Origin of the sequence: Psychrobacter sp. van23A (genome assembly GCF_030845275.1) — a bacterium.
In the GTDB taxonomy this organism is placed as follows: Bacteria; Pseudomonadota; Gammaproteobacteria; order Pseudomonadales; family Moraxellaceae; genus Psychrobacter; species Psychrobacter faecalis.
This window is the reverse complement of sequence record NZ_CP132595.1, coordinates 1,038,087-1,153,429: the sequence shown is the minus strand read 5'-3', so window position 1 is coordinate 1,153,429 and position 115,343 is coordinate 1,038,087. Positions and strand designations below refer to the sequence as shown.

Annotated in this window: 90 protein-coding genes and 1 pseudogene (2 of these 91 cut by a window edge); 33 read left to right on the top strand and 58 right to left on the bottom strand. The window is 43.0% G+C overall.

Going from position 1 to position 115,343, the window contains the following annotated elements; translation table 11 throughout:
* The 3 genes from RAH45_RS05025 to RAH45_RS05015 all read right to left on the bottom strand — a co-directional run.
* Positions 1-854, bottom strand: the 5' portion of a protein-coding gene (locus RAH45_RS05025; protein ID WP_306495673.1) for a helix-turn-helix transcriptional regulator. 148 nt of this gene lie to the left of the window's left edge; only the first 854 of its 1,002 coding nucleotides appear in the window; the start codon lies at positions 852-854; the stop codon falls past the left edge of the window.
* A 139-nt stretch (positions 855-993) separates the two neighbouring features.
* Complete coding sequence (locus RAH45_RS05020) at positions 994-1,245, bottom strand: hypothetical protein (RefSeq protein WP_306495672.1); 252 nt, start codon at positions 1,243-1,245, stop codon at positions 994-996.
* Positions 1,242-1,583 (bottom strand): hypothetical protein, encoded by a 342-nt coding sequence (locus tag RAH45_RS05015; protein ID WP_289048765.1) that lies wholly within the window; start codon positions 1,581-1,583, stop codon positions 1,242-1,244. Before RAH45_RS05015 ends, RAH45_RS05020 begins: the two co-directional genes overlap by 4 nt.
* A 333-nt stretch (positions 1,584-1,916) precedes the next feature.
* Here RAH45_RS05015 and RAH45_RS05010 point away from each other — a divergent pair, with 333 nt between their 5' ends.
* The 3 genes from RAH45_RS05010 (at position 1,917) to RAH45_RS05000 (ending at position 4,927) form a co-directional block, all read left to right on the top strand.
* A complete protein-coding gene (locus RAH45_RS05010) occupies positions 1,917-3,080 on the top strand; it encodes an iron-containing alcohol dehydrogenase (protein WP_289048764.1) in 1,164 nt (387 codons plus the stop codon).
* A 71-nt stretch (positions 3,081-3,151) separates the two neighbouring features.
* Positions 3,152-4,051: an SMP-30/gluconolactonase/LRE family protein gene (locus tag RAH45_RS05005; RefSeq protein WP_306495670.1), complete on the top strand. Its 900-nt coding sequence runs from the start codon at positions 3,152-3,154 to the stop codon at positions 4,049-4,051.
* A gap of 156 nt (positions 4,052-4,207) precedes the next feature.
* Positions 4,208-4,927, top strand: a complete 720-nt coding sequence (locus RAH45_RS05000; RefSeq protein ID WP_238049401.1) for a 3'-5' exonuclease — start codon at positions 4,208-4,210, stop codon at positions 4,925-4,927.
* An 87-nt stretch (positions 4,928-5,014) separates the two neighbouring features.
* On the opposite strand, the gene RAH45_RS04995 is transcribed toward RAH45_RS05000, so the two are convergent.
* The 6 genes from RAH45_RS04995 to RAH45_RS04970 form a co-directional block, all read right to left on the bottom strand.
* A complete protein-coding gene (locus RAH45_RS04995; RefSeq protein ID WP_306495668.1) occupies positions 5,015-5,761 on the bottom strand; it encodes a hypothetical protein in 747 nt (248 codons plus the stop codon).
* Between the two features lie 167 nt (positions 5,762-5,928).
* Positions 5,929-7,050 (bottom strand): 5-methylcytosine-specific restriction endonuclease system specificity protein McrC, encoded by a 1,122-nt coding sequence (gene mcrC / locus RAH45_RS04990; RefSeq protein ID WP_306495667.1) that lies wholly within the window; start codon positions 7,048-7,050, stop codon positions 5,929-5,931.
* Between the two features lie 4 nt (positions 7,051-7,054).
* Complete coding sequence (locus RAH45_RS04985) at positions 7,055-9,490, bottom strand: AAA family ATPase (protein WP_306495666.1); 2,436 nt, start codon at positions 9,488-9,490, stop codon at positions 7,055-7,057.
* A 212-nt stretch (positions 9,491-9,702) separates the two neighbouring features.
* Positions 9,703-11,325: a leucine-rich repeat domain-containing protein gene (locus RAH45_RS04980; RefSeq protein WP_201620372.1), complete on the bottom strand. Its 1,623-nt coding sequence runs from the start codon at positions 11,323-11,325 to the stop codon at positions 9,703-9,705.
* Positions 11,326-11,573: 248 nt separating this feature from the next.
* Positions 11,574-12,077: a hypothetical protein gene (locus tag RAH45_RS04975; protein WP_306495664.1), complete on the bottom strand. Its 504-nt coding sequence runs from the start codon at positions 12,075-12,077 to the stop codon at positions 11,574-11,576.
* 85 nt (positions 12,078-12,162) lie between these two features.
* Entirely contained in the window at positions 12,163-15,681 is a 3,519-nt protein-coding gene (locus RAH45_RS04970; protein ID WP_306495663.1) for a TM0106 family RecB-like putative nuclease, read from the bottom strand.
* An 896-nt stretch (positions 15,682-16,577) separates the two neighbouring features.
* Here RAH45_RS04970 and RAH45_RS04965 point away from each other — a divergent pair.
* From RAH45_RS04965 to RAH45_RS04955, 3 genes and pseudogenes are all read left to right on the top strand, one after another.
* Positions 16,578-17,790 (top strand): annotated as a pseudogene (locus tag RAH45_RS04965) (IS3 family transposase).
* A 106-nt stretch (positions 17,791-17,896) separates the two neighbouring features.
* Positions 17,897-20,842 carry a leucine-rich repeat domain-containing protein gene (locus RAH45_RS04960; RefSeq protein WP_306495662.1) on the top strand — a complete coding sequence of 982 codons (2,946 nt, stop codon included), beginning with the start codon at positions 17,897-17,899 and terminating at the stop codon, positions 20,840-20,842.
* 308 nt (positions 20,843-21,150) lie between these two features.
* Positions 21,151-21,303: a hypothetical protein gene (locus RAH45_RS04955; protein WP_290188810.1), complete on the top strand. Its 153-nt coding sequence runs from the start codon at positions 21,151-21,153 to the stop codon at positions 21,301-21,303.
* Between the two features lie 129 nt (positions 21,304-21,432).
* Here the strand turns inward: RAH45_RS04955 and RAH45_RS04950 are convergent, their stop codons facing one another.
* Both RAH45_RS04950 and RAH45_RS04945 read right to left on the bottom strand, forming a co-directional pair.
* On the bottom strand, positions 21,433-22,647 hold the full coding sequence (locus tag RAH45_RS04950) for an IS256 family transposase (RefSeq protein WP_306495661.1): 1,215 nt from the start codon (positions 22,645-22,647) through the stop codon (positions 21,433-21,435).
* 251 nt (positions 22,648-22,898) lie between these two features.
* Positions 22,899-22,985: a hypothetical protein gene (locus tag RAH45_RS04945; RefSeq protein ID WP_306495907.1), complete on the bottom strand. Its 87-nt coding sequence runs from the start codon at positions 22,983-22,985 to the stop codon at positions 22,899-22,901.
* 402 nt (positions 22,986-23,387) lie between these two features.
* Between RAH45_RS04945 and RAH45_RS04940 the strand changes: the two genes are divergently transcribed.
* The 6 genes from RAH45_RS04940 to RAH45_RS04915 all read left to right on the top strand — a co-directional run bounded on the left by RAH45_RS04940 (position 23,388) and on the right by RAH45_RS04915 (position 32,653).
* Positions 23,388-24,557 carry a siderophore-interacting protein gene (locus tag RAH45_RS04940; RefSeq protein ID WP_306495660.1) on the top strand — a complete coding sequence of 390 codons (1,170 nt, stop codon included), beginning with the start codon at positions 23,388-23,390 and terminating at the stop codon, positions 24,555-24,557.
* 89 nt (positions 24,558-24,646) lie between these two features.
* Positions 24,647-25,411 (top strand): ABC transporter ATP-binding protein, encoded by a 765-nt coding sequence (locus RAH45_RS04935; RefSeq protein WP_068404790.1) that lies wholly within the window; start codon positions 24,647-24,649, stop codon positions 25,409-25,411.
* Positions 25,408-26,382 carry an ABC transporter substrate-binding protein gene (locus tag RAH45_RS04930; RefSeq protein WP_306495659.1) on the top strand — a complete coding sequence of 325 codons (975 nt, stop codon included), beginning with the start codon at positions 25,408-25,410 and terminating at the stop codon, positions 26,380-26,382. The genes RAH45_RS04935 and RAH45_RS04930 overlap by 4 nt, the downstream gene beginning before the upstream one ends.
* Positions 26,379-28,352 (top strand): Fe(3+)-hydroxamate ABC transporter permease FhuB, encoded by a 1,974-nt coding sequence (gene fhuB / locus RAH45_RS04925; protein WP_306495658.1) that lies wholly within the window; start codon positions 26,379-26,381, stop codon positions 28,350-28,352. Before RAH45_RS04930 ends, fhuB begins: the two co-directional genes overlap by 4 nt.
* Positions 28,353-28,498: 146 nt before the next feature.
* Positions 28,499-30,787, top strand: coding sequence for a TonB-dependent receptor (locus RAH45_RS04920; protein WP_306495657.1), 2,289 nt, complete (start codon positions 28,499-28,501; stop codon positions 30,785-30,787).
* A gap of 153 nt (positions 30,788-30,940) precedes the next feature.
* The gene (locus tag RAH45_RS04915) at positions 30,941-32,653 is read left to right on the top strand and encodes a multidrug ABC transporter permease/ATP-binding protein (protein ID WP_306495656.1); all 1,713 of its coding nucleotides are present in this window, start codon (positions 30,941-30,943) and stop codon (positions 32,651-32,653) included.
* Between the two features lie 124 nt (positions 32,654-32,777).
* Here RAH45_RS04915 and RAH45_RS04910 read toward each other — a convergent pair whose 3' ends face one another.
* The 6 genes from RAH45_RS04910 to rluF form a co-directional block, all read right to left on the bottom strand.
* Positions 32,778-33,071, bottom strand: a complete 294-nt coding sequence (locus tag RAH45_RS04910; protein ID WP_191692258.1) for a DUF3325 family protein — start codon at positions 33,069-33,071, stop codon at positions 32,778-32,780.
* A 1-nt stretch (position 33,072) separates the two neighbouring features.
* Positions 33,073-34,779, bottom strand: coding sequence for a PepSY-associated TM helix domain-containing protein (locus RAH45_RS04905; RefSeq protein WP_306495655.1), 1,707 nt, complete (start codon positions 34,777-34,779; stop codon positions 33,073-33,075).
* A gap of 26 nt (positions 34,780-34,805) precedes the next feature.
* A complete protein-coding gene (locus RAH45_RS04900) occupies positions 34,806-35,096 on the bottom strand; it encodes a hypothetical protein (protein WP_306495653.1) in 291 nt (96 codons plus the stop codon).
* A 60-nt stretch (positions 35,097-35,156) separates the two neighbouring features.
* Positions 35,157-37,442 (bottom strand): TonB-dependent siderophore receptor, encoded by a 2,286-nt coding sequence (locus RAH45_RS04895; RefSeq protein WP_306495652.1) that lies wholly within the window; start codon positions 37,440-37,442, stop codon positions 35,157-35,159.
* A gap of 752 nt (positions 37,443-38,194) precedes the next feature.
* Positions 38,195-38,473 (bottom strand): peptidylprolyl isomerase PpiC, encoded by a 279-nt coding sequence (gene ppiC, locus RAH45_RS04890; protein WP_193031961.1) that lies wholly within the window; start codon positions 38,471-38,473, stop codon positions 38,195-38,197.
* 110 nt (positions 38,474-38,583) lie between these two features.
* Positions 38,584-39,576 (bottom strand): 23S rRNA pseudouridine(2604) synthase RluF, encoded by a 993-nt coding sequence (gene rluF / locus RAH45_RS04885; RefSeq protein WP_306495649.1) that lies wholly within the window; start codon positions 39,574-39,576, stop codon positions 38,584-38,586.
* A 416-nt stretch (positions 39,577-39,992) separates the two neighbouring features.
* Here rluF and RAH45_RS04880 point away from each other — a divergent pair, with 416 nt between their 5' ends.
* Entirely contained in the window at positions 39,993-40,988 is a 996-nt protein-coding gene (locus RAH45_RS04880) for a diaminopimelate dehydrogenase (RefSeq protein WP_306495648.1), read from the top strand.
* A gap of 125 nt (positions 40,989-41,113) precedes the next feature.
* Here RAH45_RS04880 and RAH45_RS04875 read toward each other — a convergent pair whose 3' ends face one another.
* From RAH45_RS04875 to RAH45_RS04830, 10 genes are all read right to left on the bottom strand, one after another.
* On the bottom strand, positions 41,114-41,827 hold the full coding sequence (locus tag RAH45_RS04875) for a DarT1-associated NADAR antitoxin family protein (RefSeq protein ID WP_201589655.1): 714 nt from the start codon (positions 41,825-41,827) through the stop codon (positions 41,114-41,116).
* A gap of 247 nt (positions 41,828-42,074) precedes the next feature.
* Positions 42,075-43,394: a short-chain fatty acid transporter gene (locus tag RAH45_RS04870; RefSeq protein WP_306495647.1), complete on the bottom strand. Its 1,320-nt coding sequence runs from the start codon at positions 43,392-43,394 to the stop codon at positions 42,075-42,077.
* Positions 43,395-43,628: 234 nt separating this feature from the next.
* On the bottom strand, positions 43,629-44,882 hold the full coding sequence (locus RAH45_RS04865; protein ID WP_306495646.1) for an NAD(P)/FAD-dependent oxidoreductase: 1,254 nt from the start codon (positions 44,880-44,882) through the stop codon (positions 43,629-43,631).
* 76 nt (positions 44,883-44,958) lie between these two features.
* The gene (locus RAH45_RS04860; protein ID WP_306495645.1) at positions 44,959-45,987 is read right to left on the bottom strand and encodes an ornithine cyclodeaminase family protein; all 1,029 of its coding nucleotides are present in this window, start codon (positions 45,985-45,987) and stop codon (positions 44,959-44,961) included.
* 237 nt (positions 45,988-46,224) lie between these two features.
* Positions 46,225-47,511 carry an L-pipecolate oxidase gene (locus RAH45_RS04855; RefSeq protein ID WP_306495644.1) on the bottom strand — a complete coding sequence of 429 codons (1,287 nt, stop codon included), beginning with the start codon at positions 47,509-47,511 and terminating at the stop codon, positions 46,225-46,227.
* A gap of 14 nt (positions 47,512-47,525) precedes the next feature.
* Complete coding sequence (gene nhaC, locus RAH45_RS04850; RefSeq protein ID WP_198328016.1) at positions 47,526-48,986, bottom strand: Na+/H+ antiporter NhaC; 1,461 nt, start codon at positions 48,984-48,986, stop codon at positions 47,526-47,528.
* 151 nt (positions 48,987-49,137) lie between these two features.
* Entirely contained in the window at positions 49,138-50,628 is a 1,491-nt protein-coding gene (locus tag RAH45_RS04845) for an L-piperidine-6-carboxylate dehydrogenase (RefSeq protein WP_306495643.1), read from the bottom strand.
* A gap of 141 nt (positions 50,629-50,769) precedes the next feature.
* Positions 50,770-52,221, bottom strand: coding sequence for a 2-oxoadipate dioxygenase/decarboxylase HglS (locus tag RAH45_RS04840; RefSeq protein ID WP_306495905.1), 1,452 nt, complete (start codon positions 52,219-52,221; stop codon positions 50,770-50,772).
* Positions 52,222-52,372: 151 nt separating this feature from the next.
* Entirely contained in the window at positions 52,373-53,644 is a 1,272-nt protein-coding gene (locus RAH45_RS04835) for a 2-aminoadipate transaminase (protein ID WP_306495642.1), read from the bottom strand.
* 313 nt (positions 53,645-53,957) lie between these two features.
* Positions 53,958-54,914, bottom strand: coding sequence for a LysR substrate-binding domain-containing protein (locus RAH45_RS04830; RefSeq protein WP_306495641.1), 957 nt, complete (start codon positions 54,912-54,914; stop codon positions 53,958-53,960).
* Positions 54,915-55,146: 232 nt separating this feature from the next.
* On the opposite strand from RAH45_RS04830, the gene RAH45_RS04825 reads away from it, so the two are divergent.
* Positions 55,147-55,560 carry a hypothetical protein gene (locus RAH45_RS04825; RefSeq protein ID WP_193031942.1) on the top strand — a complete coding sequence of 138 codons (414 nt, stop codon included), beginning with the start codon at positions 55,147-55,149 and terminating at the stop codon, positions 55,558-55,560.
* A 141-nt stretch (positions 55,561-55,701) separates the two neighbouring features.
* On the opposite strand, the gene RAH45_RS04820 is transcribed toward RAH45_RS04825, so the two are convergent.
* Positions 55,702-56,142 (bottom strand): MgtC/SapB family protein, encoded by a 441-nt coding sequence (locus RAH45_RS04820; RefSeq protein ID WP_102076692.1) that lies wholly within the window; start codon positions 56,140-56,142, stop codon positions 55,702-55,704.
* A gap of 291 nt (positions 56,143-56,433) precedes the next feature.
* Here RAH45_RS04820 and RAH45_RS04815 point away from each other — a divergent pair, with 291 nt between their 5' ends.
* Positions 56,434-56,910 (top strand): CinA family protein, encoded by a 477-nt coding sequence (locus RAH45_RS04815; protein WP_289049903.1) that lies wholly within the window; start codon positions 56,434-56,436, stop codon positions 56,908-56,910.
* Here the strand turns inward: RAH45_RS04815 and RAH45_RS04810 are convergent.
* From RAH45_RS04810 to RAH45_RS04760, 11 genes are all read right to left on the bottom strand, one after another.
* Positions 56,907-57,587 (bottom strand): DUF421 domain-containing protein, encoded by a 681-nt coding sequence (locus RAH45_RS04810; protein WP_306495640.1) that lies wholly within the window; start codon positions 57,585-57,587, stop codon positions 56,907-56,909. The genes RAH45_RS04815 and RAH45_RS04810 overlap by 4 nt on opposite strands.
* Positions 57,588-57,836: 249 nt before the next feature.
* Complete coding sequence (tehB, locus tag RAH45_RS04805) at positions 57,837-58,403, bottom strand: tellurite resistance methyltransferase TehB (protein WP_191692090.1); 567 nt, start codon at positions 58,401-58,403, stop codon at positions 57,837-57,839.
* Positions 58,404-58,443: 40 nt separating this feature from the next.
* A complete protein-coding gene (locus RAH45_RS04800) occupies positions 58,444-59,118 on the bottom strand; it encodes a glutathione S-transferase (RefSeq protein WP_306495639.1) in 675 nt (224 codons plus the stop codon).
* A gap of 400 nt (positions 59,119-59,518) precedes the next feature.
* Entirely contained in the window at positions 59,519-60,154 is a 636-nt protein-coding gene (locus tag RAH45_RS04795; protein WP_102076697.1) for a hypothetical protein, read from the bottom strand.
* 281 nt (positions 60,155-60,435) lie between these two features.
* Positions 60,436-61,020, bottom strand: a complete 585-nt coding sequence (locus tag RAH45_RS04790; protein ID WP_306495638.1) for an alpha/beta hydrolase — start codon at positions 61,018-61,020, stop codon at positions 60,436-60,438.
* Positions 61,021-61,077: 57 nt separating this feature from the next.
* The gene (locus RAH45_RS04785) at positions 61,078-62,007 is read right to left on the bottom strand and encodes a hypothetical protein (RefSeq protein ID WP_306495637.1); all 930 of its coding nucleotides are present in this window, start codon (positions 62,005-62,007) and stop codon (positions 61,078-61,080) included.
* A gap of 724 nt (positions 62,008-62,731) precedes the next feature.
* Positions 62,732-64,777, bottom strand: coding sequence for a choline BCCT transporter BetT (betT, locus tag RAH45_RS04780; RefSeq protein WP_306495636.1), 2,046 nt, complete (start codon positions 64,775-64,777; stop codon positions 62,732-62,734).
* A gap of 330 nt (positions 64,778-65,107) precedes the next feature.
* Positions 65,108-66,808: a choline dehydrogenase gene (gene betA, locus RAH45_RS04775; RefSeq protein WP_306495635.1), complete on the bottom strand. Its 1,701-nt coding sequence runs from the start codon at positions 66,806-66,808 to the stop codon at positions 65,108-65,110.
* Between the two features lie 118 nt (positions 66,809-66,926).
* The gene (gene betB / locus RAH45_RS04770; protein WP_306495634.1) at positions 66,927-68,441 is read right to left on the bottom strand and encodes a betaine-aldehyde dehydrogenase; all 1,515 of its coding nucleotides are present in this window, start codon (positions 68,439-68,441) and stop codon (positions 66,927-66,929) included.
* A 111-nt stretch (positions 68,442-68,552) separates the two neighbouring features.
* Entirely contained in the window at positions 68,553-69,128 is a 576-nt protein-coding gene (locus tag RAH45_RS04765) for a TetR/AcrR family transcriptional regulator (RefSeq protein WP_306495633.1), read from the bottom strand.
* 333 nt (positions 69,129-69,461) lie between these two features.
* Positions 69,462-70,190: a cupin domain-containing protein gene (locus tag RAH45_RS04760; RefSeq protein ID WP_306495632.1), complete on the bottom strand. Its 729-nt coding sequence runs from the start codon at positions 70,188-70,190 to the stop codon at positions 69,462-69,464.
* 202 nt (positions 70,191-70,392) lie between these two features.
* Here RAH45_RS04760 and RAH45_RS04755 point away from each other — a divergent pair, with 202 nt between their 5' ends.
* A complete protein-coding gene (locus RAH45_RS04755; RefSeq protein ID WP_306495631.1) occupies positions 70,393-71,274 on the top strand; it encodes an IS982 family transposase in 882 nt (293 codons plus the stop codon).
* Between the two features lie 271 nt (positions 71,275-71,545).
* Positions 71,546-72,745 (top strand): sugar transporter, encoded by a 1,200-nt coding sequence (locus RAH45_RS04750; RefSeq protein ID WP_306495630.1) that lies wholly within the window; start codon positions 71,546-71,548, stop codon positions 72,743-72,745.
* Between the two features lie 117 nt (positions 72,746-72,862).
* Here the strand turns inward: RAH45_RS04750 and arfB are convergent, their stop codons facing one another.
* Complete coding sequence (gene arfB, locus RAH45_RS04745) at positions 72,863-73,276, bottom strand: alternative ribosome rescue aminoacyl-tRNA hydrolase ArfB (RefSeq protein WP_198328032.1); 414 nt, start codon at positions 73,274-73,276, stop codon at positions 72,863-72,865.
* A gap of 330 nt (positions 73,277-73,606) precedes the next feature.
* Here arfB and uvrA point away from each other — a divergent pair, with 330 nt between their 5' ends.
* Positions 73,607-76,174 carry an excinuclease ABC subunit UvrA gene (gene uvrA / locus RAH45_RS04740; protein WP_306495629.1) on the top strand — a complete coding sequence of 856 codons (2,568 nt, stop codon included), beginning with the start codon at positions 73,607-73,609 and terminating at the stop codon, positions 76,172-76,174.
* A gap of 124 nt (positions 76,175-76,298) precedes the next feature.
* Here uvrA and RAH45_RS04735 read toward each other — a convergent pair whose 3' ends face one another.
* The 4 genes from RAH45_RS04735 to RAH45_RS04720 all read right to left on the bottom strand — a co-directional run bounded on the left by RAH45_RS04735 (position 76,299) and on the right by RAH45_RS04720 (position 80,938).
* Positions 76,299-77,063: an SDR family oxidoreductase gene (locus RAH45_RS04735; protein WP_265088591.1), complete on the bottom strand. Its 765-nt coding sequence runs from the start codon at positions 77,061-77,063 to the stop codon at positions 76,299-76,301.
* Positions 77,064-77,105: 42 nt separating this feature from the next.
* Positions 77,106-77,888 carry an SDR family NAD(P)-dependent oxidoreductase gene (locus RAH45_RS04730; RefSeq protein WP_306495628.1) on the bottom strand — a complete coding sequence of 261 codons (783 nt, stop codon included), beginning with the start codon at positions 77,886-77,888 and terminating at the stop codon, positions 77,106-77,108.
* 3 nt (positions 77,889-77,891) lie between these two features.
* Positions 77,892-78,911, bottom strand: a complete 1,020-nt coding sequence (locus RAH45_RS04725) for an NADP-dependent oxidoreductase (protein ID WP_306495627.1) — start codon at positions 78,909-78,911, stop codon at positions 77,892-77,894.
* A 221-nt stretch (positions 78,912-79,132) separates the two neighbouring features.
* Complete coding sequence (locus tag RAH45_RS04720; protein ID WP_306495626.1) at positions 79,133-80,938, bottom strand: acyl-CoA dehydrogenase family protein; 1,806 nt, start codon at positions 80,936-80,938, stop codon at positions 79,133-79,135.
* Positions 80,939-81,139: 201 nt separating this feature from the next.
* Here RAH45_RS04720 and RAH45_RS04715 point away from each other — a divergent pair, with 201 nt between their 5' ends.
* A complete protein-coding gene (locus tag RAH45_RS04715; RefSeq protein ID WP_306495625.1) occupies positions 81,140-82,162 on the top strand; it encodes a GlxA family transcriptional regulator in 1,023 nt (340 codons plus the stop codon).
* A 207-nt stretch (positions 82,163-82,369) separates the two neighbouring features.
* On the opposite strand, the gene RAH45_RS04710 is transcribed toward RAH45_RS04715, so the two are convergent.
* Complete coding sequence (locus tag RAH45_RS04710; protein WP_306495624.1) at positions 82,370-83,608, bottom strand: LD-carboxypeptidase; 1,239 nt, start codon at positions 83,606-83,608, stop codon at positions 82,370-82,372.
* Positions 83,609-83,868: 260 nt separating this feature from the next.
* On the opposite strand from RAH45_RS04710, the gene RAH45_RS04705 reads away from it, so the two are divergent.
* The gene (locus RAH45_RS04705) at positions 83,869-84,321 is read left to right on the top strand and encodes a YkvA family protein (protein WP_306495623.1); all 453 of its coding nucleotides are present in this window, start codon (positions 83,869-83,871) and stop codon (positions 84,319-84,321) included.
* Positions 84,322-84,438: 117 nt separating this feature from the next.
* On the opposite strand, the gene RAH45_RS04700 is transcribed toward RAH45_RS04705, so the two are convergent.
* Together RAH45_RS04700 and RAH45_RS04695 are read right to left on the bottom strand one after the other, a co-directional pair.
* Positions 84,439-84,744 (bottom strand): hypothetical protein, encoded by a 306-nt coding sequence (locus RAH45_RS04700; protein ID WP_306495622.1) that lies wholly within the window; start codon positions 84,742-84,744, stop codon positions 84,439-84,441.
* Positions 84,745-84,800: 56 nt separating this feature from the next.
* Positions 84,801-85,358, bottom strand: a complete 558-nt coding sequence (locus RAH45_RS04695; RefSeq protein WP_306495621.1) for a hypothetical protein — start codon at positions 85,356-85,358, stop codon at positions 84,801-84,803.
* Between the two features lie 286 nt (positions 85,359-85,644).
* Here RAH45_RS04695 and dnaQ point away from each other — a divergent pair, with 286 nt between their 5' ends.
* From dnaQ to RAH45_RS04655, 8 genes are all read left to right on the top strand, one after another.
* Positions 85,645-87,249 (top strand): DNA polymerase III subunit epsilon, encoded by a 1,605-nt coding sequence (gene dnaQ, locus RAH45_RS04690; protein WP_306495620.1) that lies wholly within the window; start codon positions 85,645-85,647, stop codon positions 87,247-87,249.
* A gap of 180 nt (positions 87,250-87,429) precedes the next feature.
* Positions 87,430-89,112: a hypothetical protein gene (locus tag RAH45_RS04685; protein ID WP_306495619.1), complete on the top strand. Its 1,683-nt coding sequence runs from the start codon at positions 87,430-87,432 to the stop codon at positions 89,110-89,112.
* A gap of 116 nt (positions 89,113-89,228) precedes the next feature.
* Positions 89,229-90,272 (top strand): NAD(+) diphosphatase, encoded by a 1,044-nt coding sequence (nudC, locus tag RAH45_RS04680; protein WP_306495618.1) that lies wholly within the window; start codon positions 89,229-89,231, stop codon positions 90,270-90,272.
* Positions 90,273-90,393: 121 nt separating this feature from the next.
* A complete protein-coding gene (locus tag RAH45_RS04675; protein WP_306495617.1) occupies positions 90,394-91,245 on the top strand; it encodes an RnfABCDGE type electron transport complex subunit B in 852 nt (283 codons plus the stop codon).
* A 65-nt stretch (positions 91,246-91,310) separates the two neighbouring features.
* Positions 91,311-92,006, top strand: coding sequence for an endonuclease III (nth, locus tag RAH45_RS04670; protein ID WP_306495616.1), 696 nt, complete (start codon positions 91,311-91,313; stop codon positions 92,004-92,006).
* Between the two features lie 509 nt (positions 92,007-92,515).
* Positions 92,516-93,682 carry a methionine adenosyltransferase gene (metK, locus tag RAH45_RS04665; RefSeq protein ID WP_306495615.1) on the top strand — a complete coding sequence of 389 codons (1,167 nt, stop codon included), beginning with the start codon at positions 92,516-92,518 and terminating at the stop codon, positions 93,680-93,682.
* 216 nt (positions 93,683-93,898) lie between these two features.
* Positions 93,899-94,195 carry a DUF3144 domain-containing protein gene (locus tag RAH45_RS04660; RefSeq protein ID WP_102077162.1) on the top strand — a complete coding sequence of 99 codons (297 nt, stop codon included), beginning with the start codon at positions 93,899-93,901 and terminating at the stop codon, positions 94,193-94,195.
* A 218-nt stretch (positions 94,196-94,413) separates the two neighbouring features.
* Positions 94,414-94,743, top strand: coding sequence for a hypothetical protein (locus tag RAH45_RS04655; protein ID WP_306495614.1), 330 nt, complete (start codon positions 94,414-94,416; stop codon positions 94,741-94,743).
* Between the two features lie 356 nt (positions 94,744-95,099).
* Here the strand turns inward: RAH45_RS04655 and RAH45_RS04650 are convergent, their stop codons facing one another.
* The 7 genes from RAH45_RS04650 to RAH45_RS04620 form a co-directional block, all read right to left on the bottom strand.
* Positions 95,100-96,749 carry a BCCT family transporter gene (locus RAH45_RS04650; RefSeq protein ID WP_306495613.1) on the bottom strand — a complete coding sequence of 550 codons (1,650 nt, stop codon included), beginning with the start codon at positions 96,747-96,749 and terminating at the stop codon, positions 95,100-95,102.
* Positions 96,750-96,881: 132 nt separating this feature from the next.
* Positions 96,882-98,132, bottom strand: a complete 1,251-nt coding sequence (locus tag RAH45_RS04645; RefSeq protein WP_306495612.1) for a PQQ-dependent sugar dehydrogenase — start codon at positions 98,130-98,132, stop codon at positions 96,882-96,884.
* 205 nt (positions 98,133-98,337) lie between these two features.
* A complete protein-coding gene (gene clpB, locus RAH45_RS04640; protein WP_306495611.1) occupies positions 98,338-100,935 on the bottom strand; it encodes an ATP-dependent chaperone ClpB in 2,598 nt (865 codons plus the stop codon).
* 390 nt (positions 100,936-101,325) lie between these two features.
* Complete coding sequence (locus RAH45_RS04635; RefSeq protein ID WP_306495610.1) at positions 101,326-101,817, bottom strand: L,D-transpeptidase family protein; 492 nt, start codon at positions 101,815-101,817, stop codon at positions 101,326-101,328.
* A 203-nt stretch (positions 101,818-102,020) separates the two neighbouring features.
* On the bottom strand, positions 102,021-102,812 hold the full coding sequence (locus RAH45_RS04630; RefSeq protein ID WP_306495609.1) for an SDR family NAD(P)-dependent oxidoreductase: 792 nt from the start codon (positions 102,810-102,812) through the stop codon (positions 102,021-102,023).
* Between the two features lie 223 nt (positions 102,813-103,035).
* Positions 103,036-104,760, bottom strand: a complete 1,725-nt coding sequence (locus RAH45_RS04625) for an AMP-binding protein (RefSeq protein WP_306495608.1) — start codon at positions 104,758-104,760, stop codon at positions 103,036-103,038.
* Between the two features lie 209 nt (positions 104,761-104,969).
* Positions 104,970-106,103 carry a DNA topoisomerase IB gene (locus RAH45_RS04620; RefSeq protein WP_306495607.1) on the bottom strand — a complete coding sequence of 378 codons (1,134 nt, stop codon included), beginning with the start codon at positions 106,101-106,103 and terminating at the stop codon, positions 104,970-104,972.
* 250 nt (positions 106,104-106,353) lie between these two features.
* Between RAH45_RS04620 and RAH45_RS04615 the strand changes: the two genes are divergently transcribed.
* The gene (locus tag RAH45_RS04615) at positions 106,354-106,749 is read left to right on the top strand and encodes a GNAT family N-acetyltransferase (RefSeq protein ID WP_306495606.1); all 396 of its coding nucleotides are present in this window, start codon (positions 106,354-106,356) and stop codon (positions 106,747-106,749) included.
* 123 nt (positions 106,750-106,872) lie between these two features.
* Here the strand turns inward: RAH45_RS04615 and RAH45_RS04610 are convergent, their stop codons facing one another.
* From RAH45_RS04610 to RAH45_RS04600, 3 genes are all read right to left on the bottom strand, one after another.
* A complete protein-coding gene (locus RAH45_RS04610; RefSeq protein ID WP_191691384.1) occupies positions 106,873-107,157 on the bottom strand; it encodes a pyrimidine/purine nucleoside phosphorylase in 285 nt (94 codons plus the stop codon).
* Positions 107,158-107,369: 212 nt separating this feature from the next.
* Positions 107,370-108,465, bottom strand: a protein-coding gene (gene prfB, locus RAH45_RS04605; protein ID WP_306495605.1) for a peptide chain release factor 2 whose coding sequence is annotated in 2 segments (ribosomal slippage) — positions 107,370-108,392 and positions 108,394-108,465 — 1,095 coding nt in all. Because the reading frame shifts where the segments join, the coding sequence is not laid out codon by codon here.
* A 116-nt stretch (positions 108,466-108,581) separates the two neighbouring features.
* Positions 108,582-109,283, bottom strand: a complete 702-nt coding sequence (locus RAH45_RS04600) for an HAD family hydrolase (RefSeq protein WP_198328058.1) — start codon at positions 109,281-109,283, stop codon at positions 108,582-108,584.
* A 195-nt stretch (positions 109,284-109,478) separates the two neighbouring features.
* On the opposite strand from RAH45_RS04600, the gene RAH45_RS04595 reads away from it, so the two are divergent.
* Entirely contained in the window at positions 109,479-109,925 is a 447-nt protein-coding gene (locus tag RAH45_RS04595) for a hypothetical protein (protein ID WP_198328059.1), read from the top strand.
* Between the two features lie 19 nt (positions 109,926-109,944).
* Here RAH45_RS04595 and RAH45_RS04590 read toward each other — a convergent pair whose 3' ends face one another.
* Positions 109,945-110,481: a gamma carbonic anhydrase family protein gene (locus RAH45_RS04590; protein WP_306495904.1), complete on the bottom strand. Its 537-nt coding sequence runs from the start codon at positions 110,479-110,481 to the stop codon at positions 109,945-109,947.
* Positions 110,482-110,723: 242 nt separating this feature from the next.
* Here RAH45_RS04590 and RAH45_RS04585 point away from each other — a divergent pair, with 242 nt between their 5' ends.
* From RAH45_RS04585 to carB, 3 genes are all read left to right on the top strand, one after another.
* On the top strand, positions 110,724-111,272 hold the full coding sequence (locus tag RAH45_RS04585) for a phosphatase PAP2 family protein (RefSeq protein WP_193030211.1): 549 nt from the start codon (positions 110,724-110,726) through the stop codon (positions 111,270-111,272).
* A 329-nt stretch (positions 111,273-111,601) separates the two neighbouring features.
* Positions 111,602-112,834, top strand: coding sequence for a glutamine-hydrolyzing carbamoyl-phosphate synthase small subunit (carA, locus tag RAH45_RS04580; RefSeq protein ID WP_191691396.1), 1,233 nt, complete (start codon positions 111,602-111,604; stop codon positions 112,832-112,834).
* A 162-nt stretch (positions 112,835-112,996) separates the two neighbouring features.
* Positions 112,997-115,343 carry the 5' portion of a carbamoyl-phosphate synthase large subunit gene (carB, locus tag RAH45_RS04575; RefSeq protein ID WP_306495604.1) on the top strand. It continues 908 nt past the right edge of the window, so the window shows 2,347 of its 3,255 coding nt (coding positions 1-2,347); its start codon is at positions 112,997-112,999; its stop codon lies off the right edge, out of view.

Here is a 115,343-nt window from a genome sequence, read left to right as displayed (position 1 = left end):
TTCCAAGTACTATCGATAACCGTAATCTGCTGACTTTGCGATAATGGACGCTCGAATAAGTGCTGACAGGCATATTTCTGTACCCTTAAAACCAGTTTGATCTGAACATTATCAGTAGGTTCTAACTTACCCAATTTATTCAAACACTCTAATGAAAAAGCATTTCTCCCTACCCAATCAGGTACCACCTTATCTATAACTACTGCTTCAGTAATACGATTAACCGCAAAATTACGATGCGCTTTTAGCAGTACCTCATCATCGATATGATCATCAGTAAGATTAAAACCTGTGAGGTAGATCATATTGTCAATAAAGATAAGCCCTTTAGGATAGATGACTCTTTCAGTAGAACTGCCATGCCATTTATTTTGATAGCTTATTTTAAGTTGCAGTCTATTTAACAGAGCTTGGTGAATGCTTGCCATCACATCATTTTTAAGCGTCGGTGCCTGTACTATGCTCGGTAAGGTAATGAGATAATCTTGCCATTGACCTAGCTTACTTTGATTGAAACCATCTTTATTCTGCCGGCCTAACTGGGTGAGCTTATCTGCAATACTTTGCTTAAAAGAGGTTGGTAAATAGTTTGCGGTATATTTATCTAGCATCTCCCAAAAGAACACCGTTTGCTCATTGATAATATCGATGCTAAAGCTCGGCTCAATATAAAACCGTGCTGTCTGTCCACTAATATTTTCACCCCACGCTGGTACTCGAACCAAGGCATCACTATAAAAAACATCGTTAAAAGTTTGGTTTAAGGCAATCAGATCATTCTCTAAGTTTTTACGTTCATTAGCGAAATCATCTGAATCGTCACCATAACCAACCATAAGCTCTGTTAATGACATAGCATCAGCTTCACTCCGAGGCAAACATTGATATAAAGCAAATAGGCGTTCTGATTTTTTATAATTAGCGATTGGATATGTAGGCATATAGGTTGCTCAGTTAAGTAGTAAATTATGAAGCGAGCTTTAAAAAATATGTTCAATCAAAACGAACCAAGATTGCTGTAGCATTATCATAAGCATTGCCATCTGAATCATAGACCTGATTTTCAAGAGCGATTAGCCATTTCTGTAAATCTGTTTCCGCACTGACAGGTTGCCAATCATGACTTGGCACTAAATCATGAACACCATCCGTACAAACCAAGAGACAGTCGCCGCTATTAACATCAATCTTTCGAGAGATGCTCTCTGGTGCTTCACTGCTTGTATAGCTGTCATCAGTGGTCAAGGCAAAGCATTCAGTAATGCTATATAAGCTCCCCGCCATCCCTTCTCGGTTATAGTCTGAAAACTATGACTGCACAACCGACTAATCGCTTTTACCACCGCCTTTGAGCAATTTTGTGAGTGGCTGGAACTTGCCACACCGTCAGATGCTGCTAAACAAAATGGTGATGCAAACGATGTCACTGCCATCATCCCTAAGTCTTCTTGATACCAGTTGTCCAAAAAGAAAAAAGCATCTTGCTGTAAGTTATTACTGGCATTACCTTGAAAGGTAATTGCACAGGCTTGGGCAATAGAGGAAGTATCGTTTAAAGGACAATTATTAAGAGAAGCAGTCATGATGGCAAGTCTATATTTTTATCATAAAAGCTATTATAACGAGCAACCTAGAAGAAAATATTCTAGGTTAGAATATAAAGTTATTTAATTTGAAATGTAAGAATAATATTTAAAAATCTTTCAATTAAAAAATGGCTTGATTAAAAGCAATATTCTTACAGAGGAGGTAATTTAATGAATATAGACTAGAGTGTGATTGGTTTACTAATAACACCTAATAAAGATAAAGTCTTAGGCAATTCAGAATTGTCTTATAGATATGTAAAAACTTCCCTGTTATATTAGGCTCATGAGTGCTTGAAGTACTCGCTCGTCTATACAAGGAAGCATAGAATGACAGGGATTGAGTTTTATACCAATGGTCATATCATCAGTGAAGCTGACAGCATGCGTCAAAAGCTCGGTACATTAGCTAAGCAGTATCGTGCAACGTCCGCTATTATTGTTACAGATTCTGGAATCGCTCAGCTGGGCTATGTCGATATTGCTCAGCAATCATTACAAGAAGCTGGTGTTAATGTTGTCGTATTCGATAGTGTTGTAGCTGATCCACCTGTTGCAATCGTCAATGACGCTATTAAAATTGCCAGAGACAACAGCTGTGACTTGGTTATCGGCTTAGGCGGTGGCAGCTCTATCGATACTGCAAAAATCGTCGCATTACATCCAAACGAATTTGAATCGGTAAACGACATTTTAGATAAAGATGTTAGTGGCTTTAACAAACTACCTTTGTTTGCGATACCGACCACCGCTGGTACTGGTGCAGAAGCCACCTTTGTCTCAGTCATCACAGCAAAAGATGGTAGCAAAAAAGCCATATACACTCCCAAAATCCTGCCTGATGTCGCCATTCTAGATGCGACACTTACTCTTAAGCTACCTCGACATATCACTGCTGCAACCGCTTTAGATGCCATGGTTCACTGTGTTGAAGCGTACACGAGTCGTACTAAAAAGAATCTTATTTCAGATGCGTTGGCTGTTAAAGGCTTACAGATGCTCTGGAATAACTTTGAGAAAGTATTAAACCAAGGCGACGATATCAACGCTCGCTCTAACATGCTACTAGGCTCAACTTTGGCTGGTATAGCCTTCGTGAATTCTTCGGTAGCTGCAGTACACGGACTTTCCTACCCGCTTAGTATCAACTTTCATATCCCGCATGGACATGCCAATGCGCTTGTTATGTGCGGTGTCTTCACCTTTAACTTATCAGCAGCAGCCCCTCTTTATGCAGAGCTAGCTCATGCTGTTATGCCCTCTCAGACCTTGGGTATGACAGACTTAGAGGCAGCAAGCTTGTTTATCAAACAGTTAAAAATATTTTTAGAGACGAGTGGCCTTAAATATCGCTTAAACGAATTAGATATCACAGACCAAGACATCCCTGCCTTAGCAGACATCGTTATAAATACTTATGCTAGGCTAATCGCGACTAACCCTAAAGATATGACGTTAAATGAGGTAACAGCAATATATGAGGAGATACTCTAAAAAAGAAACTCGCATTATTTAAAACAGTGTTATTTATCAAGGAAGATATCCACTACTGAAGGGAAATAGTTATGTCAGAATACAAATTAGACGTGGTCGTCGATGGCTTTCATTACTTAGAAGGACCTCGCTGGTATAAAGACGCCTTATGGTTTGTCGATTTTTATACCAAAGGCGTTTACCGTGTGAATGATCAAGGCGTCGCAGAAAAAATTGTCCATATTGAGCAACAACCCTCTGGTTTGGGCTGGCTACCTGACGGTCGTATGCTAGTGGTTTCAATGAAAGATCGCAAAGTCTTACGCCTAGAAGACGATGGCGAGTTAGTCGTTCATGCTGATATCTGGGAGCACTGTGATGGACATGCTAATGACATGGTCGTTGCACCTAATGGTGATGCTTATGTCGGTAACTTTGGCTTTGATTTGATGGGTGGTGCCGACCATAAACATGCGGCTCTTATATTGGTGAAGCCTGATGGCCACTCACAGATTGTGGCAGAAGGCTTAGCTTTTCCAAACGGTATGGTCGTTTCTGCTGACCAAAAGACATTAATCGTCAATGAGCTATTTGGTAATAAAATTTCAAAATTCGATATCAAAGAAGATGGGACTTTAGGAGAGAAGCGTGACTTTGCGAACTTCGGAGAACTAGGAGATGAGCCAAATTTAGGGGTGCGCATAGAAAACGCGAGTATCTTACCTGATGGTCTTGCCTTAGATAGCGAGGGCGCTGTTTGGATTGCAGATACTTTGAACCAGCGTGCTGTTCGTATTCAAGAAGGCGGGGAAATTTTAGAAGTCGTTGATACCGCACCTGATGGTATTTTTGCAGTGGCACTTGGCGGACAAGATGGCAAAACCTTGTTCATGTGTGCAGCACCTGATTGGGATGAAGCATCACGTACCGCTGAGACCAGAGGTCGTATGCTATCTACTCAGGTTAAAGTTGGTCATGCTGGTACGCCATAGCTAACTTTTTAGCAGGCAAATAAAGTTAATACGTAAAAGGATTAACCATAGAAAAGTCAGGCATTTAAAATAGCCTGACTTTTCATTAATAGATCATTAGAGTTTGACTGATATAATGTCGCCATTTATAACGAATTCAAAAAAGTAAGGCTAGTTATGACCACATACATACTTGACACTGAAACAACCGGACTTGTTGATCCGCACATGACCGAGGCCGCCTACTCTATTGTTGATATCATTAATGGCAAGGTGACTGTATTACAGGCACCAAGAGCGAAGCGTTTTAACCCACTTAAAGAAATCAGCTTGGGCTCTATGGCGATATCACATATCTGTGATGAGGATGTTGCAGATGAACCACCTCATACAGACTTCAAATTACCTAGCAGTGTTGAGTATTTGATTGGTCACAATATTGATTTTGATATGGCCGTTCTTAAAAATGCGGGCGTAACTCATACGCCTAAATTAATATGTACCAATGCGATGGCTAACTTCCTGCTTCCTACGCTTGAAAGCCATAAGCTAGTATCCCTCCTCTACCACTTTCACCGTGATATAGCCCGTGCTCAAGCAAGAGATGCTCATGCTGCCATTGCTGATATTTACTTCACTGAGCTGGTGCTTGGTAGTCTGATTGACTTGGCGAATAGCCAAGGCCATGAGATAAGTGATGTGGAGAGCTTATATGAATTTAGCGAAATAGCGCGTGTACCCACGCACTTAAGTTTTGGTAAGCACAAGGGTGAGGCTATTGCAGATTTAGCGACTCACTCGGATGGTGCTGGATATTTGAAGTGGCTATTGAAACAAGATACCGTTGATCCTTATTTGGCCGAGGCTTGTAAGAATGCATTAGAGCAGTCTGCTTAAATACGTGTAGCTTTAAACTAGCGCTTTTATTATTCGCCCATTTCACCAGCTTATAACGTCAGTATAATAAAAGCGCAAACCATAGTATTATTTTACCTGTTTTATCCCTTCGTGCAATTGACGCCGACGCTCTTGTGATGCGTTATAGCGATGAGCTTTCGCCCGCTCAATCTCTTCATGAGTTTGGATTAGTTCAGACGGCATAATAAGTACTTCATCCATATCTATTTTATCGACATGCATAGCATTACCTGTGAGAATTGAACGTAATACTTTATCAGCATCACTCTCCTGAAGACTGTCAATCACAGCAGCGCATCTATCAACGTCTGCTAACTGTAGCTTGATGAACATCTGAGCGTCGTAATAAGACTTAGAATATCCCTTACTGACAGCCAGGCACCATAACGCCACTAATACCTCAGGGCCGGCAACAGGTACATCAGCCACACCAAATATCTCTCTAGGTATGGGCTGATTAAATGTAAGACCTTTAGTGATGATTTGGAATGAAAGTGCGAGAGGATATTTTTTAGTCTCATCACTATCATCTTTGACAGCAATCAGTAACTGTTGGTAGGCATTCCATATAAAATCAATCTCATGTTCTTTAAGAATGCTTTCAAGTTTATAGCAGTCACTTTCAGAGATCATGAAATTAATATTGGTGGTCGCACGAGGAGGTGCATACTCTGAGTATGCTACTGTGCCAATAATCACATACTTAATGTTTTCTTCTGACAGAACATAGGTGAGCTGTTTAAATAAATTTTGGAATTTATTCATTCGGCCATCTGATTCAAACAACCTTAAAATTTCCATTGACTCACTCATGTCTACCCGCAAATTTTCATATCAGTTATCGTCAATTTATACTCACCTTCAATCAACCTAGCCTTAAATTTACTTGATCCAAAAGGCAACAACTCAAAATACTGTAAATTTTTAAGATTATTAAAATTTTTCAGCTATGGCGAGATCAAAATTATAATCTAATTCTGCTAAATATCGATAACTTGCAATAGCTGTTCTCGAATTTCAATCGCAGTCGCTGCTAGATCGACAGTAGCGAACTGGATTTTATGATTTTGCATGACGATATACTCATCAATGTTTTTACCTACGGAAGGATGAAGTAGTAATCCTGAAGCATTTTCATTGAGTGGATCCCCACTACCCTCTTGCGATCTTAAGTAGGCATACATCTGATATAGATAACCACTGCGTAAGGTTTCATCTCTAAACCAACCGTTGATTACGACAGCATTGAACTTAGTATCAATGACTAAGCGATGTCCTAATTCCATATCATCTATTAAGATATCTGTTTTCATGTTAGGAAGTATCTTATCAATACCTAAGCTCTTATCCTCAATTTGCCATCTCAAAGTCTTGCCAGCACTTATACGATAACTCTGCTTTGACAAGACCGTGTCATAAAATCCAGCAACACCTTTTTCAAAAAGCTTACGAAGCCAAGGTAAGTTATTTCTCTCTGGCGAGTGTAATTGCTTCATACCTTCAAACTCAGTCGGTAGCGCAAGATTAAAGGCTAAATGAGCGGCGGTAATCATAGGTTGATCTTCAGCATCATGCCTTCCAAAGCGATCTACTGAAACTTCACTACGACTTGGACGTCTTTGACTGACTCCCATGCGCCTTAAACGCACATCTAGTGATCGACACCTATGAGCTAAATCCTTATTTTTTACAATCTTAGAGATACTCTCTAAGGCAGCACGGACATATCTATTACGCGCGGTATCAAGGGTTAACTCATCAAAATGACAAGCTACTTTACCACGATCAAGCAATCTATTTCTCTCAGTGCTAAGCAGGTCTATTCTACCCCGGACACGATTGAGCACAGCATCACGAGATTGATAACTGTAACTTAAGTTTCGCTGAATACGATGCTCAACTCGTCGACAGAGCATTTCTGCAATTAGGTCTGGAATATCATCAGGATTATTCTCAACTGAGATCTTAGCCGCTTTAAACTCTCTATACATATCCGAGGCGTAGAGCATAAGCAGCCAAAGATTGCGTACGGGTATTTCACCTATAGACTTGATCTCATCATAATCATAAGGTTCAGACAAATGATCGACTTCAGTAGACATAGACTTACAGACCTTCAATCAGGCGTTTCTGTGCTTTTTGAGATTTCTCAAGATCATCGAACCAGTACTCATCAAGTAAAGGACCGATCTCCGTCTGTACCACCTCACTAAACCATTCTTTAGCATTCGTTATAGTCATCCCAACGGCTGGCGTGACATAGCTATGGCCTATTTGAAACTGAGCACCAAGACTAGTATCTGTAGAAATTTCCTCATTTAGAGCTCTAATGCGACTGTCAATTCCATTTAGAATATTTGAATCAATGCCATTTTTGGATTGGACCCAATCATGCCATGGCTTACCTAATGTTGGCTCAAGATCAATAAAAGCAAAACGACGACGTAGTGCAAGATCAACCAAAGCCAGCGAGCGGTCAGCTATATTCATTGTGCCTATGACATATAAATTACTGGGAATATAAACACGTTCACCATCGAACTTTCTATAAGACAGCTCTAACGCTTCATCTGGGGTTCTTTTATCGGTTTCAAGTAGTGTGAGCATCTCACCGAACACTTGAGCAGGATTACCTCGGTTAATCTCTTCGATGACAATAACGTACTTTGATTCAGGGTCATCAATAGCGGCTTTGATCATTTCCATAAAAGGACCGTCTACCAATGTCAGCTTGCCCTCACCTGATGGACGCCAACCTCTAATAAAATCTTCATAAGACAAATTAGGATGAAACTGCACGGCTCGTATTTTACTATCGTCACGCTGACCCATTAAAGCAAAGGCTAATCTTTTAGCCAACCAAGTTTTACCAGTACCGGGAGGCCCTTGTAGTATTAGATTTTTCTTAGCTCGAAAACGTTTGAGTATCATCTCAATCTTAGCTTTAGGCAAAAAACACCCATCAGATGTAATATCATCAATAGAATAAGTTTCTAACATCGCTTGAGCATCCGTCTTAAAAGGTAATTGTGTATCAAAACTACTAACCATATCTTCGTTAAGCCAGCGATACCTACCTTTACTAATCAGCTCTAACTTTCCATCACTCGCTAGCTCTCTTAGTAAGAATTTAACCGTTCCTTTAACATCGCTTCTCTTTGGGAATCTTTCTGCAAGAGCGCTAGTAAATCTTTCCAAAAACTCATTATCTGTAAATTCAAAAGAATCCTTATCATGGCAAAGCTGTTGCAGTTGTGAAAAAACAATCTCTTTCCAAGTTCTATTAGATAAATCTTTCAAGTCACTTGGTTTATATTGGTATGCTGCGAGCGAGAGTTCAGGAAAGGAGTGCACTGGATAAGTTTCTTCTAAAAATCTGGTTTCAAGACTCTCTAACAACTCTAAATAATCATTAGCATCACAACGTGCTTTTGGACCGTTTTTATTAATTTCTATATTGAGCTTTTTATTGATGTATTCTTGAGACTGTCCATCAAGGGTTAAGAAGCTCCACGGTCTAATCCAATATAGACCCATAGTCAAATTCCAGCCTATGCCGTAACAGTTAGTAGCGCTGTCATATGCGGCAACGAATCGAGATTTAGCTTCTTCACTCTCACCTTCGTCTTCTAAATCGGCAAATGCGATAGCGCGTTCAAAGACTTCCCATATAATATCTATATCATCAGCTTGTCGCTTGTGGTGATAACCAAAAAACCAAGTTCTTTGATTGTTAACTATAGGAATGCCATCAAAAGATTCAGGGACAGGCTCTGTTATATCAAGTAGTTCGGCCAATGCTTTAGCGATAATTTTACGATTATCGTCAGTAATTCCACGATTGAAAATAGCCATGACTGTAAATGGACATATATCTTTTAATAATCCTCCTTCGACCCCCTCTTCGTATTGGTCGTTAAGAATAGACATGACATCACTTGTTTCAGATATTTTATGAATACCAGTAACAAGCTCATCTCGACGATATCGAAAAGCAAGAAGCTTAGAGGCCATTTCTTCATAGAAAGTTGTCCACTCAAAAGCGGAATGCTCTGAAGGTGAATCGCCAAATCTTTCAAGCCAATAAGGATTGTTACGGAACATATCTATGTCTTGAGCTTTACCGTCAAATGCAAAATCAATCAAATTAACTCTTAACTCAGTCTCAGGAATGACTCTCCAAACCGTATTTCGACTAGTGAAAAAATACCATTCCTTAGGAGTAAAGCTGTTGTCCCAATCTACTTTTAAATGGTTACCATCACCTACATTCTCTATAACGGTGCCGATAGCCTTAATTAACATTACAGAAACCGTGTGTCCTCGATTATCAAAAGGTAGTTCGTTTTTTCTAGTGTACGTTGATTTGATAGCAATTCTATCGCCAGCCTCAATAAACTTTACTGAATCAATCTGGTTAGCCTCAGGATTAATCTCCCAAGTACCTGTTTCAACAAATCGAGAGGTTTGGTCTACTCCATCATAGGCAGCACCAACAAACCAATAAGAATTTACATCTATTGCTTCAAAATTTTCAGTCATTATAAAACCCTGCTAGTGTTGTATTTTCTGATTATAGTATTCGATAACTACTTAGGCTATAGAGCGTAAAACCTGAATTGATGAGTAATAACTTTTGGCTAATCCTTAAAAATAATACTATTTAAAAATGCGCTTAGCAAAATTGAGGATTTCACTAAGCACACTATAAATATTTTGATAGGACTTCGTTCTAAAAAATATTAAATACCCTACTATCCAATGACTTCCCAAGAGTATTCAGGTCTTGTTCCAGAAGTATTGCTATTTCCATTTTCAAGCTCAATGTCATTGTATTCAATTTTTTTGATAATACGTCCACTTTCATCTTCATGGTAATAGATAGTAAGGTTATTTGGATCGAAATTTTCAACGTCCTGAAGTTGAGTCTTAAAAGTACAACCTAGTTGGAACAATCTGCCAATCATCACAACTGTTTTTAGATCTAAACTATCAAAAATATCTTCCTGATTAGAGATGCAAATCAACTTAATACCCTGCGATTCAAGCGATTCAGTATCACAGTTTGAACTCCAAAGTATATCCTCAGAACTGTTCACTAACTCAATTTGATTACCTTCTGTGAAGTAAGCGCCGTTAACATGCCATATATCATCTACTTCATATAATCCACCCCCGCCAAAGTTATGCTCCTCTGGAATCTGACATGTGTCATTACCCCAATCAACATCGCTGCTATAGTCTTCAAGATCGATATCATTATCTTTGAAATATTGATACGTTGCAGCCTCTACAGTACCGGCAAACGTCTCTACCCCATAACCATTGACCTGAAGAAATGTTGAAGTATTATTATCATTAGAAATACTTGGAGTTGAAGAGTATGATTCGTCAACTTCATCAGAGTAAACACCTAGATTTTGCAGAAAATCTAATATAGGCTTAGTCATATTTTTAAGAGGGTTATCAGATATCTCTATTGATTCTAAATTCTCCATACCTATAATACTTTCAGGAAGAGACTTTAACTTATTACTATATAGTTCTAAGATTTTTAAATTTTTAAGGTCTCCAATACTTTCAGGAAGACTATTTAGTTTATTACTACTAATAGATAATTCTTTCAAGTTAGACAGTTGACTGATACTGTCTGGTAGTTTTTTTAAACTATTACCTCCTAAATTAAGGTCTTCTAAATTGTTAAGACTTCCAATACTTTCAGAGATTTCCGTTAGTTTATCGTTATCGCAAACCTTTAATTTTTTTAATTTTAACAGTTGGCCAATACTATCTGGTAACTTTTTAATGCTAGTGTTTTCTATACTTAACGTTTCTAAGTTTTTAAGGGATCCAATACTATCTGGTAATTCCTTTACCTTATTTCCTTCTAAAACAAACTCCTCTAAACTTTTAAGTTTTCCAATATCTTCAGTAATTTCAGTAAGCTTGATGTTATCGTCAAGGATTAGTTTTTTTAAGTTAGACAGTAGACCAATGCAATCTGGTAATTTTTTAAAATTACTTCCATCTAAACTTAAATGTTCTAAATTTTTAAGATTTCCCATACTTTCAGGAAATTCATTTAGTTTTTCAACATAACTAATATATAAAAATTTCAAGTTCAATAAATGACCGATACTATTTGGTAATTTTTTTACATTAGTTCCTACTAAGATAAACCTCTCTAAATTCTCAAGGTTTCCAATACTTTCAGGTATATTTTTTACATCATCATTGTGGCTAATATTTATCTCTTTTAATTCTAATAATTTTTTTGACTCTCTAGGTATAATACTTTCATCAATATAGGCTTTGTCTGCCCAACTCCAGATTTCTTTCATCCATTTTTCATTATCTAAATTAGTTACGTTTTTCATTATAAATCCCTTTATTAAATAAAATTAGTTTTTGTTTATCAGCTATGATCGGCTCATAGAAATTTAAGTAGTCATTATCCAAAAATTCAACAACTTTGAATTGACAGATTCTTTTCTTTAGCTAATGAACCTGTACTAATAGAGCCACCCTATGATTGTATATTTTTAAATCTTGAATGGCTATCTTTATACATCGAACTGGCCGTACATTTTTTCATTGCAGTGATAACATTTAAAAAGTGGTGAATTTAACTAAAAATGCCTATATAAAATACATATAGAACTACAAGTACTACCGTAGCAATCAATAGCCATCTTAAAATTGTGAAAGCAATCTGAACAGCAGAGATGCAAACTGCAAAAGGTAGTAATATCAATGTTAGTAGTTTTCCAAATATACTCTTTTGACTCCATCCCTTCCTGTATACGTAATTCGTTAAACTTTCGATATATCCATCAATAAATCCATAATCTGATGTATTACCATTTCCTCTATTACTATATCTGCTAGATTCCCTATCATTCGTTGCATCAGACTCAATAGTCCCTTGAGAGGCAGTAGAAATTGGAGTGCCTAAGATATTACCCCGATCATCGTAAGTATAAATAAGGGTACCGTTTTGAATGCTTACTGTAGAAGCAGTAAACCCTACTAACCTACCTCCTCTAGTAAAAATTGAGACTGGCAAATCTTGCCCTGTTTCATCATATAGGTAAACACTACTACCTCTCTGCACAGCATTAGCTATCATAAGCATGACTCCTGTATTTTTATCGTAAAATTTAAAATTCAAGTTAATCGTATTTCTTGAATTGCTCTCCATCTTAGCTTATGAATTAGACGATCCTGTCGTTCATGAGGCTCATTGCATTAAATAAACTCACTTTTTTTAACTGCTCAACATTATTGACGGACATATTACCAAGATTAGAATTTGCCACTACGACAGCCAAGGTTTGTGCTCTAGAGATCGCGACATTAATGCGATTTTTGTCCAGCAAGAAATCAATGCCGCGAGGTGATTCACTAGCATCACTACTGCACATACTTAAAAATATAATAGGCGCTTCTTGCCCTTGAAACTTATCAACGCTACCAATCTTGGCTTGTTTGCCCAAGGCGATTTTTAACTTACTAACCTGATGATTATAGGGAGCGACAAACAACATATCGTCCCAAGTTATGATTCGAGTTTCTGGCTCTCCAGTATCTTTAGTCGCACCAGTATGCAATAGACGCCCCAATAGCGATTCAGCTAATTGCTTAATCACTATCACCTCCTCATCAGAAGCCTGAGTATTACCTTCATGCTCTACAGGGATAAAGATGATTCCTGCCTCAGAGTTTAAATGCGCTTCTAGAGTTTGCTGATCAGTATTTTGAGTAGCTGCATCTACTGTTTGAAGAATTCGCTTATCATTGTCAAAGTGTGACTTGAGTTTACCTTCATAAATTAGCTGACTGATAACAGTATTTACTTTGCTATGCATACGATAAGTCGTATCTAAAAACACACCTCTATCTGCAGGTATTGTCGGTGTTTTATGGAGTAGATAATCTAATATAGATAACCCACTTTGAGCAGGATGGGTGCCTTGTGAAGGTTGACCTAACTGCATCTGATCACCCATTAATACTAAATTTTTAGCACTGCGACTCATAGCTACCAAATTTGCCGTTGAAACTTGCCCTGCCTCATCAATGAATAAATAGTCGAGCTGCTCAGTCATATCCTCCCGCGCAAACCCCCACGCAGTCGTCCCAATAACGCAGGATGAATCTATATGACCGATTAACTTACTATTGCTTGAGATAGTCACATCATAATCTGCAAGCTCATCATCAGTATCTTGTGTACAGATAAAAGCTGCTTTTATATTTTGGAGTTTGCAATATTTAGCAGTACTGAGTAATAAGTTATTGATCGCTTTATGACTGTTACTGGAGATGCCTATTCTTGCTCCTGATTTAAGCAGATGGGCGATGACATATTTACCAGTGAAAGTCTTGCCAGCGCCAGGAGGGCCCTGTATAGGTAAGTAGCTATTATCTAGATTAACAATCGCTGTGATGATTTGCTCTAAGCGTGCATTAGGTTCATCACTATCGACAATATCGCCGCCTGTATGATTTGATATTCTTGGCTTTGCACCCGTTAAAAAGTCTATAACGGCAGATTGTTGTTGTCTAAATAACCCTTGCTCGTACTCAGCAACCGTTCTAAAAAGGGCATCTGAGATTATACTTGTATCAATATATTCGTTTGGTATCAGTGATACTATGTTCGATGGTTCGTCTTTAGTTTTAACTACGATTATACCCTTATCTAAATCACTCTCCTCAGCAACAAAGCTAACCGTAGCATTTTTGCCATCTGATATTTCAACTCCAAGTAAATAAAAGCTTTTCGCAGCGCCTTTAAATTCTTGCTCGACATCGAAGCGATACTCATAGCTTAAGTTTCTATCTTTGGGTTGACACTTAAAGGGCGCTCTATCCGTGCGCTCACAAAGAGCAAGACAGTCTAAGTCGTCAAAAAGCTCTATCTCGTCTGAACCAAGGCGGTCAAAAAGCTTCCAAAACAATGGTTTAGACTCTCTTCGATGAAATTCTAACATCCATGCTAGATTCTCAGTGAGTTGTGCTTGTTTAGGGTTATCTAGTAACTCTGTTTCAGCTTGGTCTAATAGACGGTCACGCAATGCGGTAACCATAGTCACTTCTTCGGAGACTGCTGGCTCAATGACTTCAGTTTTACCAAGATACTCAATACGATGTATTGCTTGCTGCTCCCTTAACCATACTGTTAGCTCCTGCGTAGAATCGCAATCATCAATATTATAATCACGAATATCATTTAGAATCTTCGAGGTTTGCCAAGTATCTCCTTCTAGACCTTGCTCAAATAACTGTCGCCAGTGATCATAAACAACGATAGAATCACCGCCATTGCCTACCTCAGTGTTACGCTTGCTTCGATATAGACGCTCTACATTTTTGATAGAATATTTAGGCGCGCCTAATCGTAAACCGCCCTTCACCACTTTATACAAGTCTACAAACACTTCATTTCTTAAAAGTTGATCAACCTCATATTCACAAATGCCATAGCGACCCATAAGCTTTCGGCACGCGGCAATTTCATAATTGGCGTAGTGGTAGATATGCATACTTGGGTCTTGTTGCCATCTATCATATACCCAGTGAATAAACGCCTCAAAACACTGTTTTTCTTGTTCAGGATTGTGAGCCCAGAAATCTTTAAATTGACGATCACCCTGCTCATCAAAATAACTATTACCCCATAAATACTCTAAACCACCCTCATCAAGTGGAAACCCTTCAATATCGAAGAATACATCTAGTGCAGAGTGTGGCGGTAATACTGCTAGTCCTTTTTTCTCATCCTCTGTGTGAGGTAGTATTTCAAACTCTGGTATAGCGTTACCATTAGGCTCATCTGAATTTTTAGTTTTTAAATGGGTTTTGATTTGTATAGCAGCTTGATCTTTAATTTTAGCGAGAGATGTGGAATGAATACCATGCACTGATAACAAAGGCAGCTCTGCAAGCTGCTGCATAGTGTGAATACCTATTTTATTGAGTTTTTTAATTTGTGCTTTGGTAATGTTCGCCACTTGAAACAGATGATCTTTATCGAGCAAAATTTGTTCGGCATGGTTACTCCAATTACCCCAACTTTTCGAGTCAGCAGGATCTGGTTTTTGATCGGGATGAAAGCGAGAGTGCTCGACCAAAAAAGTATTTTTAAGAGATAGATAATAGTAATAAAAATCATGAGTCTTTAGTATTTGCTTCTCACCATTGCCAAGAGCAACGGTAATATTTTGAGGCAAGCAGCCTTGAATGGCCTCAAGCATTTGAGCGTAGCAACATAATTGGATTATAAATGTTGGCTTGACGTGACTAGCAAGCTTAGTGTCCCACACCTCATAATGCCAATCTCCGAGATTGCTTAAAGGTTGATCTGACTTGTGCTCCACTTTCACCAGAAAATCAGCATAGCCGGCGAACTCACTAAGCTCTAACCTTCCTTGTACAATGACTTCAGCACCTTGCTTCATTGCCGCTAAAGTTTTGGTATATTTATCCTTTTTGGTAATGCCCTCAATTTTGACTAAGCTCTTGCCTTCAGCTATGAACTGCGTCTCTAGCTTATCTTCATGCTCATAACCTTTTTGTTGCAACATCACCATAAGCTCGTCACTAGGATCTGGCTTAGGTGCTAACTCTGGATACTCTTGAGCGAGTCTATCCATCCATGATGCAAAAGGACTTTCCATGTATTTGGTTAGATCTGATGGTGAGTAAAACATACCCTCTTTTTTATACATTATTTGCCTTATATTTATGGCTCTATTAAAATCTTCTCTTAAATACGCCAATCTCAACTTATCGTAGGCTTTTGATTTTTATAGAATTTAAAATTCTAATTGTTTTAACTGAAATTTTAAAAACTAAGTAAACCAATACCTTAGAAAAATAAGTTGAGAGTGGGGTCTTAAATAGTCTTTTTTTCGTAGAATAAAAATTAATAATTATCTATCTAGGTATTAGCAGAATTTATTTTTCAATTCATATTAATATCTTACTTATCATTAATTATGTAAAACTAAATCCAAGAATAATAATTTTAATACCAACTGAGCAGTAACAATATTATTTACTTATCTTACATTTATCAACATATAAAGTAACTAAATTTTGTTCGACATAAATTGACTGGAAAAACAATGCTCGATGCTATAAACCTATCATCTCTTTAAGTAAATTAGTGCTACTATAAATAAGTTCACATGACTATATCTATTTGAATTCAAAGTTTTTACTACAAGGATGAGAACCATGCCAAATATTAACGTTAATGGAACTATGCTTGTTTATAGGGTGGTGTTCTAAAAAGTATGCTGGCGATAAAAGTCAATAAAAGATCTATGCTAAGTTATCTGATTCTATAGGGCTTTCAAGGCTTCAAAAATTGTTCAAATTTTAATCAGCATACTTTTTAACACACCACCGTTTATAGTGATCAAGGTCCGAAAGACGCACCAGTATTAGTGATGTGTCACTCCCTATTTTTTGATCAAACAATGTTCGCTCATCAAACAGAATACTTCTCTAAGACTATTAGAATTGTGAGCTATGATCTTCGAGACCAAGGACAATGAGCTATGCTGAAGAAACCGTAGAGGTAAACTTGGTAAACTAAGCGTATTAATCGGAGTTTATCATGACCAAGAAAGTAAGAACCTACAGTGACGAATTTAAAGCCGAGGCCGTCAAGAAGATAGCAGACAACAATGGCAATATTTCAGCGACTGCAAAGCAGCTTGGCATTGCCATGCAAACGTTCTCAAATTGGCATAACAAAGCCAATCAAGGAAAGCTTGTTGGCACAGAGCAATATGATCCTGATCTTATGAGTGCTCTTCAAGAAATAAAGCAGCTCAAAGTGGCTGAAGAGGAACGCGAAATACTAAATGAGGAGGGATAAAGCGAAGCACTGCTTCGCCCCGACGCAAGGGGAGAGCTATGCTCGAGTTGGCGACGGCGTACTTCGCGAGAAACAGTTAGTCAGGTACGCCTTTATCAAAGACAACCAGCAAGTCTTTAGCATTAGTAGCATGTGCCGCGTACTACAGGTTAAACCCTCAAGCTACTATGACTGGCTAAGTCGTGATCTCAGCTGTCAGCAGGTACATCGTAATCAGTGCGAGTTACTGGTTAAAGCGGCTCACAATGAAACGAAAGAACGTTATGGCGCAGATCGACTGCATGCTCATCTAAGCGAGCAAGGCCATAACATTAGCCTGTATATGGTAAGAAGCATCAAAGAGCAACACGGCATTAAATGTCGTCGTTATAAGCGCTTTAAAGTCACCACCGACTCCAATCACAACAAGCTGGTCTATCCAAACGTGCTCGATCAGAAGTTTGACACCAGTCGCCCTAACCAAGCATGGGTAAGCGACATCACCTATATCTGGACACATGAGGGCTGGTTGTATTTAGCGGGAGTCAAAGACTTATATACCAAAGAGCTGGTCGGCTATGCGATCAACAAACGCATGACCGCAGATTTGGTCTGTCGCGCATTGAACATGGCCATCAAGAATAAACGTCCAAGCAAAGGGCTAATCGTTCATTCAGACAGAGGCAGTCAGTATTGCAGTCACGCCTACCACAAGACCATTAAGCAGCATCAATTTATAGGCTCAATGAGCGGCAAAGGCAACTGTTTCGATAACGCTCCGATAGAAAGCTTCTAGGGCACTTTATAGAACGAGCTGGTATATCATCAGGATTATAAGACTAGATTTGCAGCGATCAACGATATTATTAGATACATCGAGCTGTACTACAACCAGACGAGGATTCAAAAGGGTTTGGGCTATCAATCGCCAAGACAGGTGTGGTTTGATTATTATCGTCAGGCTGCGTAATTAAAATCTCCCAAGTTTATGTGTACGGATTTGACGGCAGGGGTCATACCATGTATGTTAACTGCTAGAAATAAGACAGTTAAAGTCTGAAAGCACTCAACATTGGATGAGTGCTTTCTATGCTGAAAATAACATAGACTATATAAAAGGTGATGAAATAATGACTAATAATAAAAACACTGAACCTTGGATGCAAGAGCTTTGGAACCTAGCTGATAAATTCCAAATATCTGATGATGTTATTCCTCGCGATGCAGTAGGTTTAGAACAACTAAATGAGTTAAAACTAGAACAACTAAATGAGTTAAAACTAGAAGATCTAGACTTAAAACTAGAAGATCTAGACGCTGAGGCCTTTGAACTAATTAAGTTAATCTCAAAATTACCCAATCTAAAAATCCTCGACTTAAGTTATTATGGAGGCGAATCTCTACCAGAGGAAATTGTTAATCTAACCTCTCTCGAACAGCTTAAAATACATGAGTCAGCATTAGAAAGGTTACCTGAGAATATCTCTAGACTTGAGAATCTTAAGTCCATAGACCTATTTGCGTGTGATGTGCTTCAAGATTTCCCAGATGATTTTTTTCAACTTACGCAGTTAGAGGAGCTACTACTTTATAGTACTGAGCTTTACTCAGATGAAATAGGTTCATTAAAGAAATTGAAAAAGCTATCTCTTTCAGGAGATCTATACGAAATTCCTGTCTGGATATTCGATTTAAAAGAACTTACTGAGCTGTGTTTAAATGAGGTAGCCCTATCAGAGATACCTTCAGAAATTGGTGAGCTCACAAAGTTAGAGTATTTAGACTTAGGAGTCAACGAACGTATAACTAAGCTACCTGAAAGCTTCGGTAATTTAACCAATCTAAAGCACCTCTCGCTAGATTGCTGTAGCTTACAAAGCCTCCCAGAAAGCTTTGTTAATTTAACCCAGTTAGAAGAGCTAGAGCTAGGTCCTAGTGATATGAATACCTTAGACCGTCTGTCTCATGGAGTCACTGAGTTTCTCACTCAACTGGGTGATACCGTTTCTGGTTGGGAAAAGAAAGAACCCGCCGAACCTTGGATGCTAGAGCTTTGGGATTGGGCTGATAAATCTAAGATATCCGAATATGATATTCCAAGAGATGTTGAGTTTCTACAGAACCCCTATGCAATTACCCTTGATAATTTAACTGCCAAGAAGTTATCTGAGTTCTGTAATAAGTTCGCACAACTAAAGAATTTGGATTTTCTTCATATATACTTAAAAGGCTCCTTAAGTAATATCCCTAATGGGATTGGTAACTTTAGCAATCTTAAATCACTAACTATCAGGGGTTTTGGACTAACGTCACTGCCTAAAACTATTGGTAACTTAGAGAACCTAACAAGCTTAGACATTAGTGGTAACCAGCTAACATCACTGCCTGAAACTATTGGCAACCTAGAAAATCTGACAGACTTAAGTATTGATGATAACCAGCTAACATCACTGCCTGATAGTATTGCTAACTTAGAAAACCTAACAAGCTTAGATATTAGTTTTAGCGAGCTAACATCACTGCCTGAAACTATTGGTAACTTTAGCAATCTTAAATCACTAACTATCAGGGGTTTTGGACTAACGTCACTGCCTGAAACTATTGGTAATTTAGAAAACTTAACAAGCTTAGGCATTAGTGGTAACCAGCTAACATCACTACCTGAAACTATTGGCAACCTAGAAAATCTGACAGACTTAATCATTAGTGATAACCAGCTAACATCACTGCCTGATAGTATTGCTAACTTAGAAAACCTAACAAGCTTAGATATTAGTTTTAGCGAGCTAACATCACTGCCTGAAACTATTGGCAACCTAGAAAATCTTACAGACTTAAACATTAGTCGTAACCAGCTAACATCACTGCCTGATAGTATTGCTAACTTAGAAAACCTAACAAGCTTAGGCATTAGTGGTAACCAGCTAACATCACTACCTGAAACTATTGGCAACCTAGAAAATCTTACAGACTTAATCATTAGTGATAACCAGCTAACATCACTACCTGAAACTATTGGCAACCTAGAAAATCTTACAGACTTAATCATTAGTGATAACCAGCTAACATCACTGCCTGAAACTATTGGCAACCTAGAAAATCTTACAGACTTAAACATTAGTCGTAACCAGCTAACATCACTGCCTGAAAGTATTGGTAACTTAAAAAAACTGACACGCTTAGAAACTTGGAATAACCAGCTAACATTATTACCTGAAACTATTGACAACCTAGAAAATCTTACATACTTAATCATTAGTGGTAACCAGCTAACATCACTGCCTGAAAGTATTGGTAATTTAGAAAACTTAACAACCTTAGACATTAGTGATAACCAGCTAACATCACTGCCTGAAAGCATCATCAATCTCACTGAATTATTCTATATTTCACTTTCAGGTAACGAGCTTAATAATTATTCCGATAAAGTTAAGGATTTTTTAATTCAACTGATTAATAACAATGCTCTTGATGATTGGCAACCTCAAGATTTTGTTAAAGAACAACCGACAGACAATATTATTGAGTCATATATTCACAGTGTACCTAATGAGGTAAAAGAAACTGTTAATTTAGATGACTTTGACCTTAGTGAACTAGAACAAGAAATTATAGACCGCTTAGATCAAATCATTGTTAATAATATTGCTCACTTTAGAGAGCAAGGTGATTTTAAAGTCAGGCCAGGCTATGGTTATGATAAGTTCTATTTAGACTGGGTTGATGGTTCGTATGATATGAGCCTTCAAAGCTTGATTCACTACATTATGTATGAAGACGGTATCTATAAAAAAGTACTGAATAAAAATCAGTATGCTCGTCTTCTCCATATAGTCAATGAACAACCTGAGTCAATTTTTAGTGCTGATGAATTAATTGATGAAAATTACAGTCAATTACAATATGACTTTTTAGACTATTTTTACTATACATCCATTAAGTTTGTATACGATAAATTAACAAGCCTTGATTTTGATGTCTCTGATGCTTTTTCTGAATACCTAGGAATAGACCCATATTAGGAATAGACCCATATGATGAGGATTATGACGAGGAAGATGATGAAGACTACGAATCAGAAACTGAAGATGACTCATCCAATATAGCTACTTATGACTCTTTTGAAATAACGGAACCTGCGCTGATTATTCGTATCAATCTAGAAGACTCAGACAATATTAGTGCGCAAGACCTGTACAACACTACTCGCAGTGCATGGAGAATTAATCTAGAGCGTGCGAATAACGTAGAGTATGTATTATCAGTTCACCAAGGTATTGTAAAAGAAGTCTATAAAGTATCTGGGTGGTATGATGCGGGAACTACTTTTATGCCAAAACGTGAAGACATTATAGGTTCTGGGCGCTATGAATTCGTTGGGACAGTAGCTGAAGATGCTATTAGAGATAAGTATCTGAATGCATCGGTTAAGCATTTGTTTAAAAAAGGAAATGCCCAGCCTGTCATGTACTTTAACTGCTAGGCTAGCAAATCCACTGTTTATACTCAAAAAAAGGAGATTTCTATGTCTAGTCTTTTTTCAAAAATTGCGGGCATCTTTGGCAAGTCAGAACCTAAAGAGAGCCCATCCCGAATTCTGTGTAACTGCCCTTTAGATTAAATGCTTACTGATACGATCATCAAACATAATCATAAAGCGATTAAGAGCAGACGTCCAGTTACGGATGGGCATCGACCACCTTGACGACGCCTGCTGAGTTGCTAGGTAGACTACCTTGAATGCTGCCTGATCAGACGGGAACACCTTACGCTTATTCACCGCTGTCCGAATCACGCTGTTTAAAGACTCAATAGCATTGGTGGTATAGATGGCTTTTCTGATATCTTTCGGATACTCAAAGAACACCGTTAAGCCCTCCCAGTTATTACGCCAAGACTTGATGACATGCGGGTACTCTGTGCCCCATACCTCATCAAAGTGTTCAAGATTGGCCTCTGCCATCTCAAGCGTATCAGCACCGTAGATGGCCTTTAAATCAGCTGCTACGGCCTTCTTGTCCGTCCAAGGTACGAACTTCATCGAATAGCGCACCATATGCACGATACACAGCTGAACCTGAGCGTTAGGGTAGACGGTGTTAATGGCATCAGGGAAGCCTTTTAGGCCGTCGACACAGGCAATAAGAATATCTTGAACCCCGCGGTTTTGTAGCTCAGTGAGAACACCAAGCCAGAATTTAGCGCCCTCGTTCTCTGATAGCCACATGCCAAGCAGCTCTTTTTTACCATCAAGAGCAACGCCTAAGACCAGATAGATCGCCTTGTTGATGATCTGCTTGTCTTGGCGTACCTTAACGACAATGCAGTCTAAGTAGACGATAGGATAGACGCTGCTCAGCGGCCGGTTCTGCCAAGCGGTGATGTCCTCTAATATGTTATCGGTGACTCTTGAGACAAGAGAGCTTGAGATGTCGACATCGTAGAGCTCTTTAATGCTCTCTACAATCTCGGTGGTGGTTTGACCCTTGGCGTAAAGGAATATGATTTTATCATCGAGACCTGAGATACGGGTTTGATGCTTACTGACGAGTACAGGCTCAAAGCTGCCACCGCGGTCTCTTGGGGTGGATATCTCAAAATCGCCTGTGTCGCTACGGACGGTCTTTTTAGTGTGCCCGTTGCGCTTATTAGGTTTATCCGCCTTTTCATGCTTGGGGTAGCCGAGATGGTCTTCCATCTCAGCTTCAAGGGCAGTGTCGATAAAGGACTGCATGAGTTGCTTCTGAAAGCCTTTGATGTCATCGAAGCTTTTCATACTACCAGCCATTTGCTCGGCCAGTTTTTTAATGTCAGATTGAGTAGTCATTGCTTATTCTCCTGTTAGTGGATTATAAGCAGTTACACAGTTTTTAGGAAAGGCTCAGCTATTCAGTCTAATTGCTAAGTTTATCTAACATATTAAAAGCTCAAAAATCAGCACCGTGTCCAAAACGTGACCAAATCATAAAAAAGTAAATATAGAAAATAACCCTAACCTTAATTTTAGGCCTTGGAACGTCATATATATAAGGCTCTACCACTTATTTCTCTGGGTATATTTTTCAATTTTGTAGTTCCTCAAGACTCTTCATCCTCCTTAGTATTCAGCTCATAAATAAATAAGTCACCTACCTGCACATCTAAAAACTCACATAACTGGTTGATGGTATTGAAGTCAATTCTTGATGACTATTCATTGTATAACTTATGAAGTGTTGAAATGCAATGGCTTAATAACTGATGAGTAGGACGGGACACCTTCTACTTTTTAGCATGAACTTTATCCATTACAAATCAAATCACAACTTCCTATTTATAAATGCATTGACAGTCAGCCTTATTAACGTAATAATAATCTAGATGTTAATGGTTATCAATAACGATTAGGTGTTTTTAATTCACATTATCGATTACTAATTCTATCGTCTTGCTTGGCTCGCAATACTTATTGATTAAACTTTTGCTATTTTTATCTCTATTCTCCGCTACCTTATATTTTCAGATGCTATTTACTTGACGGTTATATGAATGAACCGTTATATGATTTTTTGGCTTGGATGACCCTTTATGGCTGAAACGCTTACTCGTTATGATACCGATAAAATCCCATTAGCCATTGCTGATAAAGCCATGTTTATTCATCATCTTAATGAAGAGCATCAAGATGAACTTGCGATGTTTATCAATGCCTTTACCCCTGCCTCAGTCGGCGAGTACGATATAGTATCGATAAAAGAGCTGTATCCTGACGGCCTTTTGTTAGATGTTATGACGATGAATCGGTATCAAAATAACTCTAATGCGTTAAAAGATAGCAGTTCTACAGATAACAGCCTCGCTGAAAACCTTTCTAGTGTTAATCATCAATACTTTATCAACTTTTTTGTGCCTATTAGTAACGCTGAGACACTACATGAGCAATATATAGCGTTATTGCAGGCATCCGCTACTAAGCTTGGTAAGCGTACGATCAAGCTTCAAGAACAGCACTTTCGCGTGATTGATGGTTATTATGTCAGTCCTAATATGTATCGACTGGTGGTCACAGCACCCGATAATATCCCACTCAATCATCCAGGCTACGCGTATTTATTTGAGTTAAATGCTGAAGTTTTATCTACCATAAATGGTGAGTCAGAAAATAACGATAAACCTTTACAGCGCTACTACACCCTGCGAAAAGCATGCCGAGATCCAATCAGCTCGTCTGTTCAAGCTTGGATAGATGTTTATATCCATGGCGACACGCCAGGTGGTAATTGGGCACGCTCTCTCGTCTGCGGCATGCCAATAAAAACGGTGCGCGATTATCCAGAAAAAATAGAACACCTCAGTGAGGGGCAATGCTTATTAATTTGCGATGAAACCTCTTTACCTACCGTCGCCAATCTATTAGAAAACTGGCAAAATCCGTTGCCGCCCCTTGTCATTGCTATCACCGAAGATCCAGAAGATATCAGTTATTTACACACTCTCAATCTCTGTCAGCACTTAGGTCATGATGAGCGTTTTCTACAAGAAAATTTACTTCATATCATTAAGACGCCAACAACCGAAATTCCTGAACAAATCATGAGCTTATTACATGCAAGATCAATAACATTGCCTCTTAAGATTGGCAAGGTATGGGGTGCGCTTGAAGCGGCGGATATCAAGTCATTAAGACAACGATTAAAATCCACCCTTGGTTTATCTCGTCAAGATATGGTCATAAAAGTCTATTGGCGCGCTCAATAACTGCTTCAATTCCATAAATAAAATGAAAATCATTTGCATTAACCAGCTACTTTTCTTTAAAATGCCCCATTTACTTTCGACTGCTCACTATGATGCACATCAATAATTTAAGCTTAATACGTCAAAAAAAAGTTTTGCTTCACCCGACTTCTTTTATCATCGAACCAAATAAACTGTATGCCCTCATTGGGCATAATGGTTCTGGTAAATCTAGCCTTATAAAAGCCATGGCAGGAGAGATGACACCCACGCAAGGTGGCATTGAAATAGAAAATACAGATTTGCGAAGTTTTTCTGCTAAAAGACTGGCGACGCATCTTGCCTATTTACCGCAAAATCTACCTGATGCGGGTGCTTTTACAGTCTATGAGCTTGTGATGTTGGGCAGATACCCTCATCAAAAGTGGCTGCAAAAGCCGACTGCTGATGATCATCAACAAGTAGAAAAAGCCATCGCCCTCACTCAAGTTGACGCCTTTAGAGATCGTCAAGTATCAACGTTGTCAGGTGGTGAGCGCGCGCGCGTCTGGTTGGCGATGTGCCTTGCCCAACAGACAAAGTATCTGCTATTGGATGAGCCATTAGCGGCGCTGGATGTGGTCTATCAAATAGAAGTGTTAAAGCTGATTCGTCAATTGGTCGATGAGCAAGGCTTAGGTGTTGTGATTATCCTGCACGACCTAAATTTAGCAGCAAGATTTTGTGATGAATTTATCGCTTTAAAACAAGGCAAGTTGTGCCATATGAGTGATGTCAAACGCACCATGGAAAAGGATGTACTGCGCTCCATATTTGGTGTCGATTTTACCCTACTAACCCATCCTACCACTACTCATAAAGTCGCGGTTATATGAAAGCGCTCACCTTTTCGTTCGGGCTATGTGTGGCATTATGCTCAAGTTTATTGTTAAGCGGTTGCCAGTCGTCTGACGCCACCTCACAATCACCACAAGCGCCACAAGCAATGTCGCCTAAAGACAATCAAAAAACACCTAAAGTCATGACGCCTGATTGGGGTATTGCGGCGACGCTGACTGCCATGGGATACCCACCGGTTGCTATGGGCGATAAACCTTTCTATAGAGAATGGGTTGGTAAGCCTCTTATACCCGATACGACTCTCGATGTAGGAACACGCTACCAACCCAATCCTGAAATGCTCTCACAGCTAGACTTAGATTTGGTCATAGACAACGATTTTTATGCGCATCTACGTCCTATGTACGGCGATTTGCCTATCCACTCTATTGAATTGACCAGTCCTAGCAACATTGCAAAGTGGGAGGACTTTATAGAACCGACGTTAGAATTGGGTCGATCTATCAATAAACCGCAAGCCGCGCAAGATTATTTAGACAACAGTAAGAAACAAATCATTCAAGCAGGACAGACTTTTCACGCGCGTTATCCTCATATCAAAAAACTGGCTGTCGTGCAATTTGCCGATACCAATAATTTGCGTATGTTTTCTTATAATAGCTTGTTTCAACCTGCTTTAGAGACGATGGGACTACAGCTAGTGGCGTTGGCAGATGGCAATCAATGGGGGTTTACGCCCATTATGCTAGGAGATTTAGCGCAGCTTGATGACGATACTTGCCTTGTGGTCGTTGAACCTCTTAGTGACCTTCTCAAACTTGAATTAGAAGACAGCTTAGTGTGGCAGCGCTTGGGTTATTCCTTTGATCAAGCGCATGCATCTAGCAAAAAAGGCCGCTGTATCACCTTACTGCCTGCGACATGGAACAACAGTGGCGTGGCTTCTATGAATGTCTTGGCCGAGCGCTTAACGAATGTCACTTTTGTAGGCCATACCGATTTATGATGAATAAAAATAATTTTTTGTCAGCTAACCGCATTTATATGATGGTCGTTTTTTTAATACTGCTAGCAGTACTAAGCAGTTATGCAGTCGTACATCAGCTATGGCCCCTCACTTTTTTAGAATTGTTCACACCCTCGTTTGAGCTATCACTTTCGGATATGAGTGTCCAGCTACAAATCCTACCGACCATGTTGGTAGCATTGACCGCTGGCGGTCTTTTAGGATTGGTCAGTGTGTTATTACAGCAGCTGGTGAAAAATACACTGGCTTCAGACACGACATTGGCAGTCGGTAGCGGTGCAAACATGGCGCTGCTCATTGTCACGTTATTCCTGCCTACTTTAGCGTTAGGGGGAAGTTTTTGGGTCGCCTTTGTTGGCGCGCTTGGTAGTATGGCGATTGTATTTCTTCTAGCTGCGCCTAGCCGCATGAATCCTTTGGTATTGGTGCTTGGCGGACTGGTGACCAATATTTTATTGGGCGCTATTACTGCTTTATTATTGATTTATTATGCCGAAGAAACCTTAAACGTTATGGTCTGGGCGGCGGGCAGTCTCACGCAAAATAACTGGCAAGTTTCTGCCGTATTAAGCACCGCTAGTGTGGTCGCCTTTATTAGCTTAATGCCTTTATTAAAACCATTAGAAATAATGAGCTTAGATGATAGGCAAGCCAAAAGTTTGGGCGTTCCTATCAACCTCATTCGTGGATTGGTGGTGGGATTGGTGGCCCTACTGACCGCCCTTGTCGTCAGTCGCGTGGGCCCTATTGGTTTTATTGGCTTAGGGGCTGCCACACTGGTTAATGTATTTTCGGTACGGCGTATTGGTTACCGCCTGCTTTTGGGTTATGTGTTTGGGGCGCTGTTGTTATGGATCACCAGTAATGCCACGACGCTATTACAACATTATTTAAGCCTAAATATTCCTGCTGATGCAATGACGGCCATCCTTGGTGCGCCATTGGTGATATGGTTAATCGTGAGCCAAAGTCGTCAGCATACCGATGAGGTTATTCCAACCTTGATTTCAGAACGCCGTGACACTCATTTAATAAGTTGGGGAATCGCCTTAATACTGTTGATCATAGGCGTACTTATCTTTACGGCGACTTCAAATGGCTGGCAGCTTAGTACGCTAGGACATCTAATTGTTGATTTTAGATTGCCTCGTACGTTAAGCGCAGCCGCCACTGGCGTAATGCTAGCCACTGCTGGCGTGCTGCTACAAACCTTGACTCGTAACCCGATGGCCAGCCCTGAAGTACTCGGTATCAGCTCAGGCTCGGCGATAGGCGTGGTACTGGCCTTTGTTTTCCTACCCAGTTTTGGCTATATAGGTATTATATTATCAGGATTATTGGGCGCTTTTATCGTCCTTAGTTTGATCTTATGGCTTGCCCGTCGAATCAATCCAGCTTATTTATTGTTGGTTGGTGTGGCCATTGCCGCATTGATGGGCGGTTTATTAAGTCTGGTAAAAATATCTGGCGATCAACGGCTACAAGCTGTGTTAAGTTGGCTATCAGGTTCTACGTACCTTGCCAGTCCAGAAACGGCATGGATTTTAGTAGGATTGGCTTTTATACTTTTTTTATTAAGCTTTATGGTGATCAAACCATTAGAAATATTGAGCCTAGGTAGCGGGATTGCCCGTGAGCTTGGGGTATCTTTGAGATTGTATCAAAGCTTGATACTCATTCTTGTAGCATTACTGAGTACGATATCAACGTTGGCAGTGGGTCCGCTCAGCTTTGTGGGTCTGATGATTCCTCACCTCGCCAGCACATTAGGCGCGGTGAAGCTCAAACGTCAAATTCAACTGTCCGCTATCTTAGGCGCGGGCTTAATGGTCATAGCAGACTGGGTTGGACGCTATCTTATATTCCCCTATGAGATACCTGCTGGCACCATCGCTGCCATTATTGGCGGGGCTTATTTTCTATATTTGATGCGGCGTATTAGAGCGTAACCTATATGGTTAATACTTCAATAACGACATGACAACATTATCGCTATTTAGGGCTTTGAAAATTTTTAAAATTAATAACGCGCCACTATTGTAATGAAAATGCTTATCATTATAATAGTGATTTAACTTACATATTGGTAACATTCATGCAATTGTCTCGCCTATATTCTGCTCTATTTTGCCTCAAAGCAACTAACAGAGCGCGTCACCCATTTTCAGTAAAATCACTGTCTATCTTTCACCTCTCTACTTCAGTCGTTTTACTTGCTGCAAGCCAAGCAGCGTGGGCACAAACCGATATAAATAATGACAGTCAATCAGATGTGCCAAGTGTGGTGCTAGATACTATCGTGGTGACCAGTAGTGCTGACGCGTCAGCGGATGGATTGCCAGATGCTTATGAAGGTGGTCAAGTTGCGACGGGAAGCCGTGTGGGAATTTTGGGCAATCAAGATATCATGGATACGCCATTTTCTACCACTTCTTATACCAACGAGTATATTACCAACCAACAAGCCCAAAGTGTGGGTGATCTGCTCAAAAAAGACCCAACCGTCCGCGTGGCAAGGGGTTTTGGTAACTTTCAAGAAGCTTACTTTATGCGCGGTTTCATCACCACATCAGATGATACGATGTTTAATGGCTTATACGGTATTTTGCCCCGACAGTATATCGCCACCGAATTATTTGAGCGTGTTGAAGTCCAACGCGGCGCTTCTGCCATGCTAAATGGTGCCGCACCTAGTGGCGGCAATGCTGGTGGTACGATTAACCTATTACCAAAACGTGCTAGTAATGACCCGCTACGTCAATTAACGCTTGGTTATGGTCAAGGTGACCAAGGTAAAGTTGCCGTCGATGTGAGTGACCGTTTTGGCACTGAGGATGCATTTGGCGTGCGCTTTAACGCCGCTTATCAAGATGGCGATAGTGCCATCGATGATGAGTCTTCAACATTAGGCTTGGCAGCGCTTGGGCTAGATTATAAAGGCGAACAATACCGATTATCAGCAGATTTAGGCTGGCAGGACAACAAACTCAAAGAGACTCGCCCTAGTGTCAATCTTGGCGGTGTTTCTCGTGTACCAAAAGCGCCAGACGGCTCAAAAAATTGGGCGCAGCCTTGGACGTACTCAGATGAAAAAGATGTCTTTGGTACCATCAGAGGAGAATATGATTTTAATGATAATCTCACCGCTTATGGTGCTTACGGCATACGACGTGGCGAGGAAGAAAACTCACTAGCCACCTTAACCGTCAACAGTGCTGATGGTGCGGGCACGATTTATCGTTTTGATAACTCTAGAGAAGATTTGGTACAAAGTGCCGAGCTTGGTCTACGTGGTAAATTACAAACCGGTGAAGTGACTCATAACTTGGTGTTGGCCGCAAACCTCTATGATCAAGAAGAAAAAGGCGCATTCGCATATGATTTTGGCAATCAGCTAGCGACCAATTTTTACCGTCCTACCGACTACACGGAAATCCCTTTTACAAGTACAACTACGTTTGGCGGTAACTTAGACGATCCAAAATTAACCAATGAAAAGCAACTCCAAAGCTTTGCACTGGCAGACACCATATCGCTGTTCGATGACAAACTGAAAACCACCTTGGGTGTGCGTCATCAAACTATAAAAACCACCAGCTATGATGCCAACACGCAGGCAGAAACGGCTCATTACGATAAGAATGAGTGGACCCCAAGTATCGGTATTGTCTATCAACCGAACATGGACTGGTCATTCTACGCTAACTATATTGAAAGCTTAGCGCCAGGAAAAACAGCCCCTCAGACAAATAACAGCGCTCCTGTTACCAATGCTGGTCAAGCTTTGGACCCTTACGTGAGCGAACAAACCGAAATTGGCGTGAAGTATGACAACGGGCTTATTGGTAGTAGTTTGGCAATATATCGCACTGATGCCGCACGTGACTATATCGATGCTTCAAACACCTTTATATCTGCTGGTAAAAACCGTCACCAAGGCGTAGAACTGACCGTATTTGGTAGCCCTAGCGAAAATATGCGCCTAAATGCGGGAGTCAGTTATTTAAGTGCCAAACAAAAAGACACCGGTGATGCGGCGTTAGATGGTAATAAAGTCATCGGTCTGCCTACCTTACAAAGTAACGTTAATCTAGAATATGATGTTGCGGCACTCGAAGGATTAACCTTAACCGGTGACATCATCCATACAGGCCCTCGTTATGCCGATAATGCCAATACCTTAAAGGTTGACGGTTATACCACGTTAGATCTTGGAGCTCGCTATAAAACCGTGCTGGCCGGACAAGATGTTACCTTAAAAGGCATGGTAACCAATGTTACGGGCGAAGATTATTGGCAGTCAGTCGGTGGCTATACAGATGCTGGTTATTTAAATGCCGGTGAACCCACGGCGTTAAAAGTTTCAGCGACGTTTGTCTTTTAAATTTAAACGCTAAGCTTCGCCAATGAAACGACTATACTGATTAAATTGTCGTTATGGAATCATTACCAGAGTTAAATAAAAGGGATTAGGCACCACCTACTCCCTTTTGTGCTATCTAAAAATACGCAAAATTCATTTTATTATTGAGTCCTTATGTCCTCTCGCGCTACAGCTTCTCTATATCATATGATCTGGTCGCATTATCGCCTGCCTTTTCTCAAAGTTATCTTACTGAATTTAGTCAATGCGGCGGTCAGTGTGGGTATTATTGCTTATATTAACCACACCTTTATCAGTCAGCCTGTTTTTAATACCTTATCATGGCAGAGCTTAGGCTATTTTTCAGCGTTAGTGGTTCTGCTATTGGTCACGACTTTTTTATCACAATATGCCCTAACCCGCTTGGGTCATAGATTTGTGTATGAGCTCAGAACCAAGCTGGTCAAACAAATCATCGATACCAACGTTCCGCAGATTGACAAGTTAGGAAACGCCCAACTACTCGCCAGCTTGTCTACCGATATCCAATCGATTACCGTCGCCTTTGTCCGTATGCCAGAGTTGGTTCAAGGGGTAATTTTATCTAGCGGAGTCGCTTTATATTTGGGTTGGTTGTCATTGCCACTATTGCTGATCATCATGGTTTGGATTGTAATGACAATTTGGATAAGCACCATTTTGGTGAAGCACGTTTATAAGCATTTAACGGAATTAAGGGAGATTAATGATCTTTTGTATCAAGATTATCAATCTATTATTGAAGGGCGAAAAGAGCTTGCACTTAATCAGCACCGCGCGCAAAAGCTGTATACCAATGAGTTTTTGATTCACGCCCAGTCCTATAAAGAGCGTGTTATTAAAGCGGATACCTTTCACTTATCAGCAGTGAATTGGTCGAACATTATGATGTTTGCAGCGATTGGCGTCGTCTTTGCGGTCTCAAACTATCTGAATATACCCATGAGCGTTGCCACCACTTTTTCTTTAACCATTCTATTTATGCAATCGCCGCTGCTACAAGCCGTTGGCGCTTATCCCACTTTACAAACGGCGCAAGTCGCGTTAGATAAAATACAGACGTTGGCACTTGCTGATTATCAGCCAGCGTTTTTAACCAATATCGCAGCAAATGACTGGCAGACCATCTCACTGAACAATGTGAGCTATCGCTATCAAGGTATAAACCACCATACACAAGAAGGTGTACCTGAAAGAGAGATGCTTACTGATGACATTTTAAAAAACGTCAATCTCACCTTGAAGCGCGGCGAAGTGGTATTTTTGATAGGCTCTAATGGCAGCGGTAAATCTACCCTTGCAAAAATCATTACTGGTATTTTTACGCCTACGACAGGCGCTGTAAAAGTAGACCAGCAGACTATTGATTCGGATAACAATACCAATTATCGGCAGCTGTTTTCTGCCATTTTTAGCGATCAACATCTTTTTAAACAACTCATTGGCAGCCAAGACAATGACCCTGATATGTCCTTAGTAACTGAGTGGCTGCATAAATTAAACCTGCAAGATAAAGTGACAGTAACTGACCATCGATTGTCTACCGACAAGCTGTCACAAGGACAACGCAAACGCTTGGCCATGCTGCTCGCTGTCGCCGAACAAAAAGACTTTCTGCTGCTCGATGAATGGGCCGCCGACCAAGACCCTGCTTTTCGCCGAGTATTTTATCAAGCGCTGATTCCTGAATTAAGAGCCATGGGCAAAACACTGTTTATTATCAGTCATGACGACGGTTATTTTGAGCATGCTGACCGCTTGCTGATGATGAAAGAAGGAAGGCTGACTGAGTTAAATGCAGAAGAACGCCAACGTGCCAGTGCGGACGCCATTGCTATGTTAGAGTAATTGCTTAACTAGAACAATTGCTAATAAGTCGTACTATTAAAATGTTTAATATCAAAGCATACTGCAAGCGGGGAAATTTTATAGCAGCATTTTATTTTGAATTTGGCGCTTTTATATAAACTGACTAGGCCAATTTTTCATAAACAACCATGCTCAAATATACAACTCCTGCTGCTACGATTAAGCTGGCAAACCAGACGACGATAAAGTAACCAGTAGGAGGTGCAAAAAAAGGGAAAATGAAACCTATCAATAGCAGTAGCAACCCCAGCCATCGTAACCATTGCTGTTTAGTGATATATCGTTTCTGCTCATAATGATGAAACTTATCCCTATGTCTTTTACTGGTCATCATTAATGCCATCATACCTAGCAGATTAAATGCCAATAGCAATCCAGATAACAGCGCGTTAGACATACTATACATTTTCCATCTGAAGCTTTGAACGACTAGGCGACTTTATTTTTTGCTGGTGAGATGCTTTCTTAAAACTGACCATATAAGTAATATAAGCAAACAGCAAGGCTAGAATAAAAAACATAACGTCAAAGCTGATGAATAGCACATCGACGCTCAAGATACTGTGAAGCAATCCGCGCTCGGTAGTTAGGCTGTTGAGTAGCGGTGTGAATAAAAGCAATAGAGTAATTAATGATAGTAATAGACGCCACGCCTGACGACTAGACAGTAATAACGTCAGCAAGAAACCAAGCGCCCAGATGATAAAAAACCCATCTACCTCCCACTTGCCTCGCCCTGTTAACTCTAACGGCAATAAACGATTGAGCCATAAAAAACCTATCATCGCTAAAGGCAATCCCGCCAGCGTCGCAATATTGAGCTTTTCTACTAACCAAAATCCCCAATCAGGCTTATCTATAGTGAATAATTGGCGGCGACGTTTAACTGTCCAAAGCACTAAGCCTGTTGCAATCATACCGCAGCCCGCTGTGCCACATAAAAAGTACAACCAACGCAGCCAATTATCAGCAAAGCGTCCTGCATGCAAACCTATCATGACCGCTTGTGTTTCCACAGCGAGCGGCGGCGGTCGACTGTCTTTGAGTATTTTTCCTGTTCGTCCATCATAAACACGAAACACCCCTAGCGTCGATAATTGATGCTCGGCTTTACCGTCGATAATAATCATACTTTGGTCAGTATTGGGATGATTAATACTGACACTAGTCACGGTATAATTGGAGTTACGTTTTCGCCAATCAGATTGTGTCGTGGCAAGCAATGGAGCAATACTAGCCATAGGGGCAGCCTGTAACTCGGTTGCATCCGCTGCCCGATAAGAGTAAATTTCCTTAAAAAACTGCTCATTATCTACCCCAGATACCATGCCTGCCCACGGCATATACAAGGTTATCAAGGTAATGATGCCGGTAAAGGTAATCATCAAATGGAACGGTATTGGCAGCACAGAAAAAGCATTGTGCGCATCAAGCCACGAGCGTTGCCCCTTACTCCAACGAAAGGTAAAAAAATCCGTAAATATCTTTTTGTGGACAATAACGCCTGTGATAATAGCAATCAACATCATCATAGAAGCTATACCGACGATAATTCTGGCCCATATCACACTCATATAATGCAAATCAAAATGCATACGATAAAAGAAGTGACCGCCTACGGTATCTCTTGGCGTATATGCCATTTGGGTTTGCGTATCAAACTGGTATTTTAGCCTTTTGTCATCTGTAGTCACATTAATATGCAGACGTTGAGCAATATTATCGCTATCAATATCTTTAGCAATAAACCAGTTTTTGGCATGGGCATGGGCTTGGGTTTGCTGTAAGTAAGTGATTGCCATAGCAAAACCATCTGACTTATCTTCTAGATTTGTCATATTTTGGTTGTGCGTAGATGCTGAGGATATGAATGGCGTTTGCTGAGAGCGTGCTGGAAGTTCAGGTTGCATCCATGCTGTCAGCTCATTATTAAAATAACTGACCGTGCCCATCAGAAAAATGGTAAACAGCAACCAACCTAATAACAGGCCAAACCAAGTATGGACGTCAGACAAAATGACTCGATAGCCCTTCACTTTAGTTTTACTTTTTGTCTGAATATTACTCATTGTGGCAGTTTGGATCTTAGTAGTGTCTGAGGGCATAATAACAGCCTGATGGTAAGAAAAATCTAAATAGCGACATAATCAATCATCCCTAATAGCCCTGCAATACCGACGATCAGCGTCCATGCCAGCCATAAACGTCGCAAAGAAAATACTAAGACAAGAATGAGCGCGCATACAACAACGCTAGCAATTTGACCCCAATAGATGGCAGAAATCTCATCTATAGGTAAGGCCAAAAACGTCAAACTCGTAAGCACCGCGATGCCATAGCTACCAATAATCGCTAAAAAAATACGACTGAGGACTTTAAACTCAGGTAGATAAAAACCATGACTGCTACGGCGCTTACTCATGTGACTGCCTGCGTATGAAAGTGAAAGATCATGATCGGCATAAAAGTGAAAAGCGATCGATTAAAAGCGATAGGTTAATCTGCCGACTACATTCAAAGGCTCACCGTAAGTCAATTCACTAAAAGTGCTGCCCGCAAGATACTTTTGATTGAACAAATTATTCACATTAACCTGCGCTTCAAGATTGTCGTTAAAGCTATATCTTGCCATGATATTGGCAAGCGTCACGTCATCTTGACCGTACTTTTCAGATTGTTTCGTCACAGGGTTTTTGACAATACCATAGTATCCATTTGACCAGTCAACGCCGCCGCCAATGGTTAAATTAGGGATGATATGATCAAGATTATAAGTGGCAAAAAGATTCAGTGTGGTATCAGCAAAGCCTGTATTGATGGTTTTGCCCTTGTTGTCTTCAGCATTAAAATGCGTATAACCAACACTCGCTTGCAGTTGGTCGCTGATTTGACCAGACACTTGTACTTCTACGCCCTGACTGGTGGCACCTTTTGCTCCGTAGTAGGCTTTTTCCAGATCGGTGCCGGGTATTATTTGACCACCATCAAGTTGAGCAAGGTTGTCCTGCTCGATTCTAAAAATACTCACTTGGCTTTGTAATGCGCCATTATCTGACTCACTTTTTAGACCGATTTCATAGTTTTTACCTTCAATAGGATCGAGGAATTTGCCATTTATATCACGCTGATTTTGAGGTTTGAAGATATCACTGTAGCTGGTATAAAGACTGTGATTGTCATTAATCGCATAGGTAATACCTGCGTACGGAGTCCAGATGTGTTTGGCTTTCGTGTTAACGTTACGGCCATACTGCACACCTGAGCGTTCAAAATCAGACACACGCGTGCCTAAAATAACGGCTAAAGGATCCGATAATTTGAGCTGAGTTGCTGCAAAAATAGCTTTTTCTTTGGTTGTGACATCTGAGCTGCGATTGCGCGCTCCCCATACTGGTTCAGGATAACTGCCATCCCAGTCAGAAAAATCTGGGAGCGGCAATATACCATCAGGCGGTGACTTATAAGTAAAAGTATCAAGATCACTTTTGCTATAAGAGCCGCCTACGATGAGCTTATGCGTCTTTCCCAACGCATCAAAGTTACCGGTTAACTTGCTTTTAACATTGAACTGTTTGCGTTCGGTATCGGCATGAAATGGGTTTAGGTTAAAAATCAGTCCGGTATCAGGATTCACGACTTGGTCGCCATTGGCATACATATAAAGCAGCTTTGGACTACTGTCACTCTCGTTATAGCTGGCATTGGTGGTCAAGTTCCAATCGGCATTAAAATCATGGTCAATATCTGCAAAGTAATAGGTATTATCAGAATCCCAGTTTGTCCAATCTGCGCTGCCATTTTTACTGGTATCCCAATCCGCTTTTGACCCATCACTTAGATAGTTTGGCAAGCCGCCCCACATGGTTGATTTTGATTTATTGTGTTGACGGCTAGCACCTACACTGACCGTGGTGCTGTCGCCCAGGTCCGCATCTACTGTGGCATAAAGCAGACTTTGACCCAGTTCTTGACGGTCGATAAAGGTGTCACCATCTTGATAACTTGCCACCACTCGGCCTCGTACCGCACCACTTTCGCTTAATGGCTGGCTACGGTCAACACTGAGACCATACTGCCCGTAACGATCAACATTGGCGGATAGCTCTGTTTTTGGAACGCTACTATCAGCCCGTTTACGTATTAAGTTGACATTGGCAGAAGGGTCGCCTGAGCCACTCATCAAACCAGTCGCGCCGCGTACGATTTCAACATGGTCAAACATCGCGGTATTGGCAGAGTATTCGCCCATGGCAGCTTGCTGGACAAAATCGGTATTTAAGCCGTCAATTTGGAAGCTATTGATAGCAAAGCCTCTTGATGAAAGACCATTACGCGCGCCATCAACGCTACTTACTTGGATAGCAGGCGTGCGTTTAAGCACATCTATTAGGGTGGTTGAGTTTTGATCTTTGATTTGCTGATTAGTAACCACACTGACCGCTTGCGGGGTTTCTTTGGCCGACAAGCCCATACCGGTGGCGCTACTGGTGACAGGGATTGTATAGCTATCAGTATTTTCCGTGACTTGTTTATTGGTCTCTGCCATGACCACGATAGTTGGTAGCGTGGTACTTGGTTCTGACCTATTGTCGTCACGATTGATTTCGCTATCTTCTTCACCGATTTGTTTTTGCTGTGATACTTCAGCATGGATCATAGATGAGCTTACTGCCAACGAAGCAATGGCTGAAAGGTGCATGGTTTGCTTAACGAACCAACTTAAAGGGTTAGGGTTAGGTTTATGCTGTTTTCTATTTTGTGTAATCATAAACATCAATGCTATCTCAATGAAAGTGAGGAGAATTTGAGGGAAGGCAGTTATTCAAGACAATAGTGCTTACTAATACATGTCAGCTTTGTAGAGCGTCATGAGAAATGAGCTATTTATTAATAGTCTTGGTGAATAAATATATGGTTTGTTACATTAGAGTTTGTACATGATAAAGATAATAATAATGATTATCAATACACTATTGAAATATTTTTGATACAGTGAAGGCCTACGTCATGAGATAGCACTGCTTTTTGACAGAAAACGTCAAAGATGAAAATAGCACAATAAAAAAAGGCCACTTTTAAAAAGGGGCCTCAATTAAAGATAAGCACAGTATTCGTTAAAAATTAAAGGGTTGTCCTAGATAATCAGTTCATTTCTTGTTTAACCTATTGTTTTAGCTGAATGAGCTGTACTCAAGAAACTGTAGAACCAAACTTAGGTAATTCCAATCGCAATTTTGGTTAGTCTCTACCCTAATGGCAATACCGAGTTTATGCTTCTCCTTGAAGTCCCTAACTTCTTTTATCCTACTTGAAGTCAGTTGCCAATGCTGCGGAGCAATAATTTCACCTTTTATCATCAAAAATTCAGCCAATAGCTCATGTTGTGACGTATTAATACCAAACTTTCAGTAATATCTAGAGGTAATGTGCTTTTTTTTGAGCGATGGGCTTATCGTTATTATTTAAGCGACTGGCGTTTTTATATAACTCTCGTGCATTGAGTAAATAAATACCTAACGCTTACGTCCTATAAAGCACCTTAACCACATGCCAGCCAAATTTAGTTTTCACTAAATGCGGGGTAAAAAGTTCGCCGTTAAAGCAAACTTTATCAAATGCTGGTACCATTTGACCTTTTTTAAACTCACCTAAGTTGCCGCCTTTTTTACCTGATGGGCAGGTTGAGTGTTTCTTAGCCAGCACGTCAAACTGCGCACCTTTTTTAAGTTTGGCCATAATGTCATCAGCCAGTTCTTTGTCCTTTACTAAAATGTGTAAGGCGCTAGCGGTACGAGCCATAATGTAAACCTTTTATAAAATATCGATTATCGCGGCATTATATCACTACTGAGTTTGGTTGCTAACCTAACTTAAATGCTCCACTGCATCAAAAGTCATTACCTATTAGGCTATCGTTTTGAGGACCGCGAAGAACCTCGACCTCTTGCAGGGCGTTTGCCATTAGCAGCAGGTTTGCCATTGCCCCCAGACTTCTTGCTATCCCCGAAAGGACGCTTACCTTTAGAACCCGCTGGTTTTCTAGCGCCATCTTTGGAGTGCTTAGCATTTCCCTTTGTTGCGCCCGCTAGTTTTGACGACTCTTTTGATTTTGATGAAGTATCAGTACGCGGTTTTTTTCGTGGCGACTTACGCGATTTCTTAGCAGCAGTATTGTCTTCCGAAGAAGAGTCTTCTATAGATTTCAGTAAAACAGACAACTCTTTTGGGGTTAAATCTCGCCAGTCTCCAACGGGAATACCCTTTAGGCTCACATTCATAATCCGTGTGCGTTCAAGCTTTACGACTTCATAGCCAAAATGCTCACACATACGGCGGATCTGACGGTTTAAGCCCTGCACTAGCGTAATATTAAACACGGTAGGCGCTACCTTAGTGACCGGACATTTTTTCGTCATCCTGCCCAAAATAGGTACGCCACCTGCTAGACCTTCAATAAAACTATCGGTTATCGGCTTATTGACTGTCACCACATAATCTTTTTCATGGTTATTACCCGCACGCAACACCTTATTAACCAAATCGCCATTGCTCGTTAAAAAGATTAAACCTTGAGAATCTTTATCCAAACGTCCAATCGGGAAAATACGGTCGCTATGTCCAACAAAATCAACGATATTGTTTTTCTCAGAGCTTTCTGTGGTGCTCACAATCCCGACTGGTTTGTTCAACGCAATAAAAATGAAATCGTCTGCTTCTCGTGGCTCAATAAGTTGCCCGTTAACTTTTACCGTATCTCCAGCAACCACTTGCGCACCTACTTGAGCACGTTTGCCATTGACGTACACGTTACCTTGTTCAATAAAACGGTCAGCGTCGCGCCGAGAGCAAATACCGCTTTCGCTAATATATTTATTTAAACGAGTCGAGGAAGTATTAAACATAAAGTGCCATTTTCACCTAATAAAAAGCTTTTTGTACTAAGAAAAAGACTGAATTGAATGAATAATCAATAACGAGATAGCTGACATTATATAGGAAATTCAGTACCTATTTTAAGAGAGATGAACCCAAACCTATTTATCATTACTAAAAACAACTTAGCGACTCATTGAGGCAGTCATATTATATAAAGTACATACTTAAACTCATCTGAAATTTAGTATGACCGCGCTCTATCACTTGTAAACATAATCCTCTAAAATAGATGCCATTTCTACCAATCAGTTATTCATTACAGGGCAGATTACTGCGCATACCTTACTTCAAAGTAAGTAAGTAAGTATGAACTGCATAGCATTGTTACTTGTTACTTTAGCAGTAATGGACTGTCCGCTTCATCAACGTAAGGCTAATCATAATGACATCAATAATTAGAGTCGCCATCGCCGGTTACGGTAATCTTGGCCGCGGTGCCCAAGCCGCCATTAAGCAAAGCCCAGACATGCAGCTGGTTTGTGTATTCAGCCGCCGCGATCCTGCCTCCGTCATCCTGATTGACGACAGCGTGCCCGTTTACGCGATGGATGATATTGCCCAATATAAAGACGACATAGACGTGCTGATATTGTGTGGTGGCTCTAAGTCAGATCTGCCTGAGCAAGGTCCAACGCTCGCTGGTTTGTTTAATATCGTCGACAGTTTTGATACTCACGCCAAAATCCCTGAGTACTTTGCCGCGCTTGATGCACCAGCTAAGAAAGCTAATAAAGTTGCCATGTTGTCTGTTGGTTGGGATCCCGGTTTGTTTTCTATCAACCGTTTATACGGCGAGGCCATTTTACCCGTTGGCGAAACTTACACCTTTTGGGGTAAAGGCTTAAGCCAAGGACATTCAGATGCAGTACGCCGCGTCGACGGCGTCAAATCAGGCGTGCAATATACCATTCCCTCAGAATCTGCGATGGAAAAAGTACGCAATGGTGAGCAGCCAACGCTAAGCACCCGCGAGAAACATACCCGTGAATGCTATATCGTGCTCGCTGATGGCGCCGATAGCGATAGCATACGCGATACCATCGTCACCATGCCAGATTACTTTGCCGACTACGATACCACAGTGCACTTTATTGACGAGCAAACGTTTGAGCGTGACCATCAAAAGATGCCGCACGGTGGATTCGTTATTCGCAGTGGCGTGAGCGGTATGGATAATGCGCAAAACAACCAAGTGTTAGAGTTTTCGTTAAAGCTTGGCAGCAACCCTGAATTTACCGCCAGCGTACTCGTAGCTTATGCCCGCGCTGCTTATAAAATGAATCAAGCAGGAGAGAATGGCGCAAAAACCGTCCTCGATGTCGCGCCTAGCTTGTTATCGCCTAAAACGCCTGCCCAGCTGCGTAAAGAGTTGCTGTAAATATTAACGTTGAATTAGAAATAACAATCTTCACGCTAAAAACGAAAAGCACCAAGCCATGCAAGCTCGGTGCTTTTTTTATGCTTAACTTTCTTTATACTTAGTAACTTAATTAAAAACATCCATCAAAGCAAACCATTTTCCAAAAGTTTAGCCGTATTACTGACTTTAAAGTCATGGTATAAATCATAAAAAACAATCGGGTCTTCGACGCCATCAAGCAACCCACGTTTATTGAGCGCGACAAACATCGCTAGCGAATAGGCCGCACAATGGATAGATTTTTTGGGATTAAACTCACGATCAGTAAAGGCCTGATACTGCATAACCTCCTCATGCAGCTGAGGATTTTGCTTGAGCGCATTGACATACAGCCAATCATAAAACGCAGTCAATGGTTCAAGGCTCCACTCCATGCCAAAATAATCATAGCCAATCAGCTCACCAGAGGTTGTTAATCGCTCGTCTTTTTTGGCCTGTCTTGGTGCGACGGTCAGTAAGTCAAGATACGGCCCACCGTGTTCGAATACTTTACTGGCTTGCAAAGCATTTTCGACACTATAGGCTTGACCATCATGCTCATTGGTAATTTTTAAGCTTAATGGGCTGAGCGGAAAACTGAGTTTATTGCCAGATTTGCTAGACAGCTCTAAGACATGGCTAAAGCCATATTTTTTGCGAATGACTTGATGCATATCATTGATGGATTTTTTCTTTTGTCTACTGGCAAACCCCACGTGGCGCTCAAACCTCACCATGTCCGTTTTGACCAAATTGTCACTATTGACTCTAGGCATAAATACCGGTTGATGCTCTACCGCGTTTGGCGTTTGTTCCATAGGATTCTGTTTTTGTTGCATGGTAATACGCCTTATATCAATGGTCTGGTATAAATATTTGTGTAAGAGAATTGATATGCTGCTTTATCAATGCTGCTTTAAGCGATTCATTTCTTTTTAGGATAGCTATGATACCCCATTAGGGTTCGCATTTCATGGGACGATATTGTTTTTTGCGTAAGGCGTTTTTGTTTTTCAAAAAAAGCCTTACCTGTGAACTAGGTAAGGCCATTACTAGGAGTTTTATTTATAAAAACAACAACCCTAATCCAATCACAACGCCGCTGACAATCAGCACAATGACACAAAAGCCCATGATATCCTTGGCCTTGAGTCCAGCGATTGCCAAGGCAGGCAACACCCAAAACGGTTGAATCATATTTGTCCAAGCGTCACCCCACGCTACCGCCATCGCAACTTTAGCTGGATCACTACCGAGCATCTCCGCCGCCTCTAACATAATTGGCGCTTGCACGGCCCATTGTCCGCCACCTGAGGGGACGAAAAAGTTAACCAGTCCTGCGCTTAAAAAAGCAAAAAGCGGGAGCGTATCCACTGTCGAGACGTTAACAAACGCTTCTGACATCACTCCGGCCAAACCAGAAGCCGTCATCATACCCATAATCCCCGCATAAAACGGGAATTGGACGATAATTCCGCCCGCGCCTTTGACCGCTTCTTGAATAGCAATCAAATACTTACGCGGCGTTCCATGGAATATAATCCCAAGGAATAAAAACATGAAATTCACCAAGTCGAGCGTTAAAGCAAAGCCGTTCTGCACGAAATAATAAACGATAAAGGCAATACCCAATAAGCCGATGACCATGGATAAAATCCAACTATTCTCTAAACGCTCCGCTGGGGTCATCTCTGACTTTGCTGGAAGCGCCTCAACGATAGGGTCTATTAAAAGTTTTGGATCTACTGTCACTGTATCTTCTTGTTTCGGCATCATCAGACGATTTAATAACGGCACGATAATGACCAATGCCGCGACGATAATTAAGTTATAGCTCGCAAAAATGGTAGCACTCGTTGGAATCACCCCAATTTTATCAACAAAGGGATGACCTTCTGTTGCAATGGATAATGGGATAGAGCCAGAGAATCCTGCATGCCAAATGATAAAACCAGAATACGCACTGGCAATGAGCAAACGGTAATCCACATTTTCGACACGTTTTGCCAATTCTTTTGCGAATAACGCGCCAATCACCAAGCCAAAGCCCCAGTTTATCCAGCTAGCGGCAAGGGACACCAAGGTGACCAATATAATCGCGCTACTGGGCGACTTTGCAAAGCTGGCCAGTTTACCCAGCGCTTTTTTAAATATCGGGCTACTGGCCAACACATAACCCGTGACCAGCACCAACACCATTTGCATCGAAAACGCCAGTAGTGCCCAAAACCCTTCGCCCCAAAACGCCACCATCTGTATCGGTGAGGAATCGGTCAGACCCAAGCCCATGACAAAAATAACCAAGGTCAAGATAATGACAAATAAAAATGGATCGGGTAAATATTTCTCCATTAAGCTGTTTGAGAAGCGTGTGATTCCTTTCATGTTTAAACTCCCTTTTTTATTTACATTTGCACCTCTTTCCTAAGACTAATGTTACCTCATTTCTATTTTTTTAGGGTGTTTGAATGACTATCAATGATATTAACGGCACGCCATAAGCGCTACGATAGAGCACCGTATCTTGCTTATTAATCAGTAAGAATGGAAATAAAATGCATGATGCAAGAAGGAAAGATAGGAGAAGCAGGAAAGGGAGGAAGTCGCTTTGGAAAACGGTTAAAAACTAGCAGCGAAACGATGACTACTAAAGGGCTTGGCATCGATAAATAATGGCTTATTATGAATCATCTCTTCGATAAGACGTCCTGTGACGGGCCCTAATGTCAGCCCCTGATGAGCATGACCAAACGCAAACCACAAGTTAGTATGTTTTGATGCAGGGCCAATAACTGGCTTCATATCTGGCATACAAGGCCTTGTCCCGCACCATGCTTCAGACTCCACGGCATCTTCAAGTGGCGCAAGCTTTCTTGCATGAGTCAGCACGGCTTCTAGTTGGGCAAATTTTTTTGGCGCGTCTAAATTTGCCATTTCAGCACCCGTGGTAACTCTGATGCCTTGCTCCATTGCGCCCATCACAAACCCTTTATCGACATCGGACAAGCTATGTGAAAGGGCGTTTTTGGGTGTGATCTTAAAATGCTGGTGATAGCCACGCATAGGAAACATCGGTATGTTATAACCCAGTGGCTTGATAAGCTCAGCTGACCAAGGCCCTGCCGCTATCACGACATGCTGACAGACGTAGGTATCATCGCCGCATACAACTTGCCAGCCTTCTGCCGTTTGCATAATATCTGTCACGCTTACTTGCTTAACCTCGCCCGCCATCGCTGCAAAGCTTTTTGCATAGGCTTTTACCAAACGGCTAGGATTGTTTATTTGCCACGAGTTTTTCCAGTGGATACCGCCAATATAATCGGTAAAATTCAGATTTGGCTCTAGGGCTTGCAGCGCTACTAGCGATAGCACTTGATACTCTACGCCTTGCTCCGCAGCCTTTACGGCTTTATTAATGGCTTTTTCAAAATCAATCGAATGACGATGAAGCTCAATCCAGCCTATTTTACTGACCAGCGCTTCTGCGCCAGCCGCTTTAATCATCGGCTCGTGCTCATTGGTACAATGCTCAATCAGCGTCGCCCATTCCTTATCGATGAATTCGATATTTTTTGGGCTGGAATGTAGCCAGTACTGAAATAAAGGGCGCTGAAAACCATAAATTGCCGACCAACGGTAGCGAATATCGGTACGGTTATTTGGCAATACACTAAAAATCTCTTTAACACTTCGCGGAAAGGGTTTGGTATTGACCGCTTCTCTGGTGATAATGCCCGCATTACCATAGGAGGTTTCTTCTCCTGGGGGCTTTTTATCAAGTAAGAGTACCTGCGCGTTGTTTTTTTGCAGATGCCACGCGATAGAGGTTCCTACGATGCCTGCCCCAACTACAATCATGTCATAGCGCATATCAATACTCTTCGAGATCGTTAGACCAAAATAAAACCGTTGTCTTAAAAACTGTTACCTTAATAACAGACAGCTTTTATAACGCAACAAACTGGCCCAAATCTTCTTTTTTGGCCTTTTGAGCAACCTTTAACGCGACGGCAGCATCGAAGCTTGCCGCGCCAACCGACTTAAACAGCGTGATACCTTTATCAGCATTTAGGTCAATTTGCACTTTTTCATTGACCAAATCACTTAGCGTTCCCGTCAGCTTATCCCACGTCCAAGTACTATCAGCGTCTTCATGAGCTTGGATCAAATCACCCGCTTCATGCAAGCCGCCCTCGGCGTCATCGATAATGACAGACGTGCTGGCTTCTATCACCGAATTGCTCACTTCCTTCATCGATGCTTGATAGGCGCCAACGGCATTGATATGAGCGTCCGCTTTTATCTGCGCCGCTTCGAACAAACCTGACGTCGCGCGCGTTGCCAAATTGATAATATCGGCGTCTTGAATGGCCGCTTCGATATCATCGCACGCCGTAAAATCAACGTCCCATTGTGGGTAATCTTTTTTAAATTTAGCTTGAAAATGATGCGCGGTCTGCTTGGTTCGGTTCCAAAGATTCACCTGCTTGATATTTGGACGTACGGTAAGAATGGCGTTGAGCTGTTCATACGCCATGCCGCCCGTACCGACCACTGCTACCACACGGCTATCGCGATTGGCTAAATGTTTAGTCGCGATGCCAGACAGCGCCGCGGTACGTACTTGGGTGATATATACCCCATCCAAAAAGGCCAACATCTCTCCTGTGTCATTGTCTGAGACCGTGACATTGGCCATGGTTGTTGGTTTATCACGCTTAGGATTGTCTGGACAGATAGTGACCAGCTTGACGACTGCGTATTCATTAGTACCGTCAAATACCACTGCCGGCATGGATAAATGGCTACCGGAGCTCTTTGTACTACTTTCCTCAAAAGTCGGAATGACAAGGCGTTCAGGCGTTTTAACCCACGTCGGATGCTCGCCTTGCACGTTGAGTAATTCCTCAATCGCCTCAATTGCCATCGACATGGTCAGCTGTTTTTTTACCGTATGAATGTCTAAAATTCGCATAATGTTCCTTAAACTGCCCTGTAATTTTATTATTAATAATCCCTAAATGTGACATTAAAAAACCTAACAAGCAACCCGCTATTTATTGAAGCCTTTATCACGGTTTATAATTTTAAAATATTTTTAGCGATAAGCTTAAATGTATGACTTACAACGACGGCCATATTGGCTATGATATTTATAAAAATTTAGTCGAATTTTAACCAAGTAAATAACCATACTATGTAAATAAACATGCTATCTGATAATTTTAAGACACTGACCAGCATGGTATAAAGTCAGTCCCAACTCTGTAAAGCCCGATTTAATGCCTGCAAAAGGGATTTTCGCTTCTTCTAACGTCTTAAATGGAATAGGAATACTGTCTCTATTACCAGTCAATATATACTCAGCAAAGCATTTACCCATGAGCGTACCAGTAGTAATACCGCGACCATTATAAGCCGTCGCTGTCAGCAAACCTTCATCCGGCTCCATCACGCGAAAGATATGATCTTGGGTAAAGCCAAAGCTACCGCACCACTCATATTGCCAGTTAAAGACTGGCAGATCTGGATAATAGCTTTTTTGCACCGCATTGGCCCACGCTTGATAAAAGGATTTTGGTTTCATCTGCGTACCACCAACTGTGCCCAATAATAGGCGATTGTCATTATCACGGCGGAAACTCGATAACGCCAAGCGGGTATCCCACGCCCCTGTTTTATAAGGTAAAATGCGCTCTGCCGCCGCGCCGCTCAGCGGTTCTGAGGCGATTTGATAGTAATAAACCAAATAAAATGTCTTCTTAATTTCTGTCCATTCGCCTTCGCTATAGGCGTTGGTAGCTATGATGACACGCTCAGACTTGACGCGTGCTTTGGCGGTTCTTGCATACCAATGACCGTCCACCTTTTCTAGTGTTTCAACGCCAGAATGCTCGTAGATCGTTACGCCAAGATTGGTAGCGACTTTGGCAAGCCCCCTGACATACGCCAGCGGATTGATGGTACCAGCACGGTGGTCTAATAAAGCTTTATTAATACTGGTGGTACCGCAGTATTCATGGCATTTGCTGCCAGTCAATACCTCAACATTGGCACCGCGGCGGCGCAGCTGCTCGTATCTGATATCGACATCGATTTCACCTTTGGCATTATGCGCCATGTGAAGGTTGCCCGCTTGGGTGGCTTGGGCCTCGATATCATAGCGTTTGATTAGATCAAATACCAAACTTGGTGCTTGTCCAAGCGCTTGGGTCAAACGCTCACCGGCTGCTTCACCCAGACTGATATTCAAGTCATCAGGGCGCGCCCAAGTTCCTGCGTTCACGAGCCCAACGCTTTTTCCCGAGCCGCCACTACCGATGGTTTGGCTTTCAAGTAAGACAACTTTGACGCCTTTTTCAGCCAGATGAATAGCCGCCGACAACCCAGTATATCCGCCGCCAATAATGCACACCGCCGCTTGGGTATCGCTACTCATTTGGCTATAAGCGTCAATATTCGGCGCGGTCATGTTCCATAAACACTGCTCTTGCAACATATCATATTCCTTTATTAGCGCGCTTCATTGACAGAAAAAGCAACGTCAACCTCTTCCACCTCAGGCTCTTCGCGCGGTATGAACTTATCAAGGAACGCCCATAACAGCCCAAATAAAGGCGACAACCAACACGCAAAAGCAAAAGGTGCATAAGTCAATGTTGCTATCCCAAGTGTCGCTGCTACAAAGCTACCGCCCATATTCCACGGGATAAGGGGTGACAAAAGCGTACCGGCGTCTTCGATAGAGCGTGTCAAGGTCGTGCGCTTATAGCCCATATCTTTATATTTGTCTTGCAATAAACGCCCTGGCAAAACACAGGTCGTGTAAACATCACCAATCAGCGTACCGACACTCAGCACACTGCCGTACGTCGTAAAAACCAACCCCAAACGCGATTTTACGAAATGGTTAATTTTCGCCATGATGGCTTTGAGCGTACCGTAGTGCTCAAGCGCCCCAACAAAACCCAAAGCAAATATCGTTAAGCTGATCACCCATGTCATCGACATGACGCCGCCCTTTGACAATAACTGATCTACCACTTCAAAACCCGTCTCACTGACAAAGCCATTTTGTAAAACATTAAAAACATCACTCACGCCCACGCCTTGCATAAAGACGGCAATCACTGAGCCTACCAGCACGCCGCTTAATACGGTCGGTATCGCTGGCATTTTCATCACAGCGGCGACAATGACCACTAACGCTGGCAATAAGGTGATGATACTTAAATTGTAATTGGCCGCTAAGTTATCCTGCAATGCACGAATAGAAGACAAATCGATGCTATCGTCACCATAACCCATACCAATCCAAGCATAGAGCGCCAAAGCAGTAATCATGGCGGGCACGGTGGTCGGCAACATGCCTTTGATATGATCCCAAAGGTCTACACCCGCCGCGGCTGGGGTTAAGTTAGTGGTATCTGACAGCGGTGACATTTTGTCGCCAAAAAAAGCACCGGAGACGATAGCACCACCTGTCAAGTGCGCGGGTATACCAAGCCCCATACCAATTCCCATCATCGCAAGACCCACGGTACCAACCGTGCCCCACGAGGTACCCGTAGCGACAGAAATAATGGCGCAAATAAGACAAACGGAAAATAAAAACGAGGAAGGCGAGAAAATACTAAAACCATAGTACAGAATGGTCGGCACGGTTCCGGCGATAATCCATGCGCCGATGAGCATACCGACGCCCATCAGGATAATCATCGCTGGCAAACCGATTTTAATAACCTTTAAAAACCGCTCTTCCATACCTTGCCAACTGCGGCCACGCAGCTTCATAAACAAACCGGTGATTAAAATACCGCAGGCTAAGGGTATGTGAGGGGTGAAATCTTTGAAGACGAAAAACTGTATCATCAGAATGATGGCAGTCAATACAAGCGGCGCGATATCAAGTAAAAAGCTAGACGACGGATCATAACCGTCTATATCGGGGTTATGCGTTTTATCATCGATCATAATAGTTCTACCTTCCTTAGTAGTCGTCGATGGGAGTGGCAACCAATCCTTGATTGCTTATTATTTTTGGTCTGCCAAGCTTCTATAAAGTACGCTTGGCAGTTTATTGATAAATACATCAAATTAGCAAAAGTTTGTACTCACCTTTTTACTAACCAAAGCTAATGCCTTGGGCAAGTGGCAGCTCTTTTGAGTAGTTGATGGTATTGGTCTGACGGCGCATATAAACTTTCCACGCATCAGAGCCAGATTCTCGGCCACCGCCAGTTTCTTTTTCACCGCCAAACGCGCCGCCAATCTCAGCGCCACTGGTACCGATATTGACGTTGGCAATACCGCAATCACTACCGCGGTCACTGAGGAAAGTCTCCGCCTCACGCAAATCATTGGTAAAGACGCATGATGATAGGCCTTGTGGCACATCGTTTTGCATCTCGATCGCTTCATCAAAATCTTGGTAGGTCATGACATACAGAATCGGCGCAAATGTCTCACTTCTGGCGACATCGTTTTGCTCGTCAAACTCGACAATGGCAGGCGTGACGTAATAGGCGTTAGGATATTTGTCTGCAAGGACGCGCTCGCCGCCCGTGACCGTGCCGCCTGCTTCTCGCGCCTTTTCCAACGCTGCTTGCATATTATTAAAGCTGTCTTCATCGATCAGCGGACCGACCAGATTGCCCTCTAGTGGATGACCGATGCTAACGGTTCCATAAGCGGACTTGATGCGCGGTAAGATGTCGTCTTTGATAGACTCATGCACAAATAAACGGCGCAATGTCGTACAGCGCTGCCCTGCCGTCCCAACCGCGGAGAATAAAATGCCGCGTAACGCTAAGTCTAAATCGGCACTTGGTGCCAAGATCATGGCGTTGTTACCGCCAAGCTCAAGCAAGCATTTACCAAAACGATTGGCAACTTTTGGCCCGACTTCTCGGCCCATACGCGTACTGCCGGTGGCGCTCACCAAAGCAACATCTTTATGCTCAACCAAGGCGTTGCCTACATCGGTTTTACCGAGTAAGATTTGTGATAGATGGTCTGGCGCATCGCCGAATTTGGCCAAGGCTTTTTCAAACAGTGCTTGACAGGCCAAAGCGACAAGCGGGGTTTTTTCTGATGGCTTCCAAATCACTGGGTTACCGCAGACGATAGCCAGCGCGGTATTCCAAGACCAAACCGCAACGGGAAAGTTAAAGGCTGAGATGACACCAATCACCCCGAGCGGATGCCATGTCTCACGCATGTGATGGCCTGGACGCTCTGACGCAATCGTCAAACCATAAAGCTGACGCGACACCCCGACGGCAAAGTCGCAAATATCAATCATTTCTTGCACTTCGCCTAGGCCTTCTTCTTTAATCTTGCCCGCTTCAAAGGATACCAGCATGCCCAAGTCTTCTTTATGCTCGCGCAGCACTTCACCGAGCAAGCGCACCAGCTCGCCACGTCTTGGCGCAGGCACCACGCGCCACTCTTTAAAAGCTTTTTTAGCATTGGCAATCTTGGTATCGACCTCATCAACGCTGTCCAAGGTTATGCTACCAATCACCGAGCCATCAATCGGGCTATTGACGTCAAAATCACCATTTTGATATTGCACTTCTTCGACGCCCATCGCGGCCATATACTGCTTGATCATAATCCATCCCTTTTATTAATTTATACTTCCTTGAAGACTTATTAACTTAACTTGCACCCAGCTAAGTTGCAAAATAATTAATTTCGTACTGCCATTCCTTTTTGGAATGCTCATTAATAGTTCCACTTATCTATCACTGTTCTAGATAACACCATTTAAGGCTTTACTATTTAGATTCGCCAAACACGCTTTGAGACTTTGCGCTTGCAGCGTTTGATAAAGTTCAAGCTCATCGTACACCTGAGCGCCCAAAGCATTCTCAAACGCTTCTTTATTAGCATTAATGCCACCACTGCTTTGCTTGCCGCTGTGTTCGTCGTTTTCATTGCCGTTTGCACTGTCGTTTGTGCTGTCGTCATGCAGATTGGACTGAAAAATCCCCGCCGCACTGACGGGTAAAAAATCCTCATAAACGATAGGTTCTAGGCGAATCATTTCTTGCTCAAGTAAATCAGTAACCACTTGCCTTAATATAGAATCATTTATACTTTCTACTTCTAAAGAATGTAGTGTCTGTTCAATGTCAGCAACGACTATATCTGCATCGCTACCAACTGCTTGATAGTAAAAATACGCCAAACCTTCATCATGCAGCGTTTGATAATCATCAGGGAACGCTGCAAATGCACTTTCTAAAACCTGATAATATTCCGAGGCGTTATCGGCATTTGGCGTCACAGCTAACTGACGGCGAGCTTGGCTAAGCAATTGGTCATACAGCGCTCTGCCTTTGGGTGTTAAAGCCACGCCGCGCTGCTCAATCTCACCAAAGCGCGCAGTATGATGCCCCGTTTCATAGCCGCCGTTAGGGTTTTTAAAGCTAACCGCTTCTTCTAACGCTTTAAAACTGGTCTGACGTAATAAAATAGGACATCTCCGTCTCGGTGGCCCTTCTATAATGGCTTTTGGTGGTATGCCTTTTGCTCGCATACCGGCTTGTACCGCATCGATATCTAAGGTTCGAGGCGTCAAATGATTGATATGCGGGCCCTTAAAACCGACGACGTCAGCAATAAGTCCGTGTTGGCTTAATAGTTGCTGATAAAGCCCTTTAGACACGGGTGTTTTGTCATGCCAGCGAAAGGTTTCTAATGCTTCTTTGATAAATTGCTTAGCGTCTTCCGCCGTCAACCCGCCCTGCTCCTCAAAGCGCTTAATTAAATTAATAACGTTATCTGTAAAGATAGTGCGCTTATCCAAAGCAGCTATCGCTTCTTGTTTTAATGCTTCATCATCAATCAAATCAAGGCGCAGTAGAGAAGTAAAAACGCGAAAGGGACTTTTATTTAAAGACTGCGTGTCAAGCGCTCGAAAAGCCGTAGAATGCACAGGCACGCCAGCGGGCGCTAAATCATAGTAACCAACGGGATACATGCCCATCACCGCAAACAGTCTGCGCATCATGCTTAGCTCAGCGGCGGTGCCTAATCTAATCGCACCGTGGCGCTCCATATTTAGCCTATCAATCTCTCCGGTGTGCTCAAGTTGCTGCCTAATTTCAGGCTGCTTATTTAATACTTCAGTATTTACCTCGCTTACCAAATCAATGAGGTCACCATATAACGGCACTTCTTTTTGGTACATCTCTGACATGGCGATAGAGAAATCGTGGCGAATATCATCGCTATTGATAAAGGTAGGGTTCACAAGTATGTATCCTTTTTAATTAAGGTATTTTTTAGATAAAAACAGTCGTCTCAGAAACTCTTAGTAACTCACAAAAATTCACAGTAGCTCACAGACACTATAGCTTTGGCATTTCATTAGGAATACCGCTTAGCACCGTTTTTAAAATATCAAGACCTGCTGTTAGGGTTTCAGGCTCAATCGTCAGCGGCGGCAATAAGCGAATAATATGTCGATGCTTACCACTTGGCATCAACAGCAAGCCCTGCTTACGCGCTTGTTTTAAGACATGCGCCATCACACTTGGATGCGTGCCATAAGTTGGGTGACGCAGCTCGATACCACGCATCGCGCCAACTCCTGTCAGTCCATATAGCCATGCAGAAAGGTTTTGCTGCTGCCATTCATTGACGGTATTTTCAATGGTGTTGGCATAATGCTTAGCTGATTGCCAGGCTTCATCGTCCTGCATGATATCCAAAGTAGCATTTGCCGCCGCACACGCCACTGGATTACCTGAATAGGTTCCGCCCAAGCTCCCTTTTGGCAGACCATTCATCACGCCAGCTTTGCCGACTACCGCTCCAAGTGGTAAGCCGCCGGCGATACTTTTACCGAGCAATAGCAGGTCAGGCTCAACCCCTAAATGCATAAAGGCAAAAGGCGTACCTGTGCGACCATACCCCGACTGAATCTCATCCATGATGAGTAAGATGCCATGCTCATCACAAAAGCTGCGTAGATATTGGGCAAACGTCGCGGACAGCAGCTGAAACCCACCCTCACCTTGGACGGGCTCGACGATAATGGCACCGATATTAGCCACATCAGTCTCCACCGCAAATAGACGCTCTAAAGCCGCGATCGCCTGCTGATCGCTGATATCGTTATCAGGACTGGGAAAAGGAATATGGTAGACGCCGCCGGACAATGGCCCTAGCCCGCGCTTATAAGGCGCGACCTTACCATTTAAATTAACCGCCGCCAGTGTACGCCCATGAAAACCACCATCAAAGGCAATCACACCAGTGCGTCCGGTCTGCATACGGGCAATTTTTATGGCATTTTCGGTGGCCTCTGCGCCGCAGTTGGTGAGCATGCCCGCAAGCTCACCTTTAATAGGAATCCATTCACACAGTCTTGGCATAAAGGTTTGGTATGGCAAGTGAGCCGCGGCGTTATAAGCATAATGAATCAGCGACTGCGCTTGAGAGATAATCGCGCTGACGATATGAGGATGGCAATGACCAAGGTTTAAGACCCCAATACCGCCGACAAAATCAATATAGCAACGGTCTTTATCGTCCCAAACGTTGGCATTTTTACCTTTGGTTAAGGTCAGCGGATGCACCATCGTAAAGGCATCGGTGACGTTGTATAGCTGCTCCATGGTGGTCTCTTATCTTCCTTGATGAGAGAGTCATTTGAGCAAACTGCTCCCCTATCAGCAAACGAATAATAGTTGTGATGTCATTCCTTTTTGTCATTGCCATGCTTATTATTGCCATGCTTATTATTGCCCTGCTTATCATTGCCATGTTTAACATTACCATATTTAACATTGATAAAAAAACCGGCTCAAGGCCGGTGCGTTGCTATCTTTTTAAACTTTACTTTTGCAAACGTCACTTTTAACCTTGTTAATAGCCAAAGGATTAAAAGCTCACAGGGTTAATCGTTAAAAAGTTCCAATCTGTTTTACATTACAAGATAAAATTCAAGTCTGGCGTAGACTCCTTTGATTTAGCAAGATAAGCTGAAACCCATTCAATAATGACCTTTATTTTATGCGAGTTGCCCATGGCTAAAGGGTAAGACATATAATAAGCACCCCTGCCTTTTGAGGCATAACGCCATGCCGTCACCAGAGCGCCTGATTGTAGCTCTGGCGCAACCAAACGCAGTGGCACCAGTGCGATACCATAGCCAAGTAATGCCGCCGAAATAGTCGTATGAAAGGTGTCAAAGCGCGGGCCGACAAAGGTACCATCGATACGAATATCCTGCTGTCTAAAATATTCATACCAAGCGCTAGGACGTGAGCTGAGTTGTAATAACGTGCAATTATCTATATTGCCTATATCACCCATGCAGGCGGCTTTGTCTGTTAAATAATCCGGATGACAGACGGCAACATTATACTCATCAAACAGCTTAATCGACTCCATGCCGCCCCAAATCCCATCGCCATATAAAAACGCCACATCGACGTTTTGATCTTCAGAAAAAAACGGCCCCGCCAGCTCTTTAATGGTTAAATTAATCAGTGGATTTGCTGTACCAAAGCCGTTTAATGCAGGCATCAGCCAGCGCGAGCAAAAAGTTGGATGCGAGACGATTTTCAGTACTTCTGAATTATCGCTGTTTGACATCAGACTAGTAGTCGCCGCCTCAATATGTTTGAGGATTTCAAGCACTTCTAAGTAGTAAGTCTTCCCAGCGGGCGTTAAAGAGATACGATGCGGGGTGCGATAAAACAGTGACAGATTCAGCATTTCTTCAAGCTGCGCGACTTGTTTACTGATAGCGCTTTGCGTCATGTGCATCTCTTGCGCCGCGTTGGTAAAGCTTAAATGCCGCGCCGCCGTCTCAAAACATTGCAGCGCTGTGGTCGAAGGATACCTTCTAAAAGCAAGTGGGGTTTTATTATCGGGATTCATAATGTATTTTTTCTTTTGGTTACTTATAAATTATTTTAAAGAATATATGATACACAGATTGACAAACCTTTACCTTTATTCACCTGAATTTTTTAAGTTTCTTTATTATATTTAGGCATACTGTCAGTTTAATTATCAGGTTTTTCAATAATCAAGCATAGACGAATAAACCGCTAATCTGGCTAAATCTTATTATAAGCGGACAATCAAAAACAATAACAAGGATATAAAAATGAAAACATCAGTAACGCCTAAAAAGCTTCAAAACAAACTATGGATAGCCTTATTAGCCAGTGTGATTGGGCTTAGCGCTTGCAGCAACGAAAGAGAAGATGCAACGGATGTTAGTACAGAGACTGACACTGCCGACATGACCACGACCAATGACAACGTCCAGTCTACCGATACGCAAGCTGACGAAATGGCGCCTGTAGCCACTACGACAGACAACGAAACCTCGACCACCACGGCGACCACTTCTACAGATACTACCGCCACCTCTACTGACGCGACCGAGAATGATGGAGATCAAACCTATTATTCTGGCGTAGATGGTACAGAAGATGAAGAAAAAGGCGTTGATGCTGTGGTTGTTAATGAAAACAATCCGAACCTCGATCAAACACCGGCAGAAGGCGTGCAATAAATTTGGGCTTGGCAAACCGCATCGCTATACGCAATAAATAAACCGCACAGCAACAGAGACATAAAATAAGCGAGAACCATGATGGTCTCGCTTATTTTATGTCTAATATCTTTTATCCGATCATATTAAATAGCTTAATTATCAATCTTTGCGCCTATGCTTTGGCTTAAAGGGTTTGGAGAATTGCAAAATGATAAATCCAACGACTGAGAGGATAATGGCAATTTCATAGCGCCCATAGGCGACCGAGATACCAATTGCCGCTGTATTCCATAGCCCAGCGGCGGTTGCCGTGCCTTTTGCCCCATTCTCGTTTTTAAAAATAGCCCCACCCCCAATAAAACCCATACCAGTTATGATCGCATACATGATACGAGCTTCTGCGTCCGAGCCTTGATAAATATCCATACCTACCAACATAAAAGCGCACGAGGCAATCGTCACCAAAGGAAAGGTTCTGAGTCCCGCACCATTGTCTTCAAGCTCACGATTAAGGGCAATCGGCAGCGACAGTATAAAAGCAATGCCAAGCTGAAAGGCATGGTAGGTTAAAATCTTCATACTGATATCAAATGCAAACATAGCTATCGCCTAAAAGTCCGTTTAAAGGGTCATCAATCTTATTTAAAACCCAGTCTCTTCAGACTAAGTTAAAAACTGCTTACCTATCAAATATTTTATACTATATAAAGATATTACAAGAACTAATCCTAAAGCTAAATAACATTTAGTGAAGAAAGGTAAGTTTTAAAAAACCGTTACGCAAATTCATCAATCCATAAATTGAATAATTACGAGCAAAGTACTGTAATAGTTTAAGTGAATAGTGGTTGTTTTTATTTTACGAGCTTTAATAAAAAAAAGGAGGCAGGCGTGACCGATAGTTGTGCAAAATTACTCGCTGATAAAGGATTGACGGTGGTCTTTATTGAAAGCGCGACCGCGGGCTACTTAGCGCATCGCTTTTCTGTCAGTCCATATTCTGGTGATGTATTGATGGGAGGCCTAGTATGTTATGACGTTTCGATAAAAAAGCAGGTATTAAAAGTACCTAGCCAATTAATTGAGGACTGTACGCCTGAGTCGTTAGAAGTGACGCGTCAGCTGGTCATCAAAGCCAAAAAAATGTTTGAGGCCGACTTACATGTTGCCTGTACGGGGCTATTAAAGCCTGGCGGCTCTGAAACCGAAGAAAAACCCGTCGGCACGTTTTTTTATTGTATCGGCTATCAAGGCGAGATTTATGATTTTCGCAGCCTGTGCCACGGCGCTCCTGAGCAAAAGCTACGCAGTATAAACAGCCTTATTTGCAAAAGTATTATTGAGGTGGTCACCAGTCATACTGCTTAATTTACAAACTTGGTTTTGAGCGCTTTCGCCCATCCTTTGGAATGCTGACAACGCTTGCACCTCTCATTTGCCACTTCGATATATTGTACATAACCGCAGTGCATGCAAGCATAGGGATGACCGCTTTCTAATACCGTTGCCTTTTTAAATTCTTGCGGAAAAATAGGCAGTCCATACTGCGTTTTCTCAGGCTCAAATAATAACACGCTAAAATCACCATCTGTTTCGAGCAACCCTACTTGAACTTGGCCTAAATGACGCACGCCTTTTTGGCGCATTTCTGAAAAGAACTCATCGTGCGACATTTTGCCCTTTTTGACGTCCTCTAAGGCCAATAAACCATCCTCGACAATACAAGTCGGCTTACCTTCTAAGATAAGCTCAAAAATTTTGTACCTTGTCGAGCACCAAGTAAAAAACCGATAAAGTAGCAAGACAATACTCATAATAAGCACTGCTTGAATCAGCGGCAAATCTTCTGTAAACATCGGGTCGCCTGCGATAGAGCCCAATGACAAAATAATGGTTAATTCAAAAATAGAGAGTTGGCGGATGCCGCGCTTGCCCGTAAAGCGTAATAATAAAATAATCAGGCAAAACATGATGATGGTACGTATGGCGATTTCTGCCGCAAAAGACCATGTGGTGTCATAAATAAAAATACTGAACCAATCCATGTTATTTTTCCATTATTCTTTTTTATCGTGTTATTTTTTTATCGTGTCATTTCTCTAAGTATGAGTATATTAAAAAAAACGACTGCTCCGCTGTATAGTGCGTTTGTTATTGCTGTATAGGTTTGTAAAATTTTTAATTAAAAAAGGCTGCTAACGCTGTGGTAAGTATAGCGCTAACAACCTTGTGAATTGACAGTATGACTAATGTGATCTGATTAAGATTTCTTGTCTAACATCACTTAACATTGCTTAACTGGGCTTACGTGCCAACATGGTAGTAAACTGTAATTGCGCGCCGTTATGCATGGTGCCGACGTCTTCATTATATTTAATCAACTCCCAGCCCTGATACATGTCGCGTAATTGCCCTTCGTTTAGAGTAAACGGGAAATTAACCGGACATGGATAGGCTTGAGTGTTCATGGCACAAACAATCAAATTATAACCACCAGCCAGCGTATGCGCCTGCATATCGGCAATGACAGCGTCAACGCGCGCGGGGTCAAGGAACATCAGGGTCACCGTACAGCTGATAAAACCATAATCGGCATCAAGGCTGGCACGATTGATATCGTACACTTCGGCTTTGAGGTTTGTAAGTCCTTCTTGTTCAACAATGTCTTGTAGCATATTGATAGCGCTAGGATTGGCATCTATCGCCGTCACATTAAACCCAAGTTGGTTAAGATATAAAGCATTGCGCCCATTTGAGCAGCCCATATCGAGCGCAGCGCACGGCTCAATAATCTGGCACGCTTCTACGACTTCACTATGAGCAGGATTCAAGCCGTAGCGGCTATTGAGATCAACGGTCATGGCAACCTCTTATATGTAATTGAGAGATTTTATCATAGCACTAATGACAATCGATGAAAGCGGCAGGAAAAACCACCACGTCATCTTTTTCTTGCCAGGGCGCAAACTTGGTCATCGCTTGCAAAAAAAGTGGATGGTTGAGCCAGTCTTGTAGCCAGCGCTGCAAATTTGGATAAGGTAAATCGTAAAAAACCTTGCGATTCACATGCGCAAATTGACGGACAAACGGCATGATACCGATATCAGCGATGGTTATACTCTCTCCTAGTAAATAAGGATTTTTGATTAATAACTCCTCTAACATTTGTAAAAAAGCTTCACCTCGTTGTCGATACTCTGCTTGGCTCATATCGAGATGGCGGTCGGCGTATTTATAGCGATCGAGCCAATATTTAAACTCATTGTCGTTTTTATCAATCAGCGCATTTGCTTGCGGCAAAGTCTGGGCAGCAAGCAACCCTTGCGCATCTTGCTGTTCAAGCGCCCATGTCATTATCTCTCTACTCTCTTCAATCACTGTGCCATCTAAAAGCTGCAAAACAGGCACCGTGCCTTTTGGGTTAATCGCTAGCATTTGCGGCGGCTTATTTTTTAATGTTATCTCGCGCAGCTCGACCTGCAGCCCCGCAAACAACAACCCAAGACGGGCGCGCATGGCATAAGGACAGCGACGAAAAGAGTACAGACGAGGATAAGAGGAAATCGAAGGAGTCATAGACGTGTTTCGCAGTTTGATTAATCTTTATCGTTTTAGGCTTAAAAGTTATTATGTATAGCTTGGCTTATCATAACAATGACCACACTTGCCTTCAATGGTAGGCTTTAATTTTAAAAATTGGTGGTGTATCAAAAAGTATGCTGATTAAAGTTTGAACAATTCTTGAAGCCTTGAAAGGGCTGTAGAATAAGAAAACTTAGCATAGGTTTCTTATTGATTTTTATCGCTAGCATACTTTTTAGAACACCACCTAAAAATTTTTACTTAATACAAAAAAGCCTCGCTATCATAAAAGGATAGAGAGGCTTATGTTTAAGATGATTTTTAATATGACATTTAATTTAAAGCAATGTAAGGATAGTTTTTTGAAATAATGATTTTATTTTTGCTTAGGTTATTACACACTTTTAGATTTTGGTAAGTCGTACGCGATTCTCTCGACCTCTTTATCTTGCAGTTCCATAATCAAGCAATAGCCTTTTATAGCGCCATCGTACGGCACGTTAGATCCACGCTCTTGATAATGCGTGCGGATACGCTCTTTAATAATGCTTTTACGCGCAGCGTCATCCAGTTTGGCAAATCCGCTTGGCAAATCTACCTGAGTCCAAAGTGCAGCGCCCCAACGAGACAGCCAATTGGCGTTGTCATCAAACTTAAAATCAACATCGGCGTATAAACGATATCGAGGTTGCGGCGCAGCACCCTGTGCTATTTCATCTTTAATCTGAGCAATATCTTCTGCAAATGGCTCATAAGGCAAATCGAGTACCGAAAATAACTTTGCTAAAAACTCTTCGGCGCTAAAGTATTTATCCATATAGCTGCCGTCAAGGCCAAGATGCTTATTGGACAGCACATGACGCAGGCGCTCGCAAGCAGGCATGGTATGCTTTAGTGGGTAGCCCATGGTTTTGACAATATATTGCGCGCGATATTCTAACGTATCTATTTGCGCGATGACGTATTGTGCGAGAGGATGGCACGGCTGAAAACGGCGGGTAAATTTGGATGGCTGGGCAGATTGGCTCATGATGATGAAGACCTTATATTCCTATAACTCCGACGAAAAAGTATAAAATCAGGCACAAATGAGGATGTCGGAGTACAGGCTCATGCGCTTTACCAGGATTGTTTTATATCGTGCTGGAAGTTGCAAGGTTTGTACGCCGCCACCAATCGCAATCTTGATGAGTTGCAATAAATGACGAGGACAAAACTGTTAAACCCACGATAGTTTATTCAATGATGATAGCACATCAGTCCATCAAAAATAAATACGCGATCATGACTTCTTTTTAATCAGCAAATATTCTAATCCTCACCATGATACGTCGCCTCATCCATCCAAACGATAGGGTCTTCACACAGATAGACCAAGTGATACCAAATATCACTGCTACGAGCGATACGGTGATGACCGCCGTCAAAATAATCGACTTCCCAGCTATCCGGCAGATTAACCAAAGTTCGCCTAGCAACCCCTACATCCAAGCTTTCATCGTCGACTTCTACCATGACCCGCATCATCTCAGTATTTGAGGTCGGAAACGACAGTTTCATATCCGCCACTGCTGGAATACGATTTGCTAAAACCTTACTTGGATAAATACAAGGCGCAATCAAGAGCGCCCGCAGGTTATATTTATGGGCAAAATGATTGGCAAACCAAGCGCCAAGCGAATGCCCTGCCAGCACCACGCGTGTATACTCTTGCATTTTTTCTTGAATTAAAGCATCGTAAATCTTAAAAATTTCTGCAAAATGCTCGCGGTAATTGACCGTTTGACAATATTTCGGCTCGCGCTTGATACACGTGTATTTACTGGTCTCGCAACTTGAATCGAGACCATGGAAAAACAGTAAAAACGTGTTGTTATTTTCGATAGGAAACATCATAGCTTTCTCCTTTTTTCATTATTATTTAGCGTTATTGTTATTAATTTGGTTTATTATTTAAACCGCTTTCTGATTGTCAATTTGCGCTTGGTATAAACTCAAAATCTCCTCACAAGCCTGCATTGAAGTATTTTTCGCAAAACCTTTACCAAACCAAAAATCATAAACCGCTTGGATAATGGATTTTACCTCCTCATCATCTTTTGGTTTTTGCGCTGTTAATTTACGCGCAATATCTTTTGCTTGAATATCGGACTCATTGTAGGGCGCACTCCAGCCTACACAATAGCGATAGAGCACATCATTAATAGCCAAGATAAATATAGCGTCAGCCACGCCATACTGTTCAATAAATTGCTCTAACATCGAACAGCGCTCGTCATAGAGTAAAGGCTCTATCGGCATCTCATTGCGCTCAGTCACATACTCACTGCTCACTACGTGCGAGGGCTTGCTAAAATCCTCCCACAGCAATGGATAAGATCCGCCAATTCCGCCCTTCTCCACCACATTAAAGCGCCAAATGCCATAATGCGTATCAATGCCTTTGGTATCAATGCCCTTATAAGGCACATCGATAAACCACTGCATCAGCGCATCGCTATCATAAATGACATGCGTACTGCCAATACGCACCGCTTGTTTCGGTAAAACGTCCGTATATAAATACTCGATATCATCGCTATAAAGTTTTGCCTTTTCTACGTTTTCAGCACTGACATCACCGAGCTTAGCCCTTGCCTCACCTATGTTTCGGCACAGCCGAAACGGCGCGACAAAGCTCAAGGTATCATCGGTATTATTGACAAAATATACATCATCTTCATAATTATTTATCGAAACCGTCTCAAGATAAAATAATGGGCTTTTACGTACCCGCCCTTTCTCATCATTCGCCAATGCCGTTATTCCAGATAGTTTTGCGCCATCCGACCACTGCACATTGTCTATACGTTTTTGCTCAAATTGATAGGTTAACTTTGTCATCGTTTTATCCTTATTATTTTGGCATCCAGTTTTGATTTTTGATTGCTTATCGCATTATTTTCTATATTTTTATTTCGTATTTTCTTTGGATTCTTTTAAGCGCAATTTTAAGCCAGCCGAGTCTGTTCGCCATTTGCTTAAATAACGTTATTGGCTATAAAATTAGTGAAGTTAATTGGTTTTATAATGTAAGATTGGGTGTTTTTTATAATTGTTTAGCCGTAGTTTCTCATTATCGTCGCGCTATTTTTTAGCGTTATAAATTTTAAAAAACTAACATTAACAGGCGTTTTTCTGTTCAGTTATTTTGCTTATTAATCAATATTTTTTTGGGGGTTTAGGTTTGGATTTGTGCAGGCGTGATTGTTTAGGATTAAACGAAAATAACATTATTCAAAATGTTTGCTAAAGACAACTCAGTTAAAAAGTGAAGCGTTGCGCCCCGAGGGTTAACGGTTTGTCCTGTTATTTTTGCCTGACTCAATAACTATAATATAAAAACTGATGAAAATAAAGCGGCTAAAAAAGCTGTGCGACAACTGCTGTCGCCCAATCACTTATTACTAAATTTATCATTAAACGCAATATGTGTTGAACTAATTTATATAAAAAACCCCATAAGCTGTATGCAACTTATGGGGTTATCTTTTGCCAGATGATTAATCACATCTCTAACATCTAGCAAGCCATATACTGGCGTTTGATGAATGATTTAATAAATGAATTAACGTTCTAAATGCAGATACTGCATATGACATTCGTACTGATGCAAGATATCGACCAGCACTTGCTCTTTGGTATAGCCAACCAAGTCATACTCTTGCGAGCCATCACTTAAAAACACCTCAGCACGGTAATAAAACTCGGCCTGCTTACTGGAAGTATTGAGGGTAAAGTTTGGTCGCTCAGCTTTGATGAGATTGACTTCATAAATAAAGTCATCTTCATCACCATGCCCGACGCGCAGTTTTACCCCATCTATCTGACCGTCGTCTTCGTCCGTTGCAGCATCGATATTTTTACCAATGCTGGCCAAATTTCGGATATCCAGTGAGGTTTTAAGACCGCCTGCTTTTAGCTCGTTTTCTACCTCAATCATGGCAGGTTTAACGACCGTCTGTAAAAAGCGTTCGACTTGCTTGTGACTTGGGAAGCTGACGATACGCTGCAAGCGCGCTTTCCAGCCTTTACCGCTATCGAGCACGTTTGCCGTGCCAACCGTACTGGCTTTGCGCTTGTTGCCCTCTTCTTTTAGTGATTTCCACATAGCCATCATGTAAAGCAGCAAAATAAGCGAGAACGGCAGACCAGCAATGACGGAAACCGATTGTAGCGAAGTAAAACCACCCGCAAACAATAAACCTAAAGTAATCAAACCTGTGGCTGCTGCCCAAAACAGACGTAACCAAACAGGCGCGTCGGTATCATTGGTCATGCCTTTTGAGCTTAGATTTGCAAGCACTAAAGCGCCTGAGTCAGCAGACGTCACAAAAAATATCAGGCCAATTACCACGCCTGCCAATGAGAAAATATCGCTATAAGGGAAGTATTCAAACAAGGCAAACATACCCATCGCCGCATCATTGACGGCGATTTCACCAAGCTCAGTGGCACCATTGGCAACCAAATCTATCGCTGAATTACCAAAGATAGAGAACCATGCAAAGATGAAACCAAGCGGGATAAACATCACGCCAAAGACAAACTCACGCAAAGTGCGACCACGGCTAATACGCGCGATAAACAAACCGACAAAGGGTGCCCAAGCGACCCACCATGCCCAGAAAAATATCGTCCAACCTGACTTCCAATCAGCGCCAGCGCTGCCATCATAAGCATAGACATCAAAGGTTTTAAAAATAATCGTTTGGAAATATTGCCCAATATTTTGGGTAAAGGTATTGAGCAAATAAACCGTATTACCTAGCACCAATATGGCCAATAGTAGCAATATCGACGACAGCATATTAAATTCGGATAAACGGCGTACGCCTTTTTCAACGCCTGTCATCGCAGAAATAGCGGCAGCAACAACCACGCCTAAGATAATCAGGCTCTGCACCATTTTGCTCGATTCGATACCGAAAACATGTGTCAAGCCTGCGTTGGCCTGCAATACCCCAATACCTAAGCTGGTGGCGATACCCATCAAGGTACAGACGACGCCAAAGGTATCAATACCATCACCAAGCCAGCCTTTGATTAAGCGCTCACCAAATATCGGTGTCAGCGGTGAGCGTAGCGCCAATGGCATGTTTTTACGATACGCAAAGTACGCCAATGCCATACCAATGAGCGCATAAATACCCCAACCATGAAGACCCCAGTGTAAAAAGGTTTGCGACAGCGCTTCACGCATCGCTTCAGCACTGGCAGGCTCTAAGCCCGTATGCGGCGTGAGATAATGCATCAACGGCTCAGAGGCACCAAAGAATAATAAATCAATCCCGATACCGGCGGAGAATAGCATCGCCGCCCACGCTAAAAAAGGAAACTGAGCTTTTTCGTGATCTTGTCCTAGCTTAATATCGCCGTATTTAGAAAAACCAACAAACAAAGCGAAAATACTATAAGCAGCAACTACTAGCATGTAATACCAGCCAAAGCTCTCTGATACCCATGCCATACTGGCGCTTAATAATGCCTCACTATAATCTGGTAAGGCAATCGTCCAGATAATCAATAAAATAGAAATAATAGCTGAACCTAAAAAAACCGTCTTATTTAGAGTCAGGGGTTTCGTCGCATCTTCTGATGGCGAGCTGTACATAAAAGACCTCAATAGGTAAATGAAACAGGGTCTGATATTGCTTTGTCCGTCATAGTCTTATGAATCTTAAACTCATAAGGTATAAATAAGCGCATGACGCACAAAGCAGTACCAATTAATAAAAAATGAAAGATAAACGATTAGAAAAACAGCGGCGCAAATGCTAAGTAAATTTAACCTCAATGGTTTTCATCTCTATAAACATAAGCGCTGATAAAAAAGACCTTTACTACGAAAGGCCTTTTGATAGAAATGGACTTATATTATTTATTATTTATTAGTTCGCGCAGTTGCCTAAATACTCGTTTAGGCATTCATTTAAAAAGGCGTTTAAACGAGAGAGTTATAAACGCGCATCGGTTCGGCTCTGAGCGGTGCACCATTGGCGACATAATAATCTGCTGTTGAACGTGGCAACTGCACACCGCGCATCTTATCGACGATTTTTTCAGCGAGCATAATGGTGGTTGCGTTCAAATTACCACTGATGATATTTGGCATAATCGACGCATCGACCACGCGCAAGCCATCGATACCGTGCACTAGCCCTTCACCATTGACTACCGAATCATTGCCCTCGCCCATCGCACAGGTACATGACGGATGATAAGCCGTCTCGCTATGGTTGCGGACATACTCATCCAACTGCGCATCGGTCACCAGATCATCAGTTGGCGCAATGGCGCGGCCGCGATACGGGTCAAGCGCTGGCTGATGCATAATCTCACGGGTGATACGTATGGCGGCGCGGAACTCTTGCCAGTCCTGCTCATGCGACATATAGTTAAATAAAATGCTTGGATGCGCGCTTGGATCTTTTGAAGTTAGCTTGACACGCCCACGACTTGGCGAGCGCAATGAACCCACATGCGCTTGGAAGCTATGCGATTTTACCGCGCTGCGACCATCGTAACGCACCGCTAACGGTAAGAAATGATACTGAATATTAGGATGGGTAAATTTTTCATCAGTACGGATAAAACCGCCGCCCTCAAACTGATTCGACGCGCCAAGACCAGTACCCATGAATAACCATTCCGCACCAATTGCCGGCTTATTCCACCATTTATTGGCAGGCGCAATTGAGACGGGTAGCTTACATTCATACTGCATATACAGCTCTAAATGGTCTTGTAGGTTATTACCGACACCCGGCAACTCTAAAACCTCATTAATACCCAAGTCTTTGAGCCACTGACCAGGACCAATACCAGAGCGCTGCAATAATTGCGGCGAGGCAATCGCACCCGATGAAACAATCACTTCACGAGACGCATAGAATTTTTTGATTTGACCTTGATGGTTGACTTTAACGCCGACCGCACGCTTACCATCAAAAAGAATCACATCAGTCAATGCACCCGTTAAAATAGTGATGTTACTGCGCAGTTTGGCACGGTCAAGATAACCGCGCGCCGTGGAGGCACGGCGACCATTTGGCGTGACAAAACGATCCATTGGCCCAAAGCCTTCTTGCTGATAGCCGTTTAGATCCTCTGTACGCGGATAGCCAGCTTGCACGCCCGCTTCAATCATCGCTTCAAACAGCGGATTGACGCCAGGTTTTGAGGTAGTCATTTCAACCGGACCACCGACGCCATGATAGTCATTTTCGCCTGCATCGCAGTTTTCTGACTTTTTAAAATAAGGTAAGCAGTCGAGATACGTCCAGTCCTCTAAGCCTTTGATTTTCGCCCAATCGTCAAAATCGAGCGCATTGCCTCGGATATAGCACATCCCATTAATGAGTGACGAGCCGCCAAGCCCTTTACCGCGGCCACAGTCCATAACGCGGTTATTCATATAAGGTTCAGGATCGGTTTTGTAGCCCCAGTTATACGTGGTGCCTTGTAGCGGCATCGCGAGCGCCGCTGGCATCTGCGTGCGAAAGTCTAAGCGATGGTCCGGACGACCCGCCTCTAATAGCAACACCTTAATGTTGGCATCTTCGGTCAGGCGGGTGGCTAGCACGTTGCCTGCTGAGCCTGCACCGACGATGATGTAGTCATATTCAGGTGTGGTTGATGTCATAAAACGCTCCATAAAATTAAAAATATCCATCATTTCATAGCAGTAAGGCGGCGCGAAAAGGAAAAATGAGTCCTCAAGCCTTAACTTTACTGTTTAAAAATTTTTACCGTACAGCTGTTTAAAATACCGATTCAAACTTGCCAAGCTCTACTTGGATAGATTTGGTCTGCGTATAATGCTCAAGGGCTTCGATGCCATTTTCGCGGCCGATACCAGAATGCTTATAACCGCCAACTGGCATTTGCGCAGGCGACTCGCCCCAGGTATTTAACCAGCAAATACCAGCCTGTATCTGCGCAATTACGCGATGCGCGCGGGTCAAATCAGCGGTTACCACTCCTGCTGCCAAACCGTACTCGGTATCATTGGCACGGCGGATCACTTCTTCCTCAAGCTCATAAGTCAATATCGACATCACTGGACCAAATATTTCCTCACGTACGATGGTCATATCATCGCTACAATCGGTAAACACGGTCGGTGCAACGAATGCGCCTTTAGCGAGCTCACCTGCCGTGATACGTTCGCCGCCCGCCAATAAACGCGCACCGCCCACTTTACCTTGCTCGATATAACCAAGCACACGCTCCATATGCGGAAAGCTGACCAATGGTCCCATATTGATGCTCTCGTCCAGCGGATTGCCGAGTTTGATACGCTTAACACGCGTCAAGATGGCTTCTTCAAACTTAGCTTGTAGCGATTTTGGGATAAAGACACGTGTGCCATTGGTGCAGACCTGACCTGTACTATAAAAGTTCGCCATCATAGCAATATCCGCTGCCATATCGATATCGGCATCGTCAAAGATGATTAATGGCGACTTACCACCCAGCTCTAGGGTCACGTCTTTAAGCGACGATGATGCGGCGCTTGCCATGACTTTTTTACCCGTTGGTACGCCGCCGGTAAACGATACTTTGGCGATATCAGGATGCTGGGTTAGCGCTTCGCCGACTTTATAATCCCCTTGCACAACGTTAAAGACGCCATCTGGCAAGCCTGCTTCTGTCAAGATTTCTGCTAATTTTAGCGCGGTCAAAGGCGTAACCTCTGAGGGTTTAAAAATCATCGCATTACCAGTAGCCAATGCAGGCGCTGCCTTCCACATCGCGATTTGAATCGGATAATTCCACGCGCCAATACCAGCGACCACGCCGAGTGGCTCGCGGCGGGTATAAACAAAACTGCTATCACGCAGCGGAATCTGACGACCCTCTAACATTGGCGCAAGCCCCGCATAATACTCAACGACATCAGCACCAGTGACGATATCGACATACTTGGTCTCAGAAAGCGCTTTACCCGTGTCTTTGGTTTCGAGCAATGCCAGCACATCATTACGCTCGCGCAATATCGCAACCGCCTTTGACAAAATACGGCCGCGCTCAACCGCGGTCATTGCCGCCCACACTTTTTGCCCTTGTTGCGCGGCTTTTACCGCCTCATCGATTTGCTCAGTCGTCGTTTGTTGAATAATAGCTAACACTTCACCTGTAGCCGGATTGATATCTTCAAAGGTCGCTAATGATTCATCGACCGCCAAATAACGACCGTTGATATAAGCGGTTTGTGTTTGTGTGAAATCAATAATGTCTTGTAAATTATTTATGGTTATCTTAGTAGCTGTCATAAGTTTTCCTTAGGGCGACGGGTTCGCTTTATAAAAAAGTTTTTTATAAAGTCTTAAAAATAATGTCGTTATGGATTAAAGGTGAAAAATAAAAGTAGTTTGTATGTATTTTTAAGCGTCAAAGTCACGCTGCGTCATATTTATCAAGCGTGTACGTATTGAGGTTTTGTCCGAAATATCGATGCCCGAAAAGTCAGAGAGCCAAATCCCATCGGCGACCAGACGCACCATACATAGCGTTTCGCTATTATCCGTAGCAGCGTGTTTTTTTAGCTGCTCGTTTGACCACTCAGCCCAGCGTTCGCGCAGCATCCGATCCCCTAGCATCAACACATATAATGTGGCTTGGCTATTAAACTCGGCTTGCCCTTTTTCGCCCAGACTGATGGTGGCATCGATATAAGCGCGGGTAAACGAGCCATAGCTGACCGGATCTTTTGCCATCGCTTGATTGACTTCCGCCTCAAACTTAGCCATCGCGTCATAAAACACCTCTAAGATAAGCGCGTCCTTGGTGGCAAAATGATGCATCACCCCGCCTTTGGTCACGCCGACGGCATCGGCTACCGATTGGAAGGTGACTTTAGACAAGCCCTGCTCCAAAGTGATGCGCGCTGCCTCATCAAGCAGCGCCCGCCGTATAAGCTCTGGCTGTTTTTTACGTTTATGAGCGTTTTGAGTTTCCATTTTTATCTCGATATTAGCGCGTCAGTTTAACTAAAAGTAAATTTGGCTTTAAAAGAATGTGTTTTATTAATACAGAAGAAAAAACAGTTTCTGATAAAGAAACCGTACGGTCGGTATTTTACAGAAATAAAGCAGCAATGTGAAGGGCGGATATGTACCGAGGAGTTACAGAACATTATTTTAATATTTTTTTTATGTTTTATAGCTGATTATATGTAAATGGCGTCAAATCTATTTTTCAGTAAAATAGTTCTGACGCCTTTTTTATAGTGAAGCAGTAGGCTATAAACCATTAAAGTCACTATTAATAATTGCTAAAGCTAACCTTATGTACTATTTTTCTTCTACTTTAGCGCCAATGACTTTAGACAGATGGCCCGTTTTGAGATAAACCGTAGCACCGTGCACGCCTGCTTTTATTTGCAGTTTTTCACCTACTGGCAAACGTAGCCAACCACCACGAGTATAGGTTTTAGCGTCATCTGTAAGTTCAGTATCTATCAGCTCGCCATCTAGCACCAGTATCTCAGCACCGCCTTTGATTGCATCGGTGAATACTGTCTCTATAAATACTGTGTCGGTCAATAGGGCTTCATTGGCCTTTAAACGCTGTAAGCTGACATGTTCGCTGTTATCTGAAAATAAATGACAGACCTCACGATTGTGCTGTTTTTGCCAATTTGCTGCATCGTTCGTATCGATAGCAACATAACGTGTCTCAGTGGCCGGCATTTGCCAAAGTTTGACAAAAATAACTGCGCCATCTTTACTATACGGCTGATGGCCAGAATTTGGTGGATTGCGTAAGTACCAGCCTGCTGGATAATCGATATTATCTGCCGAAAAAGTCCCCGATAAAACCAAAATCTCTTCGCCGCCCGGATGCATATGATGTGGAAAATAGGACTCAGGCGCATAGCGGACGATACTGGTGGCACGGGCTTTTTCTGCGCCGACGCGGTCAAGCATGACACGCTCGACGCCGTTTTGCGGTGATGGCACCCATTGATAGTGTTCGGGTGCCAATGCTGCACGACGAGTAAAATCTGCATTAATCAGCATAAAATAGTTTCTCGAGTTTAGATTTAATGCTGTAGATTATCCTCTGATTTACAGCGGCTGACAAACAAGACCCTGTTCTTATTATTAAAAAATCGTATTTAACCCCAGTTCGGGATAAGGGCTCAAAAAAAAGATAAAAAAAGAAGTCCGAAGTTGCTAAAGTAAGTTTACCAAGACCACTTAAGCAAAAAGGACTTCTTACATGGACAACCTAACCGAACTATACTGCCATATTGACGACTTTTATCAGCAATTCAAACCTGAGTTTGACGCTCATTTAATCGCAACGGGACACCAAAGGTTAAGAGCATGCCAGATAAGTGTAGCAGAGATTATGACCATCTTGGTACTGTTTCATCAACTGCGGTATCGACAGTTTAAGGCGTTTTACTACCATCACATGCTTGGCATGATGAAACGGGAGTTTCCAAATCTGCCGAGCTACTCGCGATTTATAGAGCTTGTGCCGCGCAGTATCATACCACTGTGCAGCTACTTGCAAAGCATGATGGGCGACTGTACGGGTATCAGCTATATTGATTCAACCAAGATAGCAGTTTGTCATAACAAGCGTATCTACCGTCATAAAGTCTTTAAGGGACTTGCAACCCGAGGCAAAAGCAGCATGGGCTGGTTCTATGGCTTTAAGCTGCACGCCATTATCAATCATAAGGGCGAGCTTGTATCTGTTAAAGTCACTGCGGGTAATACGGATGACAGAGTGCCTGTTAAGGATATGGCAACACCTTTGTTTGGTAAGCTATTCGGTGATAGAGGCTATATCAGTAAAGCCCTAAACGAGTGGCTCACAAAACACAGTGATACCACGTTGATAACCAAACTTCGGCGTAATATGAAACCCCAATTACTTGAGCCTATGGATGAGGCACTACTCAATCATCGCTCTTTGGTTGAAACGGTGTTTGGAGAGCTTAAAAACTTGTGCCAAATCGAACACTCACGCCATCGTAGTGTCACGGGGTTTATCACAAACTTGCTGTCAGGTTTGATTGCTTATTGCTGGTTTCCCTATAAACCCACCATCAAAAACATGCCTCAGCAGGGACAGGTAGCCATATTGTAAATAGTATCAATGAGTTACAATGTGGCTTATCCCGAACTGGGGTTATTTACGCGGCTCAAAGTAAGTTTGTAGCGGATAAACGCTTAACCTGAACAATCCTGCCAAGATTCTTGCTAATTATCAAAAAATTACTTTAACTGCTGCCTCTGACTTGCTATCTTGCCCTCCTCTTTTTCATCATTACGACCCATGCCGCCGTTATTCTTAAACTCATGAATTATTTTTCAGCTAATTTGCACTATTAGCGCCTTCTTTATTTGTATTGGATCATATGAAACATAACCTTGAGGTGAGCGCAAATGCTCGCCGAACTCAGTATTTCCAAGTATTTTTGATGGGCGTCAGCGCTTTTATTATGAATACTACCGAATTTGTCCCCGTTGCCCTATTAAGTGACATCGCCCAAGATTTTTCAATTACCACGGCTGAGACTGGCTGGATGTTGACACTGTATGCGTGGATTGTCGCGGCCATGTCGTTGCCATTGATGCTACTTACCAGCCGCTTTGAGCGTAAAAGCTTACTTTTGGGCTTGTTTGTGGTGTTTATTGCCAGTCATGTATTATCCGTATTTGCTTGGAGCTTTGACGTATTGCTGATTAGCCGCGTGGGCATTGCGCTATCACACGCGATATTTTGGTCAATTACGGCAGCGATTGCGATACGCGTAGCACCAGAAGGTAAAAAAGCACTGGCGCTTAGCGTGCTTGCGACCGGTACTTCATTGGCCATGGTGCTAGGTGTGCCATTAGGGCGCTTGGTCGGTCAATGGTTTGGCTGGCGGGCGACCTTTGGCGGTATTGGCGTGATTGCTTTTATCGTCTTTATCTTGCAAGCAAGGCTATTACCAACGCTACCGAGTATGTTTGAAGGCTCGTTTAGAAAAATTCCAGAATTGCTTAAGAATCCGTTATTGGTCTGTTTGTATTTGCTGATTTTATTAGTCTTTACCGCTCACTATACCGCTTATTCTTATATCGAACCCTTTATGCGACAGGTTGGCGCTATAAGTGAAAACGCTGCGACTATTGTCTTGCTATTATTTGGGGTAGCAGGGATTGCGGGCAGTGTGATTTTTAGCCGTTGGGGTGATCGTTTTAATACCAGATTGATGCTGATATCGATCATATTAATGCTGCTATCTATGCTGGTGCTATTATTTGCCGTGACTTCTATCTGGGCGCTGAGTTTCATTGCATTACTGTGGGGCGCGGCGCTGATGCTGCTGATTATCTCTATGCAAGCCAAAGTCATTATGGTTGATGTCACTGCCCAAGACATGTTGATGTCGATGTTCTCAGGGATTATTAACTTAGGCATTGGCGCAGGTGCGCTATTCGGTGGTTATGCAGTGACGCATATTTCCATATCAAGTGTCGGCTATGTCGGCGCCGCTATCGCTGGTGTGTCGCTGCTCTTGATGTTATTTATGATAAAGCGCTTTCCCGAATTAAGCAGAAGACTTGGTTAATTAGAAGGCTTGGATAGCTAAAAACTTGATAGTAAATAAGCATAAAAAATGCCAGCCACTTAAATGGGCTGGCATTTTGCTGTTTGCTTTATTAAAAATACCGAGTAAGCCGTTTATTTAATAATCCACTTTACCGCGCAAGGCTTTTGTTTTGCCGCGCTGGGTTTTTTCATCAACGCGTTTACGTTTGGCATTTCTACTAGGTTTGGTCGGCCTGCGAGTTTTATTGACATGAGTGGCTTGAATAATAAAGCTTTGCAGCCGCTCAAGCGCATCAATTCGATTACGTTCTTGGGTACGAAACTGCTGCGCTTTAATAATAAGTACGCCTTCTTTGGTGATTCGGCTGTCTTTACTGTCCAATAAGCGCTGCTTAATGACATCGCTCAAGCTTGAAGCATGAATATCAAAACGCAGATGAATCGCAGAGGACACTTTATTGACGTTTTGCCCGCCTGCCCCTTGCGCGCGTATGGCGCTAATGTCCACTTCGCTGTCATTCAGACTGATATTATTGCTGATAAAAATCATAAAACACTTTTATAAATGATTAATAGATAAGGTTAATGATAAAGCATTCGCAGTTAACACGCTACTTGCCCGCTTAATAGCGGTCAAAACGTCATATTTTTTAACCTCTATAATCCGCAATTTGTCGGGTAAACCTTATAAATGTTATCGTTTGACGTTGCTGTGTCTATCCTCTGTCTATAAAGCGTAAGCCTGCGCAGGGTTTTGATTTTAAGGTGATAGGATGACGTTAAGCAGACACGATATTAAAAGAACACCGTATTAAATAAATACGGTATTGTTGAATCAAAGCGTTGACGAGCTGATTTTAGTCAAAGGAATAAGCGTTGTATGACAACCAATAGTAAGAAATCTAATCATAAAAAATCGAATACCTCTCTCAAAAATCACAACCTTGCCGCTGATGAAAGCATTCAAGTCAGGGGTGCGCGGGTGCATAACCTCAAAAATGTCGATGTGGATTTACCGCGTAATGCGCTGGTGGTTTTTACCGGTATATCAGGCTCAGGCAAATCGTCGCTGGCATTTGGCACTCTGTTTGCTGAGTCGCAACGCCGCTACCTTGATTCGGTATCGCCTTATGCACGGCGCTTGATTGACCAAGTTGGCGAGCCTGATGTCGATTCGATAGAAGGCTTGCCGCCCGCCGTCGCCCTGCAACAGCAGCGCGGTACGCCGTCGGTACGTTCATCAGTTGGTAGCGTGACGACGATTTCAAATGGTCTGCGTATGTTGTACTCGCGAGCGGGCGAATACCCTGCTGGGCAAGATATGCTGTATGCTGATGCTTTTTCGCCAAATACGCCAGAAGGTGCTTGCCCTACTTGCTCAGGTATTGGCCGCGTGTTTGAGGTCACAGAAGATTTGCTCGTGCCTGACAAGACGAAAACCATTAGAGAACGCGCCATTGTTGCTTGGCCACCAGCGTGGCAAGGGAAAAATCTGAGCCGGATATTGACGACACTTGGCTACGATATCGACAAACCTTGGAACACGTTATCCAAGGAAACCCGCGATTGGATTTTATTTACCGATGAAACCCCAGAAGTGCCGGTTTATCCAGAGTACAATCTCGAGCAAGTACGCGAAGCAATCAAAAAAGGTGAAAAGCCCAATTATAAGGGCACCTATGCCAGCGCAAAAAATTTCGTTTTGCACTCTTTTACCACCACTCAAAGTCCACGTACCAAAAAACGCGTGGCGCAGTTTATGCAAATTTCAGAATGTCCAAGCTGCCATGGCAAAAAGTTAAAACAAGAATCGCTGTCGGTTAAATTTGCAGGGCTTGATATTGGCGAGTTATCACAATTAACCTTAACTGAACTGGCGCTTAAACTTCACGACGCTGCCAATAAAAAACTCAGCGATGATATGCCCGATCGTGAAAAAGCCATCGTCGCCAAGCGTATTGCTAGCGATATTTTATCGCGTGTAGAAGCGTTAACCAGACTTGGGCTAGGTTATTTATCACTTGAACGCACCACACCTACCTTATCGCCTGGCGAGCTACAGCGCCTAAGACTTGGCACCCAAATTCGCTCTAAACTATTTGGCGTGGTTTATGTGCTCGATGAACCGTCCGCTGGCCTGCATCCTGCCGATACTCAGGCGCTATTAGGCGCTCTAGATGAACTGGTAGCGGCGGGTAATTCATTATTCATTGTCGAGCATGATGTCAGCGTCATTCGCCACGCCGACTGGATAGTCGATGTTGGACCAAAAGCGGGCAGTCATGGCGGTGAAATCATGTATAGCGGCCCTGTCGAAGGATTGCGAGATGTATCTATTTCTTACACAGGGCAATATCTTTTTAGTAAAGACACAGCAACTCAAAAGTTAAAAACCGAGCAATCAAGACAACCTACTCATTGGCTAAAACTTGCCAATATCGAGCGTAATAACCTACAAGGGCTAGATGTGGCATTTCCTTTAGCGGTATTAACCACAGTGACGGGCGTTTCAGGTTCGGGCAAATCGAGTTTGGTCAGTCAAGCATTGGTTGAACTGGTCTACAATGCGCTAGGGCAAAAAACCGTGATTGAAGCACCCACCGATGAAGCGGCTTTACTAGAGCAAGAACAAGAAACACCAATAGGCGGAGAGATAGTCAGTGGTATGGAGCACATCAAGCGCTTAGTCACCGTTGACCAAAAAGCCATCGGGCGCACACCGCGCTCGAATCTGGCCACTTATACTGGACTGTTTGACCATGTGCGCAAGTTATTTGCCGCCACCAAAGAAGCAAAAGCAAGGCACTATGATGCCGGACGTTTCTCATTTAACGTAAAAAAAGGACGTTGCCCAAATTGCGAAGGTGTCGGTTTTGTCAGCGTTGAGCTGCTATTTCTGCCAAGTGTTTACTCGCCTTGCCAAGTGTGCCATGGTCAGCGCTACAATGACGAAACCTTAGAAATTACTTATCAAGGTAAAAACATCGCTGAAGTACTCGATTTGACAGTCGAAGCCGCTGCTGAATTTTTCATTGATGATGCCCCAATTATGCGCGCCTTAGATGCCTTGCTAAAAGTTGGGCTGGGCTATCTAAGGCTTGGGCAACCAGCGACCGAGTTGTCTGGTGGCGAAGCACAGCGTATCAAGCTTGCTACCGAACTGCAGCGTACCCAGCGCGGCGATACGCTGTACGTGCTCGATGAACCAACGACTGGCTTACACCCTTCTGATGTCGCGATGCTGATGGCACAGTTAAATGGGCTGGTCGCAACTGGTAATACGGTGATTATGGTTGAGCACGATATGCAAGTTGCTAGCAACAGCAATTGGATTATCGATATGGGCCCCGGTGCTGGCGATGAAGGTGGGCTTATTGTCGCAGAAGGCACACCTAAAGAGGTAGCGAAATCCAAAGACAGTCGCACTGCACCTTTTTTATTGACTTAGTATTGATATAAAAGACAGTACACTAACTAAAAAACGGAAATATGCAATAAGAAAAACCGCATCACTATTAAAGTCATGCGGCTTCCTATTTTTAAACATCGGTTTTTTAAACATGCATTGCTAACTAAGCAAGCATACCACCATCGACAACCACGGTTGCACCCGTCGTATAGCTTGAGGCGTCAGACACAAGATACAATACCGTGCCCGCCATCTCATCAGGATTAGCGACGCGACCTAAAGGAATCGCATGTAGCGCCATCTTTAAGACTTTATCATTGGTCGTTAACGCCGAGGCAAACTTGGTATCGGTCAGACCCGGCAATAACGCATTAACGCGAATGTTTAATGGACCACATTCTTTGGCAAAGGCTTTGGTCATGCTAATCACCGCAGCTTTAGTGATTGAGTAGATACCTTGCTTATCACCGGCGACCAAGCCATTGACCGATGCCGTATTTAAAATAACACCGCCGCCCTGCTCGCGCATCATCTTACCGGCAGCCGTCGACATAAAGAAATAACCGCGAATATTGACTTCAACGGTCTTATCAAAAGCCGCTAGATCCGTATCTAAGATATGCCCATAATAAGGGTTTGCCGCGGCGTTATTGACCAAGATATCAATTTGACCAAATTCGCTTTTGATATGCTCAAAAATTGCCTCAATCTGATCCATATCGCCCACATGACAAGCAAAGGCGCTGGCTTTATGACCATCAGCGATGATGCTATCCGCGACCGCTTGGCAAGCATCAATCTTACGGCTAGAGACAATCACATGCGCGCCTCTTGACGCCAATAAGCGGGCAATAGATTCGCCAATACCGCGGCTCGCACCCGTAACCAAAGCAATCTTACCTGTTAAATCAAATAAGTCTTTCATCATTATTCCTTATATTTTTGAATATTTTAATAAATACTTTTGATGTTAAGCCAACATGCCGCCATCAAGGGTAAAGGCATGACCATTCATAAAGCTACTTTCATCGCTCGCCAGCCACGCAATGGCGCCAGATACTTCATCGACATCTCCCAATCGGCGCATTGGGCTGGCTTTTATGGTGGCTTGCTGGGCACGCTCGTCCATTTTTGCCATGGTATTACGGACCATCGGCGTATCGATAAAGCTTGGACATACGGCGTTAAAGCGGATATTGACGCGGGCATATTCATGAGCAGCAGACTTGGTCAGCCCCATCACGCCATGCTTGGCCGCGCTATAAGCTGACAATAAAGGCGCAGAACGCAACCCAGCAATGGAGGCCACATTAATCACATGACCGCCGCCATTAGGTGCCATGTAAGCAACAGCAGCGCGCATACAATGCCAGACGCCTTTTAGGTTAACGGCAATATTACGGTCGAAGTCCTCGTCACTTAGCTCATGCATCGGCGCCGGTTTATGGTCAATACCGGCATTATTTATCACCACATCAAGGCCACCCAATGTTTCCATGGCAAAAGCAAAGAGAGCGCGCACTTCATCGCCACTGGTCACATCGACTTTTTTAAAGACGATGCTATTGCCCGCGTCTTGCCCTTGCTGAGCAACGCCTGCGCCCATCTCTTCTGCCAAATCGCCAATGACGACTTTCGCACCGCGACTGGCGAGTAGTAGCGCACTGGCAGCGCCAATGCCAGACGCGCCGCCGGTGATTAAAATTCGTTTACCAGTGACGTCTGATGCAATTCCATTTGTATTCAATGTCATGATTTATTCCTCTACCTTAAGTACCAGTTTGCCGAAGTTTTCACCTTTAAATAGCATCATCAAGGTATCTGGGAACGTCTCGATACCTTTGACGATATGGTCTTTTACTTTAATGTCGCCTGACTGAATCCAGCCAGCAATATCTTTCATCGCCGTCGGGTATTCTTTAATATTATCAAAGACCACGATGCCTTCCATACGCGCACGGTTGACCAACAGCGACAAATAATTTGATGGCCCTTTGACTTCTGTGGTGGTGTTATATTGGCTAATCGCCCCGCAAATCACGATACGCGCATGCAAATTAATTTGCGTGAGTACGTCATTTAAAATATCGCCACCGACGTTGTCAAAAAAGACATCGACGCCGTTTGGACAGGTTTCTTTTAACGCTTTTTTTACATTTTCATTCTTATAGTCGATTGCCGCATCAAAACCCAGCTCATCGACTAAAAATTTACATTTATCACTACCACCAGCGATACCCACAACGCGGCAGCCCTTGAGTTTGGCAATTTGCCCAACCAAGCTACCAACCGCGCCCGCCGCGCCAGAAATAACCACAGTCTCGCCAGCTTTTGGTGCGCCGGTTTTTAATAAGCCAAAATAGCCCGTCATACCCGGCATACCGAGCACGCCCAAGTAATAAGACAATGGCGCAAGGCTTGGATCGACTTTATGTAGACCTGTACCATCGCTGACTGCATACGACTGCACGCCGTTATGACCTACGACATAATCGCCAACAGCAAACTTCTCATGCTTACTTTCAATGACTTTACCCACCGTTCCTGCACGCATTACCTCGCCAATCTGTACGGGCGGCATATAAGATTTTGCATCGTTTAGCCAACCACGCATTGCAGGATCCATCGAAATATATTCAATTTTTATCAGCAGCTCACCATCTGAGATAGTCGGCAAATCTGTCTCGGTATATTCCCACGTATCAGCGCTTGGTGCGCCAATTGGTCTTGCTTTTAAGCGCCATTGTTTATTAATCTGTTTGTTATCAGCTGTCATTATTTATTCCTTTAAATTTTTATAAAAAGCCATTGGTATCGTTTGCTTAAAAAGAGTTTATTCAAAATAAGCCAAATATATTAAAAAGCGTTCTTCTGGGATAAATTTTTCTCGCTTGCTGTGCGCTTTGCACTCTAGAGGCTTCGAAAAATTTACCCCAGCATCACTTTTAGCATCCTATTAGTAGATATTGTTATGTTAAAAACTTACCAAACAGTCTCTTAAAACCATTCTGCTTGCATATTGGTACAGACCGCATTGTCATTATTTAGCAGCTCAATATCGCGATTGATTAACGGCAATTCCCAGTCGATAAAGTATTTTGCCGCTTGGATTTTGCCATGATAGAAGTTTTGCTTATCAACGTCGGCCGTATCATTTAATAGTTGTTCCGCTTTACTCGCTTGGCGAATCCAAATCCAACTGACCACGATAGAGGCAAAGATATTCATCAAGGCCTGCGCATTACCCGTCAGCGTTAGTGCTTTTTCCGTTTGCAGGATTTTACTTAAATGCACCAATACTTCATGCAAATGACCCATATAAGGCATCAATTTACCGGCAAGTTTGGCAGTCTCGGGTGTACTGATACTTTCTAAGTCTTGAGTAATTTCACGTTTTAAAATTTGAATACCAAGACCTTTGTTTTGCCATAACTTACGGAATGACAAATCTAGTGCCTGTACGCCATTTGTGCCTTCATGAATGGGATTAAGACGGTTATCACGCCAAAACTGCTCGGCTTGATACTCACGTGTATAGCCTGCGCCGCCCAATACTTGGATGCCTAGATCATTGGCTTTTGGACCATATTCAGACGGCCATGCTTTGAGAACTGGCGTGAGCAAATCTAGCAATTCTGAGAGCTCATTTTTTAGCGTAGCGTCTTCACACGTATTGATACGGTCGATTAGGTTTGAGCCATATAAGCACAAGGATATCCCACCTTCGGAATAGGCTTTTTGCGCCAGCAGCATGCGCTTAACGTCACCATGCTGAATGATTGCCGTCGCCGCATCTTCAGGCTTATTATTAGGCGCAATTCTGCCCTGCGTTCTGTCTTTGGCATAATCGAGCGAATATTGATAACCGCGATAGCCAATCATCGCCGCACCAAAGCCAACTGCGATACGCGCTTCGTTCATCATTTTGAACATATAGCGCAGGCCAAAATGCTCTTCACCGATAAGATAGCCGTGACAATCGCCTGCATCGCCAAAACTTAACGCCGTAGAAGTTGCGCCGCGATAGCCAAGTTTATGAATAAGTCCAGTTAAATGGACGTCATTACGCTCGCCGACTGATAAGTCATCATTGAGTCGATACTTGGGTACCGCAAATAAAGAGATGCCTTTGACGCCAGCAGGACCGCCCGGTACTTTGGCTAATACCAAATGCACAATATTGTCAGACAATTCATGATCGCCTGCTGAGATATAAATCTTGCTGCCTTTGATACGGTATGATCCGTCTTCTTGTTTCACGGCGGTGGTTTTGATATCGGCAAGTGACGAGCCTGCATGTGGCTCAGTCAATGCCATGGTGCCAGTGAATTCACCGGTTAGCATACGCGGCATAAAGGCATTTTTAATCTCATCACTGGCGAAATGAGAAATGACATTAATCGCCGCCGTGGTCAAAAACGGATAAGCGGTGGTTGATGGGTTGGCCGCCATAAAATATCCTGCTACCGCCGTCATCACGGTTTCAGGTAATTGCATGCCGCCATCGTCAAAGCTATAGCGACCCGCGATAAAGCCCGACTCGCGAAAGGCGTCAAAAGCGACTTTAACATCGTCTATCATGCTGACTTTTTTGCCATCAAACTGCGGCTCGTTTTTATCGGCCACATGGTTGTGCGGTAAAAATAGCTGAGTGGCGATTTTATTGGCGGTGCCTAATACCGCATCAAAAGTTTCACGGCTGTGTTCTGCAAACTTCGAATGCTTGGTTAAATGCTCAACCCCTAATACATCGTAGAGTTGAAACGGTAATTCAAAGTCATTGATCAGTGTATCTGCGGCCATAGTCATTTCCCTATTATGATAATGATAAATAAGCGGTGATGAACAAGTGATGCATTGATATTAATCTAATTTAACGCCTTACCGTATTGTCATTTATGACATAATTATGGTCAAATAAGACAAAAACGATAGGAAAATTTGGGAAAAACTGCTAATAAACTGACATTTTAAATACGTCTTTTCTTAGGAAAATAAGCGCTTATGCCCTACTTTAAACCCTTTAAGGTCATTATTATCGGCTTCGATGGCGTGCTTGGCAGCGCTTTGACAGGCGCATTAGATTTATTTTCGTTTACCGGAGTGAGTTGGCAGCGGTTTTTGGATGAGGCGGTAGAACCTAGGTTTAACGTGCAAATTGCCAGTCTTGGCGGCGTTGATATCAGATGTAGCAACCGCTTAATCATGCAAGCGCATGGCGATATTCAGGAAGTCACAGAGTGCGACTTATTATTAATTCCAACGATTGGCGATTCAATCGATAAAGTATTAAGTCAAAATAGCGATTTAATCCCGCATATCAAGCGACTGGCAAATACCAAAGCCGATATCGCCAGCAATTGCAGCGGCGCGTTCTTTTTAGCAAAAGCAGGCTTGCTCGATGGCAAAATAGCGACAACCCATTGGGGCTATGCCAATAAATTTAAGGCAGACTTTCCATTGGTTGATTTACAAGAAAACCAATTTGTCACTCAATCAAAGAACCAATCAAAAGAACAATCTGGCAATATATTTTGTGCGGCGGGTGGTAGTGCATTTTACGACTTGGGGTTGTTATTAATCGAGCGTTATTGCGGGCGTGAAATTTCTACCCAAGTGGCTAAAACTCAGATTATCGATAGCAAACGCGGCAATCAAAACAGCTATACCAATGTGACATTGCATAAGCCGCATGCAGACCAGCTGGTTCAACAAGTACAAGAATTTATCGAGGAAAATTTTAGGCAACCGATGCAGGTAAGCCATTTAGCAGCCATGGTAAATATCACCCCACGTACACTAAACAGACGCTTTCAGTCCTGCGTTGCGATGCGTCCGATTGAATATATTCAAGCAGTGCGTATTGAGCAGGCAAAGCGTTTGTTAGAATTGGGCGATGTGACGATAAAATCGCTAGCGGAGCAAGTCGGCTATGATGACATCTCATCATTTACGCGGCTGTTTAAACGCGCCACTGAGCTGACCCCAAAAGAATATCAGGATAAATTTTCACGACTGGCGATTTAACTTGATAGTAGACTTTTTAGAAGTCATACGTGGCTGCAATAAATTTATCACAGCAACAATTTTTATATCATTCATTGGATATAAAAACGATACAGCGAGATGAAACGTTGTTTTTCGCAGCCTCTGTCGGCGTAGGCACAGCACGCAAGAAAAACAACGTTTCATTGAGCGACTTGATAGCTACGTATCTGATTTATTTGGATTTGACTATAGGCTTAAACTTTTTTGCCACAAACCTTCGACATAAATGGCATCAGCTTTAATCGTTGGATAGTCGCTAAACATCAATTGATAGCCGCCCGCAGTATTTGTGCTTATCTGACACCTCGCGCCAAGTGGAAAGCTGTGTTTTTGGGCAATATGACCAAAGCGCATACCGCTATAAATCGGCAATCCTGTCAGCTGATGCAATTGACGAATGACGGTGGCGACATCATAGCGCTTATCATAACTGTCTTCACCGCTACCCGATAACGCCCCAAACACGATGGCTTGCTGACCTTTAAACACCCCTGCTAAATACAAATCGTACAGCATGCGTTCAATACGATAGGCTTGCTCGCCGACGTCTTCTAAAAATACGATACCGCCGTCAATACGTGGCAAATAGTCACTACCTGCCAGCGCCGAAACCACACTTAGATTACCGCCCCAAATGGTGCCAGTTAAGGTTTTTGGTTCAGAGTTCGTCAGAATACTTGGTAAATTAGGACTCGTTAATGACGCATCTGCTATATTAATCGTCAAATTAGGATTGGTTAATGCTGCTACAAACTGTCGGCAGCTGACTTGATCCGGTTTGGTTTTGCCAAACTCGCTATAAAGCATTGGCGCTGCAAGCGAGCTCATACTGCCTTTTGCCAGTAGCGCACACTGGATCGCCGTCACATCGCTAAAGCCCGCCAGTATCGTACCGCGCTCCTTCATAATACGCCCAAGCGTTGACCAATCCACCATTGGTAATACTCGCACTGCACCGTAGCCACCACGTACCCCAAGTAGCAGTTTAGGTGCTTTTATCGCACCCGTAGCGATGTTTTGCAAATCACTGGCACGCTGCGAATCCGTACCCGCAAAGCGCAAATACTGCCGTTTGGTAATTGCCGGATTGTCCACTTTAAACCCTGCACAGGCTAAACGCTCTAACGCCAACTCATTACGTTCGTCACTACCACCGACATTAGAGCTAGCAAAAAGCCGCGTTTCAATCGTTGGGACGATACATCTTGCTTGCGCTGGTTGTGCCTCACCTTTAAAAGACAAATGCTCATCTGAAAACGCTGTTGGTAAATCATCCTTGGTAAGCTGCGTACCGCTATCTTGCTCAATAGCATTTGTAGCCAACGCCCGAGTGATATTTTGCGTCGCTAGAAGCCCTGCTCCGGCACCAATACCAACGTGACATAAAAACTGGCGACGATTGAGCTCGGATGAAATCTTAGTCATGATGCTACCTTTTTTACCGTTAAATCGCTGCTTATCCTAGCAACCATTACTGAAACAAAGCGCGTATTATAACGCAGGTTGGGATACTATTTAGTACTCGAGCAGTATAGAACGCTTAAGTCATGAGCATTTGGCATTTTAATAGACAACAAAACGATACAGAGTTACTCACCGTCTTATTTGGCTACAGACCCGACTCTTGCTATAGTAAAAAGCGCTGAACAACAAACAATAATGATAGATATAAAAGGATTATAAAGATGGCTGAGCAAGAAAGTGCAAAAGAGAAAGACAATAAAAGTCTGATCGATAGTATTAAAATCATCTTAGGTAAAGAAGATAAGCTGAAGGATCAACTCGAAAAAGAAAAAGGTCTTGAGAGTTATGCTAAGGATTTGCTGTTGCTGATGAGCTTAGTCAAAGACTACTATAAAGGCAACTATCGCAATATCCCTTATAAAACTATTTCAGCAGCCGTGGTTGGACTGCTTTACGTGATCAACCCTATCGATATCATTCCTGACTTTATCCCCTTTATCGGTCATATCGATGACGTCTTGGTACTCAGATTTTGTCTAAAACTTGTAGAAAAGGATTTGGCAAAATACAAAAGCTGGAAAGATAAGCAAACAGAAGCTAAAGACGAAAACTCAAAGCCTAACAATAAAAAACTTGAAGATAAAAGTAAAAGCTTAAAAAAAGCAGATAAATAACCTGATAAGCAATCCCATAAAAAACACGGTCAATGACGCCTGCACTGACCGTGTTTTTTATAGGCTTAAAATAGAAAATTTTAAATGTATTTAAGCACTCAGCCTTTTAATTTTTTATTAATCAGGCACATCATAGCTTGGCTTTTCCGGGTTTAGACCAAACGAGTAGACAAAGGTGCCTATAAGGCTATTAATGATAATAAATGGCAAATCAATGGCCACATGGCCGAGTAAATAGCGGCCGATGAGCCACGACACAATCAACATAATTATGAAAAATGCGCCGAGGTATCTTAAGATAGTTGGATGTTTGAGATGATAAGGCTGCTCAGGTTTTGTTTGTTTATCGAGAATATAGGTTCTTACTGCCCAACCGGCCGCGTAACAAAATCCGCCTAACACCACATAACTAAAAAAATTCATATTGCCCGACTCTAATGAGATGGTTATTTATCTAAGTACTACTTTATAAAGGCCAATTACATACCGTCATTGACGTTATCAATAACGATATTGGCGTGAGGATTGGCTAAAATATCGGTATTAACCTCATCACATTCGACGCGATAAATGGTATTGGCACCGCGATAAATGTAAGACAAGTACTCACTATCTAGTAGCGGATCGATATTGGCATAAACAGGCTTCACATGCGCCAACACCAGCACTCTGTCTGGACGACCAATTACCGCATCGACATTATCAGGGTCGATAGAAAAATACGTCGGGATATCACTTTTTGCAAGCACTTCTAACGGTTCAGCGTCATCCCAAACGCGCTTAGCGCTAGCAGGCTCTTTCATTTGCATGACCCAACCGCCGCCCTGTTGGCTAACTTTTATTTGCGCCGGCTCATCACGACTGACTGTGTAGCAGCCTGCAAATATGGATAAATCCGCTGGCGCCTCAGCTTTTTTGGCATCAGCTGGCGTATTACTGTCATTACAGGCACTCAAAAACAGCGCGCTACTTGCGACCAGAGCAACCATTAAGGGCGTTAATTCTTTATTCAAAACATTCGAGCTTACGGACATCATCGATTTATCCTGCATTGGTACATAAAAGCTTATATTGTGCTTATTGTGCTAAGGCATGTCCGCACAATCAAAGCTATTTTAACAGAAAACGGCAGCGTTACCGCTATGATATGTGCTTTTGCCCTTTTATGGTTTTTATTCCTAGCAGTCACTGATAGATAAGCGACCATAAACAAGCAAGATTTGCTATACTCAACCCTAAAATAGATGGTGCTAGCCTGTGCAAAAATAACGCTAGAAACCCTCTTTGCTCGATGTTTATTACTTATTAGGCTCATACTTTTTTATGTCAGAAAACTCTACTTCAGCGCGTTCATTTAATACGAGCAATCCGCTTGCTGCCAAAGCAAATACGACGGTTGCCTATACCGACGGCGCTTGTAAAGGCAATCCAGGTGCTGGCGGCTGGGGCGCGCACTTAATATTTAGCGATGGGCAGACGCAGGATTTGTATGGCGGTGAACAAGTAACCACCAATAATCGTATGGAGCTGATGGGTGCGATACAAGCATTGACCCATAGTCCGCGTGAGCAAATCCTTGAGATTTGGACAGACTCAAGCTATGTGAAAAAGGGTATCACCGAATGGATTGAAGGCTGGAAAAAACGCGGCTGGAAAACGGCCAGCAAAAAACCGGTGGCCAATCAAGACCTTTGGCAGCAATTAGATGCGCTTTGCCAGCAGCGCGATGTCGCTTGGCACTGGGTGAAAGGTCACGCCGGACACGCGGGCAATGAAAAAGCTGACGAGCTAGCAAACTTGGGCGTGACGTCTAGCAGTGAAGATTTGAAAACCGCTAGCTTGCAAGATTCTGCTAAAAAAAAAGACCGACTGATGACTGATAACAAGCAGAGTCCGAGCAGTGATTGGTTAAAATTTGACCCATTAGGCTTTGATATGATGGATGATGAGCTTGATGAGTCGCTATTAGATGGTCAAAATCTTACTGACGATATGGTAAATACAATAACAAATACAATGGCAAACACAGATATGTTAGTGGAAGAGAATCACAATCCGTACAATGCTAGCGAACCCATGAGACACACCGATATGCCAGATATAAATACCAATATGGATACTGAAGTAGAAACTAAAACGGAAGCTCGCATAGACACGGACACACCGACATTCGATGGTGACACTAGCCGAGCCAATCCGCATTTTATACCCCTGCTACCCAAACCTATCCACCGCCATGAATCTGACCGCCAGCTCATTATGGATACGGAGACCACCGGTCTTGATCCCATGAAGGGCGACCGCATTATTGAGGTCGGTATCGTAGAGTTAGTCGGGCGTAAATTTACCGGCGAGAAACTGCACGTCTACATCAATCCGCAGCGCGGAATGGATGAGGAGGTGATTCGTATTCACGGAATCTCTGAAGCGTTTTTAACCGATAAACCGACCTTTGATCAAGTGGCTCAAGCGCTTTATGACTTTATGGACGGTGCCGAAATCATCGCTCATAACGCTACCTTTGATATGAACTTCTTAAATATGGAGTTTGCCAAAGTTGGCATGCACGACTTTGCCGAGCGCGTACGAGTGACCGACTCTTTGATGATGGCAAAACAGCAATATCCGGGGCAAAAAAATACCCTAGATGCTCTGGTTCGTCGCTTAGATGTCGGTAAACAAGACCGTACTTTCCACGGCGCGTTACTTGACTCGGAGATTTTGGCGGAAGTTTATCTGGCGATGACCGGCGGGCAAGTCACGCTAGCGATTGAGGAAGATACCCAAGCCGATGGCGGACATACTGCCCATGCAAACTTTGCCGATTTGGCGGCTTTATTGCTCGAGTCAAGCAGTAATGACAGCGCCAATCAAGGCTGGTATGCGTCGCTTGCGGACGATTATCCTGCGCTTAAAGATAAAATGTAATCCGTGAAGCATAAGTCATTAAAACGGTTTTTTATATGAACATAACGCCTTATACTGACCGTTAAGTAAGTAAATCTTGATTGTTATGCCGATAAGCGTTAAAACCTTATTTATAGACATTTTCAAATGCTCATCTAAACCTTTGCTATTTTCATCAGTACGTCATGGAAAAAAACAACTATGAATCCTTCTACACAAATGAAATTAACCGCCCCGACCTTGAGTGTGACTGATTTTAACCTACCATCGCTGCATTTATTGCACGATGAAATTAAGGTCATTTTAAAAGATACTGAAATTCATTTGGGCGAATTTAATGATGATGATAGCCAAGCGCCTTTATTATTAGACTCCATTATTGTACTAAAACAGCTGTCTTGTATTTTTCAGCTGATATCTTCGGTCGGGGCAGAAGTGCTCAATAACGCCATCGTCAATGGCTTGCAAAAACTTTATGACAGCGGTGATAGTAATGATAGCGCTTTGATTATGGATTTATCAGAAGCCATTATGACGCTTGATCGTTATATTGAGTTTATTTTGCTGACCGAATCGGTAGAGCCGACTTTACTCCTGCCTATCATCAATAGACTCAACGCTCATGGGCAAGCAGCACCGATCGATGCCGATTATTTTGCCGCGTTTGGTCATAGCAGCGTCATTATCGCTAACCCTGAAAACAACTTTCAACCGCTTAATGAGCTCAATCTTGATAGCGAATTATTAACTTATGCTTATCGTAGTGGACTTGGCGTTGCCTTATTAAATCAAGACGGTAAGGTAAGTGAGGATGAGCAGCAAAAGCTCGATGCGATGTCGGCAGCGTGCGCCTTGATAGCAGCAAATACCAACAGCCTGTTTTGGCAAGCAGCCACCGCTGCCGTTACGGATATTGCCAGCATTTTGCCGCTAAGCTTAAGCCAAAAACACACGCTTATTTATTTAGAGCAGCAGTTTCAAAGCTATCTGCCAGTAATGGACACGCGCTTTGCGCACTTGGTCAGCTTTGCTTGCCAGCGCGATACCAAAGAGGCACAAACGCTGCGTGAACTATATGCCGCCAATCAATTGGAAGACTCACAGCGCAAACAAATGGCGCAGTTCTTATTTGGACCCAATCGTGCTTTAACCGATACCTTAAACACCATTATTCAAGCGCAAATCAACACCATCAAAGAAAATGTCGATAGCTACGCACGCGGTGATTCTATCAACCCTGTTGATATGCAAACCTCGCAAATCACCGAACAACTGACTGAGCTGCGTTCAGCTTTTCAGTTATTGGGTCTGGCAAATGCTGCAAACAGTCTCAATGCTGCCGCAGAAGCGGTGAAAAAATGGCGCGCGCCTACGCCAGAAGATTTTGACCATTTATTACTCGCTTTGATGCACGCAGAAAACGCCACTATCGCCATGGCAGAGATGCATACCCCTGGGGCAATCTATTTACCTTTGAATAATCCGCATATATCATTGCATCAGCTGAATACTGCCTATGATACCCTGATACAAGAAAGTCGTACGGCGATTGCCAGCGCCGAACAAGCCATCACCGATTATTTGGCTGAGCCTGAGCGCGATGTATTAAATATTCAAAATATTCCTGAAATGCTGCGCCAAGTGTCAGGTGCAGTGCGCTTTTTACAGCTGCCAACGCCCGCCAGTATGCTTAGCCAATTGGCAAGTTATTTGCAGCAGCGTATCGGCAACGGCGCCCGCTTAGATGATGGTACTTTAGCTTATATTGCTGATGTCATTATGGCCGTTGACCATCATTTAGATGGCTTTGAAAACAATCGCCCGGTCAGTAAGCAAGCGTTAGATGTCGGGCAACAAAGCTTAAGCCAACTGCTTGCGGCATAATTTTAGTGTATTAGATAGATAGCTTACTTATTTAGTTATCATCTAACTGCTTATTTTAAACAGACTCTTACCCAAACGGATAAGAGTCTGTCTTTGATTGTTTGGAAACTGAACCTATGAGCCACGCCTTTATACTTCGTGACGAGACGATTTTATGTCGTCAAACGCTTCATGGCTGGTGGCCTATGCAGGTTGAGTTACCACAGTTGAATAATGATACGGGATTAAGTCATGAGACTCAGCCCGCCTATCAAGTTGGACGAGTGACACTACTTGAGAGCTTAGCGCCGACTCATTGGCTACCTAATGATGATAGCCGTCAAAACAAAAACAGCTTGACTGCTTTTGAAAGCGAAACTGCTAATACATTTACTACTAATGCTTTTACGGCTAAGGCTACCTTAGCGATGACTTATGATTATGCGATAGCACATCATTTTACGTTGCCTAAAATTTTAGAACATACCGAGGTAGAAAGTCACGGTTTAACAGGTAATAATAAAGAAAAAAATACTTTAGGTAATGACGAGTGTGCTTTTATTGCTTATCGTCTGCTTATTACACAGCTGCCATTTGCCTTGTCTGACCAACTTAGCCAAGCCATACAGCTGCTTCGCTGGCAAGCAGACACGCAGTTTTGTAGTCGCTGCGCCGCTCCTGTTGTCCATGCCAACCACGGTGAGCGTGCAATGGTCTGTCCTGTTTGCCGCTTACGCCAATATCCACGCGTGCAGCCGTGTATCATTACCGCCATTACCCGACCCAATCCGCAAACCGGCGCCATGCAAATTTTATTGGCGCACCATCATCGTTATGGGCAACAAAAAACTCCTCAACAAGCGCTACAATATGGTTTGATTGCCGGTTTTGTAGAGGTCGGTGAAAGTTTAGAGCATGCGGTGGTACGCGAAGTGGCAGAAGAGGTAAATATTAGTCTCAAAGACATTCGCTATGTCAGCAGTCAACCTTGGCCATTTCCGTCCAATTTGATGCTCGGCTTTCGGGCGGCGTATGCGGGTGGAGATATCGTCATACAAGAAGACGAGCTGTCACACGCCGATTTTTTTGACCTGACAAATTTACCAAAAATACCGTTTAAAGGCAGTATTGCCTATGCGCTGATTGCACAAATTGCTCATGAACAAGGCATCTCGCTCTAATCGATATTTAATTTATAAGACCAAGATGTCTTTTATTAAATATCAATGCTCTTGATAAATAACGCTATTACCCTATTTGTTCATATTAGCACTTAGTACTAATATAAAGGTTTTACATTAAATGCAAAGCACTACCAGTAACAACAGCAATCTTATCCGTCTCGCCAATTTGCCTATCTTGTTCGATAGCTTGGACCTAGAGCGCTTGCCTGCCGCAACCCAAGCAAAGATTGCGCGTATTGATGCCTGCCTACCGCAAACCCAATGCGGGCTTTGTGACCATGCCGATGGCTGCTTGCCGTACGCGGTGGCGATTGTTATTGATAATGAACCTTATAATAAATGTGTGCCCGGCGGTCAGCCGGTGACCGATGCGATTGCGCAAATCATCAATCAAGATAGTAGCGATACACAACCACTTAACGCTGAGCCGTCAAAATGGCCGATAGATGTAAGCTCGCAGCGTCCAGTAGAAGTGCGCGCGGTGATTCGAGAAGATGATTGTATTGGCTGTACCAAATGTATCCCCGCCTGCCCTGTTGACGCCATCGTCGGGACTGGCAAGCATATGCATACTATTTTTACGGACTTATGCACGGGCTGTGAGCTATGTATCGCGCCCTGCCCAGTTGATTGCATAGACTTAGTCACCGTTGAGCGTACCCTATCGACAGCTGAGCGCACGCTTGAACAAGAGGATTTACGCCAACGTTATCATACGCATTTAAGACGCGTGAGTAAGCAGCTAGCGGATAGCAGCAATAGCAAGCCGGTGGTCAGCATGGTAGAAGCCAAGCTAAATAATGCCGCTAGTCAATCGTTAAATATCAGCGAAGAACAAGCAAAAAATACCATTGCCGCAGCAAAGCTACGCAGTAAAATCAAGAAGTTAGAAAAGCAGCTGAGCGTGCGTCCAAATGAGAGCAAACAGACGGAGCTTGAAGCATTACAAGCTGAGCTTGCCCAACTTTAATAACCTATCTCTAATTTTGAATAACCAATGAATAAAATAATGAATAAAACAGTGCTAACAATACCATGAGTAAAACCGTTAAACATAAAACTGCCGATACCCCGCCATCGAGGCGCATGCCCAATCGTGATGTGCGGCCGTTTTTTGAAAAATTGGCAGCGACGATTGATGAGCCAGTGACTGAGCTCAATTATAACAGCAACTTTGAGCTGCTTATCGCCGTCATATTATCGGCGCAGGCGACCGATGTTAGCGTCAATATTGCCACCAATAAGCTTTATCCGGTTGCCAATACGCCTGAGTCCATTTTGGCATTAGGCGAAGAAGGACTAAAAGCGTATATTAAGAATATCGGTTTATATAACGCCAAAGCCAAAAATGTTATCAAAACCTGCCGTGACTTGATTGAGAAGTTTGATAGCACCGTTCCTGATAATCGTAAAGACTTAGAGTCTCTAGCAGGCGTTGGGCGTAAGACGGCAAACGTGGTGTTAAATACCGCCTTTGGACAGCCGACGATGGCGGTTGATACCCATATTTTTCGCGTTGGCAACCGTACAGGACTTGCTACGGGTAAAAACGTCTTAATCGTTGAAAAGAAACTGCTCGAACGTATTCCCGATGACTTTATCGTAGATGCGCATCATTATCTGATTTTGCATGGGCGCTATACTTGTCAAGCTCGCACGCCAAAATGCGGCGCGTGTCCTGTTTATGAAGAATGTATGTTTAAAGACAAAGCCAAGTTTTTAGAGTTATAGTTTAGAGTTAAAAATTGAAGTCACCGTTTAAAACCATCATTTTAAACATTAGGGTATATATGATGCTTTTCATATCCACTGAAAATTGCTCATAACAAAACGAACCTACAGATAGCATGCTACTTAACGACTATAGGCGCATTGTTGAGGTTTACTTATCGTATAACAAGCGAAGCTCACTAGAGTTTTGTCACGTTTCGAGTTAGAATAAGCCTATTTTTAGCCTGATGCGCCAGACTAATCATCTCTTATATCGTCAGGTAATAAACCCGTTACAGGTAAATGCTTAGTATTAATTATCATTTATGCTAACGCATGGAAACTGGCTAAGCTGAACCATATTTTTAAAACCTATTTAGTAAATACCTTTTTTATAAACGAATTTAGCAGCACCCATTTATCAAAGATTTAACGCCGAGCAATTGATTTGTTTGGTCAATATTAATTAAAGCAGCGCTCAGACGTTATGCTTTTTCCTATCTTTATTGATTCAATTAAGCGATCCCATTATGCGCGAATACAACTTATTTACCTCAGAATCTGTGAGCGAAGGTCATCCTGACAAAATGGCTGACCAAATATCAGACGCTATTCTTGATGCCATTTTACGTGAAGATTTACATGCGCGCGTGGCGTGCGAAACACTGGTTAAAACTGGCGCGGTCATCTTAGCAGGCGAAGTGACCACGACTGCCAATATCGACGTCGAGCGTATCGTCCGTGATACGGTAAATGGCATTGGCTATCATCACTCAGACTTGGGTTTTGATGGTGAGACGTGTGCCGTTATTAATATGCTCGGTAAGCAGTCGCCAGAAATCGCTCAAGGGGTCGATCGTAACAGCCCTGAAGAACAAGGTGCAGGCGACCAAGGCTTGATGTTTGGTTATGCCAGCAATGAGACTGAAGTATTGATGCCCGCGCCTATCGAATATGCGCATCGCTTGATGGAGCGTCAATCTGAGCTGCGCCGCGCTGGTGAATTGCCTTGGCTACGTCCCGATGCCAAAGCGCAAGTGACACTCAAATACGACGGTAATAAACCGATTGCCATTGATGCCGTGGTGTTATCAACGCAGCATGATCCAAGCATCTCACAAACCGATTTGCAAGAAGCTGTCATGGAATCGATTATCAAACAAGTACTGCCAGCAGACTTATTGCATGCTGGTACGCGCTATCATATCAACCCAACTGGCAAATTTGTCATCGGTGGTCCTGTCGGCGATGCTGGTTTGACTGGTCGTAAAATTATCGTCGATACTTACGGCGGTATGGCGCGTCATGGTGGCGGTGCCTTTAGTGGCAAAGATCCTTCAAAAGTCGATCGCAGCGCTGCCTATGCAGTACGTTATGTGGCCAAAAATATTGTCGCTGCCGGTATTGCCGATCGCTGTGAAGTACAAGTCAGCTACGCGATTGGCGTTGCTGAACCGACTTCGATTTCAATTAATACTTTTGGTACTAATAAAATCAGCAACGATGAAATCATCAGCTTGATTCGTAAGCATTTTGACCTACGTCCTTATGGCATCACGCGTATGCTCAATCTATTGCAGCCGATGTATCAGCAAACCGCAACCTTTGGACATTTCGGTCGTCAAGGCTCTGAAACTGCCTTTACGTGGGAAAAAACGGACAAAGCAGAAATTTTAAAAGCCGATGCAGGTTTATAAGACTGTTTACTTGTTTCCATTTTTTAGATGTATTCGGTCTTTATACTTATCAAGTTTAAAGACCGCCATGATATATTCAAATTTACTTACCATTCTTAGGAGTCGCTTATGTCTCAAGACAATATGCCAGACAATGCTCAAAATGACGCGCTAAACGACGCTTTAAATAATAGCCAAAATGACGAAATTGATACCGCTCTTGAAATCACTCCTGAAATGCAAGCGTTCTATCAACGTGCTGACGAAATCATTGGCGTCGCCAATAGTCAACTGGGCCCTAACGCTCACTCAGGTCAAGTCGGCGCGTCATTGCTGTATGCAGCAGCGCGTTATAGTGCGTCGGTTGCCTCGATTGGCTTTGTAAAAGGTGATGATTTTGCTAAAGAAAAAGACGATATCGTTGAGTTTTATACCAAACAATATCGCCAAATGTTAAGCGACAACTTGACCGATTACGCACAAAACTTTGATAAATATGTGCAGCTTAATAAAGAGGATAAACCTGCCCAGTAAGTTTATAAAAGCTCTAAGTTTATAAAAGCTCAGTCAAGAAACGTATAAGAATTAATATCAAAAGCCCAAGCCTTCGTAGCTTGGGTTTTTTGTTACTCTAATAATATGCTTATTAAATATCAGCGACGAATTAAAAAACGAATAGCACATTTGCTTTTTGTTTGAAACTGGCGTTTAATGCAAAAATAAATGATAAAAACGATATAAGGATATTTATTATGCGCGCGCTCTCTACTTTCAAACTTACAGTCACCATAAGCTTTATGCTAGCTTTAGCAGGTTGTAACAATATTAGTTCTAACTCAAACCCGATGCCTGATAGCACGCCCATTCAGCCGCCCGCCTCTAACACCAGTCAACCCCCAAAAGGCCTTATAGCACAGTGTCCAACCTTTGACCCTGCAAAAACCATGTGTACAGCGCAATACGATCCGGTCTGCGTAAAAACGCAAGTCGGCTCGGTGATAAGCTATCGTACGGCGGGCAATGCCTGCTCAGCTTGTAGCACCCCTGAAGCCGTCAGCTATGTCAAAGGTGAATGTTTATAGTGACAGTGTGGCTGTAAAATTGTCGTTGTGAAAATTACCAGTTTAAAACCTATAAATTATTAAATGTCCATAAAAAATCCTAAGACAACGATGCATCTTAGGATTTTAAATGACAATTATTATATTGTGTTTTTAAGTAAGACCAACGGCAGCTAACTACATTATTGGTTTAATAAAAATGATTTTAAAGCCGATATTTTTAGAACCGCTAACAGTAGGTTCTCTTTAAATCAATCAGTGCGACTGGGATGAATTTTGCGTAGCCTCTGTGATAGCGGCAAGCAAGAAAAATTTATACCAGTTGCACGTGCTAACTCACGTATCTATTGATTTCAAACCGACTATACGCAGCTTAATTAATCACCTTTAACAATTTTAGGCGGACCTTTTAATAAGTCCTCATCGACAAACTCACTGGCCGAATTATGGTCAGCTGACTCATCGGTAATATAACGCTGCTGATTGCGATATAAGATAAGTCGGTCGCGGCTCATACCGCGCAGTAACGCATACATCATCACAAAGATGACCAACGCAAAAGGTAGACCTGCCACAATAGCCGCCGCTTGCAGGGCATCTAAACCGCCCGCTGCCAATAATATGGCGGCAATCAAACCTTGCATCAGCGCCCAAAACAAACGCTGGATTTTGGGTGGATTGGTATCACCGCCCGCCGTCAGCATATCGATGACAAAACTGGCTGAGTCTGATGAGGTCACAAACCAAAGGACAATCATCACCACAATTAATAAGGTAATCGGTTTGGTCAATGGATAATATTCAACCAGCTTAAAGATGGCACTACCGTAATCGGCTTGCACTGCCGCGACCAATCCTGGGCTAACTACCTCAGGATTCATGCCTGCGAGCAGCTCCATCTGTATCGCCACACCGCCAAAAGTCGTAAACCAAAAAAACAAAATCGTCATCGGTATCAGCAGCACGCCAAATACAAACTCACGAATGGTACGTCCACGGCTGATACGCGCAATAAAGACACCGACAAATGGCGACCAGCTGACCCACCATGCCCAATAAAATATTGTCCACGCGCTTTGCCAATCGGTATTACTATAGGCTTCGCTCCACGTCGACAACGTGACGATGTTTGCCAAGTAGTTGCCTACGTTTTCTATAAAACTGTCAAAGATATATAGCGTCGGGCCCAAAATTACCATAAACGCCAATAAAATACCGGTCAGCCCCATATTAATATCACTAAGACGTTTGATACCTTTATCAAGACCGAGCATCAGTGAACCACAAGCTAATGAGGTCACAAAAGCAATGATGATAAACTGTATCGTTAAAGTAGAGGGAATACCGAACAAGCCTTCAAGACCTGCGTTAATTTGCATAACGCCAAGACCTAAAGAGGTCACGACCCCAAACATGGTGCCAAACACGGCTAAGACATCGACCGTATGCCCCCATTTACCATAAATCCTTTGTCCAAGAATAGGATAAAGGGTTGAGCGTATCGATAACGGCAAACCACGGCGAAAGTGAAAGTACGCAAGCGACAGCGCAACAATGGTATAAATCGCCCATGCATGCAGCCCCCAATGTAAAAACGACAGATTCATCGCTTGTTTTGCCGACTCTAAGGTTTCTGCCTCACCAAGCGGCGGCGCCATAAAGTGATATAAAGGCTCAGCCGTCCCCCAATACACCAGTCCAATCCCGATGCCCGCCGAAAAAAGCATCGCAATCCATGAAAATAAGCTGTATTGCGGTCGCTCCGTCTGTTTGCCTAGACGTATATCACCGTAGCGACTGGCAGTCAGATAAATACAGAATACCAACGCCATATTAAACAAGATGATAAACAACCAGCGGAATTTTTCGGCGATAAAAGCCTGTAAGAAGCTAAAAAGGGCTGCTGCCGTTTCAGAAAATAACGAACCAAAGATAATAAAGCCGACGATTAAGACACTTGAGGTAATAAACACTGGTTTATTTACCTTTGGAAATGGCCCAAGTTTACTTACTTTTACTTCGTTCATTCGCTAAACCCTTAAATTTAAGAAAGGCTACCTTAACAAACTGCGCCCTGATTATCAATTTACTACAAGATAAGGGCGACTAGACTCTTTTATTAGTAATACGACTCGCAGTTTAACTAGTTATTTAAATAGCTATCGAGGTAGCAATTGCAGCAGCCTACCTTTATCGCCATCTTCTAACAACCACACTTGCCCATCGACAGTTAACACACTACGAATTCGTTCACCCATATCATAGCGGTAGCGTTCGGCAGCGTCGTTATTGTCATCAAGCGTAACGACGATAAGCGCTTTTGAGGATAAGCCACTGATAAGCGCATTACCTTGCCACGCTGGAAAATCATTATATTTACCAGTCTGATAAATGCTCATCGACGACGGTGATATTACAGGTGTCCAAGATATTTTTGGCGCAGCGAAATCAGGGCGCGTATCATGATCAGGGATATCCGTCCCGGAATAATTGCGTCCGTTCGAGACCACGGGCCAGCCGTAATTATTGCCTTTTTCTATCAGATTAAATTCGTCACCACCGCGCGGCCCCATTTCATGCGCCCACAGCCTACCTTTATCATCGAACGCCATACCAAGTATGTTACGATGACCAATCGTCCAAAATTGGGTAGCAATATCGCTGCCATTTTGTGCAAATGGATTATCGGCTGGCACTGAACCATCAGGATGTAATCTGATAATTTTACCCAAATTCACACTCATATCTTGTGCTGGTGTTTTTTCTTGACGCTCGCCTGAGCTGATATATAAATACTGCCCGTCAGGTGAAAAAAGCAAGCGATGGCTATAATGTCCTTGTCCTTTTAGTTTCGGGGTTTGCTCCCAGATGGGCGTTATGGCTTGCAAGCGTGGCGCGTCAGTATCTAAGCCCGTTAACGTCGCTTTGATAACTTTTGCCCCAAATTTATTACTATCTGCGCCTGTGCCCGCCTCGACATAGCTGATATAGATATTATTAGAAGTAGCAAAATCTGGCGCAAGAATGATATCGCCAAGTCCGCCCTGCCCGCCATACGCCACTTTTGGCACACCATTAACGCTTGTCTTGACACCTGTTGCCGTATCAACAATCAAAAGCTCGCCTGCTTTTTGGGTCACCAACAGTTTGGGTGGCTGACTATGAATGCGAGGTAATGCGGTCATTGCCCAAGGCTCGTCAAAGCTAGCAACCGTCTTGGTTGTAAAGGTAGGTTTTTCAGTATTGGCTAGGGACTCTTCGACAGAGGCTTGTCCTTCTTTATACTCGGTCAAATCGTTATTGGTATTGACAGCGGCAGGATTGGAGCACGCAGAAGCACTAAACAGCAGTGATGTCATGACTAAGGATAATAGTAATGGCGTATTTGTTGATTTTTCATAGGTTATCATCCTGATTTATCTCCTTAGTTTTGCCGTCTTTTTATGTGCCTTATCATTATTTATACCATAATCAAAGCGCGCAAACGGTAAATAATATTGGCACAAAAAAAACCCCTTACCTGCCTATATAAGATATAGAGAAGTAAAGGGTTTTTAGGTTTATACCATTCAGCAAATGATATTTAACCAATGGACGTTAAAACGAACGTTTATTTTAGCTCATTCTAAGCTTATCAAAGGTCAACTCATCATCAGCGCCGACATCGATTTTGATGATATCGCCTGGGACGAAATCACCGGCCAACAGTTTCAATGATAATGGGTTTTCGATCTCTTGCTGAATAGCACGTTTTAGTGGACGCGCACCATACACAGGATCATAACCCACTGCGACCAATTTATTCATCGCATCTGCCGACAGCACGATATCCATCTCACGCTCTTGAATACGTTGACGTAAACGATCCAATTGAATATCGGCAATACCTGCCATCTGCGACATACCAAGCGGATGGAAAACCACAATTTCATCAATACGGTTGACGAATTCTGGGCGGAAATGCTGCCCGACCGACTCCATGACTTCCGCTTTGATATCCTCGTAGCTCTCACCGACCATTTCTTGGATTTTATGCGAACCCAAGTTACTGGTCATAATAATAACGGTATTTTTAAAGTCGACCACGCGGCCTTGCGAATCGGTCAAGCGACCATCGTCTAGCACTTGTAGCAAAATATTAAACACGTCAGGATGCGCTTTTTCGACCTCATCAAACAATATCACGCTATAAGGCTTACGGCGTACCGCTTCGGTCAACGTACCGCCCTCTTCATAACCGACATAACCTGGAGGCGCGCCCACCAAACGGCTAACGCTGTGTTTCTCCATGTACTCACTCATGTCGATACGAACAATTGCATCCTCACTATCAAACAAGAAGTTCGCCAGTGATTTGGTCAACTCCGTTTTACCAACACCCGTTGGCCCAAGGAACAAGAACGAACCTGAAGGACGATTCGGGTCGGACAAACCAGCTCGGCTACGACGCACCGCATTGGCGACAGCTTCGACAGCTTCATCTTGACCGATGACGCGCTCATGAAGCTTTTCTTCCATTGCCAGCATCTTGTCACGCTCGCCTTGCATCATTTTGCTCACTGGAATACCAGTCGCCGCTGCTACAACTTCGGCGATTTCGTTATCCGTGACTTTATTACGTAGCAGTTTTACACCGCTATCTTCACCGCTTTGCTCTTTTTGCTCTGCCAAATCAGACTCGTGAATACGGCGCTCAAGTTGCGGAATGGTTTCATACTGCAGCTTACTCATGGTCTCGTAGTCGCCTTCACGACTGGCTTTATCATAAGCAATACGCGCTTTATCCAGCTCGTCTTTTAGCTGCTGACTGCCTTTAACGAGCGCTTTTTCTGCCTGCCAAATCTCATTAAGATCCGCGTATTCTTTTTCTAACTCTTCAATTTGGCTATCAAGTACTTTACGCTCTGCTTGCGCGCCTGCGTCTTCTTCGTTTTTGAGTACTTCACGCTGCATTTTTAACTGAATTAAACGGCTATCTAGCTTTCCGAGTGCTTCAGGTTTGCTGTCCATCTCCATACGTAGGCGACTTGCCGCTTCATCGATCAAATCAATTGCCTTATCTGGCAATTTGCGATCGGTAATATAACGATGGCTCATGCGCGCTGCCGCAATAATCGCGCTGTCTTGGATATCGACACCGTGATGCAACTCATAACGCTCTTTTAGACCACGCAAAATCGCAATAGTGTCTTCAACCGTTGGCTCATCGACCAATACTTTTTGGAAACGACGCTCAAGGGCGGCATCTTTTTCGATAAATTGACGATACTCGTCCAAGGTCGTTGCACCGACGCAGTGCAGCTCACCGCGAGCAAGCGCAGGTTTTAGCATATTGCCTGCATCCATCGCGCCTTCTGACTTACCGGCGCCGACCATGGTGTGCAGCTCATCAATAAATAAGATGACATTACCTTCTTGCTTCGCCAAATCACTCAGAACTGCTTTGAGACGCTCTTCAAACTCACCGCGGAATTTTGCCCCCGCAATAAGCGCGCCTAAGTCTAACGACAACACTTCTTTACGGCGTAGTCCTTCTGGCACATCGCCATTGATAATTTTTTGCGCCAAACCTTCAACAATGGCGGTTTTACCCACACCCGGTTCACCGATGAGCACAGGGTTATTTTTGGTACGACGCGATAACACCTGAATGGTACGGCGAATCTCTTCGTCACGACCAATCACCGGATCGAGCTTACCAAGCTCCGCCTGCTCAGTTAAATTAATGGTATATTTATTCAACGCATCACGCTGATCTTCGGCGTTTTGATTATTCACCGTTGCATCACCTCGCAGTTGCTCAATGACCGCTTTTAGCTTACTTGCCGTCACCCCAGCACTTTCAAATATCTTTTTGGTGTCGCCTTGCTCAGCAAGTGCCAACATCACCCATTCAGTGGCGATAAAATCATCGCCCTCTTTTTGCGCTTGGCGATCGGCCAAGTTCAAAATCTTCACCGAATTTGGGTTTAGATTAACGTCACCAGTTGGCTCGCTAATTGTCGCCTGATTGTCAAGCGCTTTTGCCACGCCATTTTTTAATGCTGGAATAGACGCGCCGGCTTGCTGACAAATAGATAAGTTAGACTCATCTTGTAGCAATACGGCCAGCAAATGCACAGGGTCAATCCCAGTGTGGTCGCGACCTAGCGCCAAACTTTGGGCTTCTTGAATCGCTGATTGCAATTTTTGGGTAAATTTCTCGAATCTCATAGTGTGTCCTTTAATCATTAATAGTCGTTTGTATCTGCTAGTCGCTGCGGCTTTTTATAAGTATTCAGATGCCGCAAGCTTTTCGTTGTTATCTATATAAGGTTTGTTGAGTAATATTTCAATGTCATTTTAACTATTGTCAATAGTATTTATTGACTTGTTGGTATAGAACTATGCAGCACATATATGAGCAGAGGTAGAATCTGCAAAAAAAAATTAAACCTTACTCATAACAATGATATAACGTTAAAGTATTAATAGGCACATTTATAAGAGATTTCAAGAGAAATTAGTAAAGAAAAATTAGGAAGTCTTGAGGCTGTACGGACACAGAGAAATATATTTTAGCGGACGACTAAAACAGTTAAATGCGGGAAATTAACAAACTATTTATTCTACAATTTCGATCGGTGTACCAACCTTTACCGCAGCCATGATTTCATCCATCTCATCATCGGTCACGGCTATACAGCCTTCCGTCCAATCGCGTTGCTGGTTCAGTAGACCCAATGCACCAAAACCGTTTTTTTGCCCATGAATCATGATATCACCGCCAGCACTGACACCTCGCGATTTGGCTCGGGCTTTATCGGTAGTATTTGGATAACTTATGTGGATAGAGCGATAGAATTTAGATTTTTCATTTTTATAATCGAGTGTATAGCTGCCAACAGGGGTACGCTGGTCGCCTTGTTGTTGCTTATGTCCAATAGGATTACCACCGAGCGCAATGTGATAAGACTTAATCACCTTATCATCACTTAGTAGCTGCAGGGTACGAGCAGATTTATCGACAAAAACTTTATCAACCACAATATTGTTAAGCATGGCTTGTTTGTTCTTTGAAACACCCTCAGCAGCAACGGCACTCGTGCTAGTCATGATAGCGAAGCTAATACCCATGACAATAAATAACCAAGGTGAATATTTACTATTTATATTGAAAAAAGACATAGCTTTTGCTTCTTAAAGGTAAACGTTCATTGATAAAATCATCTTTGATAAGAGAGCAAAAGACTATGCCAAGTTTATGCAAACGTTATAAATTAAACTTAAATTTGCTGCAATCAAAATCTAAAATCACCTTACACCATACGAATTGCACCATCTAGGCGAATCACTTCACCATTTAAGTAAGCATTATCGATAATATGTGTGACCAATTTAGCAAACTCACTAGGGTTGCCCAAACGCTTCGGATAAGGCACGCCTGCTTCTAGCTGTTCGCGCGCTTTTTCAGGGATAGTCTCCATCATCGGCGTGGCAAAAACACCAGGAGCAATCGTCATGACGCGAATACCGTGACGTGCCAGCTCACGCGCTAGCGGTAAAGTCAAACCAACGACGCCCGCTTTCGATGATGAATAGCTTGCTTGCCCTACTTGCCCATCAAAAGCCGCGATAGATGCGGTATTGATAATGACACCATTATCAGCATTCTTCTCTGCGTCGCTTTCTGTATTATTGCCGTTCGCCACGCGCTTAGCAATACTGGCCGCCACCAAACGCGCGACGTTAAAAGAACCCACGAGGTTGATATTAACCCCGCGACTAAAAGCATCAAGATCCGCTGGGTTATTTTCGCGATCAAGCAGCTTTTGTACGACGGCGATACCTGCACAGTTAATAGAACCTTGCAGACCGCCAAATTCTTTTTCAGCCAACTCAACGGCCGCTTGCACCTCATCACCACTGGTCACATCACAACGTGCAAAGCGTACATTATCACCCAGCTCATTAACCAAAGCTTGCCCAGTTGACTCGTTCAAATCAGCAATGATGACCTTGCCGCCTTGACTCACGATAGCGCGAACCACTGACTCACCTAAACCTGACGCACCGCCAGTAACCAAAAAGCTGTGTTGTTCAATTTGCATAATTATTCCTTTAATCGAGGTTTTTACTGGTATTTTTTAAGCTAACCATAATGAATTCACTGTAAAATAGATACAGTGCGACTGGGATGAATTTTTCGTAGCCTCTGCGGTAGTAGCAAGCAAGGAAAATTTATACCAGTCGCACATAACTATTAGCGTAACGATGTTATCTTGAATGGACTATACTTTATTGTCTTAAACGGCTATCGATGTTTTCAGTACTTTATGCCGCTGACAAACTGCGCAACAAGAAACGCTGGATTTTACCGCTTGGCGTTTTTGGTAGCTCCGACACAAATTCAACCTCACGCGGGTAAGCATGAGTTGATAGACGTCTGCGGACCAAGTCTTGAATCTCTTTAGCAATCTCATCCGTCCCTTTAATACCTTCTTTTAACACCACATAAGACTTAATCGTATGACCGCGCACCTCATCTGGCACGCCAACGGCGGCGGATTCTGCCACTGCCTCATGCTCAAGCACGGTATTCTCCACATCTGTCGGCCCTACGCGGTAGCCTGCCGTTATAATAATGTCATCATCACGCCCCGAAAACCAATAGCTGCCATCGCTATGACGCTCGACCACATCGCCAGTCAAATAGTAATCATCCACAAAGGCGTCTTTTTCATTCCAGCTATAACCGCAGAAATAAAACGCTGGCGATTGGCTAACCACTACGGCAAGCTGTCCTTGTTCACCATCAGGCAATACTTGCATGTCATCATCCAATACGACGAGTGTGTGACCCGGTAGCGCCATGCCCATCGAACCAGTAGGACATTCATGTGCTAATGCATGGTGCGCACAGCAGGTCATACCCGTCTCTGTTTGGCCGTATTGGTCCTTTACTTGGCAGTTCAAATACGCCTCAACCCAATTAACCACTTCGGTATTTAAAGTTTCGCCTGCTGAGTTGGCACAGCGCAGTGATAAACGGGCGCTAGCATCGTCATGTGATTTCTCAAACACACCGCTCGATTTCATCATCCGAAACGCCGTTGGCGAAGAGGCCAAATTGGTAATATTATGACGAACCATAAAGTCGCGGGTATTGGCAGCATCAAAGCCCGCCTCGTTAAAGTAAGTCGTGACGCCCATCAATAAAGGCCCCGTAATCGCGTAATATAGCCCATACGCCCAGCCGGGATCGGCCATATTCCAGTAGTTATCATCAGCGCGCAAATCAATCGCATAGCGCATATACAGATAAAAAGCAGATAGCGCTGATAACGGCACACTGACGCCTTTTGATTTACCGACCGTACCCGAGGTAAACATTTGCAAAAACGCTGTATCTTCATTGAGCAAAACCGCCTCTAGCGTTTGCGGCTGGGTCGCCATCATCTGAGCACAATTATCATCAGCCCATTTGCTTTCACTATCAGCTTGCGCATCATTCTGACTGCCCACCATGACCATTTTGGTCTGCTCGGCTAAGTCTTCGAATTTACTGCGGTTATCAATATTGGTAAAAACCACTTTGGTATTGGCTTTATCCATGCGGTATTTAATCGAATCATAGCCAAAAGCGGTAAATAGCGGTTGATAGACTGCGCCAATCCGCCAAGTCGCTAGTACGATGGTGAGTAGCTCAGGGGTACGCGGTAGCATGGTCGCCACTTGGTCGCCAACTTGTACGCCGTAGGATGTTAATAAATTGGCCACTTGCGCACTGGCTTGATCAAGCTCTGCAAAAGTCATGCACGTCACATTACCAGCCGTATCTTCATGCACTAGGGCTAGATTATCGCCGCGCCCGTCACGCACATGACGACCGCAGCAGGCCATATAAGCATTTAAACGGTCATCTAAATGCTCGCCATAGATTTCTGCCAATAACGCATTCATATCAAAATTATGATAGTAATCGTTGTAGCTCGTTGGTGTGTGGGTAGTATCTTTAGTAGAGTTTGCGGACGAATGATTGGAAGATGTGGTGTTCATAAGCTAATCCTTTAGCAATAGAGAGTCGCTGACGATAGACGATATCAGCACTTTATTAGAAGTCAAACAGTCCTATCCTAGTCACTATTTGCTCTTATGGTTTGCGCATATAAAAATGCGTATACTCTATTAGTAACGCATTTTTATATTTATATCAATACATAACGTATCATTTTCATAAATTAATACGAGTTTTGCTAAAAAAAAATTTATTGGATAGCATTTAAAAAGCCTAGCAGCGCTTTCTCTTCACAGCTTTGATATTGCTTGGTACGGCCACGGCGCGCTTGTTTATAACACTCAAAAAACTGCCCTGCTAAAAAGCGCTCAATAATAATAGGATTGATATAAGACGCTCGGCAGACAGCAGGTGTATTGCCAAGCTCTTCTGCGACTTCTTTGACCATATCAACGATCAGCTGCTGGCGCTCATTACTATTAGGCTCACTGGCTAATATTTCTCTGCCATTCGAGCTCTGCAGCTCGTCGTACAAATAACTGGCCGCAAGGACGCTTGCCATCCAAGTACGAAAATCCTTGGCGCTATATACATTGCTGCTGTATGTCTTGCCCTCACTATAATGACCGCCAGTATGCGACCGTATATAGTCATTGATATCGCTACTATCGACGACTTGCTTATCACCATTATCATCCAAATATTTAAAAATCTGATAACCTGGCAGCTCAGAGCAGGCTTGTACAATCTCAATTAAGCGCTCGTCTTGCAGTTCAATATGATGCTCTTTGGCACTTTTCCCGACAAAATCAAACGCCAAGCCATTATCCGTTTCGCTGACGTGCTTGCTGCGTAAGGTGCTTAAGCCATAGCTTTTATTCATCTTCGCATAGCGGCTATTACCGATACGAATTAAAGTGGTTTCCAGCAATTTAACCACGGCGGCTAGTACATTGGCGCGTGATAGTGGCGCTGCCTCCAAGTCTTTTTCGACTTGCGCTCGCAGATTTGACAACGTTTCAGCAAAGCCTATCATCGCTGCAAACTTAGCATTGTCTCGCACGCGATTCCATTCAGGATGATACAAGTACTGCTTGCGCGCTTTATCATCGCGGCCTGTCGATTGCAGATGACCTTTATCATCTTGGCATATCCAAACCTCTGACCACATTGGCGGTATCACCAATGCATCAAAACGCTGACGCAACGCTTTATCTTTGACCGTTTTGCCGGTGGCGTCTTTATAAGTAAAGCCGCGGCCCCAACGCCTACGCGTAAACCCTGGCTCATCATCGCTGACGTAGCGTAAATTGGCCAAGCGCGCCAAATGTTCATAATCATGGCGTACGTCTTGCGTGGTCGTTTGGTCATCTAGCTTCGCCATAAAAAATACTCAATTAATCAAATAGTCATTTTAGGATAATGAATTGCGACTATTTTTGCTGTTTATTTGCCACAAGCAAAGTGTAATCGATGTGTAAAACACCGCTTTGAAAGGTTCTAAACGATGAGATTTTAAGCCATAATTCGCTGAACACCACAACTTAAGTCAAATAAATATAATGACAAATACTTTGATAAAAATAGCCCAGTTATTTATAGCCCCATTGTCTAAAGCGGATTACGACGCTTGGTTGAAATTGTGGCAAAATTATTTAACCTTTTATAAACCTCGTCTGCCGCCAAGTACCACAGAAAAGACATGGCACAACCTACTTGAAAGCGATGTGCCGATTTATGGCTTTGGTGCGTGGCAGGACGACAAGTTAGTAGGTATCACGCATGTGGTACTACATCCCAATACTTGGAATACGACAGAATGTTGTTACTTAGAAGATTTATACGTTAGTGATGCGGTTCGCGGGCAAGGCGTTGGACGCGCACTGATTGAACAGGTGTATGAATTTGCCAATAACAAAAACTGCAACCGTGTTTATTGGACGACGCAAGAAGACAATGCGACGGCACGCAATCTCTATGATGTAATCGCTACTCAAACTGACATGGTGCAATATCGCAAAGACTTATAACTTTGATTGGCTCTATGTTGTCAGTCTACTATCTTTAAATTTATTCAGAATAATACGCACAAAAAAACGCCAAGCGTTAAGCACTTGGCGTTTTTTTACGACACAAATCTAAACTAAAAATGATTATTTACCATAAGTACATAAATAAGCACTTTCAACGTCTACTTTTACTTGAAACTTCTGGTTGGCTTCAACGGTAAATTGCTCGCCCGCATTAAAGGTTTGCCACTCATCACTTTCTGGCAGTTTTACCGTCAATGCTCCACTGACTACGCTCATGGTTTCAAAATCGCTAGTACCAAACTCATACTCGCCAATTTCCATCACGCCAACAGTAGCTGGCAGGGTTGCCGTTTGAAAGGCGATAGAAGTCACTTTATTATCAAAATAGTTATTAACGCTTGGCATAATTTTCCTTAAGTCGTTTCGTTTAAAGTCTGATTAGTGATTAAATAGCAGTAATAGGCTATCTATAACAGCATAGCAATTTAATAAAGAACACTCGGCTCTGTTGTTCGTAAACTCTCAAAGTCGCTCGTTTATCTTTATTAAATCGCCTTTATAATATGCTATTGCTGTTCCTTTTATGTATAGCAGTCGATAGTATTTATGGACTAAATTTACAGCCCAGCTTTTAAGCTTGCTACGATAAATTGTTCGAGGTCACCATCGAGTACCGCGCCAGTATTAAAGGTTTCAACACCAGTACGCAAGTCTTTGATACGCGAGTCATCGAGTACATAAGAGCGGATTTGACTGCCCCAACCGACATCAGATTTATTATCCTCGACCGCTTGCTGGCTCTCCATACGTTTTTGCATCTCAAGCTCATACAACTTGGCGCGGAGCATTTTCATCGCCGTCGCTCTGTTTCCATGTTGGCTACGCTCGTTCTGACACGTGACCACCACGCCACTTGGCTCGTGAGTAATACGCACCGCAGAATCGGTGGTGTTCACGTGCTGACCACCCGCGCCTGATGAGCGGTAAGTATCGATACGCAAATCGGCTGGATTGATATCAATTTCAACGTTGTCATCGATTTCAGGCGATACAAAAACGGCGGCAAAGGAAGTATGACGACCATTATTACTATCAAATGGTGACTTACGCACTAAGCGATGCACGCCAATTTCGGTACGTAACCAACCAAAGGCATAATCGCCTTTAATCTCAATCGTCGCTGACTTAATGCCAGCGACACTACCTGACGATACTTCGATAACTTCGACTTTAAAGCCATGAGATTCGGCCCAGCGCGTGTACATCCGCAGCAGCATTTCCGCCCAATCTTGCGCTTCGGTGCCACCACTACCCGACTGGATATCCAAGTAGCAATTGTTCGGATCCATCTCACCGCTAAACATCCGGCGGAACTCTAAATCCGCAACGCGTTTCTCCGCATTGTCGAGCTCTGCTTGCACATCAGCAAGTAAGGATTCGTCTTCTGCTTCTACTGCTAAATCAAGCATGGCAGCGGCATCTGCTAAAGTCATTTCAAGCGAAACCACAACGTCGATGACGCCATCAAGCTGACTTTTTTCTTTATTAATCTTGGTCGCGCGCTCTGGATCATTCCATAGTTCGGGGTTTTCCAATTCTAAATTGACTTCCTCTAAGCGTTCTTGCTTGCCGTCGAAGTCAAAGATACCTCCGCAAATCCTGTCCACGCTCAGATAAATCTTTGATACGTTCTTGATACGGATTGATTTCCATAAAGTTTCCTGTCTTTTTAAATAAATATTTTACTGATATGGCGCTATTTTAAATGAGATTGATGCTAAATAGTTGGCTAATTAATACTGCCTTTATATTAAATAGCTATAGACCAGCTAAATCGTCCAATCTTCTACTGCCCAGCGATGGGCAAGCGCGTGCGCATGTAGCGCATCATCGGGTGACACGCAGATAGCCACATCCGCCCATTCGAGTAATGGGATGTCATTTTTGGAATCTGAATAGGCATAAGTTTTATCAAAAGTGATACCCGCTAATTGCTTTTTATTAAGCCACTTGTCTAGATGGTAGATTTTACCTTCTTTAAAATTGGGCTTATCGGTTAATTTACCGGTATAACGCTCGTTTTGTATCTCAAGTGGCGTCGATAGTACATTACTCTCTTCAATACCAAAACGCTTAGCAATCGCCGACACTACAAAATCATTGGTGGCAGAAATAATCACCACGTCGTGACCCTGCTCGACGTGATGACAGAGCGCCTCCATGGCTTTTGGGCGAATATGCGGCTCGATTTCCGTCTTAATATAATCTTCGCGTAGCTCATGCAGTCTGTCCATCGGTAAGCTACTTAAAAATTGCGCGACAAATTCATTGTATTCGGTCGCATCGAGCGTACCTTCGATATAATCTTGATAAAACTTTTGATTGGCGGTGCGATATTCAGCTTCGTCAACCAGATTATGCTTGACGATATACTCGCCCCATAGGTAATCGCTATCGACATCGAGTAACGTATGGTCTAAATCAAAAAGTGCCAACTCTTTTGGAGCTTGTCCCGCTTGTGTTGCCTGCATAATGGAGCCTTGTTTTTATTAATTAAAGGAATGATTTTTTGACTATAAAATATGTTAGAAAATTATTGGATATAAAACGTGTTGCATCATGCGCTATAAGTCTACTGTTTACTAAACATAATTATGCTAACTTATTTACTTTAATATCTCATTACCTTATCTTTAATCTGCTTGATAATAACAATAGAGAACTGTATGAAAGCGCCTGATGATAAAACTGCTTTGTCCAACCGACCGCGACGTCCTGCCCGCTCCATCAGAGAAATCAGGCGACGGCAGTTAGGCAAAAGCTATCAATCGCCTTTAGAGCGTCTACTTTATGCGCTGTTAAACGCTCTGTTATATGGTTTTGGCGGCTTACTTATCGACCTTGCCATCGTTGTTATTCGCTCCATCGCCGGTATGGGCAATGGCGAGATATTCTGGCTATTCACGCCGTTTATGCTAGTTTTGGGGGCGTTAACGGGTTTTATCGTCGGTAAAAGCGCCGGCGCTGAAAGCGTCAATGCTTTAAATATCGATGATACGAGTAATAATTATTACCTTAATGACCATTCTATACGCCATGATATCTTCCGCGGACTGATTATCGGTATTATCATTTTTGCCGTTATTTGGCTTATCATGATGCTAATGGCATAAAATTCCGCTTTCTGATGCCTCAATCAGGTATCGCTATTTCTGTTAGGCCGGTTTTAAATTTCTGACAGCGCTCCGCATAATGCATAGCTGATAGCTTTAACATTGCCGCTTGCTCATCGCTTAAGGTTTTGACCACTTTTGCCGGCGCGCCCATCACCAGCGAATTATCCGGTATCTCTTTACCTTCAGTAACCAAAGCTTTGGCACCAATGATACAGTTTTTACCGATTTTGGCATTATTCAATACCACCGCGCCAATACCAATCAAGCTATTATCACCAACTTCGCAGCCATGCAGCATCGCTAAATGGCCAATGGTGACGTAATCGCCGATTTTAACCTCAATCCCTGCATCGGTATGAATGACGCTGTTTTCTTGCACATTACTATAATCACCGATATGAATGCGCTCGTTGTCACCGCGAATCACCGCGCCAAACCAGACGTTGGCTTGATGACCCAAATACACATCGCCTATCACCCGTGCGGTATCAGCAACCCAACCATTAAATGGTACGGCAAACTCTGGCGTTTTGTCTAAATATTGATAAATCATCATCCATCCTTAGTGGTTATTTTTATACAAGTTTATATATGGTAAAAAGCGTGCCACAAATAAATGTGACTTAAAGCATGATAGTTGTAAAGAAAGATAAAAACTTTATAGTATAATGCTGCCGCCAATCAATAGAGCAATTAGAATTTAGAATAAAGCCGTATGCCATTTATCCCTATAAAATAACTATAGAATTTTATAGAGACAATCAACGCTCACCAACCTTTTTTAGGATCGCAGTGATGATCAGCAAAAAATACGCCCCTATCGTTTTATTATCGACCAGCTTGATGGCTGCCATCCCTGCCCACGCTGACAGTAGCACTACTAGTAAGGTAGGCGATGTACTGGCCTTTGCCATTCCAGCTGCTGCTTACGGTAGCACTTATTATATGGATGATAAAGAGGGTCGTCAGCAATTTTACTATTCATTTGCGACCAACGTTGCTACGACGCAAGTCCTAAAGTCGGTGATAGACAAAGAGCGACCCAATGGCCGTGATGAGGATTCCTTCCCTTCTGGTCATACCTCGATGGCGTTTCAGGGTGCCAGCTTTATCCATAAACGCTATGGCTTAGAATACAGTATTCCGGCGTATATTGGCGCAGGTTTCGTGGCTTATAGTCGTGTTGAAGCCGATGAGCATGATGTGGCCGACGTGGTGGCAGGGGCAGCATTAGGAATTGCCAGTAGTATGTATTTTACCAAAAGCTATTACGACGACCAACTGCATATCGCTACCAATTTAGCACCCGACTATTATGGGGTGTCGGTGCATTATAATTTTTAATAGCACTTATTTATCCCATTTGAAAGCACTAAATACAGACATTAGAAATAACAGAAGAGATAAGATGCTAGCCCTTAACGCAAAACTCTAGTATAATGCGCAAAATCTGTGCCAAAGCGAGCGGACATGATGCAAGTTACTCATTCACCCTTAGTGAATCCTGTACCTTTTCATCTATGATGTCTTCTCGCTTTTTTGTGGAAAAAATTTGGCTTCAGCCCTTTTTTATGTGTATTTAGCAGTATTTAAATACCTCTAAAAAGCCATTTTAGAACAAAATTTTTATCATAAAACATCACGGCACTCACCCATAACAGCGGAGGCAACCCTTGAATTCATCGGCAGAAATACAAGCAATTTTGGCACTAGCAGACGGTACTATTTTTCGCGGTTTGAGTATCGGTAGTCTTGGTCATCGTGTCGGTGAGGTGGTATTTAATACAGCCATGACAGGGTACCAAGAAATTCTAACTGACCCAAGTTACGCGCGCCAGCTGGTCACGCTTACCTATCCGCACATCGGCAATACTGGCACCAACGCTGAAGATGTCGAATCTGGTAATGGCCATCAAGTATGGGCTGAAGGGCTTATCATTCGTGACGCGACGATGGTCACTTCAAACTTCCGTAACTCAGAGTCATTGACGGATTATTTACAGAACCATGATACGGTCGCCATTGCTGATATCGATACCCGCCAGTTGACGCGCTTATTACGTGATAAAGGTGCACAAAACGGTTGTATCATGACCGCTTCTAACGGCGCAACGATTAGCAGCGAAGATGAGCAGCAAGCGATTAAATTGGCGCAAGAATTCGCTGGTATCGAAGGCATGGACTTGGCAAAAGAATGCTGTACGCCGAAGACGTTTGAATGGACAGCAGGCAGCTGGGATTTATCAGATACACTACTCAACCGCGATATACCGGGCAGCCATGATAGCGGTACGGGCGGCTTTTTTAAACAGCTTGGCACCCATGTTGACTCAAAATACAACGTTGTCGCCTACGATTTTGGTAGCAAAACCAATATCCTGCGTATGCTCGTAGACCGCGGTTGTCATGTGACGGTCGTACCCGCCCAAACGCCTATTGCAGATGTGTTAGCAATGAATCCAGACGGTATCTTCTTATCAAATGGTCCTGGCGATCCTGCGGCTTGTGATTACGCTATCGATGCGGTCCGTCATATCATTGAAGAAACCGACATTCCAACCTTTGGTATCTGCTTAGGTCATCAGCTCATTGGTCTTGCCAGCGGTGCCAACACCATTAAGATGAAAACCGGCCATCATGGTGCCAATCATCCAGTACAAGACTTAGCCACTGGTACGGTGATGATTACCAGTCAAAACCATGGTTTTGCCGTTGATGAAGACACCTTGCCTGATAACGTTAAATCTACCCATCGCTCATTATTTGATGGTACCAACCAAGGGATTGAGCTGACCAATAAGCCGGTCTTTAGCTTCCAAGGTCACCCAGAAGCCAGCCCTGGCCCACATGATGCTGCGCCACTGTTTGATAGGTTTGCGGATATGATGGCAGCGGCGAAAGCGTAACTTATCAATAGTTAACCGCAAACAGAGAATAAATATAAGTATAAAGCTTGAAGCACAGATGGTGGTTCAAGCTGCACCCTAGCAGACACGATAAGTATTATCGAACATATCGTTAAAATACAGATTACTCAAAATATCACCCAAACGAAGGTAGCCCTAACTATGCCAAAACGTACCGACATAAAAAGCATTCTTATCATTGGCGCAGGCCCCATCGTCATCGGTCAAGCATGTGAGTTTGACTACTCAGGCGCGCAGGCGTGTAAAGCGCTAAAAGAAGAAGGCTACCGCGTCATCTTGGTCAACTCAAACCCTGCAACCATCATGACCGACCCTGTCATGGCTGATGCGACTTATATCGAGCCGATTACCTGGCAGACGGTTGAGCAAATCATTGCTAAAGAGCGTCCGGATGCTATCCTGCCAACGATGGGCGGACAGACAGCGCTAAACTGTGCTTTAGACCTAGACAAACATGGCGTCTTGACCAAATACAACTGTGAATTGATTGGCGCGACCAAAGACTCAATCGAGATGGCAGAAGACCGCAACTTATTTGATAAAGCCATGAAGCGTATCGGCCTTGAGTGCCCGCGCGCTGAAACCGCTGAAACCATGGAAGAAGCCTTTGCAACCCAAGAAAAAATGGGCTATCCGTGCATCATTCGTCCGTCATTCACCATGGGCGGTTCAGGCGGCGGTATTGCGTACAATCGCGACGAATTTATCGAGATTTGTGAGCGCGGTTTTGACTTATCACCAAACCATCAACTACTTATCGATGAGTCTCTCATCGGTTGGAAAGAATATGAGATGGAAGTGGTTCGTGATAAAAACGACAACTGCATCATCATTTGTGCGATTGAGAACTTTGACCCAATGGGCGTTCATACCGGCGACTCAATCACAGTCGCCCCAGCACAAACTTTAACCGACAAAGAATACCAAATCATGCGTAATGCTTCATTAGCCGTACTGCGTGAAATCGGTGTGGAAACAGGCGGCTCAAACGTCCAGTTCGGTATCAACCCTGACACGGGTCGTATGGTCGTCATCGAGATGAACCCGCGTGTCTCACGCTCATCGGCATTGGCATCAAAAGCAACCGGCTTCCCGATTGCTAAAATCGCTGCCAAATTGGCGATTGGTTATACCTTAGATGAATTGCAAAATGACATCACAGGCGGCAAAACGCCAGCGAGCTTTGAGCCGGCGCTCGATTATGTTGTGACCAAAATACCTCGCTTTAACTTTGAGAAATTCCCACAAGCCGACAGTGTGTTATCAACCCAGATGAAATCGGTTGGTGAAGTGATGGCAATCGGTCGTAACTTCCAAGAATCGATGCAAAAAGCGCTGCGCGGCATGGAAACCGGCAATGATGGTTTTGATGAGCAAATTGACTTAGCGAAAGTTAGTATTGAGAAAGCCCGTAGCGAGATTAACAATCGCTTAACCATTCCAACGCCTGAACGCATTTATTATATTGCCGATGCTTTCCGTATCGGCATGAGTGTCGATGAAGTGTTTAATTTAACCAAAATCGATCCATGGTTTTTGGTACAAATTGAAGACATTGTCAAAACCGAAGTACAAGTTAAAGCCCTAGGCTTTGGCGGTTTAACTGAGCAAAACCTGCGTAGCTTTAAGCGTAAAGGCTTATCGGATTTACGTTTGGCAAAACTGCTTGGCGTCTCACAAAAGCAGCTACGCAAAAAGCGTTGGGATTTAAACGTTTATCCTGTCTATAAACGCGTCGATACCTGTGCGGCAGAGTTTGCCACCAGCACCGCTTATATGTACTCAACGTACGACAGCGAATGTGAAGCCAATCCAACGGATAACAAGAAAATCATGGTTATCGGTGGTGGTCCTAACCGTATCGGTCAAGGTATCGAGTTTGACTATTGCTGTGTTCACGCAGCCCTTGCCATGCGCGAAGACGGCTACGAGACCATCATGGTTAACTGTAACCCTGAAACGGTTTCAACCGATTATGACACCTCAGACCGTCTGTATTTTGAGCCAATCACCTTAGAAGATGTACTTGAAATCGTCCGTATCGAAAATCCAGACGGCGTGATTGTGCAATTTGGCGGTCAAACGCCATTGAAACTGGCGCGTGCCCTTGAAGCCGCTGGCGTCAAAATCATCGGTACCAGTCCTGATGCGATCGACCGTGCTGAAGACCGCGAACGCTTTCAGCATATGATTCAGCAATTGAACCTTGTGCAACCAACCAATGCGTTAGCGACAAGCTTAGAAGATGGTTTGGTTAAAGCCAAAGACGTTGGCTATCCGCTAGTAGTCCGCCCATCATATGTACTTGGTGGTCGCGCGATGGAAATCGTCTATAACGAAGACGAGTTAAGACATTACTTGCGCACCGCGGTTCAAGCGTCAAACGAAGCGCCTGTACTCCTTGACCGCTTCTTAGATGATGCCATCGAAGTCGATGTTGACTGTGTCTGCGACGGCACTGACGTGGTGATTGGCGGTATCATGCAGC

What these genes read in the sequence shown, in the direction of transcription:
- RAH45_RS05015 (WP_289048765.1), bottom strand. Translation starts at nt 1,583, where the DNA reads ATGACTGCTTCTCTTAATAATTGTCCTTTAAACGATACTTCCTCTATT.
- RAH45_RS05010 (WP_289048764.1), top strand. Translation starts at nt 1,917, where the DNA reads ATGACAGGGATTGAGTTTTATACCAATGGTCATATCATCAGTGAAGCT.
- RAH45_RS05005 (WP_306495670.1), top strand. Translation starts at nt 3,152, where the DNA reads ATGTCAGAATACAAATTAGACGTGGTCGTCGATGGCTTTCATTACTTA.
- RAH45_RS05000 (WP_238049401.1), top strand. Translation starts at nt 4,208, where the DNA reads ATGACCACATACATACTTGACACTGAAACAACCGGACTTGTTGATCCG.
- RAH45_RS04995 (WP_306495668.1), bottom strand. Translation starts at nt 5,761, where the DNA reads ATGAGTGAGTCAATGGAAATTTTAAGGTTGTTTGAATCAGATGGCCGA.
- mcrC (WP_306495667.1), bottom strand. Translation starts at nt 7,050, where the DNA reads ATGTCTACTGAAGTCGATCATTTGTCTGAACCTTATGATTATGATGAG.
- RAH45_RS04985 (WP_306495666.1), bottom strand. Translation starts at nt 9,490, where the DNA reads ATGACTGAAAATTTTGAAGCAATAGATGTAAATTCTTATTGGTTTGTT.
- RAH45_RS04980 (WP_201620372.1), bottom strand. Translation starts at nt 11,325, where the DNA reads ATGAAAAACGTAACTAATTTAGATAATGAAAAATGGATGAAAGAAATC.
- RAH45_RS04975 (WP_306495664.1), bottom strand. Translation starts at nt 12,077, where the DNA reads ATGATAGCTAATGCTGTGCAGAGAGGTAGTAGTGTTTACCTATATGAT.
- RAH45_RS04970 (WP_306495663.1), bottom strand. Translation starts at nt 15,681, where the DNA reads ATGTATAAAAAAGAGGGTATGTTTTACTCACCATCAGATCTAACCAAA.
- RAH45_RS04960 (WP_306495662.1), top strand. Translation starts at nt 17,897, where the DNA reads ATGAGTGCTTTCTATGCTGAAAATAACATAGACTATATAAAAGGTGAT.
- RAH45_RS04955 (WP_290188810.1), top strand. Translation starts at nt 21,151, where the DNA reads ATGCCAAAACGTGAAGACATTATAGGTTCTGGGCGCTATGAATTCGTT.
- RAH45_RS04950 (WP_306495661.1), bottom strand. Translation starts at nt 22,647, where the DNA reads ATGACTACTCAATCTGACATTAAAAAACTGGCCGAGCAAATGGCTGGT.
- RAH45_RS04940 (WP_306495660.1), top strand. Translation starts at nt 23,388, where the DNA reads ATGGCTGAAACGCTTACTCGTTATGATACCGATAAAATCCCATTAGCC.
- RAH45_RS04935 (WP_068404790.1), top strand. Translation starts at nt 24,647, where the DNA reads ATGATGCACATCAATAATTTAAGCTTAATACGTCAAAAAAAAGTTTTG.
- RAH45_RS04930 (WP_306495659.1), top strand. Translation starts at nt 25,408, where the DNA reads ATGAAAGCGCTCACCTTTTCGTTCGGGCTATGTGTGGCATTATGCTCA.
- fhuB (WP_306495658.1), top strand. Translation starts at nt 26,379, where the DNA reads ATGATGAATAAAAATAATTTTTTGTCAGCTAACCGCATTTATATGATG.
- RAH45_RS04920 (WP_306495657.1), top strand. Translation starts at nt 28,499, where the DNA reads ATGCAATTGTCTCGCCTATATTCTGCTCTATTTTGCCTCAAAGCAACT.
- RAH45_RS04915 (WP_306495656.1), top strand. Translation starts at nt 30,941, where the DNA reads ATGTCCTCTCGCGCTACAGCTTCTCTATATCATATGATCTGGTCGCAT.
- RAH45_RS04910 (WP_191692258.1), bottom strand. Translation starts at nt 33,071, where the DNA reads ATGTCTAACGCGCTGTTATCTGGATTGCTATTGGCATTTAATCTGCTA.
- RAH45_RS04905 (WP_306495655.1), bottom strand. Translation starts at nt 34,779, where the DNA reads ATGCCCTCAGACACTACTAAGATCCAAACTGCCACAATGAGTAATATT.
- RAH45_RS04900 (WP_306495653.1), bottom strand. Translation starts at nt 35,096, where the DNA reads ATGAGTAAGCGCCGTAGCAGTCATGGTTTTTATCTACCTGAGTTTAAA.
- RAH45_RS04895 (WP_306495652.1), bottom strand. Translation starts at nt 37,442, where the DNA reads ATGATTACACAAAATAGAAAACAGCATAAACCTAACCCTAACCCTTTA.
- ppiC (WP_193031961.1), bottom strand. Translation starts at nt 38,473, where the DNA reads ATGGCTCGTACCGCTAGCGCCTTACACATTTTAGTAAAGGACAAAGAA.
- rluF (WP_306495649.1), bottom strand. Translation starts at nt 39,576, where the DNA reads ATGTTTAATACTTCCTCGACTCGTTTAAATAAATATATTAGCGAAAGC.
- RAH45_RS04880 (WP_306495648.1), top strand. Translation starts at nt 39,993, where the DNA reads ATGACATCAATAATTAGAGTCGCCATCGCCGGTTACGGTAATCTTGGC.
- RAH45_RS04875 (WP_201589655.1), bottom strand. Translation starts at nt 41,827, where the DNA reads ATGGAACAAACGCCAAACGCGGTAGAGCATCAACCGGTATTTATGCCT.
- RAH45_RS04870 (WP_306495647.1), bottom strand. Translation starts at nt 43,394, where the DNA reads ATGAAAGGAATCACACGCTTCTCAAACAGCTTAATGGAGAAATATTTA.
- RAH45_RS04865 (WP_306495646.1), bottom strand. Translation starts at nt 44,882, where the DNA reads ATGCGCTATGACATGATTGTAGTTGGGGCAGGCATCGTAGGAACCTCT.
- RAH45_RS04860 (WP_306495645.1), bottom strand. Translation starts at nt 45,987, where the DNA reads ATGCGAATTTTAGACATTCATACGGTAAAAAAACAGCTGACCATGTCG.
- RAH45_RS04855 (WP_306495644.1), bottom strand. Translation starts at nt 47,511, where the DNA reads ATGTTGCAAGAGCAGTGTTTATGGAACATGACCGCGCCGAATATTGAC.
- nhaC (WP_198328016.1), bottom strand. Translation starts at nt 48,986, where the DNA reads ATGATCGATGATAAAACGCATAACCCCGATATAGACGGTTATGATCCG.
- RAH45_RS04845 (WP_306495643.1), bottom strand. Translation starts at nt 50,628, where the DNA reads ATGATCAAGCAGTATATGGCCGCGATGGGCGTCGAAGAAGTGCAATAT.
- RAH45_RS04840 (WP_306495905.1), bottom strand. Translation starts at nt 52,221, where the DNA reads ATGTCAGAGATGTACCAAAAAGAAGTGCCGTTATATGGTGACCTCATT.
- RAH45_RS04835 (WP_306495642.1), bottom strand. Translation starts at nt 53,644, where the DNA reads ATGGAGCAGCTATACAACGTCACCGATGCCTTTACGATGGTGCATCCG.
- RAH45_RS04830 (WP_306495641.1), bottom strand. Translation starts at nt 54,914, where the DNA reads ATGAATCCCGATAATAAAACCCCACTTGCTTTTAGAAGGTATCCTTCG.
- RAH45_RS04825 (WP_193031942.1), top strand. Translation starts at nt 55,147, where the DNA reads ATGAAAACATCAGTAACGCCTAAAAAGCTTCAAAACAAACTATGGATA.
- RAH45_RS04820 (WP_102076692.1), bottom strand. Translation starts at nt 56,142, where the DNA reads ATGTTTGCATTTGATATCAGTATGAAGATTTTAACCTACCATGCCTTT.
- RAH45_RS04810 (WP_306495640.1), bottom strand. Translation starts at nt 57,587, where the DNA reads ATGGATTGGTTCAGTATTTTTATTTATGACACCACATGGTCTTTTGCG.
- tehB (WP_191692090.1), bottom strand. Translation starts at nt 58,403, where the DNA reads ATGACCGTTGATCTCAATAGCCGCTACGGCTTGAATCCTGCTCATAGT.
- RAH45_RS04800 (WP_306495639.1), bottom strand. Translation starts at nt 59,118, where the DNA reads ATGACTCCTTCGATTTCCTCTTATCCTCGTCTGTACTCTTTTCGTCGC.
- RAH45_RS04795 (WP_102076697.1), bottom strand. Translation starts at nt 60,154, where the DNA reads ATGAGCCAATCTGCCCAGCCATCCAAATTTACCCGCCGTTTTCAGCCG.
- RAH45_RS04790 (WP_306495638.1), bottom strand. Translation starts at nt 61,020, where the DNA reads ATGATGTTTCCTATCGAAAATAACAACACGTTTTTACTGTTTTTCCAT.
- RAH45_RS04785 (WP_306495637.1), bottom strand. Translation starts at nt 62,007, where the DNA reads ATGACAAAGTTAACCTATCAATTTGAGCAAAAACGTATAGACAATGTG.
- betT (WP_306495636.1), bottom strand. Translation starts at nt 64,777, where the DNA reads ATGTACAGCTCGCCATCAGAAGATGCGACGAAACCCCTGACTCTAAAT.
- betA (WP_306495635.1), bottom strand. Translation starts at nt 66,808, where the DNA reads ATGACATCAACCACACCTGAATATGACTACATCATCGTCGGTGCAGGC.
- betB (WP_306495634.1), bottom strand. Translation starts at nt 68,441, where the DNA reads ATGACAGCTACTAAGATAACCATAAATAATTTACAAGACATTATTGAT.
- RAH45_RS04765 (WP_306495633.1), bottom strand. Translation starts at nt 69,128, where the DNA reads ATGGAAACTCAAAACGCTCATAAACGTAAAAAACAGCCAGAGCTTATA.
- RAH45_RS04760 (WP_306495632.1), bottom strand. Translation starts at nt 70,190, where the DNA reads ATGCTGATTAATGCAGATTTTACTCGTCGTGCAGCATTGGCACCCGAA.
- RAH45_RS04755 (WP_306495631.1), top strand. Translation starts at nt 70,393, where the DNA reads ATGGACAACCTAACCGAACTATACTGCCATATTGACGACTTTTATCAG.
- RAH45_RS04750 (WP_306495630.1), top strand. Translation starts at nt 71,546, where the DNA reads ATGAAACATAACCTTGAGGTGAGCGCAAATGCTCGCCGAACTCAGTAT.
- arfB (WP_198328032.1), bottom strand. Translation starts at nt 73,276, where the DNA reads ATGATTTTTATCAGCAATAATATCAGTCTGAATGACAGCGAAGTGGAC.
- uvrA (WP_306495629.1), top strand. Translation starts at nt 73,607, where the DNA reads ATGACAACCAATAGTAAGAAATCTAATCATAAAAAATCGAATACCTCT.
- RAH45_RS04735 (WP_265088591.1), bottom strand. Translation starts at nt 77,063, where the DNA reads ATGATGAAAGACTTATTTGATTTAACAGGTAAGATTGCTTTGGTTACG.
- RAH45_RS04730 (WP_306495628.1), bottom strand. Translation starts at nt 77,888, where the DNA reads ATGACATTGAATACAAATGGAATTGCATCAGACGTCACTGGTAAACGA.
- RAH45_RS04725 (WP_306495627.1), bottom strand. Translation starts at nt 78,911, where the DNA reads ATGACAGCTGATAACAAACAGATTAATAAACAATGGCGCTTAAAAGCA.
- RAH45_RS04720 (WP_306495626.1), bottom strand. Translation starts at nt 80,938, where the DNA reads ATGGCCGCAGATACACTGATCAATGACTTTGAATTACCGTTTCAACTC.
- RAH45_RS04715 (WP_306495625.1), top strand. Translation starts at nt 81,140, where the DNA reads ATGCCCTACTTTAAACCCTTTAAGGTCATTATTATCGGCTTCGATGGC.
- RAH45_RS04710 (WP_306495624.1), bottom strand. Translation starts at nt 83,608, where the DNA reads ATGACTAAGATTTCATCCGAGCTCAATCGTCGCCAGTTTTTATGTCAC.
- RAH45_RS04705 (WP_306495623.1), top strand. Translation starts at nt 83,869, where the DNA reads ATGGCTGAGCAAGAAAGTGCAAAAGAGAAAGACAATAAAAGTCTGATC.
- RAH45_RS04700 (WP_306495622.1), bottom strand. Translation starts at nt 84,744, where the DNA reads ATGAATTTTTTTAGTTATGTGGTGTTAGGCGGATTTTGTTACGCGGCC.
- RAH45_RS04695 (WP_306495621.1), bottom strand. Translation starts at nt 85,358, where the DNA reads ATGATGTCCGTAAGCTCGAATGTTTTGAATAAAGAATTAACGCCCTTA.
- dnaQ (WP_306495620.1), top strand. Translation starts at nt 85,645, where the DNA reads ATGTCAGAAAACTCTACTTCAGCGCGTTCATTTAATACGAGCAATCCG.
- RAH45_RS04685 (WP_306495619.1), top strand. Translation starts at nt 87,430, where the DNA reads ATGAATCCTTCTACACAAATGAAATTAACCGCCCCGACCTTGAGTGTG.
- nudC (WP_306495618.1), top strand. Translation starts at nt 89,229, where the DNA reads ATGAGCCACGCCTTTATACTTCGTGACGAGACGATTTTATGTCGTCAA.
- RAH45_RS04675 (WP_306495617.1), top strand. Translation starts at nt 90,394, where the DNA reads ATGCAAAGCACTACCAGTAACAACAGCAATCTTATCCGTCTCGCCAAT.
- nth (WP_306495616.1), top strand. Translation starts at nt 91,311, where the DNA reads ATGAGTAAAACCGTTAAACATAAAACTGCCGATACCCCGCCATCGAGG.
- metK (WP_306495615.1), top strand. Translation starts at nt 92,516, where the DNA reads ATGCGCGAATACAACTTATTTACCTCAGAATCTGTGAGCGAAGGTCAT.
- RAH45_RS04660 (WP_102077162.1), top strand. Translation starts at nt 93,899, where the DNA reads ATGCAAGCGTTCTATCAACGTGCTGACGAAATCATTGGCGTCGCCAAT.
- RAH45_RS04655 (WP_306495614.1), top strand. Translation starts at nt 94,414, where the DNA reads ATGCGCGCGCTCTCTACTTTCAAACTTACAGTCACCATAAGCTTTATG.
- RAH45_RS04650 (WP_306495613.1), bottom strand. Translation starts at nt 96,749, where the DNA reads ATGAACGAAGTAAAAGTAAGTAAACTTGGGCCATTTCCAAAGGTAAAT.
- RAH45_RS04645 (WP_306495612.1), bottom strand. Translation starts at nt 98,132, where the DNA reads ATGATAACCTATGAAAAATCAACAAATACGCCATTACTATTATCCTTA.
- clpB (WP_306495611.1), bottom strand. Translation starts at nt 100,935, where the DNA reads ATGAGATTCGAGAAATTTACCCAAAAATTGCAATCAGCGATTCAAGAA.
- RAH45_RS04635 (WP_306495610.1), bottom strand. Translation starts at nt 101,817, where the DNA reads ATGACTAGCACGAGTGCCGTTGCTGCTGAGGGTGTTTCAAAGAACAAA.
- RAH45_RS04630 (WP_306495609.1), bottom strand. Translation starts at nt 102,812, where the DNA reads ATGCAAATTGAACAACACAGCTTTTTGGTTACTGGCGGTGCGTCAGGT.
- RAH45_RS04625 (WP_306495608.1), bottom strand. Translation starts at nt 104,760, where the DNA reads ATGAACACCACATCTTCCAATCATTCGTCCGCAAACTCTACTAAAGAT.
- RAH45_RS04620 (WP_306495607.1), bottom strand. Translation starts at nt 106,103, where the DNA reads ATGGCGAAGCTAGATGACCAAACGACCACGCAAGACGTACGCCATGAT.
- RAH45_RS04610 (WP_191691384.1), bottom strand. Translation starts at nt 107,157, where the DNA reads ATGCCAAGCGTTAATAACTATTTTGATAATAAAGTGACTTCTATCGCC.
- RAH45_RS04600 (WP_198328058.1), bottom strand. Translation starts at nt 109,283, where the DNA reads ATGCAGGCAACACAAGCGGGACAAGCTCCAAAAGAGTTGGCACTTTTT.
- RAH45_RS04595 (WP_198328059.1), top strand. Translation starts at nt 109,479, where the DNA reads ATGAAAGCGCCTGATGATAAAACTGCTTTGTCCAACCGACCGCGACGT.
- RAH45_RS04590 (WP_306495904.1), bottom strand. Translation starts at nt 110,481, where the DNA reads ATGATTTATCAATATTTAGACAAAACGCCAGAGTTTGCCGTACCATTT.
- RAH45_RS04585 (WP_193030211.1), top strand. Translation starts at nt 110,724, where the DNA reads ATGATCAGCAAAAAATACGCCCCTATCGTTTTATTATCGACCAGCTTG.